The organism is Limnoraphis robusta BA-68 BA1, assembly GCF_034932365.1.
Classification (GTDB): Bacteria; Cyanobacteriota; Cyanobacteriia; order Cyanobacteriales; family Microcoleaceae; genus Capilliphycus; species Capilliphycus robustus.
The window spans coordinates 1-115,343 of sequence record NZ_JAYGHR010000007.1 but is presented as its reverse complement, the minus strand read 5'-3'; the positions used below and the strand labels follow the sequence as shown (position 1 = coordinate 115,343).

Below are 115,343 nucleotides of genomic sequence, written 5' to 3'. Positions count from 1 at the left end.
TCGACCGAGTTTTCGGGCTTTGTCTAGATGTTCTTCTGCTTTTTCTGGGTCAGTTTGAAGCCACATTTGGGCATTTTCGAGTTGAATACTTTGGGCGGTTAGGTTGTGTCCAACGGAGTCGTGAATTTCTCGTGCAATGCGGTTACGTTCTTGTAAAATAGCGCGATCTTCTGCTAAGATTGCGTATTCTCTTAAGCGTTGGTTGGCTTGAGCAAGTTCTTGACGACTTTGTTTTTCAGATAATAATGTTCCCACTAATAACACCACAAAAATTAATACAAATCCAAACAATAAAGCAGAATTTAATGTTAAACTAAAGACAACCCAGCGCCAAGATTCAGGAATGGGGTTTTCCGAAGCAGTCGATAGGCTGTTGTTAATGAGCGGAATTCCAACGGGACGAACTCGCAAAAACATTAACACCAGAAAAAACAGATACGCAAAAAAAGCAACAACAACTCGACCCCGCCAAGGAAACAAAACACAAGCCCGAATCACAACAACCAGCAATAATGCAGATAGAAAACTCGCACCCGGACTTCCACAGAATACCGCTAACCAACTGAGTCCAAACCCTAAAGCAGTATAGAGTCCTTTAATCGTTGATGAACGTTGATTTAAAGGTAATCTCAACCCAATTAATCCTAAAGCTGCAATACTCGCGAAAAAACCGAGGGGAAATAAGGGTTTTTTTCGGCGATTACGGCGAGGAAAATCACGTCTGGGGGGGCGATAATTGGGGTTAAAATTTCGATCTGGGTTAAATTGACGTTCAAGGGGCGGGCGATGTTCGTGAGGGTAGCGGGAGAATTTTGCGCTAGGAGGTGGCGGAAAGGGACTAAAGGCTGTCAGTACCGCAATGGCGAGTAAAATCCATTCCAGGTAAAGGAGTAAACGAAAGGGATGATTGTGTTTGCGAAACCATTGCATAGCTGCAATAATCTAAGGGTTACTCATTAGTATAGAGTGAGTTTTTTCGAGAGACATCGATCAAAATACTTCTATTATTGGGGTGGAGTAGTACCAAAGTCACAGCTCGGATAATACTTGAGACTCAGAAAGATTTAGTAACTTTGATCCAGGCGATCGCTGCGGGTTGAGTTATAGGATAAGAATATCACGAACCAAGCGTGAATTCACTACAATTTAGAGGTTGGTTTTATGAAGATTCGGAATTTGCTTTGTGCGACGACTGTAGCTTTATTTTTACCGTTTGCGGGGAATGCTTTGGCTGAACCGGGCGATCGCATGGGTCGGATGTTTGAACAGCTTAATCTTTCTGCGGAACAACAACAACAAATTGATAGTATTCAAGAACAGCGTAAAGCGTCTTCAGAAGGTTTGCGTCAACAAATGCAGGCGGCTATGGAACAAATGCGATCGCTTCAAGCTAGTAACGCCAGTGCGGAACAATTGCGTCAACAACACCAACAAATTCAACAGTTACATCAACAAATGGGAAATCAACGTTTTGAAGCGATGTTAGAAATTCGTGAGGTTTTAACGCCGGAACAACGAGCGAAATTAGCAGAATTGAAGCCGGAACGAAACTGGCAAGGTCGAGGAGGTCGGGGAGGACGTCAAGCACAACAATAGAAATACAATCCTATCACCATCCTCAATGATCCTCAACAATCCTTCGTAGTGTGTAAACTTTTCGACAGTTAGCCAATTTTTGGGTGCAAAAGTTTTGCGCCCTTATTGAATTAATTGAGAAATGAATTCAGAAATTTTTGGGATAAAATGAGAGTTTATTGAGGTATAATAGGATTGATGATATTTTATTTTATCTATAATTTCCCCTAAGTTGGCATTTCCTTTTCTGGCTCCCAAACCGTTAACCGCGCATTCGATTTGACGCACGCCTAAGTCTAGCCCCAGGAGAGAATTTTCTACGGCTTTTCCGAAGTCATCGTGACAGTGAACGGAAACCGTTACTTGTTGGAGTTGGGGGATATTTTGATACAAATTTTGAAGTAAGTGATAAAAATCTTCGGGTTCAGCCACACCTAAACTATCAGGAATGCTGATGATTTTAGCACCGCTTTCGATAGCCATTTGAACCGCTTCGCCCAAAAAATTAATCTCACTGCGCGTTGCATCAAACGCCGTCCATTGAACTTGAGAACAAGAGTTTTTTGCTTGTGAAATCTGTTGATGAATGGTTGATAAGACTGAGTTTTTATCAACGTTTTTTGAAGATGAATTGAGATTAACTAGGGTATAAATATTAATACAGCTTTTATCAGCTTTTTCTAAGGCTTTTGCGGCTTGCTGAATTTCGGCTTCTTGAGAACCTGCTAACGCACAAATTGTCGAGTTTTTAATAACCTGAGAAACCGCAATAATATCATCAATATCTTTTGGATATCGTCCCGGATATCCCACTTCTATTGTATCAACTCCCATTTCCTCAAGTTGTTGAGCGATTTTCACTTTATTCTCTCGAGTAAAGTGAACGCCTGGAGTTAGTTCTCCGTCTCGCAGGGTGGTATCAAAAATTAAAATCGAAGGATTATCAATCATTATTTTTGATTATTAATATTAATTAGCTTGACGTTTTTTAAGATTATTTTCAAGTTTATTTGTACTCAAAAATGGATGGTCTTTGGATGAAGTATTTGACTGGAAAACCCGATCAAATCGTTTGGTTTTTTCAGAATATTTCCAAGTGATGTGATCAGGATCTTTTTGACGAATCCAGTCTATAAACTGCGGTTTTGTTTTCCATTTACTCAAGGTACTGGGATGAACGTTTAACCGTTTGGCGAGTTCTAATTGATTCAGAGAGTTGGGAATTTCGAGGGGGAGTTTAGTTGAAGCAGGGGGAACCGGAAATAACGCCACTTCATTCTTTTTAGCCGATTCAGATTGAGGGGGTTCAGGCGGTTGAGAAGGGGGAAGGGTTGAGTTTTCCTCGTGTTTTTGTAAGCACTCTATTTGATCATCCTCTGAACTCAGGAGCCAAGATTTAGCGGTTGAGAAGTAATAGAGAATTCCGCCTTGTTCGGTGACTTCAAACTGAGCGGAAAATTCAGTGGCTCGTTTGTCTAAATATTCTCGTACATTCTCAGCCGGAAGTTTAGCATTCATCGCTAAATCGAGGGGAGTAATCCAACCGTCATTTTGCCGAATTAAGCGATAAAAAACCTGATCGAGATGCGTTAATTGCTCCTGCTGTTTTTTGTGATAACGTTTCCAGATTCGCCACGCAGCGATTCCACCAGCCAACAGCAACAAAAGCGGGATCGTATCTTTCATTACGAGGAATCCTAGCGCAATTGCAATCCCAAAGGCAACATATCCGCTATCGTCCTTTTTCGGTTCGGGTGTATTTTGAGACATGGTTTTCTTTTGGGTGATACTTGCTGAACTGCTCATAATTTGCCATACTTGCGATGCAGAACTCAAGCGGTAATTTGGGGGTTCTTAGCGATTAACTCTCTACTTTGGTTGTGTGAGGAGCTTCAATGGATTTTAATGTTAGACGAGTGGTGACGTTCTTGACAGTTGCTGTCGTGATCGTAGGTTGTGCGGGAAATCGCCAGGATCAATGTCGTAAGCTGATGGAGGTTGTAGACCAAGGAAACTTGGCGATCGCTGTTCCGAATAACCAAGATAACAGCGCAACAACCCTTAGATTAGCACAAGAACTGAATCTTGTTGCGGATCAGATGCAGAAACTTTATTTAACTAAAGGTAAACTGAAGAAAATTCGCTTAGGTTTTACAGAAGTCTTTCGTGAATTTGCGGTGGTTCTTAACGAAATGGGTCAAGCATTAGAAGCGGGAGAAAAAACACCGATTAACCTCGAAGGTCGTGCAGAATTAGCCAAAGCAATCGAGAAGGTCAATCAAATCAGTCAACGAACAAATCCGATTAGTCAAAAAGCCGATAAACTGATGGCGGAGATGACTAAATATTGTCCGCCTGAGTCTCTAAAACCCGAAGAACCCAACTCATCAAAGTAACAGTTAACCCGGTTTAGAATGCTGATATATTATAGGGGCAGGTTTAAACTGTAAACTGTAATGAACCCGCCCCTACAAAACTCTTGCCTCTTGCCTTTTTTAATGATGAATTTCTAGACTCAAAACATAACGACCGAGTTGTAATTTTTCTGACCAAAGTTCGTATTCTAGTCGCAGAGATTCGGGTAAGGGAGAACCAATTAATTCTAAGTTGCGAGTAAAATTACGCAGTCTAAATTGACTCGGAACGGTTTCCGAGTCCGTTTGTAAATAATAACGACTAATCCCATACATCCCTTTTTGCCACAAATGACGATAGCTATATTTGCTATTTCCCTGCATGGTCATAACGGCTCGATAGGGGGAAACTTCTAGCCACAACAACCGGGGTTTTTGGGGCGTTGTGGGCTTGGGTTCAGGGTTAATGGTATCAGGTTCCCAGTCAAAAATTTCGGGTTCATGTAACAGCAAATGAAATTGTTCGTGATCTCTTTGATAGAGGGTTGCTGCTGTTTCCACGAGCGATCGCACGGGTAAGTCCACTGAAACGACAGAAAGACTTACAGGTTTGCGAGAATGTGTTAGCATATGCTTTATGATTAACCGTAAATCCCCAGTCTTAGTTGTCATTTAGTACAAGGAAAGCGGTAGGATGACTAGGGAAATCCATCCTATTCTTATCCTATGCTAACTGGGATTATTGAAACCAAAACTTCAGAAAGTCAACAGACTCTCACAATTGAGCCGCCAACATCGGGTTTATCTTTACAGGGTTCTATCCGTATACCTGGAGATAAATCAATCTCCCATAGGGCGTTAATGTTGGGGGCTTTGGCGACAGGAACCACAACCATTGAAGGGTTGCTTTTAGGCGCTGATCCGCGTAGTACCGCGAGTTGTTTTTCTCTGTTGGGAGCGCAAGTTTCCGAGTTAAATGAACAACGGGTTGAAGTACAAGGAATTGGCTTAGGTCAACTCCATGAACCGACTGAGATTTTAGATGCCGGAAATTCGGGAACAACCTTGAGGTTAATGTTAGGAATTCTTGCCTCTCATCGGGATCGCTTTTTTACTGTTACCGGAGATCATTCTTTAGTCCGGCGTCCGATGGATCGAGTCGTTAAACCGTTACAACAAATGGGGGCGATGATTTGGGGGCGTCAGGGCGGTTCTTTTGCGCCTTTAGCCATTCAAGGTCAACGCCTGAACCCGATTCATTATAATTCGCCAATTGCCTCCGCACAAGTCAAATCCTGTATTTTGCTGGCGGGGTTGATGGCGGAAGGGGAAACAACGGTGACGGAACCTGCGTTATCTCGGGATCACAGTGAACGGATGTTACGGGCGTTTGGGGCGACGGTGAAAGTTGATCCCCAGACCCATAGCGTCACGGTAACAGGGCCAGCAACCTTACAGGGTCAACCCGTTGTGGTTCCGGGGGACATTAGTTCAGCCGCGTTTTGGCTGGTTGCTGGGGCGATTGTCCCCGGTTCGGAGTTGTTGGTGGAAAATGTGGGCGTGAACCCAACTCGTACCGGAATTTTAGACGCTTTGGCGATGATGGGGGCGGATATTCAACCGGAAAATCAACGGGAAGTCGCCGGAGAACCTGTGGCTGATTTACGAGTAAAATACAGCCCATTGAAAGCTTGTACTCTAGAAGGCTCGTTAATTCCTCGTTTAATTGATGAGATTCCAATTTTAGCAGTTGCGGCAACTTCTGCACAAGGAACAACCATTATTCGAGATGCGGAAGAATTGCGAGTCAAAGAAAGCGATCGCATTACTGTGATGGCTACCGAATTAAACCGCATGGGGGCGAAAATTACCGAGTTACCCGATGGGATGGAAATTGTCGGCGGAACGGCTTTAACCGGGGCGGAAGTTGATAGTTATACCGATCATCGGATTGCGATGAGTTTAGCGATCGCGGCGTTAAAAGCCAGTGGAAAAACCACCATTGGTCGAGCCGAAGCTGCTTCTATTTCCTATCCTAAGTTTACCACAACTTTACAACAAATTTGCGGTTAAATTCTTAAAAAATTGTGGGTTAAAGATTAGCCGAAAAACCACAAAGACACAGAGAACACTTTAGAGAAAATCTTTGTGTCTTTGTGTCTTTGTGTTGAGTCTCCTCTATTTAAAGATGTTAAACAAAATCTTGTTCACTGATCTGACTGGGATTAACTCCCAGTAACACCGCTAAAAATTCTCCTGTTGACTGAACTTGAATCACCGTTCCGGTTGAACTTGAGGTAATATTTAACTGTTGAAACGTTAAGGGACTAATCAACTCAATCACATCTTGAGTATCAGTAAAATCAACAATAACATCCGCCGTTTCAACTGTATTTCCACCCGTTCCGAACCCAATGACAAACGCATCATTTCCTAAGCCACCTGTTAGGGTATCAGCGCCTAAATCTCCCATTAAGCGATCATTTCCAAAGTCGCCAAACAGTTGATCATTTCCCTCTCCACCCCACAAGCGATCGCTACCTCTGTCTCCATAAATAATATCATTTCCGGCATCTCCTTGCATTTTATCATCGCCTTGTCCACCAAACAAAACATCATCTCCTACTTCTCCGCTTAACGCATCCGCACCACTTTGTCCATAAACTAAATCAAAACCCCCTTCTCCAGACAAGCGATCATTTCCTTGATTTCCAAATAAAATATCATCAAAATCAGAACCAACCCCTGTATCATCTAATTCACTTAAACTGATAACCACAGGTTCGGAAAAAGTCTGTTGTTGTCCGATATTATCATTGTCGCTGATATTGACTGAAAGTTGATCAATTCCTAAGTTATCATAGCGGGAATCCTCGCTATTTACGGTATGAGAAATGGTTCCAATGTGTGAACCTTCCACAAGGCTATCATCAACCGCAGTCACCGTTAGGGTTTGCGAAATATTCCAGTTAAACGGAGTAAAGGTGAGGGTTTGTTTGTCCGTTTGAAGTTGAGAATTATGGTTAATATTAATCTCAACATTGGCTGTGGGTTCACTATTGAGGACTATCTTATAAACATCATTTCCAAACCCTTCAATTACATCAGTTCGACGCACAGGTTGAATCAGTGAAATTCCTGGTTCTCCAGGGGGTAAGGGTTCGTCATTTTCGATAATATCAACAGTGAGATTTTCCTGTATTCTCCCATCAATTCTGATCGGAGTATTACGATTATAATTGGAGTCATTACTAGAAATCGCATGATTAATTGTACTGGTGTGAATATCAGCTTCGACATCATCATCATCAATCGCTGCGACGGTAACAGTTTGCGGTTCATTCCAATTTTGTGGCGTAAAAATTAGGTTTCTTTCAGTTTCCGCACCCCTTCCTAAATCAACTTGACTATCAGGAGTAATGGTAACAGTAACATCGGCTGTCGGTTGGCTGTTGAGAACCACTCGGTAGGTATCGGTTAAGCCATCTTCGCTGACTTCTGTGCGGTTTGAAGTTTGAGTAATTAAGACTTCCGCAACATCATTATCCGACAAATTTACATTAACATTAGCAACCTCTAAACCGTCAAAATTTCGATCTGAACTCCTAACTGTATGGCGAATGATTTCTGTCGTATCTCCCTGAACAATATTATCATCCGTCGTGACAACAGTAACAATTTGGGGAATATTCCAGTTGGTTTCATCAAATTCAATTGCGAGGATTGAATTCAGGCGATCGCTTGTGTTAAACTCTATCGTAACTGGAAGTACGGGAGGTGAACTCAAAACAATTTCATAACTCGCGGTTGCTTCTCCTTCGGTTAAAGTTAGATTACGAGTATTAATTACAAAAATCTCTGCATCGACATCATTATCGAGAACTTCTACATTAACGGTACGAACTTGTAAGTCTCTATAATTTTCATCTTCGCTGACAATTTCATGGGAAATCGCGATTGTTTCATCTCCTTCTGGGATTAAATCATCTATCGCTTCAACGGTTACAGTTTGGGGAATATTCCAGTTATTAGAATTAAAGGTAATGGGATTAATCGGATTAATTTGTTCATTGGTTTCAAACTGAATAGTTACAGGAAGTTCAGGTTGTCGCGTTAAAACCAGAGAGTAACTATCCGTCTCCCCCTCTTCAGAAACCGTTAAATTTGTGGGTGCGATAGAAACATCAACAATATCATTTTCTGCAATTTCAATATTGACATCATCCAGGATAAATCCGTTATAATTTTGATCCTCGCTAGTCACAACATGAGTAATTAAACTGTTATGGGTTCTCTCTTCGACTAAATTATCATCAATGGCTAGAATTTCTATCGTTTGAGGAATACTCCAGTTGGTTTCATCGAAGGTAATTGTTGTAATCGGTTCAATTTGGTTATCGGTTTGAAATCGAATGGTAACAGGTTCAGTGGGAATGGTTGTTAAAACCAAACTGTAGCTATCGGTAATTCCTGACTCTGTAACCGATAATTCGGTTTGAGAAATATCAATTCTCGCCACTTCATTATCAATAATTTCAACAGTAGCCGTATTTTGAGTTCCGATTTCAGTTCCCACACTGGGATTAACCAACTCAAGGAAAAAGGTTTCATCCTCTTCAACTAAATCATCATCAATAATCGGTATATCAACTGTAGCAGTTCTTTGATTTGCAGCAAATCGAACCGAAATCAAATTCTCATCAAAATATTCTCCGGTGGTTGCGGTTCCCTCCGTTAATTCAACGTCTACCGTTGAAACTTGAGAAATATCTCCGGTACGATTAATGGTAATTTCAGCACCAACAATCGTTCCATCTTCATTGATTTGATAATCCGTTTGCGAAAATTCTACAGTTGGGGGTATATCATTATCGATAATTGTAATATTAGCCGTTGCTGTACCTAATAGAATTCCCTCTGAAGGATTAGATAAGGTTAATGTCGCCGTTTCATTCCCTTCAAAGACAATATCATCTAAGACTTGAAACGTCACACTAGCATTATTATTTCCATCAGGAATCGTAAGCTGAAAATTAGATAAGGTGTAATCGTTAGAGGTAATTCCAATTCCCGAAACATCCAGATTAACCGTTTGTTCCCCGTCTACATTCGCTGAAGCGGTAACGGTAACAGTAATTGCAGTTGTATTTGCTTCTTCTCCTGTCGTTAAATCAACTGATAAATCAACAATGGGAAGATCATTATCCAGGTTAGTTACTGTGATATTTTCCGGGTTGCGGTTGTTATAATTGGGATCATTACTAATCGCAGATTCGGTGATAATTCGGTACTCAATATCCCCGTCAACGAGAGAATCATCAACACCTGTAACTGTGACAATTTGAGGGGTTAACCAATTGTCGGGAGTAAAGGTTAAACTCGGCGGAAAAACAACACCTTCTAGTGAGTTATCACTGATTAAGTTTAGGGTAACATTATCAATGGGTTGAGTATTCAGTACGACTTGAAAAGTTGCGGTTTCTCCTGCTTCACTTGTTACCAGTCCACTCGTCGGACTGATGCTAATTCCCGGCGTTTCATTATCCGTATTAACGACTGCAATATCTTCGGGATTGAAACCGTTATATTTCCCATCGGAACTAATCGCATTGGCTGTAATAATGCTATAATTAATGTCACCATCAGCGATCAAATCATCAACACCTGTAACCGTTACTCTTTGTGTAAGTTGCCAATTTTGCGGCGTAAAAGTTAACCTTTCTCTAGACAGAATTCCTTCTGCGGTGTTGCTACTGATGAGGTTGAGAATTACATTAGCGGTGGGTTCAGAGGTGAGAAAAACATCAAAAGTCGCGCTTCCTCCCGCTTCACTGGTGACCAGTCCACTCGTCGGAGTCACAACAATTTCTGCTGTATCATTATCAGTATTCGTAACACTAATATCTGCTGGGTTTAACCGGTTGTAGTTGGGGTCAGTTGTTGTGATATCCGGTGTGGTAATGATAGTGTAAAGAATATCATCATCATCAATATTATCATCAACACCCGTCACCATCACCATCTGCGGAATATTCCAGTTATCGGGTGTAAATGTTACCGCGTTTGTAGAAACAATTCCTTCTGTAATATCGCTACTACTAATTCTAATGGTGATATCATCAACGGGTTCAGTATTGAGAAAAATTTCAAAACTATCGCTTCCTCCTGCTTCTGTCGTCAGCAAACCATTCACGGGAGTAATGGTAATTCCGGGTGTTTCATTATCTGCGTTAACGAGGTTAACATCTTCGGGGTTAATGTTGTTATAATTGGGGTCATTACTAACAGCAGTATCCGTAATAATAGAATAAGATAAATCCCCATCGGCGATATCATCATCAACTCCGGTAACAATGACAATTTGGGAAATATTCCAATTTTCGGGAGTAAAGATTACCTCTGAAATGGAAAGACTTCCTTCGTTGGGGTTACTACTATTGAGGTTAAAACTAACTTCTGCTGTCGGTTGGGAAGTCAGAAAAATTTCAAAAGTTGCGATATCTCCTGCTTCCGTTGTTGTGAGTCCATTAATTGGGGTAACAACAATTCCGACTTGATCATTATCGAGGTTCGTGAGGTTGATATCGGGTAAATTAAAGTTGTTGTAAGTTAAATCATTACTACTAACTGTTGGGGTAATACTGTAGTTAATATTCCCGTCAACGATATCATCATCAACTCCGGTGACTGTAAAAATTTGGGAGTTATTCCAATTTTCGGGAGTAAAGATTAACGTTTCAGCAGAAAGACTTCCTTCGTCGGGGTTGGTATTTTCTAAGTTAATAATAACGTCTGCTGTCGGTTGAGAGTTGAGAATGAATTCATAGTTAACGCTATCTCCGTCTTCTGTAGTAATCGCTTCAACGGGAGGGATTAAAGTAATTCCAACAACATCATTATCAAGGTTGGTTAGGGTAATATCTGCTAACTGAAACCCATTATAATTACTATCCTGACTAATAACGTTTGAGGTAACAGTATATTCAAGATCTCCATCAACAATATTATCATCGACTCCTGTCACCGTAAAAGTTTGGGGAATATTCCAATTTTCGGGAGTAAAGGTTATCGTTTCTGGAGAAACAACTCCTTCGTTGGAATTACTACTATTAAGATTAACAAGAACATCTGCTATCGGTTGAGAAAACAGAACTAATTCAAAGTCAATACTATCTCCATTTTCTGTCGTGATCAGTTGAGGAGGGAATATTCTTTCAATTCCAATAACATCATTATCTTCGTTAGTTAGGGTAATATCTTCTAACTGAAAATTGTTGTAATTATCATCCTCACTATTAACTGTTGTAACAATATTATAGTCAATATCTCCATCAACAATATTATCATCAACTCCCGTAACCGTAACCGTTTGAGGAATGTTCCAATTTTCTGAAGTAAAGGTGATGGTTTCAGTAGAAAGACTTCCTTCGTCGGGGTTAGTATTTTCTAAGTTAATAATAACGTCTGCGATGGGTTGGGAAAAAAGAACGAATTGATAATTAATGCTATCTTCGTCTTCTGAGGTAATGGCTTCAACGGGAGGAGTTAAAGTTATTCCAACAACATCATTATCCCGGTTTGTTAGGGTAATATCTTCTAACTGAAAATTGTTGTAATTATCATCCAGACTGCTAACTGTTGGGGTAATAATATAGTTAACATCCCCATCCACAATATTATCATCAACTCCGTTAACCGTAACCGTTTGAGGAGTATTCCAATTTTCGGGAGTAAAGGTTATTGTCTCTGCTGAAAGGCTTCCTTCGCTGGGGTTAGTATTTTCTAAGTTAATAATAACGTCTGCGGTGGGTTGGGAAAAAAGAACGAATTGATAATTAATGCTATCTTCGTCTTCTGAGGTAATGGCTTCAAGGGGAGGGGTTAAACTAATTCCAACCCTATCATTATCCGTAATGCTTAAAACATCTGTATTGTTGTCGGTGAGGAGATAATTAGAACCTTCTACGAGATTAAGTTGAACCGTTTCTTCGGGGTCAAAAATATCATCATTAACCGTAACAACATTTAAGGTTGCGGTGGTGACTCCGGCTTCTATTGTAAAAGTATTCGGCGTGATACTTGTAATTCCCGTTCCCGCTTCTAAGATATAATCATCTATGTCTGTTGCAAGACTTCCATTGCGATCAAACTCAACAATTAAAGGCTGGTTAACGGGTTCATCAAGGGTAATAGCAAAGCTTCCGATTTCGCCTTCTGTTGGGGAAGTATTCGCTGCAATGCTAACTTGAACCGTTCCCACTAAACTAATGGTTGTTTCTGCAATATTACTGTTAGAAGTGCCATCATTAACGCTAATATTAATAATGCGATCGCTTAAATCAGGATTGAGTATGCTATTGTTATAAACAATCTGATAAATCGCGGTTTGATAGTCTACTAGAGATGCGGTTCCTAACAGTTGTAATTGTCCACTGACAGAATTATAAGCAGTCGCCCTAATTCCAGCAGGAAGTAGTTCTTCATTAACTGCTAAACTCTCTGCTTGTCCATTTAAAGGATTGGTTAAAATAACTGTTGCAGAGGCTAAATTTTCGCTATCTGCATCCTCAATTTCAACATCAGTATCCGCCACCGCGACAGGGTTTCGTCCTTCGGTAAAGCGGGTACTGTAGTTGTTTCCAGTCATTCCGCTACTATCGTCTTCATCTAAGTCTAAAATAGGGGCAGTATTAGCGGTGATCGGTGTTGAAAATTCTGAGGTATTATTATTAATATCGGTCGCAGTAGCAGTAATTGAACGTTGGTCTGCTAGAAGTTCAACATCGAAGCTAACGGTAAACGGAATATTGCTGGTTGCTTGAGTTTCTCCTAAAAAAGTTCGTCCTTGGCGATCGCTTGCTCCGAGTAATTCATTGGCAAAAAATTGTATCGTAAAGGTAGAACCGGGCGTACTGTCAAGAATTCCTTGTATTTGAATACTTTCTTCTTCTAAAGTCGCCGTTAATAGGTCAGGATAATTTTGTAGCGTATTCGCCCCAGTATCCGCATCTCCAAAATCATTAATACTGGTTCCGTCATTATTAAGGTCAATCCCAATATCCGCAATACTTAAGCCATTATCAAAGATAGAATTGCTGAGAATTGCATTTCCTTCTCCTGACTCAACGGTAACACCATCTGCGTTATTAAAAGCGATAATATTTCCCGCTTCTGCGACGCCTCCAATGGTATTATTCTTCGCATTGTTAAAGACAAGAATACCACTTTGACTATTTCCTAACGGTGTATTTCCATTAGAAGTAGTCCCTATCCAATTTCCTTGAATCAGATTATTAATTGCTGCAACACCATTGAGTTCAATTCCGTTGGTATCATTTCCTGAGATTAAATTACCCGCCCCAGAAACGGTTCCACCAACTTGATTATTCTCCTCTTGAAATATCCCAATTCCCGCCCCACTATTTCCTAAATCGGCGGTTCCTGAAATGTTGGTTCCGATGAAATTTCCTTGAATAATATTATCCCCAGAAGTATCCATTTGAACTCCATTTCGACCATTTCCCGATATCAAATTACGAGTTTGTGGTGTCGTTCCCCCAATCAAATTGCCGCTAGTTCCCCCACCCAAAAAAATTCCATCTACTGTATTTCCGAGATCAATATTTCCGGTAACATCAGTCCCAATATAGTTCCCTTGAATGGTATTATTTCCAGCAGTAATCAAACGAATTCCTTCAGCAAAACGATTAATTACAAATCCTTTAACTGTACTATTTCCGGCGGTAATCGTTAAACCACTGACTAAATCAGAAATATTACTTCCATCGATTTCAATTAACGGCGTATTTGTATATCCAGGCTGAGAAGTTGCATCTAAAATCGCCGCATCAGTAACACTTGGAAGAGGAGAAACAGGTCGAATGCTAAAAGTTCCAGTATTGGGATTAAAACCGGGGTCAGTTTGGGGAATATTAAAGGTAATAATATGAGTTCCCGCAACTTGATTAGCAGTGGTAATTACCTGTCGCAATGAACCGACCCCAGAATCATTGGTATTGGTGACAATTAACGAGCGATCGCCGATAATTAAACTAGCAGTATTTAAAGTCGTTAACGCATATCCATTTCCCGGTTGTAAACTGACTTCTATCCTTTCATCAGTTTCACTAATATTATCAAAAACGGGAATAACTTCTAAGGTTGCTGTTGTCGCCCCTGCTGCAATTGTCAAACTATTGGCTGTGAGATTCGTGATATTATTTCCCGCCGCAAAGCTATAATCAAGGTTATTTGTTGCATCTCCAGCAATATTAAAATTAATCGTTAATCCTTCAGGGGGAACAGGTTGATTGATACTGATTTCAAAAATACCATTCGTTTGTCCGTCTTCAATCGGATTGATTCCGGGTAAAATGGTAATCGCTGGATCAATTGTTGAGATAAAAACATCTGAAACGCCGTTCGTATCTCCTGGCACTAAATTATCCGCAAAGGATTCAAATACAACGAAATTTCCATCACCCGAAACCACCGCTTGAAACGAATTTGCATTTCCTTCGTTACCTGTATCACTAATAGAAACTCTGGTAATCAGACCATTGCCTTGATCAAAAATTCCATCCCCATCAGGATCACGATCATGAACAAAAATATCTTCAACGCCGTTATTATCACCGATAACAAAGTTAGAAGAACGAGAACTAAAACCAACAAATCGACCATCATCTGATAGACTCGGTTGAGAGGAAGCTTGATTTCCACCCATACCATTTGAGTCTTGAGAAACGCGAGTTGTTACTCCGGTTTGACGATCATAAACAAAGATATCTAAAGCGTTATTATTATCTCCTTCTACTAAATTGCTGGCTAAAGACTCAAAGGCAATAAAGCGATTATTACCCGAAAATATCGGCTCAAAAGAAGCATTATTCGCTTCAACTCCATTAATTCCTAATGAAATACGAGTGATAATACTATTACCTTGATCAAAAATCCCATTTCCATCAGGATCGCGATCATGAAGAAAAAGATCTCGAACCCCGTTTGTATCGCCTGCAACCAAGTTGTTGGCGTTGGACTCAAACACCATAAACCGCCCATCACTAGAAATAGAAGGGTCAAAGGAGTCATCATTTCCCTGTATACCAATCCCATTCACCGACATTCGGACGGTGCGACCATTTCCCTCGTCGAAAATTCCATTCCCATCGGGGTCGCGATCATGAACAAAAATATCCCATGCCCCTTGATTGTTGTCTCTGGCAACCAGGTTATCCGCCCGCGATTCAAAGGCTACAAACCGTCCATTGGGGGTGATAACGGGATTTCGCGAGGAACCGTTTCCACTGACTCCATTTGTATTAATAGAAACTCGGGTTGTCGTATCATTTTCTTCGTCAAAAATGCCGTTTCCATCGGCATCGCGATCGCGAACAAAAATATCCCATTCTTCAGCGTTATTATCTCCAAGCGCGAGATTATTGGCTTTAGATTCAAACGCTACAAACCTTCCATCTGGGGTGAGAGCGGGTAAAATCGCATCAGAAAATGCTCCCGATTTATCGTTTCCTTCTTGTCCAAAACTATTAACAGAAACGCGAGTGGTAATTCCTGTTTGGCGATCGCGAAGAAAGACATCTGAAACGCCGTTGTTATCATCAGAAACTAGATTATTTGCATTAGATTCAAAGGCAACAAATCGGCTATCTGGGGAAATTGTACCATCTTGAGAACCCGAATTCTGTGGATCGGGAGCAGCTTGTTCACCTTGCGAATTGACTGAAACTCGTTCAATTGTAAAAAGGCTTTGATAGTTTTTTTGAACGTCCTCAACAAAAGCAATATTTGAGATAATATTTCCGATTTTAATATCAAGTTCCCAGTTTCCGCCTTTATTTTTACAACCGACTGGGGTACTAGAAGCGGCAATATTTGCTCCCGTGAGTTGATGTAAATATTGGATAAAATCTGTACTTTTTTGAGCCAGATTACAACCATACAGCAGAATTTCTGAAACGTTCCACTGTTGGAGTAAAGCCCGATATTGATCTAGATTCTCTAAACTTAAATTAAGATTTCCAAAGTGTAAAATATTGGCTGAAGCGTGCGTAACCAGATGTAGGCTTTTAACCGGATCAATTGCGGTTTTAATAGCGCTTGTAATTTGTTCAATTGCATCTCGGTTCGGATGAAGTGTTAAAACTTTTGCACCCCGACGAACCCCTGAAATTAATCTAGCAATATCAAACAAATCGGCGGCGAATACGACTAACATTCCTTGAGATATCTGTTTGATACTCAATGAATCTTTCACTAACAATGTTTGACTAGAGATCACTTTCATTTTGACCTTTTTTGATAATTTATTGTATTGTTTATCGATGTCCCTGATAGAAATATGAAATACTTAAATATTTGCTACAGATGTTTCGAGGTTCTCCATCCTTCTTTGTCCCTTTTATTCCCCCTCCCGCCCCGATCAATCCCCCCTTGATCCCCCCTTAAAAAGGGTGGGGGGGAATATGAGGGAATATGAGGAGAATAATAAAGAAAGTCCCCTTTTCTAAGGGGGATTTAGGGGGATTAATGATCTGTAGCATTCTTTTTTCGATTTCATATAATTTTGTCAATTTCAACATGGGTGTAAAGTGAGTGAACTTGATTTCAAAAATACAGATTACCAAGGACTTCCAATTAAAGTAAAACCTGCCCAATAATAGGGATGAGTAAAAACAGTATTTCCTTGGCTTATAAGTTCAGTGGGAAGCTGAATTTCTCCGATGAATGTTGAACTTAATAAATAACCAGACTCAATCGTGATTTCACCTCTTAACATCGCAATTTGAGCATCACGAAAGGCTTGAGAAAGTATCGGTTTGTTTCGTAATTGATTGTAAAATTCAATCATTAATCCTAACGTTCCCTGATCGGAAACATACCATAAACTCGCTAACGCCGAAGGAACCCCAGCTTGTACAGCTAATCCGGCAAATCCTAATTCCGCACTCTCATCTCCTATAGCCGTTCTACAAGCACTTAAAACCAACAGTTCAGCCGGGGGATTATCCCACTTCCAACCCAATTGTTTTAAGTTATTTAAGGTGAGTTTTTGATCCCAAAATTGGATGTATGAATTTTTTGAATCACCCGGATTAAATTCGCTATGAGTTGCTAAGTGAATGATATTATAGGGGTGATTAATTCGTTGTGTTCTAAAGTTATTGATAGTAAAGTCTTCATTGATAAAGTATTCTCCTCCTAGCTCTTTAGTGATTGATCTGACTTCCAGTGGAACCGCAGGTAAAGGCGGTTGTTCCGTAAATTTAGAAGCTCCCATTGCTAAAACTCGCGGCTCATTGAGAGGATTATCGCGAATATCCATTAAACTGAAACTGGGAATCAGACTAAAGTTGTATTTTTCAATCAAAAACTGTTCCCCATCATGCAAAGCTGCTAAGGGTAAACTGCGTAATCCCCGATCCATAACAAACAACAAGGTATCAATCTTTTGAGAGTCTATAGCCTCTTCTAAAGGTGACACTAACCATTGATAAAGCTGTTGAGATAGAGGCTTATAGCTGCTAGTATACCGTTTTCGAGCATCGGTAATTTCCAGACGAAATTGATTGGAAACTTCTATTAATTCCTGACGATTAACATTTTCAATTTTTTTTTGGATTGCATCTCCTTTTGCTGAAATTGCCATCAGAATCAACTCATTTGACTGAGCCAAAACATAAATCATTGCTGCTTTTGTGCCATACTTTTTATCCATTTCACTGAGCTTGTCTTGAATCTCCCGAAGCGAAACTTGACCTTCAACATCCTCAATATTTTTACCCAAATAGTTGAGATACTCCCAGCTATAAACTTGATCGATTTGGGATACAGCTTGCTCAATATTATTGCTATCAAAACTCTCAGTTAACTCCGCACGAGCGAGTTGAATCGCCTCTTGAGGATTAAACTCAGAAGCCGTATTTGGATCGGTTATCACTGAGTTATATCGAAGTAACCCAATCGTACCATCTGCATTCTGTTGAACCGTTGTTGCACTGCTATTATCTTCTAGAAGACTGACATCTAACCCAGAATTCCTTAGAGAAATACTTCCATTTTGCAGTTCCTCTACTGGCGAACTAAAGCTGTTTTTCCGTTCAACTAATTCTGCTTCAATCACTGTCGTAACATTCTCCTGTTGTTCTGGAGTTAAAATCCTTGTTTCTGGAGTTGAAGGAACTTCCGGCGGTGGATTATTATTCGGTGGATTTACGACAGGAGGATTCCCCGGATTATTAGGAACTTCAGGAGTTTCATTCCCCGGATTATTAGGAACTTCAGGAGTTTCATTCCCCGGATTATTAGGAACTTCAGGAGTTTCATTTCCGGGATTATTAGGAACTTCAGGAGTTTCATTCCCGGGATTATTAGGAACTTCAGGAGTTTCATTCCCCGGATTATTAGGATTATTTGGATTTTCTTCTCTAGGAACATCAATTGGAGGATTATTACCGGGATTTGTCGGTAATGAAGGTTCCTCTGGAGGTTCAACGGGAGGCGGATTTTCAGTTATCGGTTCCTCTGGTTCAACGGGAGGCGGTTCAGTGGGTGGGGGTTCAGTAGGAGGTTCTTCTACAGGAAATGGAGTTGTACGAATTGTGATATTTCCTTGTCGAAAAATCCCGTCTGTTGTGCGAGGAACTTCAAACTGAGGTGTAATTTGTGCTGAACGACTCGTGATGCTTCTCGCAGTACCATTAGTTGTCGCATCTCCAATAATAAAAGGCGTTTCACCACCCCCATGTTCAATCGTAATTGAACCGTCTATTTGACCATTTGCAGAAGAAATACTCGGGGTATTATTATTCGGATCAATTAATGTACCCACGCGCAACAAATCATCGGTAATAATCTCAATATTTCCGCCAGATGAATTGATATTTCGAGCGATAATAATATTATCAATAGCTTGGAGATTAACTTCTCCCCCTTGGGTATTAATTTGATCGACAACAATTCGACCTGTAGAGTTTAGAATAACCGGCCCACCTGCGGTCGTTACATTACCCACAGTCAGATTATTATTTCCTGATGCGGGTCTTTGCAAGAAAAATGTGCCTTCAACGGAAGTATTCGAGTTTATATTGGCAGAATTCCCGAGATTTTGTACTCCTGAACGTAATATTAATGCTGGACTACTACTGAGAATATTCGCTTCCGGGTCAGCCGAATTCGCAAGGTTAATATCAGCCGTTGTAATATTAATATCACCCCCAATAATCGCTCCGGTTGCTTCTACTTTTAAAGAGGCGCCTTCGTAGCTACCAAAGACAACATCTCCATCAGAATAAATAATCGGGTCGTACAAGCTTATAAACGTTCCGCCTGTACCTATAGAATTGAGAATGTTAAAATTTCCGCCTGCGTTGAAGTGACTATCGCCTGAAATAATACCATCACTCACTAAAGTCAGATTTCCTGCCGCTTGAAAGGGTGCAGAACCTAAAATATTAATCGAATCGAGGGCGAGAATATCAATATTTTGCAAACCTATAACGGTTAGATTTCCACCTGCAATCGCCGAGAAAGGATGAGTCAAACTATCGCGAACTCGCACCGTATTTCCAGCCAGTAAATTTAAGTCACCTGTCGTTTGTAACGAACGTTCAGCAATGGTGAGAGTATTAGCTGCTTTTAGAGTAACAGTTTCACCTGTAACGGCTAAATTATTAGGATCTAAATTCTGTTGAGGCGTAACTGCAATATCCCCAGATTCAACAATTTGACCTGAAGTTAACACAATTTCACCATTAGAATTAACGATAATTTCGTTGGCGGTTGTTGCATCTCCACCTGTCAGAAGTTCAGGTAAAGACAGAGGAGTAATACTGGGTTGATTGCTAACAGAGTTAGCAGGAAGTGCTGCAACTTCAAGATTTAATAAATGTCCGGTTTGAACAATTCGCACCACATTTTCACCGGGAACCGTTTGCACTGAAACTGTTCCTTCTGGGGCGGCGAGAGTTCCTGTACTAATAATCGTTCCAGCAACAAGAGTTAACTGTTGTTCTGAAGAAACAGCGAGTTCACCGAGATTAATAATAGAACCGGGATTTTGAGTATCGAAGCGAAAACTGTTGGGAGTTCCGACTAAATTTGACCAATCCGAATTTGAGCTAACATCAAACCAAGTATTCGCACCAAATCCAATCCCGTTAGCCGTCGTTGCGGTAAAAGAAGCGGGAATATTTAAACTCGCATTTGCACCGAAAATAATACCCGCAGGATTCATCAAAAACAGGTTAGAATTGCCACCTGTAACTTCAATTAAGCCATTAATAAACGAAGCATCTCCCCCAACTACTCGTCCTAAGATGTTGCGAATATTAGGATTTGATAAAAAATTAGCAATTTGTCCTTCAGATAAATTAAACTGCTCGAAACTATGGAACAGATTTTGACCATCTCGACTCACAGAACCGCCATTAATATCAAAACGATTTCCCTGGCTGTTGATAACAGTTCCGGTTCCATCTGGGGCGGGCGTAATTGTACGGGTTTGGGCGTAGGCGGTAGAGAGGTTAACGCTCTGGAGACTCAAAGCTATCAACAGTAAACTCAAGCGATTTGAACTCGCTTTCATGGGGTACACCTCCTGGTTGATAGATGTTTCATTACCCTACACTCCCCTGACGAATCCTCATCCCTTCTCCATTCTATCTATCCCTTGTCAAGATAGCGGATTTTCACCTCTTAGGGAACAGGGAATAAGCAATCTTGCACTCATGCACTCATGCAAAAGGGAAAAAACGGATAACTGGTAGGGGTGGCTTGATGAATGACCCCTACTAAAAACTGGTTACTACTCTTTCATTTCTACCGCTTCTTCTGTTCCCAAAAGTGATTTAATTTTTGCCCACAGTTGTAAATCGTTAAAATCGTTAATAACCAGTGACGCACCAATGGCTTTAAGAACAGCAGGTTCGTGGGTTGACGCCACACCAATCGTATAAATTTCTGCCCCAACAGCCGAACGAATTCCTGAAGGAGAATCTTCAAATACAATGGCTTCTGAAGGTTGAATTTTACACTGTTCTAACGCATATTGATAGGGCGCGGGATCGGGTTTTCCAGCAATCATCTCTTCCCCTAAAACCACAAATTCAAATCGTTCGGTTAGCTGCAAAACTTCTAACATAAATCGAGCATTTTCACGGGGTGCATTCGTGACGACTGCTTTTCTTAAACCTTCTGTTTCAATCCAAGTCAGCATCTCCATTAAACCTGCTATCGGCTGTAATTCTAGGGCGATTTCCCGGAAACGAGCTTCTTTGTATTCCGCAAGTTCTGCCCCTTCACTGACTGAAAGTTGGGGAATCAAGTCTTGAATAATCTGAGGATTTTGACGGCCGCTAATATAGGTTTTATAAAAGGAATGGTCGATTTCTGTGTTATAAGTTTGTAAAATTTCTTGCCAAACTTTAAAGTGTAAAGGGTCTGTATTGACTAAGGTTCCATCTAAATCAAAGAGAATCGCTTTCAGCATGATTTCAGGGGTGATGTTAATTGATGATCGAATTTTAAACGTTTATTTTTGAACTGAACCATCCGGCATGATCGCTTCTTTAAAGCTTGCCCCATTAATATCTGCTCCTTCCAGTTGAGCCGCGTTTAAATCAGCCTGATTCAAATTAGCTTTGGTGAGTTTAGCATTGCTCAGTATTGCTCCTCTTAAAAAGGCTCCGGTGAGGTCAGATCCCGTTAAATTAGCATCGGTTAAATTCGCTTGGGTTAATGCAGTTGAACTCAAATTTGCTCCACTTAAATCCGCTTGACTTAAATTAACATTATCGAGAATTGCACCACTTAAATTAGCCCCTTTTAAGTTCACTCCACTGAGGTTAGAACCGTTTAGTTTTGCACCAGACAAGTCGGCACCTTCAAAGTTTTCTCCCGTTAAATCACAGTCAAAACATTCTTTGGTTTCGCTTAAGCGTTTGGCTGCATTTTCAGAAGTCGTTTTACATCCTGTTACGACAATCAGCAATAAAACCAATAAGAGTGGAAATTTTAACTTCATTTTTAGCATGGTATTCCATCAACAAGTTGATAGGCGTGAACAGATGAACTTACGATGACCAAGATCGACGCCAGTGAAAGAGATTTTCGATCCAATCTATTAATAGGGTATTGCACCGACGCTGATGTTGCAACCAAGCGATCGCCGTTTGTTGACTCATTTGGGAGAAAGTCGGCCAAATTTGGGGAAGTTGAGCGATCGCCTGAATTTTTAAGCCTTGACGGATGGCGAGGGCGATGAGACTAATCATCTCACTGGCTTGTGGCCCGACAATGGAAGCCCCTAAAATTTCACCATTTTGATGTCCGATCAACTTAAAAAAACCGACGGTTTCTTCTTCAATGATCGCTTTGGGTAAATGTTTAAAATAATCCCGATAAACGAGAATATCATCTCCGTAGCGACGTTTGGCTTGGGTTTCCGTTAACCCAACTCTCGCTAATTGAGGATCGGAGAAAACTGCCCAAGGTACACCTTGATAATTGACCTGAAAAATCGGCAAATATAAAGCATTTTTCAGGGCAATTGTTGCTTCATAGTTTGCCAGATGAGGGTAAGAATATCCCCCGGATAAATTACCACAGGCGTAAATCCGGGAATGGGTGGTTTGGAGTTTTTCATTCAGGCGTAAATATTCCCGGTTGAATGCAACTCCAAGAGCTTCTAAATTTAAACGGTTCAGTTGAGGCTGTTGTCCGGCAGCGACGATAATTTCATCAACTTCAATCGCTTTATTTCCCGCTTGAATCCATTTTTTATCCTGAATTTTTTGGGCTTGAATCACTTCTGTTTGAGTTAAAATTTTAATTCCGACCGCTTCTAATTTAGCTTGGATTAAGCCAGCCGCTTCAGGATCTTCTTTACCTAAAATATGATCATGTTTAATAATCATTGTCACATTTGAACCCAGCCGCGCAAAGGTTTGAGCGAGTTCAGTCCCGCTCGGATCACCGCCAATGATCGCCAAATGTTCAGGAATTCGAGTCAGTTTATTAATCGTTTCAGCCGTCAAAAATCCCGTTAAAAGTAGCCCTTCAATCTCGGGAATTTTCGGTTGGGAAGCAGTTGCCAATAAATAAGTTCGCGATCGCAAAGTTCGTTGATTGACAACAAAAGCCAGATGGGGTTGGCTAACAAACTCCCCTTGTCCAAAAATCACATCAACCCCCAAAGCGGCTAACATTGCGGGAGAATCTTGTTCTTCGAGGTTAGAGACAACAGCCTCCATCCACTGTTTAGTTTGCCGCCAGTTGAGAGAAAGGGTTTGATCGAGGTTGCAGTTGTCGCTTGTCGAGTCCCAACCCAATTGTTGCGATCGCTCAATCTGTCGAACCGTTTCTCCCACAGATCGCAAGGCGGCACTGTATCCCCAACGCCAACACTGACCCGCAAAAGTGGGTTTTTGAGGTTCGACTAGGGCAACACGGGCTTGCAGTTGGGTTGCCAAAGCCGCCGCATAGCGTCCAGTTGGACTGCCACCAATTATCACCACATCGTAGTCAATCATAGAACAACCCGTGAGAAGCTGAATTAGAGAGATGGCCAAAGGTCTGTTAAAGCCGTTAAGAGGCGTTGATTTTCCGCTTCTGTGCGGATAGCGACTCGAAAGTAATGTTGACCGAGTTCCCCAAAGCTGAGACAATCTCGAATTAAGATCCGATGACGTTGCAACAGCGTGATTTGTAATTCGGGGACGGGTTGGGGTGAATACACCAGCAGAAAATTAGCAGCACCCGCATAGGGGCGTAGTCCGGGTAATTGCCCTAAACCCGTCAGCAGTTGGGAACGAGCGGTTGTTAACCAGTCCCAAGTGTATTGTTGAAAAGCGTGATCTTGAACGACTGCCGTACCGACCGCCGCCGCTAAAACGTTAACCGGCCAGGGATCACGCCACTGTTGCCAACGACGAAGCCGCTCGGGGTGAGCGATCGCATAACCTAACCGCAATCCAGGGATGCTGTAAAATTTGGTCAGCGATCGCAAAATCACTAGATTTTTGTATTCTGGCACTTTTGCCACTAGACTTTGTTGCTGTTGAGGCGGGAGAAAGTCCATAAAAGCTTCATCAACAACCACCAGATCAAACTGTTCGAGGTAAGGTTCAAGGACTTCCTGAGAAAACAGCCGACCTGTGGGGTTGTGAGGATTATTCAGAAGTAGCCCCCCTCGCTTGTCCAGTCCCGGTGAAGCCAATGACCACTGTCCCTCATTTTCTGATAGGGGCCATTCAATCACATGAGCTTGAAAAGCACTCAGCGATCGCCGATAGTCTCCAAAGGCAGGCGTTAGCAGATAGGTAGTCTGCTGTTGAGCCAGTTCCCATCCTGCCCAAGTGAGTAACTCAGCCGCTCCATTCCCGGGTAATATCCAGTCTGCCTCTAGAGGGGAATGGATCTGACTCAGAGCTTTTCGCAATGTCCGATATTCGGGATCGGGATAGGCTCTGAGATCGCTCAGATGGGTTTGAATGGCTTCTAACGCCGACTGCGGCGGCCCCCAAGGATTGATACTAGCCGAAAAATCCAGAATATCTGAGGCAGAGCAGCCCGCAATTGAGGCTGCCCAAGTGAGATTTCCACCGTGTCCTGGTCTGGCAAGCGGTTGGGCTAACACGATTATTCCTCTTTGGGAGCTACCTTTTCCTTGAACAGTTTACCGGCTGAGAAGGCTGGAACCCGAGTGGCGGGAATTTCCATTTTTTCTCCAGTTTTCGGATTGCGTCCTTCACGCGCTTTGCGTTCACGGGATTCAAAGGAACCAAAACCCACTAGGGTTACTTTGTCGTTGCGCGATACCGCTTCCATAATGGTATCGAGGGCAGCCGTCAAAACCGCATCCGCTTGTTTTTTGGTTACGCTGGCCCGTTCAGCCACAGCATCCACTAATTCACCTTTATTCATAGAACCTCCTTGTCTGGAAACCCCGCATCACAAGGGATCGGGGTGGAAAACAGATGAAAAAACAACTGATCAATTCAAATGCAGGACAAAAGAAAAATTGCTTCTGTCCTACTGGACTCTTGACAAAGAGTGCCAATCTGCTATGAACTTGTCAAGTGATTGTGATCACGGATAGTCTTTGGATCGAAATTCAACGTGACTATCGCTGTAACCCTCACAGTATCTCACTTGCACTGACTTATTCTAATGTTTTTAAGTCGAATATGGATCAATTAAATCTTTAAATTTATATGGATTTGAGGCAATTTTCTAATTTTGATTCTGTTTTGGCCCAAAAAAACATCCCCTGTTTAGAGGATGGGAGTCAACAGTCACCAGCGCGTTCCTTGCGACGGGCGCGGTTTCCGGCGAGAGCGCGAACTCCGGTCTTGGTGGTTTCCATCAAGGAGCGCGAACTCCGGTCTTGGCGGTTTCCGTCGAGGAGGAAGTTCGCAAGAGAGGAAGTTCGCAATCTTAGCAAAGTTTGTAAGAGAGTCACCAGTGATGTAGGGGCGGGTTCCACATCGATGTATGTTTCTCACAGATCACTGGCATAAACCCGCCCAAGACAGTTATCAATGCTCATATCTACTGGTCGGTCAATGTCTACTGGTCACTGTCTAACGTCGTTGTTGTAGCATTTGTTGGGCATCAGGGCTAACGTTGTATTCATAGCCAAACGGTGCGCGATCGGATTCATCCATAATCATCGGAGTCACCAACACCACAACTTCGGCGCGTCCGGTTTCACGGGTTGAACTTCTAAATAATGCCCCAATAATCGGCAAATCCCCTAAGAATGGAATCTTACTCGCAGTCACCCGATCTTGTTCTTGAATAATTCCAGAAACAATTAATGTCTGGCCATCCCGCAAGCGAATTCGTCCCGAGTTAAAGCTCCGTTCTGCGGTTTCTGTGGCAAAACTACCGTCATCAGGACTAGCCAAGGGAAGGCGGTTTGTAATGGCTGTGACGACCGGGTTAACATTAATGGTCACAAATCCATTATCATCAATCCGCTCTACGTTAACGGAAACCTCCAGACCGACATCTTCAAAAGTCGGCTGTCTTTCAGTTCGTTGACCCCCATCGGTTTCAATGGTATCGGTATCAATTCGTTTAACGATGTTCTCAACCAGTCGCACCGTTGCAATTTCGCCTTCCTGAACCAACAAAGTCGGATCGGTGAGAATCTTGGCGTTGCGGTTTTGAATCTGAAATTGTAAGGTTTGTAGGAAACGACGGGGATATTGGAACAGAGGGAAGGTATCAAATTCAACTTCACCCGCATCAAAGGTACCATCTTGATTGCGCTCAAACGGATCAAAGTCAGAAATCCCGACGGCTTCAGAACGACTGGTAACAGGAGAAATCGGCCGCAATGTTACCCCACCTCGTCCGGGTGCAGTTAACGGAGTAGTTGTGGTTCCATCTCGGTCAAAAAAGGGTTCTTGGTTCCCAACGGGGTTATTGGGGATAATCGGTCGAGCGTTAATTCCAGAGGTAGAAGTTCCGCGAGAAGGGGGATTATAGGAACCGAAGTTCAGAGCCGCCGCACCCCCATCATTAACAAAGAAGGTTTGATCAACTCCGAAGGAGAAACTACTGCTGAAGGAATCCTCTCCATCGAGGGTAATATCAAGAACTTTGACATTGACAGCCACTTGACGTTTACGCAAATCAAGTTGAATAAGTTGGGCAGAGGCGAGTTCTACCAAGTTCGGCGGGCCGATTAATGTCAGACTATTGAGACGTTCATCAACAACGATTTGCATCCCTCGCAGAAGCGGAATAGAGTCTTGAGTTTGTACCCGCAGGGTTTCCACAACAGTTGTCACCTGAGTATCGGTGGTGGTCAAGGCTTGGGTACTTCCGGGGATATTCACGGAGTTGGCGCGAGTCACCTGTTGTTCTCGGGTAATGGAACGTTCAGCCCCCATACTGACGAGAAAACCTGCGGCTTCTCCGGCTGGAACTTGATTCAGTCGGAAGGAGCGAACCACGACATCGCGAGCAGTATTGGGCAATTTGCGACCCACAAAGATAGTATTTCCTTGGCGGTTGGCTTCCAGTCCACTCAGACGCAGAACGTAGTTAAAGACATCCTGAACGGACTCATTTTCGATATCAAGAGAAATCGTCACATTTGCTGAACCGCCTGGAGTCCCTCCGGTTTGTCCGGCTTCTCCTAAGTCGGGTGCAAAAGCAACATTCAGTCCGGCTGTGCGAGCCAATAGAGACAGAACATCTCGGACTAAAGCATCTCGTAACACTAAACGCGGAATGACTTCTGTCGTGTTCAAGTTAACGGCTTGAACGGCTGGATTAACGTTAGAAACGGCAATATCCCCAACGGGTGGAGCAACAGCCCGAGGTAAAAACGGAGGAGTTGGATCAACAGAGCGTCGCGCATCTGGAGTCAGTTGAGGATTGGTGCTTCTAATCGCGGGATCAGGGACAATCGGCTGTTGTTGAGACGGAGAGCCAGACGGGGGCGGAGTGGGTTGTTGTGCGAGGGAACCCCGGTCAATCTCGACTTCCGGGTTAGGCACTAATACATCCGGTGAGGGGGAGGACGTTGCAGGAGGCGGAGAATTGGCCGGGACGTTGGCAGTTGCTCCGCCTGATATCATACTGATGACAATGCCGCCAGCAGCCCCTTGAACCACTCGGGCATCGGGTGGACTGCTGGCTCCGGTGACAATCACTCGAACGCTGGTGGGATCAAGTTGAGTGACAACAATCGAGGCAATTCCAGGGGCAGGATTGTTTTGTTGGAACATCTCCTGACCCATATTAAGCTGTGTGTTGATCACATCAGCGACAAAATCATTGCCTCGTCTAACGACGAAAACCTCGGGACGCCCGCCGCCTTCGGTGACGAGAACAAGATTAGTCTCACCGTTGTTTTGAACAATTTGAACATCTCTAATAACGGTAAATGCAATTGCTGGCGCCTGTGCCATGAGAACTACAGCAGCTACCGCCAGTCCTGATCCGTATCCTATAACTTGTTTCACGTTCACTCCTCAACTGGACTGTGTTTATTGCTTAGGATTAAAGGTTCTTGTGTTAATCTCAAACTAAAATTTTGGCAAGACTTTCCCGAGTTTTTACTCAGTAGTCGGCTTTAAAATGGATTGTAGGCGATCGCGTTGCCAAAGTTACGAGGTTCAAGCTATTTTTTTTTAAATAAAGTCAAATGTTTTAGATCGACTAGCCAGACAGGTTAGAGCATTTGTCCCATCCTGTCAAGCTCTGGGCTAATTTGATTTCAAAAAATTAATAACCGCGCTCAGTCTGAACGCGGCTTAGGGGTGATCTGATTGTGACGATCGGATCAAGAATTACTGGGGAGGTTGAGCATCCGGTGGGGGGGCGGCAGAGGCAGCAGCAGCGTCTAACTGTTCCTGACTCAAGGGCATGAGCGCACTCAGGTTAAAAGAAGTTTTCAGGCGGCGTTGAGGTTGTTCACCGGAAGGGACAAATTTACCTTGCTTGTATTCTCCTGCAACAACAGGCGCTGCTTCGACCAACTGAGTTTTCAAGTCTTGAACGACTAACATCGGCTGCATTCGTTCCAAGATAATCAGAAACTGCCGCGTTTGAGCAAAACTACCCTCAAACTCAACTTCATATCCACGCCGTCTTACCTTTCCGTTAACGGCTGAACCGAAAGAGCCATCATTAACGACTTCTGTATCCGAGGTTGATTCTGGAGTTCCTTGGGTTTGAGCCGGTTGAAACTTTGTAATCCTGGCTTTTTCCTCATCCTCTGTAATATCAGTATTAAGGCGATTGAGTTGTTCTTCGATGTCAAAGACCAACGTTTCTAGAGTGGCTTCGTCGGCGAATAAAGCCGTGACTGCTGCTCGTCTTTGCTGGGCTTGGGCTAACTCTTGTTCAGCTTGTGCTTTTTTGCTGAGTTTTTCATCTTGCTGTTCGATTTCTTGTTGTTTAGCTAAGATTTGGGTGTTCAGGTCGTTTCCCTGAGCAATGGTCGGCATGACGAACTTAAAAATCCCAAATCCGGCCAGCAATACTCCGGCAACGGCTACTGCAATGCCAATATTTTTGGGAGTGAGCGGGACTCCCAAAACCACCTGGCCTGAAACCTCCTGTTCGTCTTCGGCTTCAATAAAGACGTTGTTTGCTGATGTCATGGTTGAATAACTCCTTTTTGCTGAAGGGTTTGAATACGGTTGACCAGCCCAACCGCACCTTTACTCTTTAACTGAGGAAGTAACTCTGAAGCCGTCGCCGCACTTAAATTCGTTTCGATTTTGTACTCGACGACGGGTTGCAACTGGGGCAGGCTATTGCTTCCGCCTTGAGATTCCGCTACGACGAGTTGAGTCGGATTGTCTTTCAAACTCGCCGAGATCAGTTTTGTTTTCTCTCCATCAAAGAAGGGAGATTGGTTCAGCAACAACACAAAATCACTCAGTTGGGTGAAAGAATTGGCAATTCCTGTAATTTCGAGTTTAGGGGTATCTTTAGCTGGAGTAGCAGCGGCATCGGCGGGTTGTCCTGCGGGGGGCGGCGGTGGTGCAGCGACGGCGGTTGCTGCGGGTTTAGTTTGTTCAATGCTGTTGATCTTCACCCCGGCAATTTGCATCAATTCGGCGAGTTCTTGAGTCAACGCTGACCAAGGCTTAATCTCATTGAAGACGGTGGCTAAGGCATTCGCTTCTTCGTTTGTGAGTTTGGCTTGAGCGTAAATTTTATCAAGTTCTGCGACCAGGTTGGTTTTTTCACCGAGTTGGGCTTCTAACTGGCTTAACTCGTTTTGTAACTGAGCATTCCGTTGATTGAACACTAACCAAACTCCCCCCACTAAAGCGTTCGCAGCTAGAGCAACTGCCGCGCCTATAATGATTGGGGTGCGATCAATGTTTGTCCCACCTCGACCTGGGGATGCCGATGCTTTTCGCTCGGCGGGCTTGTAGTCGGGACGGTCGTTAAGAAAATTAATATCAAGGCTGTACATTGCATCAAACCTCTCTGAGGATTTGTTTAGGGCTTGAGGGCATCATTATAAGTTTAAATTTTAGACGGGTGATCGAGGATTTCCTTCGCTTATCCTAGCAACAGAGGGAATGTTTGAGATTAAGCTTTTTAACATTAATTCACTCATTCCAGTTAGAATTTCCCGAAGTTGATCATTGATAACTATGTCGATGATAGCGAAATCCCCCATCGGCGCTCCCCAACCTGAAATTAGATCACCCGCATTCCCAAACCTAACGCCACTCCTAAGCTAGCACGTTGCTCGGGTGGAATCTCTTGATCGCTTTGCAATGACAGCATTTCAACCGGATCAACTTGAGTGGCTGGCATGGCTAAACGCTGCATGAAGAACTCGTCGAGTTGCCCAATGGAAGCCCCTGGGCCTGCGAGTAGAAGTTGGGCAATCTCTAAACCGTCGCTTTGATTAATATAAAAATCAATGGAACGGCGGAGTTCATCGGCGAGTTCTGAGAGAATTTTAATAATCGCGTTTGTGCCGGGATTAGGATCGCTTAATGCTCCCATTGTATCAGTTACAGGAAGGGTCATGGCTTGAAGTTCGCTCACATCTCTCGAAGGTGGCAAATTCATGGCATTATTCAATGCCGTTTGAACTTGAAATAATCCGATGGGAATGGTTCGATTAAATTGCGGGATTCCATTGACAACAATGGCGAGTTCTGTACTATCAAATTCGAGATCTGCAATAATCGCAGCTTCTGATGAGGAAAATTGTTCGAGTTGATTTTTGAGCGAGCGAATCAGCGCAAAACTACTAACTTCTATGACGTCTACTTTCAGTTCGGCTTGTTCAAAGGTTTCTAAGTAAGTATCTGTTACTTCTTTGCGCGTTGCCACTAACAAAACTTGCATTTTTTCGATGCCGTCTTCATCGACAAACATTCCCAATTTCTGATAGTCAACGTCGGCTTCTTCGCGAGAAAATGGCAAGTAAAGTCCGGCTTCTGCGTTCATATAATCTTTGAGTTCTTCTTCGTTGAGTTCGGCTGGAACCGAGATCAAACGAGTCACCGCTTCTCGCCCAGGAATGGCTGTAGCTACTCTTTTTGTCTTAATATTTTTATCGGCTAAAGTAGACTGAATTAACTCTGCCATTGTCGGTGTATCAATGATTTGCCCATCTTGAACGACATCTTCAGGCACCGGAGTTGTGGCAATATTAATTAATCTTAAATCATTTCCTTTTCTTCGCAGTTCTACAACATGAATGCGTTCGGAAGCTAATTCTATCCCAACTCCCGGTTTTTTGCCGGAAAAAAGACCTTTAAAAAAGCTGACCATAGTTGTTAATTGTGAACCGTATTTTTGATTTTAAATTTGAAAGAGTTCAGAAGTTAAGTAATTTTGTAGGGGCGGGTTCATTACAGTTATCAGTTATCAGTTATCAGTTACCAGTTTTTACAGTTATCAGTGACCAGCTTTTGCAGTTATCAGTTATACAGTTCTCAATATTATCTGTTCACTGTTCACTGTTCACTGGTCACTGTAAACTGTTTAAACCCGCCCAAAAACTGATTAATTTTGAGTTGTTAACTCGCTTTTTTCAGAATTAACTAAAAGATTGAACCACTCCTGAATGACCGGAAATTTCATTAATCGGTTCAAACCGACCCCCTAAATATTTGGCGAGAAATTCTTCAGCGATCGCATAGAAGTGTAAGCGATTTTCAGGACGAGCGAACCCATGTCCTTCGTCTGTATATAAAGCATACTCAATCGGTTTTCCGGCTTGTTTCATGGCTTCAACAATTTGTTCACTTTCAGCCTGTTTAACTCTCGGATCATTCGCCCCTTGTGCAATTAATAGCGGTTTTTGAATTCGATCGACAAAAAATAAAGGCGATCGGGACTTCAAAAATTCCTCCTCTGTTTCCAGATTACCCACTCGATGATAAAAATTAGCACGAATCGGTTCCCAGTAAGGCGGAATACTCTGCATGAGGGTGACTAAATTACTCGGGCCAACAATATCCACCCCACAAGCAAACACTTCCGGCGTAAATGTCAACCCGACTAATGTGGCATAACCGCCATAGGAACCACCCATAATGGCGATTTTATCGCGTTGGGCGATATTATTTTCAACGAGCCAATTCACGCCATCAATTAAGTCATCGTGCATTTTCCCCGCCCATTCGCGGTTAGCTGCATTGACAAAGGCTTTCCCGTATCCTGTCGAACCCCGGAAGTTTAGCTGTAAAACGGCATACCCTCGGTTGGCTAACCATTGGGCTTCGGAGTCATAGCCCCAAAAATCTCGCGCCCAGGGGCCACCATGTACCAGCATGACGGTGGGAACCGGAGTGGAAACGCCAACGGGTTTGGTGAGATAACCATGAATAGTTAAGCCATCTCTCGCCGTGAAAGACATCGGTTCCATTGGGGCGAGTTGTAACCCTTCGAGTTTGGGTTTGTTGGTAAAGAGAAAGGTGTTGGTTTTGGAGGCGCGATCATAAACGTAGTAGGAAACCGGGCCATCATCATCAACAAAACTGACTAACCATTTCTCATCGGTGAGGATGCGACGAATGCCAAATTCACCAGGACGAATAGCTTTAATGGCGTTTAAGTCGGCTTCTATTTCCGAGTCGAGGAAGATCCATTCTTCTTTATCTTTATAAAAGGAAACGGCTTCTATGTTGCGGGTGGTGGGATGGGCGAGAACTCCCCCGACGTCATACTGCGGATCTTCGGCGATCACGGTTTCGCTGCGGGTGGCCAGATCAAACGCAATTAAACGTGCGGCGTTAGCGTCGTGATTTCCCACAATATACAGGGTTTTGCCGTCGTTAGAGAAGAAAACTGCCCCGCCTTCTTCGTCTGGTCCCCAATGACGCAGGGTTTCCCAATCTTTTTCAGGGGTTTCTCGATACAACAAATCATAACCGCCATCGGGGGTTGTGGCGGAAGCGGCGCGAATTTGAAACTGACTGTCTGCTGTCCAACCGACGATGTTTCCGGGGTTTTCGGTATGAAATTCCACCGCCCCGGTTTTCAGGTTAACGTGATAAACGTCAAAGACTTGGGGGTTTTTTAGGTTCATCCCGACTAACAGTTCTTCGGGGAAGTTGTGATCGAGATCGACAACTTGCGCTCGCACCCCTTGAAAGGGGGTTAAGTCCCGGACAATATTAGATTGAATGTTCACCAGATATAAATGCCAGTTTTCGTCGCCGTCGGAGTCTTGGGCGTAGATCAGTTGATCGGGGCTGTACGTCCAGAAAAAGCCGCGAATTCCTCGTTTTTTGTCTGCGGTGAGTTGGCGATCATCTTCTTGTCCGACGGTTCGCAGCCACACCTGGAGAACGTTTTTGTCGTCTGGGGCGATATAGGCGAGGTATTTGCCATTGGGTGACAAAGACGGACTGGTTCGTTCCGGGTTGCCGAAGAGGATATCACGGGAAATTAAAGGCGGAAGTTGGGTTTCTGTCTGTTGTGCTGTTGCTGTGGTCATGGTTTTCTTGGCTTTGACTTTCTCTATTTTGACGTGAAATGTGGCTTCAAGGGGGAAATTCATGGCTTTCAGTTGATTTTGACCAGAGGCGACAGGGTTGATGTTCACCCGATCTGTTCATCCCTTCAGAGGAAGTTTGAATCGGACTGAAGACGAATAATATAAATAGACGGTTGTTATACCATTTGTTGATTTTTGAGATTTGGAGGTTGAAATGGTTATGGAAATGGTGTTTTTAAATCTGAAAAAAAACTTCCCGATTCTGATTTTAACGTTACGCAAACGCTTAGGGCTTTCCCAGGAAAAACTGGCGGCACAGTTGGGCGTTTCGTTTCAGACGGTTAATCGTTGGGAACGGGGACATACCAGACCGTCTCAGTTGGCTTTGTCTGTGATTAAACAAAAGTTGATTGAAATGGAACAGGACGGGTCGGATTTATTAATTCTATATTTTGGAGATGACCAAAGTCAAATGAATAACTAAAATTATAACACTTCTGTTCGGGTGGATTGAATTGTTAAATGGAAATAGAATGATCAATCCAATTCCCGCTCCCCGCCTGCACTGATCCGTTAACTATGAACTGAGATTTTCTGACACTACTCTCGAAAAAGGTTTGTCATAATTGAAGAGAACCGCTAAAACCCAGGAGCAAAAATGACCATGACTCAGGAAAATTCCTATATTCGTTGGTTTGAAAATATTCGGGTTGGTGATGTTCCCACTGTGGGCGGGAAAAATGCTTCTTTGGGAGAGATGGTACAATCTCTAAAATCTCAAGGAATTCGGGTTCCCGATGGCTTTGCAATTACGGCTCAAACTTACTGGGAATTTATCGAGGCTAACAATCTTCAAGCGAAAATTCTGTATCAAATTGAACAGTTTCAAGCCGGAGAAATTTCGTTAGAAAAAGCGGGAAAAACCATTCGTCGTTTATTGGTTCGTTCTCGGTTTCCTGATGAAATTGCCGAAGTCATTCGTGAAGGTTATCGTCAACTGTCTGATCGTTATAATTTAGAAGAAGTTGATGTGGCGGTTCGCAGTAGTGCTACGGCTGAAGATTTACCGGATGCTAGTTTTGCTGGACAACAAGAAACCTATCTCAATATTACTGGAACTGAGGAAGTTTTGGAGGCTTGCCGCAAATGTTATGCGTCTTTATTCACAGATCGGGCAATTAGTTATCGGGAAACAAAAGGGTATAATCATATGGATGTTGCCCTATCGATTGTCATTCAAAAAATGGTGCGATCGGATAAGGCTTGTTCGGGAGTGATGTTTTCAATTGATCCAGAAACTGGTTTTCCTAATGATATTTTGATTACCGCCGCTTGGGGTTTGGGAGAATTAGTGGTTCAAGGTTCAGTCACGCCTGATCAATATCGGGTTTTTAAACCGTTGTTAAAGCAGCCTGAATTAAAACCGATTATTGAGAAAAGTTTGGGGAATAAGCAGGAAAAAATGATCTATGCGTTGGGAACAACAAAAACAACGCGAACGGTACAAACGTCTCTCTATGAATTACAATCTTTTTCCTTAGAAGATGAGGAAGTTTTACAACTGGCAAAATGGGCGAAATTGATTGAAGACCATTATAAATGTCCGATGGATATTGAATGGGCAAAAGATGGCGATACGGGTGTATTATATGTGGTGCAAGCCCGTCCAGAAACGGTACAATCTCAAAAACAAGCAGGTGTTTTAAAGACTTATTCGCTGACACAACAAAGCGATCGTTTGTTAGTGGGGTTGAGTGTTGGGGATGCTATTGCCAGTGGAAAAGTCTGTTTGATTCGCAATGTTACGGATATTGAACAGTTTACAGAAGGAACGATTCTGGTAACAGAAATGACTGATCCAGATTGGGTTCCCATTATGAAAAAAGCGGCGGGAATTGTCACCGATCATGGCGGAAGAACCTGTCACGCTGCTATTATTAGTCGGGAGTTAGGAATTCCGGCAATTGTCGGAACGGGAAAGGCAACAGAATTGTTAGAAGCGGGACGAGAAGTAACGATTTCTTGTGCAGAAGGTGAGGAAGGATATGTTTATGAAGGCTTGTTAGATTTTGAGTCAGAAGCTGTCAGTTTGTTGGATATTCCAGCCACAAAAACGAAGATTATGATGAATATTGGCAGTCCGACGGCGGCGTTTCGTTGGTGGCAACTTCCCGCCGATGGTATTGGGTTAGCCCGGATGGAATTTTTGATTAATAATATCATTAAAGTTCACCCAATGGCGTTGGTTCATTTTGACAAAGTTACGAATTTTTCGATTCGTCATCAAATTTCTGAAATGACGCACGGATATGAGGATAAAACGGATTATTTTGTGGATTTGTTATCGCGGGGAATTGCAAAAATTGCCGCTTCTCAATATCCTAAACCTGTGATTGTGCGGATGAGTGATTTTAAAACAAATGAATATGCGGATTTAATTGGGGGTCAACAGTTTGAAAAAGTTGAAGCTAATCCCATGTTAGGGTTTCGCGGGGCTTCGCGGTATTATAGCGATCGCTATCGTGAAGGGTTTGCGTTAGAATGCAAGGCAATTAAATATGTGCGAGAAGTGATTGGGATGGATAATGTGATTATTATGATTCCCTTCTGTCGCACGTTAAAAGAGGCGGATCGGGTATTAGAAGTGTTAGAAAGTAATGCCTTAAAACGGGGTGAAAACGGTTTACAGGTTTATGTGATGTGTGAACTTCCTTCTAATGTGGAATTGGCAGATGAGTTTGCAAAACGCTTTGATGGGTTTTCCATTGGAAGTAATGATTTGACGCAGTTAGTGTTAGGGGTAGATCGAGATTCTGGAGAATTAGCTGAGTTATTTGATGAACGAGATTTGGCGGTTAAACGGATGATTCAACGATTAATTAAAACCGCCCATGAAGCCGGGCGAAAAGTCGGAATTTGTGGTCAAGCCCCCAGCGATCATCCTGATTTTGCTGAGTTTTTAGTGGAGGCGGGAATTGATTCGATTTCGTTAAATCCTGATAGTGTGGTTAAGGTAAAACGACGGGTGGCGGAAGTGGAAAGTCAACGCATTCAATAAATATTATCACCTCACAGTCGTTATTCGCCTCTACACATTTTAAACGTCGTAGGGGCGGGTTTAAACAGTGAACAGTGAATAGTTTTACAGTTATCAATCAACTCTCAAGAGTGAATACTGATAATTGGTCAGGTGTAAACTGTAAACTGTTTTTACTGGTCACTGTAAACTGTAAACTGTAAACTGTAAAAACCCGCCCCTACAGACAAAAACTGAATTATATCATGTCTGGATAATTAGTGATCAAAAACTTTCTCCTTCTCAGACTCTTTCTTCTTCTTTATTTCCTCCTGACTCCTGACTCGGTGACTCCTGACTCCTCTGTCGTTTATTTATAACTGTTCAACCGGACATGATATTACTTTTTTAAATCAGTTGTCTCAGAATAAATGGCGATCATTCTCCAACAAAGACTCAAAGAATGATCGCCGACAATATATTAATGATCTTTCGCTTTATTGCACCAAATTTTTGACGAATGAAACAGCCGTGAGTTCAACCCGTTAGCGTTTATTGATTATTTGATTGACAAATCGGTTTGACGGTGGAGAAGTCCAGATAGAAAGTCAGACATCAAAAGACTTAGATTTTTCCAAGCTGAATTTAAAGATACAATAATTAAACGGAGAGTCAGATGAACGACTGACTCTAGGATTCTCCAGGTTAACAGCGAAAGAAATACAATTAATCTACCTGTAAATGCTAACATGATAACTAACCTCAACTCATTTCAGAAAATAGTGCGTTTGTACTCGTCTTTCAATCAAAATTAGTAATTTCACCCTGGATGTAAGGTTTTGGCAACAACAAAGTTATTCACCAAAATACTTCTCTAATAAATCCGTTCCTTCCTCACCCATCTTTTCCAACTGTTGTCGGATCAGCATCTGAGCCATGCGAGTTGGCATGGTGCGGCCATTTTCCCAGTTGTTAACGGTTTGAAAGACAACCCCCAATTTTTCCCCAAATTGTTTTTGGGACAAACCTAAACGCCGTCTCAGGGTGCGGACTAAAATTGGAACCTGCGATGTGCTTACTGACATTGGAATATTCGATACTCTATATTCAAGATATACAATTTCCAGGGCAAAAGCCAACAGCGAAATTGCTGAACTTTTGAAATTTTGCTAGTGCTAAAATTTAAGCTTATCTCCGTAAATTTACGGAGTAATCAATTCGGTTAATATAATATTCCTTAAGACGTTGGCTGATTTTCTGATATTTCCCAACGAAATAGTCGAGGAAGTTGTGCTAAATCTAAAGCATAATTCCCAATCCAGAGGATGATTTGCAGAATTAATACGGTTCGTACCCAAAATAATTCAGGTTCAGCATTCAAGAGGGTTAAACCTTCGGATAATTGATAAATCCGATAAGGTAAATATAAATAAGGAACCATCACCCAGACTACAGAGGTAAATTTTCTTAAGGTCAAATATTCGGTGATAATTTGTAAACCCAGCATCAGGAAATAAGAGGCAAACACAGTCAATACAACTGAGTTTTTCTCCCATATTCCCCAAACCAGCAGAACCCCCAAAGGCGGTAATAATCCTAAAATCTGTACAGTCCCAAACCAAATTTTAAACCATCCCGGTAAAGGGCTAGGCAAGCTGTAGGGCAAGGCATTTCTCCATGCCAAACCCACAATTCCCAGAAAAGAGGTCGCCAGTACGAAGAAGATTAGATTCTCTAGTATAAGATGAAAATGAATATTAAAAGAATACATATTAGGTGCTAAAGTTTGACTGACTTTTATGACTGATCGTGAAATCGTTCAAACAGTTGTGAGTAATCTTGGGGTTGTGCCTGATAATTGAGCATATTTTCACTCAAAACTACCCATTTTTGAGCGCTTTGAGTCCATAAATTGCCCACAGGTTGAAGCCAACGAGTATCATCCAGTGTTCCGGGTTTGACATTAATAATTTTAGGGTTACGGGCTGGAGAATGAAATAATCTTGTACCGCACTCTCCACAAAATGAACAAGTGACTTGATGACCACTCTGAGAAACCCTCGACCATTCTTTGAGTTGTCCTTGGAGGATAACAACAGCTTCCCTCGGAACAGGCATAGACATACCAAAAGCACTGGAAGATTGCTTCTGACATTCTGTACAATGGCAAACATAGAGGGTTAGAGGTTTACTGCGGATTTCATATCGAACAAGTCCACATTGGCATCCTCCAGTGTAGAAAGCAGTCATATTTTTTGATCCGAGTGTTATTAACTTATAGGTTTATTCTCTGTGTTTATCCTATCTATCAAAGGGTAGAGTTTTTAATTGCATCCACTTCTTCTTCTATCCCATAGAAGAAATAAGGATTGTGAAACTGATCAATATCAAACCTCCAGGGAACTTGACGCACTAAGTCGGAGAAAACCTGCAAAACTTCAGCAGCATTTCCCTGACCCCCACAGGAAATAATTAACTTACCTTGTTTTTTAAAGCGCGATTAGCTCCCTGGAGAAAGGCTAAATGATCATTAACCCAATGCAGTGCAGCATTGGAGAAGACAACATCAAATTCGGCTTTAAACCGAAGCGATCGCCCATCTGTACAGGCGAAGGAAAGATTGGGATGCTGAGATCTTGGATAAGTTTTTGTCGCATAGGCGATCATTTCTGAAGAACTATCGACTCCAACCACTTGTCCTTGAGGTCAACCGTTCCCTAGCTTTTAAAGCCAGGGCTTGCGGTTGATTCGCGAACCGAGTAAAGAAACCGCAAAATCAGCAGTAATCTTTCCATCGCCACAACCGACATCGAGAACCGACTCGCTACCCTTGAAATCCAGATGCGAACGCAATTGTTCAGCCCACTGAAGTTGAGCATTGGAATTTTTCGCATATTCTTCTGGATTTCACATTGATGTCCAATTGCCCTCTTGAAAGTTTTAGCGAACTTGCTGCTCAAACCGTTTTCTAGAGTTCCGCATTCTGCGGCGTTCCTTGTGTCTGGCAATTTCTTTTCGCTTATGTTTTTGGGCGAGTGTTTCAAAGTAACGGTTCTTTTTCATGTCGGCAAAAATACCCGCCCTGGAGACTTTCTGCTTGAACCGACGCAGGGCTGACTCCAACTGCTCGCTTTCACCGACGACCACTTGAGCCATGCAATATCCTCCCTTATGAATTGCTTTTTCACTCAGTTAATAGAGCGTCGTTCAACTAACAACAATTAGACCGGAATAATATCCGTCTTCATCTGAGAATTGAATTGGAAAATAGAATGTGAATTTCGCCGCTTAATAGCAGCTCGAAAAGCGATCGCGTCGGTTTCCCCCATCCGAAGAATTTCTTCCTTCACAGGGTTTGGCTTGATTAATCTTGAGATCTCGTCCCCTCCATTGGGTACCATCGAGTTGTTTAATGGTACTTTCTGCTTCAGCAACGCTATCCATTTCTGCAAATCCCAAGCCCCCTGAGCGTCCGGTTTCGCGATCGCTAAGAATGTGAACTCGTTTGATGGAGTCCTATTAGCGCGAAAACAGACTTGAAATCATCCTCCGTAACCTCGTAGGAAAGATTACCGACATCAACAGACATTTAAGACCTCCTAGATCGGAATGCGTGTAAACAGAGACTTCGGAAGGCAAGCTATGCCTCGTTAAACAGAACTCGAGGGTTAGCGCTGAAAGCAAAACTGCTACCGAATACCTATTCTCGACTTGATTTTAACATGGCTTGCCAGGACGTGGAGCTTGCAAAGCAATTTGACACACTCCCACCAGTAAACCCTTCGGATTCTACTGGGGGATTCTAAATCTCACGACTTAGATTTACTGCTTCTACGGCACTTATCTAGGCTGCTTCCAACCCCCGACAGTACGCCTACACAGTCAATTTCTTGAACCACGATCTGCCCAACCGCAGTAATACCTCGATTACAAATCACTTGTGCTGCTGCAACATCACGATTACATTCGTAGTTGCATTCAGGGCATTTATGTGTGCGTTCGGACAGGTTTTTCTTTCCTGTATGCGCCCCACAATGAGGACAAATTTGACTCGTATATCTGTAGTCAACCTTGTCAAAATAAACCCCTCGTTTCCAGCAAACCCAAGCCAATATATTGAAGAACTGACCGAACCCTGCGTCTAAAGTATGTTTTCTTAGCATTCCTTTTGCCCAGGCTCTAAAATCTAGATCTTCAACAAATATCATTCCTGCTTTGTCGCACAAATGACGCAGCTCATTTAAAGTCAAAGTCTTTTCGAGTATCTGATCTCTTTTGATGAAGTCTTGCTATCTTTTGGTTGAGCTTCTGTCGATTAGTTGAACCCAATTTCTTGAATTTAAGTCTACGTTGCAGTAATTTCAACTTGCTATGTAGTTGGTTTAAAAATTTCGGTCGTTCAATTAACTCACCATCAGAGGTTGCCAAGAACTTCTCAAGTCCAATGTCAATTCCTAGTGGATGCCCAGAAGCCGGGGTGTCTGGAATGCTTACAGGACTTTGCAAAGATAACATTGCAAAATACCCGCTAGCTTTTCTTACAACCCTCACCTGCTTAAGTTTAAATCCTTCCGGGATTGGGCGAGACAACCTCATCTTCACCCATCCGATTTGAGGAAGTTTTATCCAATTATTTGAAACTGGATTGCTCTTAAACTGAGGGAATACAAAAGACCGCATTCGATATTTGTTCTTAAAGCGAGGAAAACCATAACCCTGCTCTTTCATGTTGTTAAATGATCTTTCTAACGTTTTGAGAACTTGTTGCAAAACTTGAGCATTGGTTTTCTTGAGTTCAAGGTTAGTTTTCTTCGCTTTTGTCAAGCTGGCGGCTTGTACGTTGTAATTCGGATACGGAGCATCCGATGGGATAATGTACTCTTGCTGCAATGAACAAAAGTTAACTGCACACTTCCTACTACTTATCCAGTCTTTCCGCTCCCTCAAGGCGTAATTCCACACCTTTCTACAGACCGCTAACATTTCTTCAATGATGGCAATCTGTTCTTGAGAGGGGATCAACTTAAATTCGTAGATTAGTGTTAGCATCCTAAAAATATAACACAATTCTATCTGACCACGCTATTCAGTTAGAACTGCGTACAGAGAAGGTTTCCTTCTTTGGTCGCAATTAATCTCGCCGTTAGAGTCGAAGACTTAACGGGAGTCCTCTTGCTCCATTTTAGATAGACTCTAAAACGACCTGGAAAATCACCATTCTAAGATTGTCTCATTCTAATTTAGATTGCTTAAATTTCTCAAAGGTGATCGAAAAGCCTTCTGCTTGAGGTCAGGCACACATTAACCTCGCTTGTACTGAAGTGGCGGTGGTCAGATAAGCCAAGCGTAGCATTGTACAGCGATCGCCACCTGCGTGAATATTCGATCTCGACGGCTTCTGCGTTTCGTTTTCACCGCAAAATCATCCACTCTGGGTTTTCACCTCAAGCAACAACTCTGAAGGAAAAAACAAGATCAACGCAAAGACACGAAGATTCGATTTCGCTGTTCTCTGTTTCTTTGTGCTAAGTTTAATGTTTTAATCGACTTTAGGTTAATATAAAGCTGGAATTCCGGCGACATCTAATATTTTCGGAATCAAGTCTTCTCGTTTAACGGCCATGATATGAACGCCTCGACAAAGTTGACGGGCAATTTTCACTTGTTCAGCCGCAATCATTACTCCTTCTTCTAGAGGTTTTGGGGCTTTTTCTAAGCGATCAATAATCGATTCAGGAATATTCACACCGGGAACATATTTATTAATAAATCGGGCATTTTTAGCCGATTTTAACAAAAAGATTCCGGCTAAAATCGGTTGTTCAACGCCTGCTGCAACTTCTGTCATAAACTTATCTAGGCGTTCAAAATCGGTAATTAATTGACTTTGAAAAAACTGCGCCCCGGCTTTTAATTTGCGTTCAAATCGACTTTTTAAGCCTGACCAACTGGGAGATTGGGGATCAACAGCCGCCCCTGCAAACAAATCTGTTGCCCCATCTGTTAAGGTTTTATCATTCCAGTCAGTACCGTTATTTAACTTTTGAATTGCCTTTAATAATCGCACGGATTCAAAGTCAAAAACAGACCTGGCATCGGGATGATCTCCGGCTTTGACTGGATCACCTGTGAGGGCTAAAATATTCCGAATTCCCAGGGCATCCGCCCCTAATAAATCGGCTTGTAAACCAATGCGATTGCGATCGCGACAAGCGACTTGACAAATGGGTTCAATCCCATGACCTTTTAATATTATAGCAGAAGCTAAGGAACTCATGCCCAAAACGGCTCGACTACCATCGGTAATATTAACCGCATGAACCCGACCTTTGAGGGTGTTTGCCATTTCAATCATGTGAGTCGGATTGGCACCTTTAGGCGGTGCTATTTCAGCCGTAACGATAAATTCTCCAGGGGTTAAACAGGCTGTACGAAAATAACTCATCTATCGATTTTTAAGGTTGATTGTATAGGGTTGATGGCGATGCTAAAATGCTAGGCATCGAATCAGAAATCAGCTAGATGCTCCCGTCCTATTAACTGTTTTTTATCATTAAAGCGGAGTGGAATAACCCAAGGCGGTTTTCACTCGTTTTAAAGTGGCATTCGCCACGGCTTCGGCTTTTTCTCGACCGTCTTTTAAGACCGATTCTAAATAAGCGCGATCGCTCATCACGGCTTTATACTTTTCTTGAATGGGTTTGAGTGCTTCAATGATTGCTTCAGTCAACAACGGTTTAAATTGACCCCAACCCATATCTTGACATTGGACTGTTACCTGATCTTTTGTTTGACCGGACAAAATGCCATAAAGCATTAAAAGATTATGGCACTCGGGTCGTTCAGAATTATCAAATTCTAAGCCGCGTACTGAGTCGGTTTTACAGCGTTTAATTTTTTTGGTAATTGTATCGGGTGAGTCGAGTAAATTAATTCGACTTAACTCTGAAGGATCAGATTTTGACATTTTGCGGGTGCCATCACTTAAACTCATCACCCGGGCGCCTTCTGTACGAATCAAAGGTTCAGGAATTTTGAGGATTTCTTCTTTTTCTTGACCAAACAAATGATTAAACCGCGCCGCAATATCGCGTGTTAATTCTAAATGTTGTTTTTGGTCTTCTCCCACAGGCACTTTATCCGCATCATAGAGTAAGATATCAGCCGCCATTAATACGGGATAATCCAACAAACCTGTACTGACATTTTCCCCTTGCTTAATGGCTTTTTCCTTAAACTGAATCATATCTTGTAGCCAGTTAATCGGCGTGATACAGTTGAGCAACCACGTTAACTCGCTATGGGCGGAAATGTGAGACTGAATAAAGATGGTAGAATATTCGAGATCAATGCCACAAGCCAAATACAAAGCCGCTATGGTGTAAGTATCCGTCGCTAAAGTGGCGGGATTGTGCGGGGCGGTGATGGCGTGTAAATCGACGACACAAAAGAAGTTATCATACTGGCTTTGACCTTCAACCCAGTTGCGAATTGCGCCTAAGTAGTTACCGAGGTGAAGGTTGCCTGTTGGTTGAACGCCGGAGAGAACTCGCTGTTTACCCATAAGGTCGATTTCGGACTGAACTTATACTATATTGGCACGTTCTGTTGCTGAAAACCGCAGAAAGAATAAAGAAGGTAAATTTTTCTGATTAGAAATCCCTAAAGCTGAAAGTTGCCTAATTTTCGGGTGAACTGGCAGGATGAGCAGAAGATTTCTACAATAAGGTTAGTAAAAACCAGGAGATATTCCCGTGTTCCGCTTAAATAGGTCACTACTCAAATCCAAAAAGTCTGTAGTGCTAAAATTGAAACTTCTTTATCGATATTCTGGACGTTGGCTGCGCCGTCTCTATCGGCGTGTTATGGCGATGCAGGGAACCCCCGAATATTTAGCCAGAGGGTTAAGCGTTGGTGTGTTTGCGGGATGCTTTCCCTTCTTTGGCTTCCAGATGTTAATCGGTGTCTCCTTTGCGGTGTTGTTTCGGGGTCACAAACTGTTAGCGGCGGCGGGAACTTGGGTGAGTAACCCTTTCACCTATATTCCCATTTATCTGTTTAATTATAAGCTGGGACGATGGTTGTTGGGTTCTGACGAACTCTTGCTTGAGGATTGGAACAGTTTGCTCTCGATAGATGATATTTTAGCTGTGGGGACTGAGTTTGCGCTAACTTTATTATTCGGGTGTTTGGTGGTGGGAATGATCAGTGCAGTTTTCACCTATTTTGCTAGCCTACGAATGATTAGACATTGGCGTCAACAACAAGTGAATAAAGTTTGGAATATTAATCATATTCCCCCCAAACACCGAAAGCCTGAAATGAGAGAAAGTTAGTTTAAACCGGGGTTTTTGTTGATTGTGCTTCGCTATCAGATCAAGGTTTAATTTCATCTAAAATCCCAATCACTTCTCGTTCAAAGACAACTTTAGCCCGATTTGTTTTTCCACCCAGGTACAAACGATTATCGGCTTCTAAAACCCAAATTTGCGAGTGTGAGGCATAACTCATTAAGACACTCACCATCAACAACCCAAACCCTAAATAAACCATCGGAATTCCGGGGTCTGCTTTAATTTGGAGTCCGGTACTTCCGACGACTTCATCGACAAATAAGGTCACACCATTAACTTGAGTAGACATTCCGGGTCGCAAGGTTGATACCAGTTGACCTTGGTTATCATATAATAGCAACGTTCCTTGTAAATCCCTTGCTAACAGGGAAACTCCTGCACTTAAATCGGGTTTTGTCGGAATCCAAGTTCCCCAAATTCGTCCTTTTCCTCCTGTGTCTAATTCAGCCATCGGCAGTTGTAAAACCGGGCTTTTATTAATCCGAACCCGAATTCCAGCGATTCCCCAATCGGCTTGATAAAACGTCACGCCTCTATATTTTAAAGGCTGATTAACGTGAATGGTTTGGCGGTCAACTTCTGAACCACTATTATCTAAAACGGATAAATCTGAATAAAATTGATCAATTGTTCCTTCTGGGGTATAATCAATCCAGAATCGATTGACTCGAACTGACCAATCTTTGGGGATTTGAGACTCAGCAAATGCCCCCGCATCAATAATTCGTTTAACTTGAAAGGTTTCTCCACTGGGAACGATTTCTTGGGCGATAAACCCGGTAAAAGACCCAATTAAAGAACCTATTAAAATCAAAATCATACTCGCATGAACGATAATCGGCCCGATTCGTCCAATTAACCCTTTACGGGCATAGAGTTTATGGTCTTCTTCAAAAATTCGATAGCGACGTTTTAGCAATAAACTTTTGATCGTTTCTAGAGAACCTGTTTCTATTTCTGCACTTAAAGCCAGGTTTTTAAACTGTTTAGGGCTTTGATAATAACTCCAGCGTTGGGCTGATTTTAAGTTAGGAAGTTGTCGGGTAAAGGTACAAGCAATTAAGCTACTCCCAAACAGTAACAAAATAGCGAGAAACCACCAAGTTCGATAAACATGATCTAAGCCTAATAGGGCGATTACTTTCCAGGTGAGAAACCCAAATAAAGCGGGATGTTCTGGATAGTTTTTTTGGTAAAACGCCAGAGATTCGCCCTGTTCTATCACTGTTCCTGATATACTAGAAACAGCAATAACTAATAATAAAACAATAGCTAATCTTAAGTTAGCAAGAACGGGTAAAATTTCCCGTCGCCAGACTTGTAGTGGCTTGTTTACCCAGTCGGAAAGTTTAGATAAAAAGACTTGTTGTGCTGTCATTGTTTAACGTTTATTTGTTGATTTAAAAGGAATTTAAACGATAGGAATCAATCTAGAAAAAAGTGAAAATACACCAAATCCGACTAATAACGCTCCACTAACTGGGGTAATCCAACCTGACCATTGTCGCAAAGAAAGCAGTTTTTTTAGACTAGCTGTAAACGTTCCTGCTAATACCAAAGGGGCAACATATCCCACAGCATAAGCCAGGAGTAAAACACCGCCTAAAACCCAATCTTTTGAGGTGGAAACCCAGGCTAATAAAGTGGCTAAAACAGGAGTGCTACAGGGAGAAGCCACTAAACCAAAAGTTACTCCTAAAAAATAGGAACGAACCCCATTCGGGATATTTTTAGGAATCCATCCCATTGTATCAAAAGCAGGGAGAGGAATCGGCAAGGCTTCCAACAAATTTAAACCCATTAAAATGGCAATAATACTCACAATAATAGGTAAACCGAAGCCAATTTGACCGTAAACTTGCCCGACTAATGTGGCTAGAATTCCTAAACCTGCTAACGTAGTGGCTAGCCCCAATGCAAACCAACTCGACTGGGCGAGGGCTTGGAGACGGTTTTGAGTTTCGTAGCCGCCAATATAGCCAATAGTAATCGGTAGCATAGACAGCATACAGGGTGTGAGGCTCGTCAGCAAGCCCGCCATTAGAATAATCCCCACACTCACCCAACTCAGTTGTATCAGTTGCGTTTTGACGAGGGTGTTGGCGTATTGGGCGATTTCATAGAGTTGTGTTTGGAGGGTGTCCAGCATGAGTTAGAATACAGTTCGCGCTTCATCAAAAATTGTAACGTTTTCTCAGCCTAAATATTGCTATAGCACTACGCACTATGGTTAGGACATTAGTAAAAGCTGAAAGCCTCTTTTCGTCTACTTCTGACTTCTGACTTCTGACTTCTGACTTGCGCGTAGCGCCATATGCGTCCCTATTCGTTAATATGACCATCCGGCATAATCGTACCTCGTAGCAAGACACCTTTCAAATTAGCGTTTTTTAAATTAGCGCCTTCTAAGTTGGCATTACTGAGATTTGTGACTGTTTTGTATTCTCGAAAAGCATAGCTATGTAAGTCAGCATTGCTGAGGTTACTATTAGCTAAGTTGGCATATTGGAGGTTGGTCCCGTGTAAACTGGCTTGGCTTAAATTAGCTTCTGTTAGGTTGGTTCCCCACAGTCTTGCTTCTAATAAATTGGTTTTTTCTAAGTTTACTTGGGTGAGATTTGCTAAGGTTAAATCGGCTTGCCATAATCCCGCTTCTCTTAAATCTGCGCCTTCTAAATTCGCTCGACTCAAATTGGCACCTAAGAGATTGGCTTTATTGAGTTTAGCACCTCTTAAATCGGCACCTGATAAATCGGCATATTTTAAAACGGCATTTTGTAAGTCTGCGCCTCTTAAATTCGCCCTAGAAAGTTTCACCTCGGGTAAGACAACTCCTCGTAAATCAGCTTGACTTAAATCACAGGTTTTCCAGAGAAAGGTCTGACAATATTTTTTCTTAAGCAGTTGATTAATATCTGAATAATTAGCAGCCTGAACGCTAGTTATTCCCCCTAAAATAAATCCAATGACTAAAAATAGGATTATTGCCAATCTCTTAAGATTCATAGCTTTTTTCAATCACTTCTCTGGACGACAACCTATTTCAATACCTGATTTTTTAACTCTCGAACTCTCGACTATAAACAATCTGACTCCAATCAACTTCTGTAGATTGAAGTCAAATCCCTACTAAGTTTACTCAATTTCTATCCAATTGTCAAACCCAAATCGTTGGGAGAAAGGACAATCACTGAATTTTGAACGGCATCTGGGAGAACATTCTGTACAATTCCCAAAAAGTCACCATTTCTGTTGAAAATATAGGTATCTTGTCGGACAATATTAAAGCTGAGTTGTGAGGTGCTAATATCTCCCACAATAGCAATGCGATCGCCTTCCCCTGCGTTAAAATCAGTAATCCGATCCACTGCGTTAAAATCTCGAACTCCTACGGATTCATCTAGTCTCAACATAAACGTATCAGCACCCGCTCCTCCCGTCATTGTATCTGATCCCAAATCCCCAATTAAATAATCATTTCCGGCATCCCCATTTAAAACATCATTGCCTTGTCCACCGCGAATAAAATCATCTCCATTCCCACCAGAAATTACATCTTCTCCGCGATTTCCATTCAGAATATCATTGCCATCACCGCCATTAATAAGGTCGTTGTCTTGACCCCCAAAAATATAGTCATTTCCGGCTTCTCCAGTAATGGTATCATTACCTTGATTGCCGTTAATTACATCATCAACTGGTGAACCTGTCGCCTGATCGTTCCCCCCTCCTAACAAGATGCCGGAGGTTGCTTGTTGTGCATTTTCTGGGGTGATTGTTACCTGATTATCAGCATCTAAATTCTGAGGAAACAAGAAAAACTCTAAAGGCAAATGGGTCAAGTTAATGCTATTAATAAAGTTGTTGAGTAGCAGTGGATCTGCTATCAGAGCAGATTCTCGACCCGGAATCACTCCAGCAACAACTTCTGCATCTTGAATGCGATCGCCTTGTTGAATTTGATCAACGACATCAAACCCTTGAATCACCTCACCAAAAACGGCATAATTCCCATCCAAAAAGTCAGAATCAGAGAGATTAATAAAGAATTGCGAGGAGGCAGAATCAGGGTCATTTGTACGAGCCATCGCGATGGTTCCCTGAGTGTTTTGTAGCAAAGGGGGAACTGTTATTCCGGCTTGTTCAAACGTTTGACTATAAATCGGTTCTGTGGCACCTTGCGGCTTAATTTCTAGGGGAATTGTTCGTTCTTGACCTGTAGCCGGATCAATAAAACCGCCACTTCCAAGCTGTCCGGGTGGGAAATTTGGATCTTTACTATTGGGATCTCCAGCTTGCACAACAAATGGGTCTGGTTGTCGGACTACGCGATGAAATGAAATCCCATCGTAAAAATCTCGCTCAACTAAATCAACAAAATTTCCCGCAGTCATCGGTGCATTATCACCATCAACTTGAATGACAATTGGCTGTCCATTAACAACCATAATTGCAACAGCAGAACCAGTTAATACAGGTAGATCTTCCATTTTTTAAGGTGAGTTATTCTGAGTTAGAGTAGCAAATTTGTTAAGCCTTTAGAAGTTGTAAAAATCTTCAACTCCCCAAGGTTAACGCCATCATCCTGACCGGAAATCAAGAAGTTAAGTTCCTCAAGAGTCTAGAACGAGATGATGCTCAATGGCAAACTGAGGATTGAGTCTGTTCTCCCCAATTGTGTAAACTTATGTAAAGTACCCTTCTTATTTTGAGTGATGATCTCTCGTCGAACCCTAGTCCGCTTACTGTTAGCGGCTTGTTTAGCTGTATTGAGTTTCAACGTCACTTCTCCGGCGTGGGCGATGGGGGGAACCCTTCCTCCATTAAACCAACCCGCTCCTGATTTTACCTTACCGACGAATACCGGAGATGGAGAAATTTCTCTTTCTGATTATCGAGGTCAGTGGGTCGTTGTCTATTTTTATCCTCAAGATTTTACCTCGGGATGTACAATAGAAGCGCGTCGCTTTCAACAAGATCTGCCTAAATATTTAGATCGAAATGTGCAAATTTTAGGAATAAGTGCCGATGATGTTGACTCCCATGCCGAATTTTGTGATGCGGAAGGGTTAAAATTTCCCTTACTCGCTGACACCGATGGGACTGTGAGTAAAGCCTATGGTTCTTGGATGAACTTTTTCTCGATGCGACATACTTTTATTATTGATCCAGAGGGTCAATTGCGAGAAATCTTTTTGAAAGTTAGTCCTGTCATTCATAGTGAAGAAGTGTTAGCACGTTTGAATGAATTGCAAGCTAATTCTTAATTGAGTTGCCTAAAATTCACCGGTTTTCAGTTAACAGTCTATCTTTCGAGGTAGGCTGTTTTGATTAGGGATTTTGCAAATACAAAGTGTAAAGAGGTAGAGACAGATAAACACTAAATCACTACCTCTTTTCAATTCCTGTTAGCTGGGTTCAGGAATGCTAATATCAATCGCCGTAATTTTAGTTTCTTTATCTAAACTGGCTAGAGGCGGCTGAATTTGCGCTTCATTTCCGACAACTAAAGTCACCATTTGATCCGGTTTGAGATATTTTTGGGCAACTCGTTGTACATCCTCAGCCGTTGTGGCTTCTACTTGACGCTGATACTCAAAGATGAAGTCTTGAGGATAGTCATAATATTCATAAATCATCAAGCGAGAAAGGGTTTGATCAGGAGATTCAAAATTGAAGATAAATGAGTTCAATGTTGAGTCTTTGGCATAGGATAATTCTTCAGGTTTAACAGGTTCAGTTCTGACTTTATCGAGTTCAACACGAACGGCTTTAAGAAAGTCAACAGTTGCATCCGAACGAGTTTGTCCACCTGCAATAAATACACCGGGATAATCATAATTAGCATTCCAAACCCCGTAAACTGTATAAGCTAATCCTTTGTCAGAACGAATTTGGTTAAATAACCGTCCACCAAAGCCATTTAACACCCCGTTTAACACTGTTAATTCGGGATAGTCAGGATTATTTCGTTCTCCTCCCATGTGACCCATTTCCACATAGCTTTGAGTCAGTTGGGGTTGATTGATGAAAAAGATACCGCTTTTGTAAGCTTGATCGGTATTTGGTTCAGGAGGGATTTGAACCGTTGTTGTGGGTTTCCAATTGCAGAATTTTTCAGCAACTAATGCTTTCATTTGATTCGTATCAAAATCACCCACAATCCCTAAAATCATGTTAGCGGGATGAAAATAGTTTTGATAAAATTCAACTAAATTTTCTCGTTGAATATTGTTGAGCGTTTCATATTCAACGGTGCGAGCATAGGGACTTTCTTGACCATAAATTAACTTCTGAAATTCTCGGCTGGCTATGCGTTCAGGGCTATCATTGCGACGAGCAATTCCGCCTTTTTGTTGAGTTTTTGCAATCGCTAATTTTTGAGGATCAAAAACTGGCTTCTGCACGACTTCTGCAAACAGTCCAAATACTGTTTCTAGATCTTCACTCAAGGCGCTAAAACTCGCCGAGCCGGCTGTGGTGCCAATTCCGGTTTCAACGGCGGCGGCAAGTTGTTCGAGGATTTGATTTAATTGATCCGCACTATGATCGCTTGTTCCTCCTGTTCGCATCACTTCTCCGGTTAAGCTGGCGAGTCCGATTTTATCGCCCGGTTCGTATCGACTTCCGGTTCTAAATAATGCGGTTCCTCCAATTAACGGAAGTTCGCGATCTTCCATTAAAAAAACCGTGATTCCATTCTCAAGTTGATAGCGGGTATATTCGGGTAAGGGCTGTTCGGGTAGAGGCGGAAACGTCAGTTCAGTATAATGTTTAGCGGTAGAGGCGACAGCCGGAGAACGCCAGGTAATCATTAAGAAGATGGTGACGAACAGCAGTCCGAAGAGAAACCGTTTTGATTTTCTCAGGTTTAATCTGACTTGGGCTTGCATAATTGATCAGTCGTGGTTGTACTTGATACTTTTTCTAGAGGAATGAAAAGCGAAATAGGGATGATTTTGTTGGGTTTGAGGTCTAAGAATCTTCGGGTAATAACCTGCCAATGGTGCGATTTTCTTGACGGAAAGTTTCTTGAGCAACCCGTTGAATATCAGCCGGAGTAATTTGAGAAATGGCATCTAATTGTTTAAACAAATTCATCCAGGTTTTGGTTTTTACTTCGTATTCGAGTAAGGCAAAAGCCATCCCCATATTAGAATCTAGCGATCGCAATAAACTCGCTCTTGCCTGAGTTTTCACCCGCTCTAATTCCTCTAGAGAAACGGGTTCAGTTTTCAAGCGTTCGATCTCTTTTCGCAAGGCTACCGCCGCTTCTTCAACGGAGTGACCGGGAGCAGTCAAAGCATAAAATAACATCAAATTGGGATATTTATCACCGGGATAACCACTAAACCCTTCAGCCGCTAAAGCGATTTGTTGTTGTTCGACTAAAGTTTGATAGAGGCGAGAAGTCCGACCATTACTGAGAATACTGGCGATCACTTCATAAATCACATGATCGGGGTGAGCGAGTGAAGGTCGATGATAACCCTCAAAATACCAGGGTTGAGACTTCAATTTCATCGTGATTTCTCGCGTTTGCTTTTGAGGCGGTTCTACCACTTGTAATTTGGGCGGTTCTGCACCTGCTTGATAACGTCCGAAGTAGGTTTGTGCAAGTTGTTTAACTTGAGCGGCGTTCACATCTCCAACAATCGCAACGGTGAGATTATTGGGAACGTAATAAGTCTTAAAAAACTGATCTACATTGTCTCGATTGAGATTTTCTATGTCTTCTAAATAACCAATCACCGGACGACGATAGGGATGAACTTGAAAGGCTGTAGCGGTAAATTGTTCAATCATCTGACCGACGGGGGAATTTTCGGTTCGCAGTCGTCTTTCTTCTAAAATGACCTGTTTTTCTTTAAAAAATTCTCGAAAAACGGGTTCTAAAAATCGTTCAGACTCCAGAGACATCCAGAGTTCGAGTTTATTGGCGGGTAAACTATAGAAATAAACCGTTGAATCTGTCGAAGTGGCTGCATTTAATCCTACTCCGCCCGCTCGTTCAACAATTTTAGAAAATTCATTTTGTTTGACAAACTTTGAAGCTTCCGCTTGTACGGTTTCAAATTCACTGACTAATTGAGCAACTTCTTCGGATTTGCCTTGTTTTTCGGCCGCTTGAATTTGCTCAAAGAGCTGATCCATCTGTTCTAGTAAGGGTTTTTCTTGGGGATAATTGGTCGTGCCGATGCGCTTTGTTCCTTTAAAGGCTAAATGTTCTAAATAGTGAGCCACGCCCGTTTGATTTTGAGGTTCGTTGACACCGCCAACATCCGCGTATATTAAGAAGGAAACAACGGGTGCTTTGTGGCGTTCTAGCACAATAAATTTCATGCCATTATCGAGGCGAAACTCACTGACTTGATCCATCACCCGATCTAGATAGGGTTGGATCGAAGTTTTGGGACGGGTGGGGGTTTCATCGGCGAGTAGAGGGTTTGCTGGAACTCCCCAAAACAAGCATATCAGTAGCGTTAGGATTAATCCCCGCCAAATTTTGGGGCTGAGAAGATTCTGGAGACGAGGGGAAACACGCCAACTCGGAAACATAGGCTTTAGTCTTGTGAGGAAATGCTATCAGACGGATTTTAACATTCAGAGCTTGACATCCTCCGACCGTTAAACGGGTTTGAGCGCTCTAACGAAGGATTCTTAGTGAGTTGAGCAACTTTTCAATCTTTATGATAACGGAAGTCTCCCATGAGGAAAACAGATGAAGAGTTTTGTCATTTGAGCAATTTGCCCGATCACAAATGATAGGCTAAGACAGCGAACTCAGAGATTGAGAACACAAAACCCATTGATGAACCGCAACGGTATCATTCGATCTAGACCTGCTCTGACTAACAAGGGTTCCCTGTTTCTGTTTGGACAATTTATTAAGATATTTAACGGTTAAGCGATGAAAATTTTAAATCACTCTCCTCAGTTAGAAAGCGAAACTTCTACTCGCATTTTAAAAGCTGCACAGCGATTATTTGCTCGTAAAGGTTATGATGGCACAACAACTCGGGATTTGGCACAGGCGGCGGGCGTTGCTGAAGGGACAATCTTTCGTCATTTTCCTAACAAAAAGGCGATTTTAATCGAAGTGGCGACGGAAGGATGGATTGAAATTCTGACTGACTTGTTGACAGAATTGAGTGAGATGGGTAGTTATAAAGCGGTGGCTCAAGTGATGCGCCGAAGAATGTTAAATTTACACGAAAATGCTGATTTGATGCGGGTTTGTTTTCTAGAGGCGCAATTTCACCCCGAATTACGCGATCGCATTCAATCTGAAGTGATTGCCAAAATGACGGATGTTGCTGAAGCTTTTTTTGAAACGGCGATGGAAAAAGGGGTTTATCGTCGGATGAATCCTCGCATTGTCGCTCAGGTTTTTTTAGGAATGTTTGCGGTTGCTGGATTTAGTTACACGACGTTAGTTGAACCGGGAGCGCGTCCAAAAGCGATGCAGGAACTTGCTGAAGGTTTAGCTGATATTTTTCTCAATGGGGTGTTAAATACAGAAGAATCTGCTTCTTAAGGTAATAGAGAATAGGCAATGAAAAAGGGTTTCAGTGCCTGTTGATCGTTTTTAACACAGAGCCGTTTATTGATGTCTAGGCAGTTCTAGAAATTGCTAACATAGCACTATAACAAGCAATGAGATCAATCCGCAACTTGAATTTTTGGGGATAAAATTAACATGATTGCTCAAACTGAGAAGAAAATCTACACGATTGAAGAATATCTAGAACTCGAACTTACATCAGAAACACGCAACGAATACCACAATGGAGAAATTATTCCGATGACGGGTGGAACACCAGAACATAACAGAATTAGCGGGAACCTCTATATTGCTTTGAGTCTCTCACTCAAACGTAAACCCTATGAGACGTTTCATGTTGATCAACGGCTTTGGATTCCCGCAGTTAGTCTTTATACTTACCCCGATGTTATGGTCGTTTCTAAGCCGTTAGAACTGCAAACTGGACGCAAAGATACCGTGATGAATCCCTGTTTTATTGCTGAAGTTTTATCGAAATCAACCCAAAATTATGACCGGAGTGAAAAGTTTGCGGCTTATCGTTCTATTCCCGGCTTTCAAGAATATCTGTTGATTGATCAATACCGAATTCATGTTGAATATTACGTTAAAATGGATGTTAATCAATGGCTATTTACCGAATATGATGATGCCAATATTACGTTATCTTTGAGTTCTTTTGAGTTTCAAATTCAGATTGCTGATCTTTACGACAATATTGATTTTGCCGAAGCCTAAATGGTGAGAATAGATTTTCTGGGTTCGCAATATATAGCAGGTCGCACTGGTGTATTGACAAATTGATGAAATTGAGAAACTCTCAAACCTTTACTGAGAGAGGTTTTAAACTTCCTCTTGCCTCTTGCCTTTTGCCTTTTGCCTGCGCGAAGCGCTATAACTTTGATTCTCTAAAATATCTTAATAAGCCCAAATACCAATTTCCTTATGGTTTCACCGTTTCGTCTTCCGCCCCAGTCTGAACCGCCTCTGTCTCCTCGGGAAACCTTGCCAACGATGTATGATTTACCCAGTGAGTATCCTGGAGATCCTGGCTTGCCTGATGAATTTCATCCTTTACAAGCGGAATTGTTACGAAAAACGTTTCAACCGCCTAATATTAGCCTTGATCGCATTTTTAGTGCGACCGATTTAAATCTGTATTATGATCTGACTCATCCTTTATGGTACAAGCGTCCTGACTGGTTTGGGGTGGTGGGGATATCGAGGTTGTATGATCAGCGAGATTTACGCTTAAGTTATGTCATTTGGCAAGAACAAATCAGTCCGTTAATTGTGGTAGAATTATTATCACCAGGAACGGAAGATGAAGATTTAGGTCAAACCCGAAGTGAACCGGGAAAACCCCCGACAAAATGGGTGGTTTATGAACAAATTTTGCGCGTGCCTTACTATGTGGTTTTTAGTCGCTATACGAATGAAATGCAGGCGTTTCATTTAGTGGGCGATCGCTATCACCGAACCGAATTAACAGATGGACGTTTACTGATTCCAACTCTTGAATTAAGTTTAGGAATTTGGGAAGGTTGTTATGAGACGCTAGAACGATCTTGGTTACGTTGGATGACGTTAGAAGGGGAGTTAATTCCGAATGCAGAAGAACAAGCTATTTTAGCCCAAGAACAAGCTATTTTAGCCCAAGAACAAGCTATTTTAGCCCAAGAACAAGCTATTTTAGCCCAAGAACAAGCTATTTTAGCCCAAGAACGTGCAGAAAAACTCGCTCAACGACTGCGAGAATTAGGGATTAATCCAGATGAAATTGTCTAGAGAAAACCTCGTTTGAGGATTGAATTCACGGGTATGATTTAGGGTTTCCCCTAGATGCACCCTGATTGATTTAGAGATTTTCCGGTTAAATTCTCTTACAATAGTTCTTGTAAGTTGGGATCTTCAGCTAACTTCTTTAACAGTTGCTTGATTTCTTGGGTTCGGCTTTTGTTCGCGATTAACGTAACCTTTCCTTCCCGCACGACTAACAAATCTTCAACCCCCAGAGTGACAATAATTTCTCCATCATCCTGACTAAAGAAAATCGAATCTTTGGTATCTAATCCCACATGATGGGCTAATTCAATGTTAGAATCTTTGCTTTCATGTAACCGTTCTAAAGCATTCCAATCGCCGAGATCATCCCAAGCAAATTCTACCGGAAATACACAAGTTTTTTGCGTTTTTTCCATCAACGCATAATCAATGCTAATTTTCGGTAATTCTGAATAAGCCTCTGCACCTTTTTCTTCTAATGCCTTCACCAAATCAGGAACATAAGTTCGTAATTCCCGCAACATGACTCCCGCCCGAAAGACAAAAATCCCGCCATTCCAGCTAAATTTACCTGTTGAAAGGAACTTTTCGGCGGTTTGCTGATCCGGTTTTTCTGTAAATCGTACAACTTGATAAGCCGGACAATCATCAAATACTCCTAACTTTTCACCCTGTTCAATATATCCATAACCCGTCGCCGGATAAGTCGGTTTTACACCCAAAGTTACAATGACATCTTGAGTTGCTGCTAACTGTTTTGCAGCTTTTAAAGTATTCTCAAAAATCTCGGGTTCACCAATCCAATGATCCGCCGGAAAAAATCCAATAACAGCATCTTCTCCATGACGACGGGCGATTTCGATGGTTGTCCAAGCGATCGCCGGGGCTGTATCTCGTCCTTCCGGTTCGGCTAAAATATTTTCTTGAGGTAATTGGGGAAGTTGTTTGTGGACGCCATCAGCCAACATTGTCGAAGTCACAACCCACAGTCCATCCCCATGATCAGTCAGAGAAAGTAATCGATTTGCAGTGGTTTGTAGTAAACTTTGACCACTACCATCTAAGCTTAAAAACTGTTTGGGTCGATGCTTGCGACTCAACGGCCAAAACCGTTCACCTTTACCACCAGCGAGAATAACAGGTATCATGCGTCTTGAGTGTTTAGACATCAATGATTCAATCTTAATTTGTATGTTGTCGGTTGTCAGTTATTTGGCAAGGATGTAGCGTAAACCCTTGTCTTTGCACCCAACACCCCGCCTGACTCTCAAGCTGCTAATGTTTTTTTCTGTTAACTTCGCTACATTTTGCCTCTGATCGTGGCAGAGTGTTAATAGAGCAGTAACTTAGTTGACAATTTATGGTACAACGAGGATTTGAATGTTTCTGGAATGTTAAAAAATCACAAGGCGCGCAGGTGCTATTGCTGATTCGGCTCTTTCTGAAATTCGTCGCCAAGTTGAGTATAAGTCTGAGTGGTACGGTTCAAGAGTAGTGTTTGCTGATAGATTCTATCCGTCAACTAAGACTTGTTCAAGTTGCGGTCATGTTCAAGAAATGCCACTGAAAGAACGAGTTTTTAACTGTAATAATTGCGGTGTAAGCATTGACCGCGATTTGAATGCCAGCCTAAATTTAGAAGGTTATGCCGAGGGCTTCTCGGTGAATTGCCTGTCTGACCGGGTGCTGCTGACAGTCCGGGGTGATGCAGGAAATAAACATTAACACGGTTTATACCGCGTTATATCAGTTTTATAAAGCAGGACTTGAAAAAATTCGTAAGCAGGAGATATTAACAATGAGTCTGCAAGAGCAAGCCCGAGAGTCTATGGCGAAAGAACGTCAACACGACGAACACCTCCATGAATCTATGCTAAATCGCGCCCACGATGAAGTTGATCAGCTTGTAGAAGGAGAAACTCACGAACAAGCACGAGAGTTAGCCGCCCAAGACCGTCTACATGAACAACATCTTCATCAGTCTATGTTAGATCGAGCGACTGAACAACTAGAGCATTCTTAAACTTGATTTTTGTCTCGAAAGTACAGAAGTTGAGAGCAGATAAGATAACCCTGTTTAATCTAGTCTATTAGACAGATTAGATGATATTGTATTGAAATAACACTCTAGTACCAAGTTTACCTATTTTGGTACTCTTTTTTATGTCCTTTTATTAAAACTAAACCCGTTTGCAAACCGAAAAATAGTTAGGGCTATTAAAAAAAAGGAATAGTTAAGCTAGTGTTTGGATTGATTGCTCATCAATGATAATCTAACCTCAATATGCCGATCTTGACATCTTTTTTAGAATTAGCAGTTTTTGGATGTTTTTCCTTATCAGAAGCTTCTATTTATTCTACCTTGTATGAATCAAAAAATCAACCATCAGTTACATCATTTTGTCGAATCTCTGCTTTTAGAGAAACGGACTTAAAACCCTCAAAATCTAAATTTGATCTTTGGGCGCAAAATTATCCTTCAGAACCGATGCAGCCTCAAGCTGAACCCTCACCCGAACCGGAAGCGATCAAGATTTTTGTGCGTCAAATCGAGGTAACAGGAAGTACAGTATTTGATGCAGAAGATTTTAATCCCCTGATAGAATCTTTTGAAGGTCGAGAATTAACCTTAGAAGAAATCAGAAAAGTTGCAGATGTCATTACACAGCTTTATATTAATCGAGGTTATATTACTTCCATCGCTAGACCTATTTCGCAAACAATTGAGAATGGGGTAGTTGAAATTCGGGTAACAGAAGGTCGTTTATCCAATATTGAAATCGAAGGGAATCAACGAGTTAATCAGGGTTATATTCGCAGTCGCATTGAATTAGGGGCTGATATTCCCTTAAATATACAGAAGTTAGAAGATCAATTACGACTTTTGAGAATTAATCCATTATTTAATAATGTCGAAGCCAGCTTACGTCCTGGTGGAGAAGTGGGTGAAAGTATTTTAATTGTAAGAGTTGAAGAATCTCGACCTTTTTATGGGAGTGTAAATATTGATAATTATTCGCCTCCGAGTGTTGGCGGTGAACGCACAGGGATTAATTTAGGGTTTAGAAATCTAACGGGAATTGGGGATGAAATCGCGGGGTCTTATTCTCGATCAACAACAGGAGGAACTGATGTTTATGACTTTGCCTATCGGGTTCCGATTAATGCGAAAGAGGGTACAATTTTATTAAGAGTTTCTCCGAACCGAAATCGAGTCACCCAGGAACCGTTTGATGAGTTGGATATTCGTGGAACTCAAGCGCGTTATGAGTTGGCTTATCGTCAACCAATTATTCGCAACCCTCGGGAAGAATTGGCGTTCACGCTGAGTTTCGCGATTCAAAATGGTCAAACTTTTGTGTTTGATGATGTGCCGCGAGCCTTTGTAGAAGGGCCAGATGAAGACGGAAATAGTCGGACTCGGGTGATTAAATTGAGTCAAGATTATCTCAAACGCGACTCAGAAGGATCATGGTCTTTGCGCTCGCAATTTAACTTTGGAATTGATGTTTTTGAGGCGACGGTTAATGAGTCTCCTATTCCAGATGGTCGATTTTTTAGTTGGTTAGGACAGGTACAACGAGTTCAGCTTGTTGATGAAAATAACTTGATTATTGTGCGAGGTGATCTTCAGCTTACAGCTAATAGTTTACTTCCGGCGGAACAGTTTGTGATTGGGGGTGCAAAATCGGTTCGAGGCTACCGACAAAATATGCGAACAGGTGATAGTGGATTTCGTTTTTCGATAGAAGATCGGATTACGTTGAAACGCAATTCTGCGGGTGATCCAATTCTTCAAATTTCACCTTTTTTTGAGATGGGTTCAGTTTGGAATCAAATTGATAACCCGAATAAATTACCTCGTCAGACCTTTTTAGTCAGTACAGGTTTCGGGTTTATCTGGGAGGCATTTTTAGGGGTAAATGGTCTGAGTTTAAGGCTGGATTATGGTTTTCCCTTAGTTGACTTCCGAGATCGAGGAGATAATATTCAAGATGACGGAATTTATTTTAATCTCGATTATCGATTTTAAATTTTAGATAAAATGATCAAAAAAAAAGGCGTTAAAACGCCCTATAGCGGTGTGCGCTCCTATGAGGTACAAACCAGAAACCCGGTTTCTACTAGAAACCGGGTTTCTACCCAATCTATCACAGAACTGAAAACTGCTATATTAGCAGACAAAAATTAGCTGAAATTTGGTATAATTTTCTTACAAACAAGTTCTACTTTTCTGTTTCTGACTCTGCGGTTAACTGAACTCGTGTGATTGAACCCTCGACATATATAGAATCCTGCAAATTAGCTAGGCTTGTTGGATCACTACAGTGTACAATCAATTTCCACGCATAACTTTGATCAACTTCTAATTCTGTAGAGGGTTGAGGTAAACTGATCTGTACTTCTGGAGAGAATTCACGAACATTAAGCTGAGTTTCATACATGATTTTCGCCTCAGCATTCTCTTCCATCAAGACAAATTCAATCGAGTGAAAGCTTTGTGGGTCAAAGGGAACCTGAAACTGAAAAGTCGGATAGGCTTCTACTGTTTCCAGGGGAACATAGGCGAGTAACTCGTTTGCATCAATCCCCGAAGTACAACTTCCTCTGCTGGCTTGTCCGGTTTGAACTTGGGGTTGACCTCGGTTTGTATAACTGGTTTTGGAGTTGTTTGCTTGAGTCATTGCTTTATTCTCCTGGCGGGGAGAAGGTTCTGCTAACATTGAACTCGTAGAACTAAGCAACATCCCAACGCAGAGAAAGGCAGATATTAGATGTCGATGCTGGAAATTGAGATCATTCATGGTTTGACTCCAGATCAAAGTCTCCTGGTCTAATTACGAAAGGTTGATTGAGTTCTGACAGTTTTCTATGGTCTTTGATAATTTTTCTAGGAAAATATACTCGATCAGGATTAACGAAACAGAACGTAATAAACAGTTGCGGTTGTCTGAACCTATAAACATAATTTAAAGATTCACTGAACTCGCTTTATACTCCTGATATTTAATAGGTTTGGGTTCTTGAACTTATGCAGTTTGTTTGAAAAACCTAAAGTTCAATCATTACAGGAGTAGGTGCGTCAAACGGGTTAATCTGATTAAACAGAGGAAAGATGTTGACGATTTGACACACCCTACCTATTTGCTAGCTGAATTCTCACTGGAGAAAGACTGCAATGATTAGAAAATTTGATGAGTCAAATTATTGCAGTTCCTCCGCATTTGGTGTAGAATTATCCTAAGATGGTAATGCTGGTATTTTCAGGAACAAAATCAGCACCAGTTAAGTTAGTAACGCCTTGGATCACTCCTAAATAAGCATCATCTGCGCCTTGAATTGCTGTCGCCATGACAGAGGCACCACCATTAACTTGTAACTCAACTTGAGTGAGCGTTAATTGAGCAAAAGTTGTTCCCCCTGTGAGCATGATTTTATCAACACCTGTGACAAAATCTGTGACTAAATCAGCTTCATCAAGGTTATTAGCTGCGGCGTTACCCCCGGTTAAAACAAAGGTATCTTCACCATTTCCACCTGTAAGAATATCCTGATCGCGATCGCCGATCAAGAAATCATCACCATCGCCCCCTAATAATACATCACTTCCGCGACCACCTCGAACAATATCATCACCTGCACCGCCATTAATCGTATCATTATCTTGGTTTCCATTCAGGAGATCATTGCCATTTTCACCATTAATTAAATCAGAACCTTGACCCCCTCGCAAAGTATCATTTCCCCCTCCACCATTTAGGGTATCGGCGCCTCTATTTCCATTCACATCTTCTGCACTCGCAGTCCCAGAAATATTATCATTTCCCGACAAGGCGACAATTTGACGATCGACTTGATCCGAGGGAATTGTTATTGTATCAGGTTCGTTAGAAAGGGTGTAGAGTTTAACCTCATCAGAAACATCAATCTCGCTAAATTCATCAATAGAAACCGGATTTCCGGGAACGGTATTGTTAGCAGTTGGACTGTTAATTGAAACCCTAACAACCTGTCCAATTCCACTGCTGAGAACGGTATTTCCGGGTAAACCACTCAGGTTTTCAATAAATCCTGTTCCGGCAGTATTTGAAGTTTCATCTGCAAAAAAGTTATTGATTGTTAAATCATTTGCGGGGTCAGCCAGACCATCTCGACTGATATCAACGATCAAATTTTTGCCATTCCGAGCGAGTCCTATTTGAGTCTGACTAGGAGGTGCTGCAACCGGAGAAAGTGGTAGATCAATATTTAAACTATCTGCATTTCCGCCTGCATCTTCGATTTGAGATCCTCCTGCAAAAGCCACACTATTTATCGTGTAAGTATCGTTTCCTTCACCGCCTTGGAGAACATCTTTTCCGCCTCCACCGGTGAGTTGATCATTTCCTGCTTTTCCTTCTAAAGTATCAGCACCTTCACCGCCATTCAGGTTATCATCAAGATTTCCCCCAATTAAAACATTATCCTCACTATCACCAAATAAACTATTGGTACTGTTAGTTGATCCGATGACTCCTTCTATATTTTGGAAAACATCAGCCCGTCCGGTTGCAAACCCTGTATTTGAGGTGAGGTCAACAAAAACATTAACTTCATTTGCATAGGAAACATAGTCAAAATCATCTTCACCATCAATGAAATTGTTTCCTAAACCGCTATCTAGCGTATCACTTCCAGTTCCGCCAAAGAGATTATCATCACCATCGAGGGCGTTAATTAAATCATCCCCTTCACCTCCTCCGAGAAGATCATTTCCCAGTTGACCGAATATTTGATCATTGCCAATAAAAACATTACCGGGAATTGGAACACCTGCGGGGAAAATATTATCACCTGAAACGATATTTGTTGTAATTTGATCGGGTGCAATAACGTCATTAACATTGGTTCCATTAAAGATTGCCATGATTGATTTCCTCGAGTTTTTGTTTTAAATGTTTGATGGTTTATGGTTTAAGCTGTTTAAATTTTTCTCAGATAAATCTAACTTCAAGCTTTAACCTTCTCTATTAACTGATTAGGATAGAGGTTTGGAGTTTATGCAGGAATAAACTGTATTTTTCTTGAGCGTATTATTTTCAAGGCTTGTAGCGAAGCCTGTAATTGCTCACAACATCTTTAGAGGTTTTTAAAGTTTTTTAGGGGATGCAAAAGCGGATTGATCTTAACAAAATTTTGATTGAATCTGTAGTCCTGTTTTTGAGTGAAACAGTTTTGCTGTAACTCGATTGAGTGAGCAGAAGTCAGGAGTCAGGAGTCACCGAGTCAGGAGTCACCGAGTCAGGAGTCACCGAGACAGAATTGAAACCTTTATCATAAAAGGATTTGACAGAAAAACACTGTCCTAATCAAAGGCTTCGACTGCTATACAAACCAGAAACCCGGTTTCTAGCAGAAACCGGGTTTCTACAAGTTGTTTGTGTTCTTTGTATCTTGGTGGTTAAATGAGGCTTACTGCTTGTCAAGATACCCGCACTCACTCGTGAAGCTTACCCGCTCAAGGTGTGTAGGTGATACTAAAATAGAACCCATCATCCTGGATATTATTACCGCGATCTTGCAACTCAACTAAAGGCACTCCATAATCTAAACGTAAATTCAAGCCCGATAGAGGTTCCCACAACAAGCCCATTCCGACTCCGACTAAAAACGTTCTTCCAAATAAGCGGTTTGGGTTTTCGTCATGATTCCAAACGGTACCGACATCGAGAAACGGCGCCAGTTGCAGTTTAGGCTGTTCCGACTCATCCCGTAACAAGGTGAACCGATCTTCGACTGAAACCCGAAAACCATTATCACCTGATCGGACATTTTGACGATAGCCCCGCACCGATAAACCGCCTCCAATAACAAACTGTTGGGAGGGAAATAAAGCATCCGCCGAAAGTTGTACATCTCCCTGAAGAATTAACAAATGATCCTCGCCAACCCGTTGTACTCGTTGCACCTGACCTAACCAACTGAGAAAATTAGAATTGGGTAAACTGGCAGTATTTGTCGCTCCTAATAACCCCGTGCCAATGCTAAACTGCGATCGCAATGCCCAAGCCCCAAAGCGATCGCGGCGAATGTAGTCTTGTCCGAATTTAAACACACTGGTTCGAGTGACGCCATCTTCTTCTGGCCCTAGTCCAAAAGCAATTCCTTCGCCATCTTGAAAGGTTTGGCTGCGTTGATAAGCGTAACCAATAGACAGGGCTAATTCTTCAACGGGAGTACGAATTAACGGTTGACGATAGCTAATTTCGTAGCGTTGAGATTTTCCATCAATATTCAACTCATCAAAGGGTTCTTGAATGATCGTATTCCAATAGGGGGGAATTCTCAATTGAATCGTCCCGTTCATCGCATTCACAGGAAGGCTGTAGAGAACATCCAAAATATCAGATTCTCCCTCGGTGATCAGGCGAGTGGTATTGTAGGAAACAAATATCAAATCTCCCCGTCCGGTGAGGTTGAGATGGCGTAAATTGAGGCCTAAACGTTCGGAACCAATACTGGGGGGAGAATAGTTATCGGCGCTGATCCCGGCTTGAAAGGGAGGGGCTTCAGTCACACGAACAATTAAAATACTTTGGCCTTCTTGGGTTCCGGCGCGTAAACTGGCTTCAACGGTTTCAAATAGAGGATTTGTCCGCAGCAAACGCAGTTGATCTTCTAAACGGGCGGTGCTGAGAGGTTGTCCGGCGCCGAGTTGGACGCGATCGCGAATATAATCGGGATCGAGGCGTTGAGTTCCTTCGATGTCGATGCGTTCGAGGATGCCTTCAATCACTTGAATTCGCACAACGCCCTGACTAATGGTTTGTTCAGGAACAATGGCTCTAGAGGTAATATAACCGCGTTCCAGGTAGATTTCTGTAATTTGATCGGCGGCTTCTTGGAGTTGAGCGAGGGTTACGGAACGTCCTTCTAAGGGGGCAACAATCGCCTCAATTTCTGAGGGCTTTAAAATCGTGCTTCCGGTGACTTCAATGGTTGTGACGGGAATGGGGGGCGTTTCGGGAGAGGGTTGACTGTCAGTTGGGGGTTCGGGTTGAATATCGGGTTGAGAGGGTTGAGGCGGTTGAGGGGGTTCGGGAGAAGGCTGTAAGAAGCGATCGCGATTGGGGTCAGGGCGGGGATTGAGGGGGCCAGAAGGTAGATTTTCTGGGGAGGAGTCTGGGGTAGCGGTTTGTGAAATCAGGGAACAGGATGTTAAAGTGCAAGGTTTAGAAGGAAAAGTCCAAGTCTGTGCAGGAAATTTTGATTTTTTTTGATAAATGGTTTCACTTTCGGGGGGGCTACTGAGGGCAACAGGAGCGAGCAAAAGCGCCAAGAGGGTTGTATTCGTTAAGATCACTCTACACCACGACAATTCAATCCATACACACCAAGCCATCAAGAAGCCTCCGACTGGATACTCCTGTTTATTTGACATCCTCCACCTCCAAATCAAAAGATTATGGAGGTGGATTCCCATCATCACTGACGGGGTTTCCTGGCTCTACGAGCAACCTTACTTTTTGGGATTTCTCCCTCCAAGCAGTGGATCATCTCATCCCCAGGCGTTACTTTCCGAGTGCCCCTCGGTAGTTGTGCTAACCCTTGCAATGCTTTCATCAAAATATTAATGGCGGCGTTCGTATCCCGGTCATCTAAATAACCGCAATGTGGGCATTTATGTGTGCGCGTGGACAAGGATTTCTTAACTTCGGAACCACAGTTAGAGCAATTTTGAGATGTGTAATGAGGTGCAACAGCAATCACTGGCACGTTAAACACTTTCCCGAAATATTCCAACCACTGCCTAAACAACGTCCAACTAGCATCAGATATTGATTTAGCTAGATGATGGTTCTTAACCATATTCCGCACTTTTAGGTCTTCAATGGCTACCAAATCTGCCGACAGGATAAGCGCCCAAGCAGTCTTTACTGCAAAGTCTTTACGCCGCCTTGATACCAAGAGATGCGTTCTACCCAACTTTTTAATGGCTTTGAGGCGATTTTTTGACCCTTTGGTTCTACGAGAAACACGTTTTTGTGCGCGTTTTAAAGCCTTCTCTGCCTTCCTTAAGAACCGAGGGTTTTCTACTTTGTTGCCATCAGAGTCGGTGTAGAAATGGTTTAGACCAACATCTATGCCTAGCATCCGATTTGTGGGCTTATGTTGTTCATTTCGCTCTTGATCGATGGAAAACTGAACATAATATCCATCGGCTCGACGCACAACACTCACTCGCTTAATCTGCTTTTTTTGATAAAAATGCAAATCGCGAGTTCCCCACATTCTAAAAGTTCCAGCTTTGAAACCATCCCTGAACGTAATGGTTAATCGGTCATCCGATAACACCCATCCATCAACCTTGTACTCGACTGAGCCGTGTGTTCGATGTTTTTTAAACTTGGGGAAACCTTTCTTACCCGGAACTTTTTTCTTGCAATTATCAAAGAACCTAGCAATAGCACTCCATGTCCTTTCAGCACTAGCTTGACAGGCTTGCGCTGAAAGTTTTTTGCACCATTCAAATTGTTCTCTGAGTATTTTGCAATACTTGTTCAAATCATACCTGTTGACCCTTTTGTTATCCATCCAGTATCTCAGGCAACTATTACGCACGAAACGGGCAGTACGAATCATCTCATCTAAGATGGCGTACTGCTCGTCTGTCCCTCGTAATTTAGCCTCGAATACTAACACATGGTGGTTTTAATTCTATGTCATTAAGTTTAACAATTGATACGGAGATTGTAAAAAGCGGACAGGTCGAATGCCTCGCTTTTTACCTGGGGTGTCCATGTACCTACCCCCAAATCAAAGATTATGGGGGTAGTGCTATAGCCCCCCAGCCCCCCCGTTAAGATAGCAGTTCCTACAACAGCAGTCAGGAGTTCCGAACTCAACAATGATAAGGTACTCATGCAATCATGCACTCATGCAAAAACTTTTTCTCTCTCCTGACTGTTCACTGTAAACTGTCACCTAACTCACTCTTAACCAGAGGTTGAGGAGCAATATTACCCAAACCGACGGAGTTGAGGAGTTCTGACCAGCGCTGCAAAATGATTGTATCTTCAGGATTAGATAGGCGCAACTGAGCTAAAGTTCTGACGGTTTCATACCACAGGGCTTCTTCGGCGTAGAGGTTGAGGCGTTCACGGGGTTCTGTTTGCTCAAACTGTTTAAGCTGACTTGGACTGAGAGCGACTCGATTAATCCATCCATTGATAACGATATCACCGGAAGGGTCTAGGGTGTCGGGTTCACATCGAATTGTCAGATACCAATGATAGTTTGTATTGACTTCTAAAGAAGGTGCATCTTTGAGTTCAGACAGATCTAAACCAATCACTCCAGCTTTGGTCTGTTTCATCTGGAAGTTGGTTTCGTAGAGGGGTTTATTTTCTTCGTCCAACAGTTCAAACTTCACCCAAACTGCTTCTAAGGATGTGGGAATATAGTAATAAATTGTCGGTTTTTCTGATGCGGTACGACCTAAAGTTGAGGTAGGAATCAGAGCGGTAACGCCTCCAGGGCATCTTCCGCGTGTTCCGGCGCCTTCTCGTCTTCCGGGAGTTCCCCGACTCGGTGGTGTAAAATTATTCCACTCGGTTTGAGAAAGCGGGGTGTTTGGGGCTTTGGTTTCATCAGTTTGGACAATTTCCACCGCGAATCGCGAATCAGACGATTGTATCCTAGAAGCATGATCTGAGGGAACAAGATGAATGGAACGGGCCTGTGCTGCTAGCATTAAGCTAGGGGTAACGATTTCCAAGAATAAAGCTAGGGAAAACGTTGTAATGATGTGTCGAGGAGAGGCTGTCCAAACCATGATGAGCTTGCTTGCAGGTAAACCTAGCCAAGATGAATAACAGTTCTATTCTATCCAATGTTTCTGGGAAGCATAGGAAAATCTGCTGTTAATTTTCAAGTCGTGAGTGAGAATTCCCAAGCCTTTTAAGAAATTGGGATGAAAACGAATCCCAATACTCTCTAACTCTACAATGATCAATACTCTCTTCGTGAGACCATTCATTTAATCTTCATTTCAGCTTATGACAGTTAGCCCTAATCTTGATAAAAACTCTCGTTTGATCGCCCGAACAATCCGACCCATCGGAGTTTCAGCGCTACACGGGATAGCGTTTTTAGGAGAGACTCTGTTTGCAATTGATCGCTTACGGGGGTTTTTGCTTAAAGTTGATCCGAAAACGGATAATACAACGATTGTTAATCCTTATCTGGTTTCCGAGTTTACAGATGTTACGGGTTTAGCCATTTGGGAAAATACGCTGTGGTATACTCGCGATGAACGAGTTTATTTTTGTGAAAATGCTCTACAAGAAGATCGGGTTGTTAATTTAGCACCTGAACTTTTTGCGACTCTTCCTTATGAGGCGGAGGGCATCGCAGTTTGGCAATCAACGGTTTATGTAAGCTGTGCTAAATTGGGATATATTTTTGTGTTTAATCGGGAAACAGGTCGAGAAATTACTCGGTTTTATGCTCCCGGTATCGGTCGAGAAAATTTGACGGTTTACGATGAAGAACTTTGGGTTTGTGATCAAATAGAACAAACGGTTTATTGCTTGGAACGGGGAACGGGAAAGACTAAATTTAGTGTATTAACTCCCTTTGAATTTCCCTGTGGATTAGGTTTTTATCGGGATGAAAATACCGGAGAAAAGGTGCTTTATGTCGCCTACTCAGGTGATGAGTTATATATTCGCGATGATCCCAATTCGGAGGAGCAATATCAACTCGCCCGACGCGATCGCACGTTTATTCATCCCTTGTATTATCACTATAACCAACAGGAACGTTATGCAACTTCTAATGGTTATTTGATTGAGATGTCTTATATCGAAGAACTCGAACCGCTCGATGAGGTAATTCTTGAAGATGTAGAATGGCGGATTGCTTTACCCTCGGAAACAAACCGACAAAAAATTCGAGAAATTACGCCGATTGGAGTGCCTTTTACGGAAGAAATTCAAGATGGAGAACGGGTTGCTGTCTTCAAGTTTAAGCCTTTTAATTCTAAAGAACGGCGGATTTTTGGCTGGAAAGCGTTGTTAGAAGTACGGGCAATTAAATATCAGCTAAACCCTTGGGATGTGGAGGATATTCAACCCCTAACGCCGGATTTTAGAGCGAAGTATTTAGTTGATGATGATAACTTGGCGATGGAGTCGGCGACGGTTCTAAATGCAGCACATGAGGCTGTTCGTAATGAGACGAATATTCTGCGAAAATTATTGAGTATTCGCAATTATGTTTATGATCAACTTTCCTACAGTCTGACTTCAAAAATCGAAACTCCTGATGTTGTTTTAAAACGGGGAATTGGTTCTTGTGGAGAATATGTTGGGGCTTTACTGGCTTTAGGGCGGTTGAATGGAATTGCTTGTCGTACTGTTGGGCGTTATAAATGTCCGCCTTTTCCTCAACAGAAAAATATTCCTCTACAAGCCGAGTATAATCATGTTTGGTTGGAGTTTTATATTCCGGGCTTTGGTTGGGTTCCGATGGAGTCTAATCCTGATGATATTCAAGATAATGGCCCCTATCCCTTACGGTTTTTTATGGGATTGGCTTGGTATCATGTTGAAATTGGAAAAGGGATTAGGTTTCAACAACTGAGAAACCAAGGTTTACCTGTTAATAAGGAGGAGGCTTCTGTCGGAAATTTAGCCATTAATCATGTCCGGTTTATGATTCTCGAAGAATTACCCGCAGATTAGAATTAAACTGAGGAGCAGTTTGGGTACATTGTCCTAAAAAGGAGGAAATTATGGAATTTTCTGTGATTAATATTTTGGCATTAACGGCTTCAGTTCTGATGATCATTGTCACGGGAGGAATTATTTATCTCACGGCGATGGAATGGCGCGATCGCCGACGACAAGAGCGAGAAAAACGACAATAGGGTTAATTGACTTGTCTTCAAAATAGGGGGCTTTTTAAAGCAATTTCTGGGTTTGTCCTAACGCAATGGTTGCTGAACCGACAACCACTAAAAAGGCGCCCAGAATTGCCACAGGGGTATGGTATTCGGGTGTAACGAATGCCGGAAAAATGGAGGAAAAAACCTCAACACACACCAGGGTTACAATCGGTGTAATGGCTAAAACAGCACTGACTCGTGAGGCTTCCCAGTGTTCTAATGCTTCAGCAAAAGCCCCGTAAGCGAGTAAAGTATTTAAGCCACAAAATAGTAAAATGGCGAATTCTAAAAGATTGAGATTGAGAAGGGTTTGAGGGCTAGAAATTGGGGCGAATAATAGGGTTGAACCTCCATAGATTCCCAGCATAATATTAGAGGAGGGAAGTTGCAATAAAAGTTGCTTTTGGGTTAACGCATAAATTGCCCAACAAATAGCGGCAAAGAAGATTAAAAAACTCCCCAATAAATATTGAGTTGGGGAAACAATCAGAACTTGGAGTTTTTCATTAAAAAACAGAATAAAACCCAGTGTAAGTATTCCTAAACCACACCACTGAAGACGGCTATAACGTTCTTTAAAAATGATGATTGCACCTAAACCCATGAATACCGGGGCAATTTGAATTAAAACTTCTGCTGTTGTAGCTGAAGTCTTGGCTAAACCGGAAACAAATAATAGATAATTTCCAGCTAAGAATAAAGTGGCAATTCCCCACAATTTCCAAGACACTTGTTGTAATTTTTTCCAGGAGGGAAGTTGGCGTTTCCAAGCTAGATAAATTCCTAGTGTTAGAAAGGCGGCTAGAAAACGAAATCCGGTTATTGTATAGACATCAAGAACGTTTAAAGTGACGCTTAAAGCTAGAGGAAGAATACCCCAGAGAAAGCAGGTTGTCAGCGTTAGGGCTAACCCTACACGCCATTTTCCAGAACTTGAATGTAGTTGCATTTTGAAGAAAGTTCGAGTATGATTAACTAAAAATTAGTTGTGGTCATTTCTGATATATTATAACAATATATAGCAATCAGAAATTATTTGTGAATGATCACGACAGAGGAACAGTAGGGGCAATTCATAAACTGCCCTTACCCGCTCGATATGGATCGACCGCTTCAAGTTCATAACTCATTTAATATTGCTATATATTAACTTTTTTTGTTTCAACTTATCTTTGTATTATTGGCTTCTATTTTACTCAAGGTTAGAGTAAAATAATAAAATGAACCGTCATTAACTTCAAATCAAAAAACCATGCGAATTCTAATTTCACTCGCGGGATTAGCCTTAGTTCTTCTCGGGGTTTATTTTCTCGGTCAAAATATTGTCTTTACCTCTAGTATTTTACGATATTGGTGGCAAGATATGTCGGCGGCAAGTTCAGTGATTTTACTGATTTTCGGCATTGTTTCCTTAGTCTTCTTTCCTCGGGAAACGGGAAACTTAGGTTGGGTCTTTGTGGTAGCGGGAGTGGCTTTAGTTTTTATCAACAGTCGTGTTTTACTCAGACCCACCAGTTTATGGTCATTTTTCGTCGCTTTTTTATCCATGATAGCAGGATTTAAACTGATTCGTACAGGTCGAATTGACTTTTAAGTTCAAGATTTTCAATGGAGTGGTAAACGATGTTAATCTTAATGCAAAATCAACCAATCTCAACTCTATTCAAATTACTGTTAGTTGGGGGATTATTACTCAGTCCATCTTTAAAGGTTTCTGCTTTACCGGAAGATATTCGAGAAGAAACCTGTCTACAATTTGAATCTCAACAAGGGGGTATTGCAGATTGTGAAAATGGATTTAATGCGGGTTATGAAGTTGGAGTAACCGCAGGTCAAAATTCCCGCCAAAATAATTCTCAACCCTCTGAACCGGATGTTGAAAAAGAGTTTGGAGATCGTGTAACAACTAGCTACAAAGAAGGATATCTTTCCGGTTATCGAGTGGGTTTTCAAGGGGGTTATCAAAATTAGGGTTGACACTGTTTAGACGTCGTTGGTAAACGTTTAACTCCTGTATTTTTGGGGTCATAACCGACGAGAATCACATCACCATTTTGAGTTCTGATCCATCCTCTAGCGGGAATAATATTAAGACTAGAAACAGGTTGATTCTGTTTGTTTGAAGACCGTCTAACGGTTGGGTTATTTTGGGTTGAAGTGACTGAAGGATTAACCAAATCAACCTCTACTCTATTGCCGTTTAACGGGTCGCTTGGAGTGTTTGGAATCCCCCCCCGTCCGGTGATAATAAACTGGCTTTCTCGAGCTTTTAGACAGGGATATTGAGCAATTAAAGCGGCTGGATCAACCAAGGTTTGGGGAAATTCCACTAACCCTTGACTGGGATCAATTTCACTGTTGAGTTCAACAGTACCGCTAAATTGGGCGCCTAATTCAGACGTGGCGGTGATATAGCGCTACTTGAATCGGGAACAGGGAACAGGCAACAGGCAACAGCAGACTATGAAAGGATTCTAGGATGTAGAAATGTCCTAACCGAATTTTGTACTGCTATATCGCTGGCTGAGGTTTGAACAGTGCGAAATTGCGTCCCAAAAACAGCATTAGCATTAATAATAACTCGTCCGCCAAAAGCTTGTTGAGCATTAGCAGAAATATCACTATTTTCTAACGAAATTAACAGGTTTGTATTGATTTCTATATTACCTCCTGTTGCTTCTCCAGTCGCATTCGTAGTAATTTGGCTATTGCCACGCGATCGCAAGTCTTGAGTATTAATAATAATATTACCATTTCTTGCAACAGTTTCAGCTTGTAAATTGCTTTGATTTAATTCAACAGAATTGGCATTTATTGTTAAGTTTCCCGCCGAACCTTCGCCTTGACTGCTAACCGTTATTTGAGAGTTATTAAAAAGTAGCAAGGATTGAGTTTCGATCTTAATATTACCGACAATTAAAGGAAGCGTTATTGCGTAAAGCGATGAAGGAACATTAGGCTTAATGATTGAATTTTATTCTCATTTGAGGGACGTTAATATTAAAGCAGAGGCGTTGCGACAAGGACAATTAGCCATGATTCATGGTCAAGTTACAATTAAAGATGGACAGTTAAAAGCTTCAAGTCGTTCGCCTGAAAATATCACCCTTCCCGCAGAACTCGCCACAGCTTACAGCGAAGCCATCTCATATTATGTCCGGTTGATTAATTCTGTTATGGGGTGGGGCGGGTTTATCTCAATCTCTCAGTAGTGCTAAAGATATTGACTGAACCCGCCCCTACAGAATCATTATTGATTAGTCGGACATGATATCACCCTTATTACTGGTCGGGGTTTACAATGATTGGCAGTCCTTGGTAAATACAAATCTAGGAAAAAAACAACGCGAGATGATCTAGATCTCCCGCGTTTGTTTTAGATTAAAAGATAGCAACGTTGGTGTTTTAGACAGCCGCCGCCACTTTTTCTCCACTTCCAACCAAGCGTTCATAGGTGGCTCGCATTTTTAAGCCCACCAACACTTGGAACAATCCGCTACCATCATTAGAGCCAGGATACTCTCGATGTTCACGCATCATGTGAGTCAGTTCGCCATAATACTTAGTTGAGATATTGCTCAGGTGTCCCTCAACGTAAATCATCTCATCTAAGTTATCAAACTTACCATCAACTTCTAGAACTGAGACTTCGTTACCGTAGTAAGCATCAGGCCCGTAGTACATCTTGATACCGGGATAGGAACAGGTTAGCTTACGTCCGCAAGGAGTCCAGTAAATGGTTGATCCTTCATCAAATAGATAAGCGGGTTCAAAACCTTCAATTCCTTCTCGTTGAATCAAGCGAATTCGCAAGACTTTATGCTCTTTATGATCGGGAATTAATTGAGTCGGTAAAATCTGAATAACAACGTTGGCGTATTGTTTTTGAGGATCGATGTAGGCTTCAAAATCAGGACGACGGGCATTAATTGAGGCTAAAACATCTTCATAACGATGACCCCGTTCTGCCATGTCGCGCTGAATCTTCCAAGCAATTTTGACCTCATCACTGATGTCAAGATAGACGCTAAAATCGAGAAGTTCGCGCACCCGTTCATCATATAAGGGATGTAACCCTTCAACCACAACAATATGATTGGGATCAATCCGCTCAGGCGGATCAATCATCCCCGTTTCGTGGTTATAAATTGGCTTCATAATTGACTGACCGTTTTTCAGCGCCTTGATCTGTTCAGCCATCAGATCAAAGTTGTTGGCTCTCGGATCAAGAGCTGTAATTCCAGTTTCTTTACGCTGTTTGCGATCTAAACTGTGATAATCATCCAAACAAATAACGGTAACAAAATCTTCCCCAAAAATGTCTGTTATACGACGTAAAAATGTAGATTTTCCACATCCAGAATCTCCAGCAACGCCAATAAGTACGACACGATCCGGCTTACTCACCATAGGTTCCCTCTAACCATCAAAAACTGTTTACAAGCTCAATAGCTTTATTTTGAGCATATGAAATCAGACCAACATCAGGACAGTTTATTGACAGCCATGCCCGAAAGTGGAGCAATAAGCAACACAAGGCTGTTGGCTGACTCCTGACTGACAGATGGCCTCAAGAAGTAGCAAGCTAGGTATTTTATACTAACTTTTGCTTTAGATTTTACCAGAAGGGGATCATCCCTACAAGACTTATTCTTGCCAAGTTTCACGGAAAAAGACGAAAAACTGATGGGTGTACTCCGGCAGCGATGCTTCTGGATCGAACTACACATCTGTTTCTCGGTAGTTTAACATTCTAGCACTAATACAACACCCCCCTCAAGATAGAACGCCTAATTCACGGCTTGCTGATCTGAGGGGGGTGCTTAGTACAGGAGAATTAACAGGCTTCATTCCATACTTTGCTGACTATTCGTGAGTGGGCTTGTCTTGACAGAGGTAGTTGGAGAAGGGGAACTTTTGGCAATATATTCTCCATAATACAGGCTAAACTGCCAAAATCTTCTCAAAAATCCCCTGACATCATCATAGATTTTGAGCGATTGATTGCTAAAACGAGAATTTAAAGGGAACTCTGTTTTATGCTTAGAATTGAATTGAGAGGTGATCCTAATCATCCGTAAAACTCCAACTTAATTAACTTTAAAATAGAAGATATAGAACCGGCGTAAGGGCAATTTATCAATAGCCCCTACTTTTCTGAGGCTGTGAGTATTCACCAATGATTTATGATTGCTATACGGGAAAATTACCGATTGTATCGTTGCTCTAACCAAAGTCGCAGTTCCGTTTCAGAAGCCCGTGAGAGAAAGCGATCATAAATCGGATCGTAAGCATTCCAGTAAGTATTACCCAAGCGATCTGAACAAGTCCAAACTTGAATGTCATCTGCGGCGCTTAGACCTGTGATCAGCCAATAAAAAGCTTTGCGAATAAGTTCTCTAAGCTGTGCAGAAATCCGAAAGTCTTTTTGTTGTTGATACCACAACCTTTCTAGGCGATCTCGGTCGGAAACATTGGTAAAATTTGCCATGATTAACATCCCCTCAAATTGGCTTTTTAGTTTATCCCTTGACTGATAAATTTACTGTAACTTTTGACTGGATCTATAATCAACGGATTCTATCTATGACATTTATCGATAAAATCGATAGATAGCCATCAATTTTTCTAACATCGGGAGCAGACGCTATGAATTCTCAACGGTTAAAACTCTCCCAACTGCGGGCTTTAGTCGCGATCGCTGACAGTGGAAACTTTAGTGAAGCGGCACTTCAGCTTAATCTCTCTCAATCTACCATCAGCCATGCGATCGCCACCTTAGAAGAAGAGTTAGGGGTGATTCTTCTGCAACGAGGACGATATGGGGCGTCTTTGACTCCAGTTGGTGAACGAATTGTCACCCAAGCCCGTCAAATTCAGTATTTGTTGCAAAATATTGAGACAGAAGCCAATCGCGAAAAAGGATTACAAAGTGGCAAAGTTCGTATTGTTTGCTTTCGCAGTATCGCCACTCATATTTTACCTACAGTTATTGCTCGTTTTTCGGCTCATTTTCCCCAAGTAACCGTTACGTTAACAGAAATGGATGATACTGTCGATATGGAACAAGCCCTGCGAGAAGGACGGGCGGATATTGGCTTTACCTATCTTCCGGCGAGTCATGAGTTTGAAACCTGGGAAATTTTACGCGATGATTATATTGTTTTATTACCTCCTAATTATACCATAAAAAGCAGAAAATTGAGTTGGGAACAGTTAGCCTCTTATCCGTTAATAATGACCGGGGTTCATTGTTGCGCTCAGTTAATTTCGGTTTATCTGAAAACATCCAACTATCCGATGAATATTGCTTACCAAGTTCGGGAAGACTCCACCATTGTCGGTATGGTTATGCAAGGATTAGGGGTGGCAATTTTGCCTCGTCTGGCGGCTGAACCTCTACCTCCTCTGATTCGAGTGTGTGATTTACCCTCTCATTTAGAACGAGTCATTGGGGTAGCCGTTTTGAAAAATGCCCTGCATTCTCCGGCTATTTATGCTTTTTTAGATGCACTCAGAAGTCAAGGTCAATTCATCGAAAAAACAGTCGTTTAACGTTGACATTTACAAGGTTGACTGGAGACGAGATTCACCGTAAACGGAGGTTGGCAAACGGAGTTAAAACAGGATGCAGGTTCAATACAAATTTTGGGAAATTTCACCGAAAATTGAGTGAAACCTGCATAACTTTCCAGTTCTATCGAAGCGTCTAACAGTTCGACCAATTTCTGCACTAAAGTTAATCCTAATCCCGTTCCGCCATATTGCCAAGGATCATGATGTGGAATGCGGTAAAATTGATCAAAAACTCGCTGTTGTTCATCAAGAGGAATTTCAATTCCTGTATTCATAACGCTCAACACGATCATCTGATCACTCGCCCGAACAGAAACCGTAATTTGTTCTCCAAAGGGTGTATACTTACAAGCATTATCCAACAACTCTCTGACAATCCGATCTAGTATAGAAATATCTGATTTGAGTAAGGGAAGCTGCGGGGAAATATCGAGATTTAACTGTTGTTTTTGGCTGTGAATTCGTTCGAGAAACGGCTGGATAATTTCAGGAAGCCAAGTTTCTAAATCGACCCATTCAAAGACGAGCGTTTCTGCTTTCGCTTCGAGATAACACAAACTAATCAAATCATCAACGAGTTGATTTTGTCGTTGACAAGCTTGACGAAAAATGTCTAAAACTTTACTAAAGGTAGAAGATTTTTGTACCACTGATTCGTCTACGAGAAACTTCTCAAGAGTTTGAGTTGCGAGTTTAATCCGACTCATCGGGGTTCGCAGTTCGTGAGAAATGGTTTTGAGAAATTCATCCTTAATTCGGTTGAGTTTTTCTAACTCTTGAACTTGCTTTTGGGCTGCTTGATACAACCGAGCTTGACGAATGGTAATCGCGCATTGAGTCGCTACTTGTTGAACCAGACGAACTTCCAAATCTTCAAATACTTCGTGACAAGGTTTCAGTAAGCGTAAGTTCCCAATAGTCCCCACAACTTCCTGATTTTCAAAAATCGGACAAGCTAAACAAGTTTGGGGGTTTTTTTGAGAACTCGATAGCGGTATTTCTTCTGTATATTGAAACGGAATATTTTGCAGCAATTGTTGATAGAGTTCGGGGAAATCTTGAAGCTGTCGCGTCATTCCCTGACATTTGGGTAGGATGCTGCTGTATTCATAGGCGATTATCGCTTGGGTTTGAGTCGGGTTGTACAGTTCAATTTGACAGCAATTAATCCCCAGTACCTTCGCTAATTCTTCGGTAGCCGTTTGCAGAATTTGTTCTTCATCTAAGCTATCCCGAATCTTTTCGGTAATCTCTCCAACTACAGCTTGAAAGTTGAGCGCTTGTTCTAACTGAAATGTCCGCTCCTGAAGTTGATGTTCAATGTGAAGACGAGATTTAATTTCTCGTTGCAGGGTGCGGTTTTGGATGGCGAGATGCTGCTGCATTTGCTGAAGCGTTAGATGCGTGCGAACACGGGCTAACAGTTCGTTTTCATCAATGGGTTTGCTGAGGTAATCAACTCCGCCCACTTCAAAACCTGTGACTTTATTGATTGTCTCAGAAAGATCCGTCAAAAAAATGACTGGAATTTCTCGGAGCGCGGGTTTAGCTTTCAAATGACGACAGGTTTCAAACCCATTTATACCTGGCATTATCACATCGAGTAAGATCAGATGGGGACGGATAGATTCTGCAATCTGGATTGCTTTTTCTCCATTTTGAGCGACAAAGACCCGGAAACCGACCTTTTCTAAGATAGTATATAAAGTCTCTAGGTTGCTTGGCTTGTCATCTACAACTAAAATCACATCAGACTCAAGAGGTTCACGGTACATTTTCCGGATTTGACTGTTCTGACAACAATTCTTCTAATTCTAACGTTCGCGATCGCGCTTTTTCCGGGTTCTTGATGGTGTTTTAAGCTTTCAATCGTTAAGACATTCTTTATTTTTTTATCGAAAAGTAATTTTATATTTTTTTCAAGTCAATGATATCTTTTTAAAGAAAAATTAAAGATTGTCTGAAGCACATTTTTCCTAACAATATTTTTAATTGTATTGAAAAAACCTAAAATTCAAGCCCTAATAAATACCGGAGTAATTTTGTTTGGATTTAATAGTGATATGAAATTCAAAAAATAATGCTATAAAAAGGAACCGGATACAGGGGACAGTAAAAAAACTGATAACTGGTAAGGGTAATTCATGAATTACCCCTACAAAACTTGATTAAACAGCTTCAGGGTTGACGAATGACAATTTCCCAGTCAAACGAATCAAAACATTAACCGATCGCATCTTTAATGGCATTTTGAGTCATCGCTGCGATCGCCTGTTCAGTCGCTTTGGGTAAATGATAATATTTCCCGCCTGCGGTTTTCGCTAACTCCTTTGCAAACCCCGTTGAAACAAATTTATTCTCAGTATCCACCACTAACAATTGCATCCCCAACGCCCGAATTTTAGCGGCAATTTCTAACAATTCCTGCTTAATATCCGGCTTTTCTCCGTCTAATATCGGTTCACCGAGCGATCGCGCTAAAGATACATTTCCTCGTCCATCGGTAATGGCAACAATCACCACCTGACCAATATCCCCCGACTGTTTGGCGTTCATCCCCACTCGTACCGCTTGGGTTAACCCATGCGCCAACGGTGAACCGCCCCCACAGGGTAAACGTTCCAACCGTCGTCGTGCCGCAGAAATCGATCGCGTGGGCGGTAACAACACCTCAGCCTGTTCACCGCGAAATGGAATGAGAGCCACCTGATCACGACTTTGGTAGGCTTCGTTCAGCAGTTCCAGGACGGCACCTTTAGCAGACTGCATCCGGTTGAGTGCCATCGAACCCGAAGCATCCACCAAAAACACAACTAACGCCCCAGACTTCCTGGCTAACAGTTTGGCGCGAATATCCCCGGACTCCACAATCACCTTGCGATCCGGTTGACGCAGACGCCGAGCTTTTTGGTAGGGAGCAGCAGCTCTGAGAGTGGCATCTACAGCAATTCGCTGAACTTTTCCTCTGGGTAAAATCGGTTTAATGTAGCGACCGCGATCATCAGAAAAAATTAAACTGCGACTGCCCGATTTACCCTGACGGTTTGCCTTATTTGCAAAGGATAACACAGTTGGATCGAGAATAATACCCTCCGGATCGAAAATAAATTCTTCGGGAATACTCATCTGTTCTTCTTCGGGGGGTTCCGGGTTTTCTTGATCTTCGTCGTCGTCAACGTCATCGTCTTGTTCAGACTGTTCGGGGGGCGGTGGGGGTGGCGGTTGCTGAGGTTGTTCTTCCGGTGGCGTTTGGATAACGGTTGCACGGGGAACGATAACTAATTCTACTGCGCGTCGCAGATCATCGGCGAGAACTTCGGTTTGACCTTCAAAGGCGGCTGAAGCTTGGGCGACTCGCACGGCAAAGAGTTCGGCTCGATGTCCTTGGACTCCGCCTCGTAGCGCTTCTTCAACCAGATAGTGTATTTGTTCGGGTTTGATGCTAACGTCTTTTAACCATTCTCGGGCTAAGAGAATTTGAGTTTTTAAGTTATCAATATCTTCGCTATATTGAGTTAAAAAGGCTTCGGGAGAACTCGCATAACTGGTGACTCTATCAACCGCAGCCACTCGTTGATCTAAACTTAAGGCGCCATCGGCTGAAAGAGAAATGGCTATTCTATCTAATAAATGTTCTCGAAGCGGCCCTTCTTCGGGGTTATAAGTTGCAATAAATAACGGTTTACAGGGATGTTCAAAACTCATCCCTTCTCGTTCAATTCGGTTACAGCCTTCGGTGAGAACAGTTAATAATAAGTTACTAATATTATCATCGAGTAAATTAATCTCATCGATGTACAAAATCCCTCGATGAGCCGCCGCTAAGAGTCCCGGTTGAAAGACGGTTTCCCCTTGTCTAACGGATTTTTCCACATCCACTGAACCGAGTAAACGATCTTCGGTTACGCCGAGGGGAACTTGAATAAAAGGTGCGGGGATAACTTGTGTTTCTTGGTTGGGGTTGTCGGGATCGGGTTCGAGGTTGGCGATTTCCCCTTTGACGACTTCGATGGGGGGTAATAGGGCATGAAGGGCGCGGGCCATCACTGACTTGGCGGTTCCTCGACGTCCAGCGATCGCCACGCCTCCGAGTCCTGGATCAACGGCTGCCATTAAAAGGGCGAGTTTGATCGCCTCTTGTGCAACGACGGCACTCAACGGGAAGCTGATCGGTGTGGGAGCGGTTGCCGCAGGCATGACTTTAGGAGTTTTTTAGGTACAGCCTTTCATCTTAGCAATTGATGGGTGTTTTTACTAGCGCTTGACGGACAGCTTGATCATTGCTTCTCAAATTTTAGTAATTTGTGATACAAATTTCCAGTAAAAAAGGTGACAATACCTCATCCGAGAATTTTCGGGAGGATCTCGGACAACAATTAAAAGACTACTCGATCAATCCGTTTCCCTGACTGAGATCACAAAGGAAATCTTATCGGATTCTCTCTGTCAAAAAAATTTAAAAACTTGTTGACAATTGAAAAATTATAAAGATAAAATGAGCATAGAAAAATAAAACAAACAGTCAGCCTAATCCGGCAGATAAAAGCCCTTGTTGAGATCACTAATTTTTTTAGTGAAATACAAGTGTTGCTGGAACGGAGGAACCAAATTTTGGGGCTAATCTCGCAAAGGTAGTCTTTGGAAACAGAGTGACCAAGACATGAGAAGGGCATCTCTCAGCCCTCGCCCGTCAGCTAACTTCGTAGGCATTGAGAGGAGTCTGAAGCGCCAACTTTCTAATCACAATTAGATAGATTGTCAATTCAGTTTCCTTGGTTGGTATAGGTCTGATTTGTAGTACCCACCCTAAGAACCTGAACGGTTTACCATGACACCCCGAATTTCATTATCTTTGATCGCGCTTTCTGATGCGTTGGTTCCTTTCCTGTGGCTAAAAACGAGCGATATTATTCTCATATCTGTTTTGGGAAGTATAGGAATAGTTTTAATGTGGTCAATTATTCATTCTTTTATTGTGACCACCATGCCAACACCCACATTACCGATGTTGGTTAACTCAAGTTTAACATTAGGCAAATTGTTTAAAAACTATTTGGAGGTGATCGTTTTAATTGGCAAATCCCTAAATGTTGCAGTTGGCTAATATAGCGGTGTGCGCTCGTATGAGGTACGAACCAGAAACCCGGTTTCTAGCAGAAACCGGGTTTCTACCCAATCGGTGTTGTACCTCACAGAACTGAAAACAGCTATAGATTGAAAAACGCTAGAATAAAGATTCATATTCCTTGAGTAAAAAATGCTCTTTCAACGACTTGATCCTTTGTCCGCAAACTCGTTAGTATCAAACTAAAAGCCCTTAATGACCGTGAGAATATGTGTTTAGCGGAGCAAGTTTGATGTCCAATACATCTGATCAAGAAGAAAACTTTTATATTGTCGCAATAGGCGCCTCGGCGGGGGGAGTGCAAGCCCTACAAACCTTTTTTGCCAATCTATCCAATAGTCCCAACGCCGCTTTTGTTGTCATCCTCCACCACCCCCCCGATAGCGGACATCAGCTATCCGAAATTCTACAACGCCAAACCTCGCTACCCGTCAATGTGATCGAGAATGAAAGCACCATCGACAAAAATAACGTCTATGTCCAACCCCCGCACACCTATCTCAATATCCGGGATCATCGCCTGTATTTAAGTGATTTTCCGACAGAAGGCCTCCCCCTTCCCATTACTCACTTTTTTCAATCCCTCGCCCTAGAATATAACGAACGAGCCATCGGAATTTTGCTGTCGGGTTCGGGAAGTGACGGGGCGGAAGGCTTAAAAAACATCAGTCGGGCTGGTGGGATTGCCCTCGTTCAATGTCCTGAGAGCGCTCAATTTCAAGGAATGCCCAACAGTGCGATTACCTCCGGTTTAGTCGATGAAATCCTCTCGCCTGTGGAATTGGCTGAGGTTGTCTATGATATTACCCACTTGGGAGGACATGAACGGATTTCTCCTCAAGCCCCAAATCTTATTACGACAGAGCAGTTGGGGCAGATTTTAAACATTCTCGCCACAAAACAACAAACGGATTTTTCTCAATACAAAACCACAACCCTCCACCGTCGCATTGGGCATCGCTTCGCCCTGTCTCGCCTGGGAAGTATAGATAGTTATATTCGATTTTTGGCTAAAAACAACGAAGAACAGCAAAAACTCTGTCAGGATATTTTAATCGGGGCGACTCGCTTTTTTAGAGATCCGTCGGCGTGGAAAATTATTAGTGAAGACGTTTTACCGAAACTGATTAATGAACTCACCGCCGAAGATCAACTGAGAATTTGGGTTTCCGCTTGTGCGACGGGTGAAGAAGCCTACACAATGGCTATTTTAGTCAATGAAGCGATCCGCAACAGTGAAAAAGCGATTAACTATAAAATTTTTGCCACCGATCTCGATACTCAAGCCTTAGAAGTTGCCTCGAGGGGCATCTACCCCGAAGCGATTGCCAATGATATTTCGGCTGAACGTTTGGAACGATATTTTACTTATGATAATAGCTGTTTTCGGGTGAAGCGATCGCTGCGGGAAATGCTAATTTTTTCGCCCCATGATTTAACGACGAATCCTGGCTTTTCTCAGATGAGTTTGATTAGTTGTCGCAATGTTTTGATTTATATGCAGCCGCAGTTACAACAGCGAGTGTTGCAATTGCTGCATTTTTCATTGAAGCCCCAAGGGGTTTTGTTTTTGGGCGATACTGAATCTTTAGGGGAGTTGGATCAGGAGTTTATGCTGATCAATACCCAGTGGAAAATCTACAGCAAACGCCGAGATGTTAAGCTGTCGCTCACCCAATTGGTCACTCGCCAGCCTGCGATTGTCAGGACTTCGATGAATTCAATTTTACCGAACAAGTCCAATACACCCCGGTTTGAGCAATTACTTGAAGAAATTTTTAAACAGAGTTTTGAGTCTCGGCTGATTACTTGTGTATTAGTGAATCGAGAAAATCGATTAATCCATGTTTTTTATAATACTGCTGATCTTTTAGAAATTAGCTTGGGTGAGGCGGATTTAGAGATCAGTAAAATTATCCATCCCGATTTAAAATTACCCTTAGCAACGTCTCTACACCGAGCCAAACGAAATCAAGAACCCGTTTTGTATAACGGCATCAAAATCAATCGAAATGATCAGTCTGAAATGGTGAGACTGAAGATCGGTCATAATCCTAATTTGGAGAGCTTGGAAGATTGTTTTATTGTCTTCTTAGAAATAGAAAATCCCACAATTCAATCTCAGCAACTCCCAGAAATCCGCTATGAAATCGAATCCGAAGCGGCTCAACGAATTGTCGAGTTGGAACATGAACTCCAACAAACCCGAGAAAATTTGCAAGCCGTTGTCGAAGAACTAGAAACGTTTAACGAAGAACAGCAAGCAATGAATGAAGAATTGCTCGCCTCAAATGAAGAACTGCAAAGTACCAATGAAGAATTGCAGTCTGCGAATGAAGAACTCTACACGGTTAACTCAGAATATCAGTCAAAAATTGAACAGCTTACTCGCCTCACAGATGATGTTGATAACTTGCTGAGAAGTACCGATATCGGGGTATTATTTCTGGATTTAAACCTGAAGATTTGCCGACTTACTCCAGCAGCGACCCAAGCGATCAATATTAGACCCACTGATATTAATCGTTCGATCTTTGATTTTACAAATAATCTCGACTGTCCTAATTTGATGGAACTGTTACAGCAGGTAATCGAAACTCAGCAACCCCTAGAACGAGAAGTGACTTTATTAACAACAGGCGAACATTTATTGATGCGAATTCATTGCTATCTGCGAGAGGATAACAGTTGTGATGGTGTTGTGTTGACGTTTGTGAATATTAACGATATTAAAATAATTCAGCAACGACTAGAACACACGAATAACCGACTGGAAAATCTCTATGAGAGTAGTCCGGTCGGTTTATTTCTCATCGATGATCAATTCCGATTTCTGCGGGTGAATTCGGTGCTGGCTGAGATGAATAATTGCTCGGTTGAAGAACATCTAGGGAAAACGGTTTCAGAAGTTACTCCTCAGTTTTCCGAGCAGTTTCTACCGTTTTTTCGTCAAGTGATTGAAACAGGAAAACCTGTAAAAAATGTAGAAATTGAAGGAACAAAACCCAGCGAACCGGATACAAAAGGCTATTACTTAGCCACTTATTATCCCTTACAGATGAATGATGGAGAACAAGCAATTGGCGGGATTATTGTTGATATATCTGCCGAGAAAAAAGCCCAGAAAGAATTAGAAGAAAGCCGCAATTTAATCGAGCAAATCACCGAATCGAGTCCGGGAATTATCTATATTTTTGATCTGGCAGAGCAAACGATTTCTTATATTAATCGTGGCGTTAGCGAAAATCTGGGTTATCATCCCGATGACATCAAACAAAAGGGGATTGACTTCTTCTCTGAGATTGTTCATCCCGATGATCTTGATCAAGTTAAACAGCATTATAAACAGTTTGAAAATAGGGCTAATCAGCAGCCTATCGAACTTGAATATCGGATGCGACATAAAGATGGAAGCTGGCATTGGTTCATGTCTCGAGAAGTGGTTTTTCGACGCACTGAAACGGGAGAACCGAAAGATATGCTGGGAATTAACACCGATATTAATGATCGTAAAAAAGCCGAGTTAGAACTCGCACAGCTTAATCAAACTTTAGAGCAAAGAGTTAAGGATCGCACCTGTGAACTCGAAGAAGCCAAACAAAAAGCCGAAGAAGCCAACACCTCCAAAAGCCAGTTTCTCAGTTGGGTGACTCACGAACTGCGAACCCCGCTTAATATTATTATGGGTTTTGCTCAACTGTTAGGACGATGTGAAAATTTAAACAGTAAGCAACAGCAACACGTTGACCTGATTTATAATAACGGTCAACAACTGGTAAAACTGATTAACGAATTGCTAGATCTAGGGAAAATCGAAGCAAACCGCATGGAGTTGGAGTTAGAATGGTTCGATCTTTATCCCTTGATGAATGAGGTTGAGGAAATGTTTCAACTCGAGATTGAACGCAAAGGTTTAGAGTTGTCGGTTGAGATCGACTCGGGAGTTCCCCCATATATTCAAACCGATGAACAAAAACTGCGTCAGGTTTTAGTGAATTTGATTACTAATGCGATTAAATTTACCAATGCGGGTGGGGTTAGCGTCCGGGTAAATATGGAGTCAACTTCATCGAGCGATACCGAACAAACTATGAGTTTGAGGTTTGAAGTCGAAGATACGGGTCGAGGAATTCCTCCCGAAGAATTAGAACATCTTTTTGAGGCGTTTGTCCAGGGAGAAGCCGGACGCACTTCCCGTCTGGGGACGGGTTTGGGTTTGGCGATTTGTCGGCAATTTATCGAAATGATGGGCGGTGAAATTCGGGTTAATAGTACAGTGGGTGAGGGAACAACGTTTGATTTCTCAATCCCGATTAATTCTCCCGTTGAAATTGTTTCTAGTCCTCAACAGCGTCAAGAGATTATTGGTTTAGCTGCCGATCAGCCTCAATATAAAATTCTGGTTGTTGATGATCAAGCTGATTGTCGTCAACTGTTGATGTTGATGTTGGGATCGTTGGGTTTTGAGATGTTAGAAGCGGCGAATGGTTTAGAGGCTATTAGTCAGTTTGAACAACATCAACCTCAACTGATTTTAATGGATATTAAAATGCCTGTGATGAATGGCTTAGAAGCGATACAACGCATTAAAACGACTCCTGAAGGTGAGGCGACGGTGATGATTGCGGTATTGGCTTCGGCTTTGAATGATAGTCAAGAGGAAATGCTGAATAATTGCTGTGATGATATGATATTTAAACCGATCAGAGAAGAGGTTTTACTGAATAAAATTGCTGAATGTTTGGGTGTGCGGTATGTTTATGCTTCTGAGGCTACGGAGTCTCCGGCGGATAATAATAAACAGCAGGAGTTGAGATTAGCGATAGAAAAATTAAATCAGATGTCAAATGAATGGCGATCGCAAGTTTCTAATGCGGCAATTGCTTGTGATTTACAAAAGGTTTTACAGCTTCTTGAGGAGATTCCCGAAGCCCAATTGTCGCTGAAAGAATTGTTAAATCGATTGGCTGATGAGTATCAGTTTGATGCGATCGCTCAATTATTTAATCCTGAAAATCCTCCGATTTGAATTTAATCAGTTTGAGCATTAAAAACACAAATCCGATCACGTCCTTGGCTTTTGGCTTCATAGAGTGCATGATCAGCCGTTTGAATGAGAAGTGTAAAATCCTCAGAAGTGGGAATTTGAGTGCTAATTCCGATACTGAGAGTAATATATGAACTGATCAGAGATTGATTATGAGGAAGTTTGAGATCGTGAATGGCTTTTTGGATGATATTAGCGACGGTTTCCGCCCCTTCTCGTTGAGTATTCGGCAAAATCACAGCAAATTCTTCACCGCCATAACGAGCCACAAAATCAGAGGGACGCTTAACGGCTTGGCGAATAGTTTGAGCGACACTATGTAAACAGCGATCGCCTGCGTCATGTCCATAGCGATCATTATACAGCTTAAAATAGTCAATATCAATCATCATTAAAGATAGGGGAAGTTTTTCTCGTTTGGAGCGTTTCCATTCTTGGTGAAGATAGATATCAAACGCTCGTCGATTGGAAATTTTTGTCAAATCATCGGTGACGCTTTGCTGATATAAAACATTATTGGTTCGATGGAGAATGAGTTCACATTCTTTGCGATCGCTGATATCCCGAACCACGATTAATATTCCTTGATCATAGGGAATGGCTTGGACTGAATACCAAGCTTTTATTTGTTTATTTTCATAGTATAAGTCTCGTTCAAAAGAGTGTCCAGTTTCTACAACTTCCATAAATTGATGAAATAAACCCGGCTCATAAATATCTAGTGAACTGTCTAATATTTTGCGATTGATCAAATATTCTATATTCATATCAAGCAAGTTCGCCATCACCGGATTAACAAAAGTGCAGTAAAAATAGGCGGGTTTTTTGGGGTGAGAAGGGATGAATTTTAAGACCGCAATACCATCAGGACAACTCTCCAGAATATGAGCCATAACTTGATGGGATTCTAGAAGCTGTTTTTCTATTTCTCGGCGGTGTTTTAGTTCTTGTTTTAGTTGTGCTTTTTGCCACTTTAAAATCAGTTGCTTTTCGACTCTAGCAATAAGTTCTTCAATGAAAAATGGCTTGGTGATATAATCTTCACCGCCCACTTCAAAGGCTTTGACTTTATCAATAGCATCCTGAAACGAACTGATAAAGATCACCGGAATCTCTTGGGTTTTCGGATCGGCTTTCAGCCGTTTACAAACAGTGTATCCATCAATATCCGGCATTTTAATATCGAGTAAGATGAGATCAGGGAACATCTGTTCTACCGCTTTTAGTGCGATTTCTCCATTATTAGCTTGTCTAATCTGATAACCTACATCCTCCAAAACTATTGTCAAAAAAGTTAGATTATCTAGGCAATCATCAACGATTAATATAGTAGCTTTTCGTTGGTTATTTAAAGGGTTCATAGTTTGGCTTTACTGAGGGTTTATTAAAAGAATAAGACTCTATTTAATCTGATTTTTCTGAGATGATATAAACAGGATAAAGATCTTGTCTGCCATCAAAATTAACGTTTTCTCGTCGAGAAAGCTTGAACTAGAAAATTTGATGAATCAAAACTAATTTTCTCAAAAATGATCATAGTGCTTTTGCTAAAACAACTTCTATCTACTTTTATTCAAATTATAACGGATCGAGAAATGTCTGATAGATAGATATCTCCAGGAGACTGCCCTATCTATAGTAAACAAGCTAACAGTGCGATCACAACAGGTAGAGCAACAAAATAAATTGAGGAGATGGGGAGCAAATTTGAGCTTGATTACGTCATCGTCTCCAGTCGGAATTTCGAGCTGATCGACAAAAACTAGAACCCTCGGCAATTTTTCATCGAAAATTCAAATCCTATTCAAAATTAGTATGATTAGGGTTAAACCCTAAACTGGGTTGCTAAATTCACGGATGCGTCAGTCTTATCTGATAATAGGAATCGTTGTGATTTCCCTAAAAAATTCAACAGGATAACTCAAATGAAATCAGTTCACATTTTGATTGGTTTACTGGTATTGACAGGATTAACGCTTCCTGCGAGTGCTGAATTGCAAGCGGACATGAGACGACTACTCGACACCAAACGCTGTCAGCAGTGCGATCTCAGTGAAGCCGATCTCAGTGAAGCCGAATTAAATGGAGCGGATCTTTTAGGCGCCAACTTGCAAAAAACTATTCTCAGAGGTGCTAAATTGAGAGGCGCCGATCTCAGTTCAGCAAATTTAATTGAAGCCGATCTTTCGGGGGCTGATTTACGAGATGCGAAATTACACAGTACAACTTTGAGGAAAGCGAATTTAAGTGAAGCTAATCTAACTTGGGCGGATTTATATCGAGCGTTTTTGGAAGAGGCAAAATTTAATAATGCAAATCTGGAAAATGCTAATCTTAATGATACCAAGTTAACAGGAACAAACTTCTGTGGTGCAACCATGCCGGATGGCACAAAAGGCCCTTGTTAGTGGATCATCGAAAGTTCATCAACTATTTTGATCCGACCTCGACAGACCGCTCGTAATAGTCTATCTACACAGCGTCTTTCTTCTTCGCTGAGTGATTCATCCAAGATTGCAGCCATTAAGCCGTAGCGGTCTGCTAGAGTGAGGCAACCTGTAGCATTAGCTTCTGCAAACAGATCGCCTAATGCAGATTGAAGGAGTTGAACCGGAGGTTGCATGGTATTCAAAGCCTACTCTCTATGTATGTATTATCAAATGTTTCTTCAGTATAACTCGTGATGATACAGGGTTTATTTTCGTGATTTTCTTGGCTAAAATCAGTGATTTCAAGCAGAAGTAACCCGTGATCTCAAACAAGGGTAATCTGTTAGATGGGTCACACCCAACAGGGATTAAAAGAATCGAGAAATTTTCAGATGCTTTATGTTCCGATATAACGTTTAAAATCTAATCCAGCCGATGACTCATCCTCTAATTTCCCACTTTCAGATGATCGCTCAGTACAACGTCCTCGCTAACCGGAAATTGTACGAAGTTTGCGCTGTATTGAGTGATGATGAACGTCAGCAGATCAGACCTGCTTTTTTTAAAAGTATTCACGGTACTCTTAATCATATTTTAATTGGCGATCGCATTTGGATGACCCGTTTTCAAGGTCTAGAAATTCCCTCAACCGGATTGAATGCGATTCTTTATGAGGACTTCTTAGAATTGCGTCAAGTGCGAGAAGCCGAAGATCAGAAAATTCTGGCTTTTTTTGCAGATTTAGATGAGAATTTTCTCACACAAAATATTCAATATCGCAATAATGCGGGTAATATTCACGTTGATCCAGTCGAACTTTTAATCACTCACTTTTTCAATCATCAAACTCATCACCGAGGACAAATTCATGATCTGCTGACTCAAACCTCGGTTAAACCTCCCAGTCTGGATATGCACCGCATTTTACGACCTGATCCGGTTGAAAAACCCCGTTAATACCAATAGAAAAACCCGGTTTATTCAAGAAACCAGGTTTTGAGTAGTATCAGTCTAACAAACTTTTATTTAACCGAAATATTGCGGTTCTGAACCCGGATGCCATTTAATATTACATCCTACACTGGGTACTTGATCCATGCTAACGGTTTGATTGTCTAAAACAGCATCCAGCGCCGCCCGTAAATCTTGACCCGTCACAGGTTTACCATTACTCGGACGACTCTCATCCAATTGACCTCGATAAACCAATTGGCGATCGCTATCAAATACAAAAAAATCCGGTGTACAAGCGGCTGTATATTTCTTTGCAACCTCTTGAGTTTCATCGTAGCAATAGGGAAAATTAAAGCCTAATTCTTGCGCCATTTCCTTTAACTGTTCCGGTGCATCACCGGGATGAGTTTGTACAGAATTAGCACTAATTGCGACAATACCCAGCCCTTTGGAAACATAATCTTTGCCAATCTTTGCCAGTTCATTTTGAACGTGTTTGACAAAGGGACAATGACGACAGATAAACATCACCAACAAGGCTTTTTTGTCGGCAAAAGTCTCTAAAGAGATCATTTCGCCTGTGGTCACATCCGGCAGTTGAAAGTCCGGTGCAGGGGTTGACAGTGCTAACATGGTAGAAGTGGTTAAAGCCATCGTTAAACTTTCCTTAATTACAATCACCAACAAACTAACTTGTTGTTATTATCAGATATTAGGGGGAGATTAATCAAATCTATAAAATCTCAATCAGGTTGGAGGGCTTGCCAAACGGACTGCTAGACTAGAATTTGCCTTTCTTTAGTTGATATTAACATTCATGCACAGGCTGTTCACGGGTTCACTTCGGGTTGAACATTTGACTTTGGGAATTGCTAATCTTCCCGCTTCATTAGATGGAATTCGACTCGCTCAGTTAAGTGATTTGCATTATGATGGGTTTAAACTATCGGATGAATTGTTGGCGGAGGCGATCGCAGAAACAAACAAAGCTGAACCTGATTTAATTCTGCTAACGGGAGATTATGTTACCAATGATCCTCAACCCATTCATCGCTTAGTTTTGCACCTCAAACAGTTACGCAGTCAAGCCGGAATTTATGCCGTCTTGGGAAACCATGATTATTATTATCGTTACTCGCAAAGGGTGATCACAGAAGCGTTAACAAAAATTGGTATTCAAGTCTTATCCAATCAAGTTGTTTATCCGTTAGGAGATCGGTTAGCATTAATAGGATTACCTGATATTTATTCCGGTCAGTTTAACCCCGCTTCGGTGATGGATACTGTTGATCCAATGACTCCCAGAATTGTGTTATCTCATAGTCCTGATACTGCGGAATTGCTGCAAAAATGGCGTGTTGATTTACAATTATCGGGTCATACTCATGGCGGTCAAGTTGTGCTTCCGGGCCTCGGGGCGTTACCGGGTTTGATGCGAGACGTTCAATGTCAACTTCCAGAACCTTTAAGGTTTTTAATCCCCTTAAAAACAAATTGTAAGAGGATGTTTAAACATTGGGAATGGGCATCAGGATTGCATCAAGTGGGGTCAAATTGTTTGTATGTAAATCGAGGTTTAGGAACTTATCCACCGGGACGATTGAATTGTCCGCCCGAAGTTACCGTTTTTACTTTAAAAAGCTCTTAGTTGTTGGGCTACTCTACGAGAAGGCGAAGCGCCTACAGCCCTGATCTCCTGCGCGTGCATCGCAACTACGAACTATCAGTTTTACTCTTAAAAAGACTACAGTACCACTCGAAAAATTAACCCAATGGAAGAACTACTTACCCTCAAAGAACTGCTACACCAAGGCAATATAACAGAAGCTCTGTTAATTGTAGAAGAATTAGAAGAAATGAGCAAATCAGATAAACTGAATAAAATATTTAGCTATGGCATGATTTTGCTTTTGCACCTAATTAAGCAATCTGCTGAAAACCGCACAACTAGGTCTTGGAATCTTTCTATTCGCAATTGTGTCAAGCAAATTCAACGCACTAATTCTCGCCAGAAAGCCAAAGGAACCTATATGAGTGAAGAAGAATTAGCAGCAACCCTAGAAGATGCTTATGATTTAGCATTGGAAAAAGCGGCGATAGAAGCTTTTGAAGGGAAATATGAAGCTGAAGAATTAAGCCAATTAGTCCAACGAGAGGAGATGATCAAAAAGGCAATGAATTTAATCCTGGAACGAGAAATATAGGACTGACGCAACTGACTGCGAATCTTTATTCCTTGCAATCTGGTAATATTAGAATGGGGATTTGTAATCAGTAAGATATCTCTATGGAATGTTTGCCATAGCAAGTTGTTCTGGTTCCTCAATAACCCCTAGTTAAATTAGGTCAATTACAACCATGACAAGAACAGATGAAGTTTGGAAAACCGCCCAACTCGCCCAAACGTTTTTAGAAGGGGTTCGGGGTGCAATTCCCCTCGCCAATCAACAATTAGAGATGATATTGCGAATTATTCAAATGGCTCAGTCTGAAGTTAACACTGTGTTAGATTTAGGCTGTGGTGATGGGATATTAGGACGGACAATATTAACTCAGTATCCTGATGCAAAAGTTGTATTTTTGGACTTCTCAGAAGCGATGATTTCGGCTGTTCAAGATAAACTTGCAAATCATCAAAATCAGGTTGAGTTTATCTTAGGAGATTTTGGTCAATCGAGTTGGGTGAATTTAGTTCAAGATGTGGGTGAATTTGATGTAATTGTTTCAGGTTTTGCCATTCATCATCAACCGGATTCTCGTAAACAAGAAATCTATCAAGAGATTTACAACTTATTGACTCCGGTCGGGGTTTTTCTGAATTTAGAACATATTCAATCTGCTTCTAATTTCGGTGAATCGGTCTTTAATGAGATGTTTATTGATTCACTTTTGGATTATCATCATCAACGCGGAAATCATCAATCTAGAGAAGAAATAGCCCAACACTATTATAACAGACCTGACAAAGACGCCAATATTTTAGCCCCGGTTGAACTGCAATGTCAGTGGTTAAGAGAGATGGGTTTTCTTCATGTTGATTGTTTTATGAAAGTATTAGAATTAGCGTTATTTGGGGGAATTAAGCCCTAAATAAATGTTTCTATTCTCCAAAACGATAGCCTTTGCCATAAACAGTATGAATCAGTTGTCTCTCATTAGAACGTTCAATTTTTCGGCGTAACAGTCGAATTTGAGCCGCCAAAACGTTACTATTGGGTTGATCAGAATCAGCCCATAAATATTGATAAATTTGTTGATGAGTGAGTAACAAGCCCGCATGACGCATAAAATATTCAAGAAGTTGACTTTCTTTTTCTGACAATTCAATAATTCGTCCATCCCGATAAGCGAGTTGATTTTCGATATCTAATTCTAGATCACAAACTTGTAGTCGAGAAGTCGCAGCCGCCGATTCTAAAGTCGGAGGACGTCGCAATAAGGCTCGGACTCGCGCTAATAATTCTCGCAGTTCAAACGGTTTAACTAAATAATCATCAGCCCCGGCATCGAGTCCTTCTACACGATCATTTAAAGTATCTTTTGCCGTTAGAAATAAAATCGGAATTTGGTTATTTTGCGATCGCAATTGTTGACAGATCTCAATACCAGACTGATGCGGTAACATCCAATCCAAAATCAACAAGTCATAGTGATTTTGAGTCGCTAAATCATAGCCAGCCGTGCCATCATGTACAACATCTACAGTATACCCTTCTCGGGTTAATGCCCGACTCAAAGGAAAGGTGAGTTCAACTTCATCATCAACAAGAAGAATTCGCATCGTTTGTGATTGGAAATTCATCGAATTTAAGCCGGAGTCCAACTAAAAATTAAGTCTATTATTGAGGCAGTCGATACAAATGTTCGGACTCTAAAGCCGCAGCTTCTACCCATTCGTGAATATTCGGTAAAGCCCAAATGGCATCAGCATAAGCTTGTTCAATTTCCCCCAACTTTACGTCATAGGTAACGAACCGGGAAACAACCGGAGCAAACATCGCATCAGCAATGCTAAACTGCCCAAAAAGTAGATCACCATTTTGACCATATTTTTGACGACATTCTCGCCAAATTGTACAGACGCGATCAATATCTGCTTGGACTTCTGGCTTCATTCCCTCGCCGGGGTAGCGACTACGACAGTCCATCGGCATTTGATAGCGTAAATTGAGAAAATTAGCGTGCATTTCATGGCTAACTGAACGAGCAACCGCCCTTGCTTTTCTATCTTTTGGCCAAAGATCGGGCGCGAAATTTTCAGCAATATATTCACAAATTGCCAGAGATTCCCAAATGGTTAAATCATCATCGATTAAAACCGGAACTCGCCCTGATGGAGAATATTGGCGAATATCTTTGTGAGAGGTTGTTTTATCCAGGGGAATGCGAATTTCAAAAAATTCTAGTCCCGCTTGTTTCAGGGTTAGCCAAACCCGCAATGACCAAGAAGAATAATTTTTGTTTCCGATAACCAGAGTAAGTTTGCTCATAATCTGGTAAATATTATGTAGATGGTTGTGAGTTGTTGTTCGTCATTTTTGATCGAACCCAAATTGTTGACAACAATACAAATAGACATCCATTGATCACCGCTCAATTACACCCAAATCCATATGATTACCGTAGCACTTCCCAAAGGCGCATTATTAGAAGATAGCATTCGACTGTTACAAGAAGTCGGATTAGATTTTAGCGCATTTCTCGATTCTAGTAACCGACAATTGCAAATTGATGACCCGACTCATACTGCTAAAGCTTTGCTGGTTAGGGCGCAAGATGTTCCGGTTTATGTTGAATATGGTCAAGCTCAGTTGGGAATTGTCGGCTATGATGTTTTGCGAGAGAAAAAATCTCAAGTGGCTTGTTTAGTTGACCTGAAATTTGGTAAATGTCGGATGTCGGTTGCTGTTAAAGAATCGAGTCCTTTTCGCAGTCCGGTTGAGTTACCGCTTCATAGTCGAGTTGCTTCTAAGTTTGTTCATTGTGCGAGTGAATATTTCGAGAGTTTAGATCTTCCTGTGGAGATTATACCGCTTTATGGTTCAGTTGAACTCGGGCCGATTACCGGAATGTCGGAAGCCATTGTTGATTTAGTCTCTACAGGTCGCACGTTAAAACAAAATGGTTTAATTGAAATAGAGGTTTTGTTTGAAAGTACCGCTCAGTTAATTGTTCATCCCTTGAGTTATCGGGTGAATACAGGCGGATTAAAAACGTTAGTTGAAAAAGTCCGATCGCAAATCTTAGCCCCTGTGTAAAATGAACCGATTATTTTTCTAAAAACAACCGTTAAAGACGACCGTTTACACTGAAATATTCAAGATCTGACGGTCGTCCCATTCAAATATTATTGCTCGGCTTCTCCCAAGATTAGGCTGACTGGGTTAAAAAGTTTTAACGGAAGTTTACCTACAAAATTTATTCAAAATATCTATCTATTAGCGCTTGCAAAAATTACCCTTATTCTATCATCCTGTGCTACTTAAAATCAAGATTAAATTAAGATTAATTCCTGAAAACGGAAATTTTTAGCTAAAAATGCTACATTAAGAAGACTTCACCGATTCAATGAACACTCAATATCAGACTTTTTTGAATGACTACCCTATTTAAAGCAAACAAAACCCGCCCAAATCAACCTGAACAGGACACAGACTGGAAACTCCTATTACGCTTGAGTGAATACGCCAAACGCAGCAAGGGAACACTCGCTGTCTCTATGATTTTATTAGTTCCCCTCTCTATCTCTACCGCTATTCAACCCATCCTCATCGGACAAACAATTTCACTCATTCGGGGTGAACCGACTTACGAATTTCTCGATGCAATGTCGCAGTCTGAGGGATTAAATTTTCTCGCTTTGTTATTGTTGATCACTATCCTAATACGCTTCCTTTTACAAGCGGTACAAGGTTACTTAGTACAGAAAGTTGGACAAAAAATCACAGCCGATATTCGGAATGATTTATTTCATCATGTTACCTCATTAGCTGTCCGTTTTTTTGACCGTACACCTGTCGGCAAATTAATTACTCGTCTCACCAGTGATGTTGATGCTTTAGGGGATGTTTTCTCAACCGGAGCCATTGGTATTATTAGTGATGTTTTCTCCATAGGCGTGATTGCTATCACTATGTTTACCCTACAATGGAAACTCGCATTAATGCTAGTTTTGTCGATTTTTCCCGTAACAGCAGTCATTATTTACTTTCAACAACAATATCGCATCGCTAACTATAAAACCCGAGAAGAACTCTCTAATCTTAACTCAAAATTGCAAGAAAATTTAACCGGAATCAACGTTGTTCAAATCTTTCGACGGGAACAATTTAATGCAGATCTGTTTCGTTCAAACAACAATCGTTATATCAAAGCTGTTGATAAAACAATCTTCTATGACTCAGCCGTATCCGCGACATTAGAATGGATTTCCCTGGTTGCGATTGGTGCAGTTTTGTGGTTAGGTGGACAACAACTTATCGGAGGAAGTCTAACTTTTGGTGTGCTTTCTTCCTTCATTCTCTTTGCTCAACGTTTATTCGATCCCTTGCGACAATTTGCCGAAAAATTTACGGCAATTCAAGCCGGATTTACAGCCATTGAACGGATTAATAATCTCCTGAGTGAATCCGTCGAAATTCTCGATCCCTCAGCCGAAAATATTCAATCTTTTACATCAAGTTCAAGAAAATTGACGGGTCAAATTAAATTTGAAAAGGTTTATTTTGCCTACAAAGACGATGATTATGTTTTAAAAAATATTGACTTTACCATTAATCCCGGTGAAAAAGTCGCCTTAGTCGGGCCAACAGGCGCCGGAAAAAGTTCAATGATTCGTTTACTTTGTCGCTTGTATGAACCCAAGCAAGGACGAATTTTAGTTGATGGAATAGACATTAAAAATTTACGTCAAGCTGAACTTCGTCGTCATATTGGGGTGATTTTGCAAGATGGTTTTATCTTCGCAGGAGATGTCAAAAGTAACATTTCTTTGGGTGAAACCTATTCAATGGATGAAATTAGAACCGCAGCCGAAAAAACCAATATCGCCTCCTTTATTGAAAAATTACCCCAAGGTTATGATACCGAACTTCGAGAACGAGGAACTAACCTTTCAAGTGGTCAAAAACAGTTACTCGCTTTTGCCAGAGTCGCCATTCGCAACCCGAAAATATTAGTTCTCGATGAAGCCACAGCCAACTTAGATGTGATGACAGAAGCGTTAATTCAAGAAGCCTTAGAAAGATTGCTCGAAAACCGCACCGCTATCATTATCGCTCACCGTCTTTCCACGATTAAAAATGTAGACAAAATTTTGGTGATGAAAAAAGGTAAATTAGTCGAATTTGGCAGTCACGAAGAATTAATTGAACAAAATGGCGTATACGCTCGTTTGTACAAGTTACAAATGTTAGGAAGTTAGGATAACATTTGCTATTTTTTCCCTAAACTGTCATAATAATACTGTTGAGATAAAAACACCCCATGAGAGGACTTTGGCTGGAAAACAAACAACTGCAATTTCGCGATAATATTCCCGTGCCTCAACTGCCAAAAGATGAGGTGAGAGTGCGGGTTTTAAAAGCGGGAATTTGCAATACAGATTTAGAATTAATTCGCGGTTACTACCCTTACACGGGCATTTTAGGTCACGAATTTGTAGGAATTATTGAACAAGGGCCAGAAGAATTCATCAATCAACGAGTCGTCGGCGAAATTAACGCCAGTTGTGGAGAATGTTGGTTTTGTAAAACAGGACAACCCACGCACTGTGAAAATCGCACGGTTTTAGGCATTGTGAACCGTAATGGTGCCTTTGCTGATTATCTCACCTTACCCTTAAAAAACCTGCATTTAGTCCCCGAAAATGTTCCCACAGATGCGGCGACATTTACCGAACCCGTAGCGGCTGCGTTGGAAATTCAGCAACAAATATCTATCCAACCCACTGACAGAGTTTTAGTCGTCGGAGATGGAAAATTAGGACAATTAATTGCTCAAACTTTAGCCTTAACAGGTTGTGATTTATTAGCCGTTGGTCGTCATCGGGAGAAGTTAGAAAACTTAGAAAAACGAGGAATAAAAACCGGGTTTTCTGATGTAGTCAAGCCCAAATCTTTTGATATTGCAGTTGAATGTACGGGAAACCCAAGCGGCTTTGAACTCGCCCATCAAGCCTTACGTCCTCGGGGAATTTTAGTCTTAAAAAGTACCTATGCTGGAAAGTTAACCTTTGATGCGTCGGCGTTAGTTGTCGATGAAATTACTTTGATAGGTTCCCGTTGTGGCCCCTTTGCGCCTGCGTTAGAATTACTAGCTGAAAATAAAATTGATGTAGAGTCACTCATTCAAGCCCGTTATCCCCTTAGTGAAGGCTTGGAAGCGTTCAACCATGCTCAACAAAAAGGCGTAATGAAGGTATTATTAGAGATGAGTTAACCCTGTATTTCGCTGTCAATAGAACTTTGAATGGGTAGAGTAATGATAAATTCGGTTCCCTCTCCGCCTGAAGAATGAACCTGAATTTTTCCTTGATGTTTTTCAATAATTTTATAAGAAATAGCCAAACCTAAACCTGTTCCTTTTCCGACGGGTTTAGTGGTAAAAAACGGATCAAATAGTTTTCCTAAAATCTCCGGTGGAATTCCGCCGCCATTATCAGAAATTCTAATCAACACTTGCTCATATTGGCTTTCTGTGACAATCAAAATTTTTTTATGAACTTGATCTTCTCGCTCCAATAACGCATCAATTGCATTACTGAGAATATTCATAAATACTTGATTGATTTGAGCTGGATGACAAGCAACATCAGGAATATTACCATACTTTCTAACGACTTCAACTTGAGAAGTTAAACGATGATTTAAAAGTAACAATGTACTCTCTAATCCTTCATGCAAATCACAAGCTTTAACCTGAGCTTCATCTAAGCGAGAAAAATTGCGTAAAGACAGAACAATTTCACAAATTCTATCGGTTCCTATTCGCATCGATTGTAATAACTTCGGGAAATCTTTGCTAATAAAATCGATATCACTTTCTTCAATATAACTAATGAGTTCTGGGGGAAGATAAGAACAATGTTGTCGAAAAATATCGATGATTGTTAATAATTCCTCCACGTAGGATTCAATCGGACTCAAATTCCCCTGAATAAAACCAATTGGATTGTTGATTTCATGGGCAATTCCCGCTACCATTTGACCCAAACTCGACATTTTTTCAGTTTGAATCAAGTGAGTTTGAGCTTCCTTTAATTCACGAGTATACTGTTCAACCCATTCAATTAATTGATTGATAGAAACCGCCAATAAACTCACCTCATCGCTACTGTTAATCGGCACTCGTAAATCAAAGTCTTCTGTCTTTGTTACCCTTTGTGCAACTTCAGTCACTTTTTGAATAGGACGAGCAATCGTTCGAGCGGTATAATAGGCTAAAATTGTCGCAATTACAACTGAAAGTAATAAACTGCCTAATATGACTAAAGTTCTAAATCGATCTGCTTTTACTAATGCTTGTTCGGCTTGTTCGATTTGTTTTTCTGAGGCTTCGATGAGGATTTTGAGTTCATTAGAATAGCGACTAAACTTAACAGCAGGCGGACTATTCAAAAAGCGATTAATTTGTCGTTCAGTGCGGGAAAGATCAGCTTGTTCCCATTTGTCGGGAGCCAGTAAACTTAGAATCATTCGCTGACGTTGAGCGTAGTCATCTACTACCTGTTCATAGACTTGTAGAAAAGGCTGCATTGACGTCATCGTATCCGATGGGGTTGTCTCTTTAAGTTTATAAAGTAGGGTTTGAACTTGCTTGATTCGAGCCTCAAAATCCGCTTCCGCCTTGCGAAATTGACGCTCATCCTGTAAAATAGGAAGAAATTCTTTTTCCGGTCTAAACTCAATCGCTATGAGTTGCAATTTGGCTAACAATGAACCTTGAATCCGAGCCGTTCTCAGTTGTTCTTTTGCCGTTTGATGGTAGTGATTCCCCAATCCTAAACCGACTAATACTCCTAGCACGGCAATTCCCAGAGAAATCCCATAGCCCCCGTAAATTTTGTTAACAATGCTCGTTTGTTTTAATCGATTCCAAAACGGTTTACTCTGACGGGTTTTAGATGCTGTGATATTATCCATAAAGTGAGTGCGGATTTTTGCAGAGCCAACAACACAGACGTCAAAAAAAATCGGGAAAACTCAGACGGTGAGAACATCCGACTTCCCCAAGAACTAAGAGACTGAGTAACATCCAACGGCTGTTTAAATTTTAATTGTAGAAGTTAACCCTGGAAAATCCAAATCAGAGGGTTTCTAAACGGTGAGTTTAAGAAAAAAGGTGAGGAGCTTGTTCTAACTAGAGATAAACTCTCTAAAATTACATTCGACCAATCAGATAAAAGTCAGCAATTTAGTTCAAAAATACCGAACCAGTCCCCGTAATATTCAGGGATTTAGTATCCAGAAAGAAACTTCCTGTCGGTTCAAAGCGAACTTCAAGTACACCCGGTTCCACAGCCTTGGGAACAACCAACAACAGTCCACCATCCTGACGACGGTAAGTTAGATTAAGCGGAATGGGTAATCCTTGAAGTTCGACCTGGGATCTTTGGCCCAAAGTTCGTTCTCCAGTTCCCTCGATCACTTGATAGGTTACAATCGCATCCGAGACGTTAATCAGTCTCATCGTTACAGACTGACGACCATTCAACGAAAGAATCGCACTGGGTTCAGGAAATCGAGGCGGCGGTTCAGAAGTTCGAGGTTGCTCTCCTTGGGGTTCATCTTGTAGCCGTTGGGTTGGAGTCGCCGCAGGTGCCGCAGGTGTGGCTTGTGCTTCTTCTTCCTCTTCCTCAGACACGGCAGGTTTACCCGCAGGTTCAACAACCGCAGGTTTTCCTTGTCGTACAGGTGGCCCACCCGCTTGAGCGATCGCGCTAAACCCGATTAACAGACTGCCACACAACAGACCCCAAAATTGGGCGGAACTTTGAGAAGACCGATTGAATCGAATCATTTAGATATGCTCCCCTTGTAATCTGAATCAACAAAAATCAGATGAGATGTTATCCAGTTTAAAGATATCAGCTTACTCGCTTGGATGCTGCTTGAGTAGAGATATCAAAAATTCAGCTTTTGGGTTGTTTCTACTGAGCCTCTTGAGAAGCTATCCTGGGAAAAGAAAACGATCAACAGACCCGTTGCAATTGTTATCTCCATTATGAAACTTCTAAAACTCCCCCGTATTCTGACTTTAACATTCTCCATTTTGCTGGCTTCTGTGGTAGCGATCGCACAGGCGTTGCTGGGTTCTCAACAGTCCCCTCGCTTGATCGCTCAATTCATCCCCAGCCCCAACTCCACATCGGTTGAACCTCAGAAGTTATTAACTCCCTCTGTCAGTCTGAACCAGATGTCCGGTGAGTTGAGTCAATATTGGATGAATTCGACAAATTCCAACCTCAACCCCTTGATCACTCAAACCGACTCTCACACAGACAACAACACCTTCTCCGGTTGTAGCTGTCCTCAGTGTCAGGGAGTTAGCGTGTAGTTTTTACCGTTACCCGCGTTGTAGGGGTAATTCATGAATTACCCTTACCCGTTATCAATATTCACTGATAACTGGTCACTGATAACTGTAAACTGATAACTGGTCACTGATAACTGTAAACTGTCATTCCCCCCGATGAACAGGTAAAATAACAGTAACGGTCGTTCCCTGGTTAACTTCACTATCAATCCGAATTTGACCCTGATGATTTTGAACAATCGCTTGAGCGATCGCCAGTCCCAGTCCCGATCCTTGATTGCGGCGATGACTGCGAGACGGATCAACCCGATAAAAGCGATCAAAAATCTGAGGTAAAGCTTCAGGGGGAATTCCCATTCCGGTATCGCTGACCAGAACTTGAAGTCGCTCAAATTGAGAACTCGGTTTTTCTCCAGATTCGGTTCCTTTACTCAGGGACAGACGCTTTCCTTTGGGAGTCCATTGCAGTTGAACCCTGACTTCACCCCCTTCTGGGGTATGTTGTATGGCATTATCCACTAAATTGGTAAACAAACGCACCAGTTGATCCCAATCCCCCGTCAAGGTAAAATAATCTTCTAAACTAGCAGAACGGTTAGAGCTGTCCGGATCAGACGTTTCAACTTCAGGCAGTGGCGGATCGACTAAATCCAGCTTCAGGCGAATTTTTTTAGCCAAAGCGATCGCATTTTGTTCTTCGACCACTTCCATCAACACCGCATCGAGGGGAACCGCAACAAACTGAGATTGCACAATTCCGCTATCACTACGGGCGAGAAACAGCAAATCATCCACCAAACGCCCTAAACGACGGGTTAAACGTTCGATCACTTGCAGTTGTTGACGTTCATTCGGGTTGAGATCCGGTTCGGCTAAACTCACCTGAACGTTGGTTTGAATAGTGGCGATCGGACTACGCAGTTCGTGAGACGCATCTGCGGTAAACTGTTTTAAGCGTTGATAGGATTCTCTCACCGGAGCGATCGCCAAACCCGACAAAAACCAACCCATCCCCCCTGCTGAGATAATCGCCGCGATCGCACCCAGCGTCAAATCAATCATTAACTGATGAGTCGGTTTTGTCACTTCAAACCAAGGATGACTAATTCGCAGATATCCCAACACCTGACGACCAATTTCAATGCGATCGGTGACTTGTCGGAGTAAAATAGTCTCAGCTTGAGTCGGCTTAGGGATATGAACTGTTTCCCCACTACGATTGAAATGAAGGGGAAGATTTAACGGTTCTGACAGGGTAGACCATAATAACTCCCCGGTTGGGCTAAACCATTCAATATCGATCCGATCATCATCTGTGGCGTGAGCATTGTTGCGGAAACTGGCTTCAATATTGACCTGAAACTCACCGTAAGTTGACATTTCCCTTTCCGTTGGGAAAACCGATTCAATCACCAGCGATCGCTCAATCACTTCCACCACATGATTCAGCGTATCATCAATACGTTCAATCAAAGTATTGCGAAAATACAAAAAGAAGCCACAGACAAATAATAATAACAAAACGGCGGTAACACTGGTATACCAAATTGCCAAACGACGACGAGTTGCTTGAAACATTGATCTTGCACTCTTTCTAAAATCCTTGACAATCAAACGAAACTGAGTTGAGGTTTAAGCCCGAGGCGGAATTAATATTTCCGGATTTGGAAGAAAAAGCCTCGATCAGACATAATATGAGTGCTAACACAACAATCTTATCCTAAAACTCTCACGTCCAATGACTCTTAACCCTGGCGATCTAGCTCCTGAGTTTACATTACCGGATGCCCAAGGAAATGCGGTGAGTTTAAGTGATTTTCGCGGACAACCTCTAGTGTTGTATTTCTATCCCCGTGATCATACTCCCGGATGTACCAAAGAAGCTTGTGGTTTTCGCGATCTGTATGCTGAATACCGCTCTCAAAATATTGGGGTATTGGGTGTGAGTACAGATGATGCTAAATCTCATACAAAATTTACCACAAAACATCAGCTTCCCTTTCCCTTATTGTCTGACGAAGGGGGAAAAGTTGCTAGCCTTTATGGGAGTTATGGGTTAAAAAAGTTTATGGGTCGAGAGTTTATGGGTGTCTATCGTCATACATTTGTCATTGATGCAGACGGTAAGATTATGACGATTTATCGTAAAGTCAAGCCAGCCGATCATCCGGCGGAAGTTCTCAAACTGTTTACCCCAGATTAGAGGTTATAGGCATTGGTAGAATCTGTCAAACGGTTATGGCAGTTCGGACAAACCGTATTAGGGATTATCTTTCGTCATCCAGTCACAGGCGTGAGTATTGTCCCTATTTTGCCGAATGGCCAAATTATTCTGGTTCGACGTCGTGATAACGGCAAATGGGCTTTACCGGGAGGCATGGTAGACTGGGGCGAAGACATTCCCACCGCCATGAGACGGGAACTCGCCGAGGAAACTGGACTAGAATTAGTGAAAATCGGTCGCTTGGTTGGGGTTTATTCTGCACCTGATCGCGATTCGAGACTACATTCAATCTGTATTTTAGTTGAAGCTGAAGTTCAAGGTACAATTCAAATTTTAGATCAACTAGAAATTAGTGAAGTCAAAGCCTTTAGTCGTGAGTCAATACCCAAAGATAACCTTAGCCATGACTATGATCGCCAAATACAAGATTACTTGGAAGGTCGCACCACATTAGCGTAACCTGATCAGATGATCTCTTTTTGAATCCTACTCAGTTTATCCTAATTTACATCGATTTGAAAGTTTGCTAAAAATGAACAAAACTTAGCAACCCGACTAGAGGAGAGAAAGAGTTAGAGGAGAAAAGACAACCCGATTAATTCTAGGGATGCTTTATTCCTCTAGCTTCTCATAATTTTTTCGGTTATAAACACCAACAGACGGATTGAAATTTCCTGTTCATTAAACTGATTAAATGAAATTGTAGCGATGTTTGAACAGATTCATCATTCTCGTGTCAAATTGTCTCAGGGTCAAATGTTCTGGCGTGAAATGGGTCAATCAGGTCTTAACCTTGTATTCTTACATGGAGCGTGGCATGATGGCAGTCAATGGTTGCCTGTCTTTGAGTATTTGTGTGGCGAATATCGTTGTTTTGCACCAGATTTATTCGGCTGCGGGGAATCAGATTCTCCCAATATTCATTACTCTATTGATTTAATTGTAGACAGTTTAGCTGAATATCTAAACATCCTGAAGTTAGACGATGTTTGTTTAGTGGGTCACTCTTTGGGGGGGTGGATAGCGGCTAGTTTTGCCCTGAAATATCCCGAACGAGTCAGGCGTTTAGTGCTGATTTCTCCTGAAGGTGTAAAGGCGAGTTATCAAGAAGGACGTTGGCGTTGGCGGCGCTGGTTAGCTCATCGGCCGGCTCCATTATACTTGCTTTTAAAACTGATTTATCCGTTTGCCAAATTGGTAGGACAGGGGAAAAAAGTCAAACAAACTCTACAACATCGACAACAAATGCTGAATTTTGTGGGTGCTTCTCGACTTCTATTTAAGCGACGTTGGGCGGAGTATCGCTCAGAATTGCTCGATGAACGTTTATCTGTATTGAGAGCGCCTGCCCTAATTTTACAAGGAACTCACGACCAACCCATTTCATTATCGATGAGTGAATCTTATTCTGTTCTCGCACCAATGGCAAATTTACAGGTTGTCAAACCGGGCGGTGAGAATTTACCCCAAGAACTTCCCGATGTGGTGGCACAATATATTCGAGAATTTATTGCAGGTTATCTCAATTTAGTTTAGCTCGAATAGGCAACAGTGAACAGTCTAGGGGCGGGTTTCAGCAAGGTTTATATCTTCCCACAAACAACATTAATCAACCCGCTCTAACAGGGAACAGAAAGGGGTTTGAGCGCCTGTTAATCGTTCTTAACACAGAGCTGTTTATTTAATTGATCTCTAGGTACTTAAAAATTGAGTTACACCCTGATCCATTCTCACGCTAAGTTGAGCAACTCCTGACCTTTAAGTTTGTATCGAGTGGTCGAGTTGATCAACAAAATAGGGGATCAGTAACTTAGTTGACAATTTATGGTACAACACGGTACTATCTGTAAGATAACAGAATACATCTATGCAACGAGCCTTCAAGACCCAACTCAAACTTAATAACCGTCAAAAAACCTTAATGGCTAAACACGCGGGATATTCTAGATGGGTCTGGAATTGGGCATTAGCGATGTGGAATGAAGCTTACAAACAGGGTTTAAAACCTTCTGCGAATAAGCTAAAAAAGTTCTACACCAATCACATTAAGCCAAACTATCCCTGGCAGTCAACGCTAAGTTCTAGAGTTTATCAATTTGCTTTCATGCACTTAGGGGAAGCTTTCAGTCGCTTTTTTCAAGGCATTGCCAAACATCCTAAGTTCAAGAAAAAAGGCAGAAATGATAGCTTTACGATTGATAATTGTGGCCAAGTAATGAGGTTTTCAGGGAGGAGATTGAAGCTTCCTTTTATTGGATGGGTTAACACTTACGAACCCCTTCCCGAAATTCAGACTAAACGAGTTACAATTAGTCGAGTCGCCGATTCTTGGTATATCTCTGTAGCCTACGAATTTGAGCCAGAACCGACTGTAAAATCAAGAGTTTATCTGGGTGTTGATGTTGGAGTTAAGGCATTGGCGACCTGTTCAGATGGTACTGTTTTTGTTAACCCAGCAGCCCACAAAAAAGCTCAAAAAAATCTGGCAAAACTTCAGCGCGAACTCTCTAGAAAACAGAAGGGTTCAAATAACAGGAATAAAGCTAGACTGAAACTCGCAAAAGCATATCAAAGAGTGGCTAACATCCGAAAAGATACAATTCATAAATTGACCTCATGGCTATGCAAAAACCACGCAGTCATCGGGTTAGAAGACTTGAATGTTTCTGGGATGATGAAAAATCATAAATTAGCGGGTGCTATTGCCGATTCTGCTCTTTATGAAATTCGCCGCCAAGTCGAGTATAAGTCCGAGTGGTACGGCTCAGTAGTAGTTTTTGCTGACAGATTTTATCCGTCAACTAAAACCTGTTCAAGTTGCGGTCACATTCAAGAAATGCCACTCAAAGAACGGGTTTTCAATTGTCAGGTTTGCAGTGTAAGTATTGACCGTGATTTGAATGCGAGTCTGAATTTATTACATTATGCCGAGGGCTTCTCGGTAAAAAGCCTGTCTGACCGGGTACTGCCGACAGTCCGGGGTGATGCAGGAAGTAAACGTTAACACGGTTTGTACCGCGTTATATCAGTTTTATAAAGCAGATAGCTGAGGTTGATTGTTGGGCAAGGCAAGTAGGGAAAGGTTAGAGTGAAGGGGGGTAGATTTAATCTGATGTTCTCTGGATGTATCCTCTACTATTCTCTAGTGCCAAAGATTTTTGATGCTTTGGACGCGCATCTAACATTGATTATTTGTTGCAAAACTACTACTGGAAACTTCTCGCTATGACCTCAACTGCATCTAAGATTCCGGTTTCGGTTCTCATTCCTGCCAAAAACGAAGAGGAAAACCTGCCTGCTTGTTTGGCGAGTGTTGCTAGAGCTGATGAAATCTTTGTGGTAGACTCTCAAAGTGAAGATCGCACTGTTGAAATTTCCGAAAGTCACGGTGCAAAAGTCATACAATTTTATTTTAACGGAAATTGGCCGAAAAAGAAAAATTGGTCCTTAGAAAATCTTCCCTTTCGTCATGAATGGGTGTTAATTGTAGACTGTGACGAACGAATTCCTTCTGAACTTTGGGATGAAATCGCGATGGTGATTCAAAATCCCGAATATTGCGGTTATTATCTGAATCGGCGGGTTTTCTTTTTAGGCGCTTGGATTCGTCACGGGGGCAAATATCCCGACTGGAACCTGCGTTTATTTAAGTACAAACAGGGTCGCTATGAAAACCTCAAAACCGAAGGGGTTCGCAATACCGGAGATAACGAAGTTCACGAACACGTTGTAATGTCTGGTTCCCAGAAAGTTGGCTATCTAAAAAATGATATGCTCCATGAAGACTTTCGTGATATGTTCCACTGGATTGCTCGACACAACCGTTATTCTAACTGGGAAGCTCGCGTCTATTATAACATTTTAACCGGACAAGATGAAAGCGATACGATTGGTGCGAATTTGTTTGGAGATGCGGTTCAACGCAAGCGATTCTTGAAAAAAGTTTGGGTGAGACTTCCGTTTAAACCCTTTCTTAGATTTGTCTTATTTTATATCCTGAGACTGGGTTTTTTAGATGGTCGAGCTGGTTATATTTATGGTCGTTTACTCAGTCAATATGAATATCAAATCGGCGTAAAATTGTATGAATTGCGGACATTTGGGGGTCATTTAAACGTCAGTAAACCATCTGCTGAACAATCAAATTCTGTTCCCTCGGTTCCGCAAGCTGTACAGAAATAGTTACCTGTAGAGGCGTTCCCAACAACGTCTCTGCACTGAATAATTGATTTATGAGAGACACTCAACAAACAAAATCCTGGGTTGATTTACGTCAATATGACCAATCAGATTTTGACAGAGGAAGACCCGGTTGGTTTATCTTATTTTGGTGGTTTGTTCAAGCGGTTACTTTTCCCCTAACCTTGCATTCTTTGAGTGGAATTCGCTGTTGGATATTAAGACAATTTGGTGCTAAAATAGGGAAAGGGGTTCTGATCCGTCCGACCGCTCGTATTACCTATCCCTGGAAAGTAACAATAGGCAATTATAGCTGGATTGGGGATGATGTTGTACTTTATAGTTTAGATGAGATTAATATTGGTCAACACTGCGTAATTTCCCAAAAAAGTTATCTTTGTACCGGAAGTCACGAGATTACAGACCCCACGTTTGGGCTGAAAACCGCTCCCATTACCGTAGAAGATGGGGCTTGGGTGGCAGCAGACTGTTTTGTTGGCCCCAGCGTCGTGATTGGTTCAAACGCTGTTATAGCCGCTCGTAGTAGTGTTTTTAGCGATATGCCCCCTGGTCAAGTCTGTATGGGAACCCCTTGTCGTCCTCGTTATGCCCGTCAAGTTGAGGTCAAAAGGGATTGGGAAGCCCAGAAAGAACCCTAAGTTAAAGTTTTTAAAGTTGATCAAAAATAAGAAGTGATCATTTTCTGAACAAAATTAGATTTCAATGAAATTTCTCATAGTCTATCAAAAGATATACACAATGGGAAATATTTTTGTCTATTTAGATAGATGTAAATCAAGTTTTCCTCCAATACATTAGTAGTAACAACTGCTAAAAAGGCGTTGAAATAAATTACTAAAATTCCCATGAGGGAGGAAAGCAAGCAAATGGCTTTAAGACCAAGAAATAAAAGAGCAGTCGGTATTTTTCCGGGTCGCCGAGAAACAGAAAGCGCCCTGACCGAATTAAGAGAAAATAACTTTCCAATGAATCAAGTCTCCGTAATTGCGCGAGACTCCGATAGACCCGACAAAATTGGAGAAACAGAAGTTCGTGATCATGTTGGCAACAAAGCCGACGACGGCGCGACAACCGGGGCGCTAACCGGCGGGGCGTTAGGCGGTCTAACCGGTTTATTAGTCGGTCTAGGGGCATTAGCCATCCCAGGAATCGGGCCAATTATGCTAGCGGGTGAAATTGCCACCGCCATTGCAACAACCCTCGCCGGAACAGCCATCGGAGCGGCTACAGGCGGATTAATTGGCGCACTGATTGGTTTAGGAGTCCCCGAAGAAGAAGCCAAAACCTATAACGAACGAGTCTCTCTGGGAAATTACCTCGTGATCATTGACGGGACTGAGGATGAAATTCATCGCGCCGAAACCTTGTTACACCGTCGCGGGATTGAAAATTGGGGTGTGTTTGACATTCCTGCCTCTGAAACTCGTCCGAGAACCGATGATAATCTGTATTATCAGCGTGCAATTGGTGTGTTTCCCCATCGGCGTGATGCAGAGACAGCCCTCGATGAACTGATCAAGATGGGTTTTCCCCCCAACCAAGTCTATGTAGTCGCGCGGGACTACGACCATCACCCCAACCGTCATAATTTTACCGTTCATAATCGCTTTGATAACGGATTTTTTGGATTTCTGGGCGATCGCAACCGTTTCTTCCAAGATCGCTTTGAGCGAGGCGAACATCTGGTAATCGTTGAAGGAACTCCCGAAGAACTCCACAGTGCAGAAACCTTACTAAACCGTCGAGGAATTCAAGAATGGGTGATGTTTAAACGCGCAGAAGGCGAGCAGAAATACATTCCTGTTGCTCCGACAGTCAACCGAAACGATTTAGTATTCGCCCATCACAAGCATGGAATTGGTCACTTTTCCAACCGTCGCGAGGTTGAATACGCCTTAACCGAACTCAAAAATGCAGATTTCCCGATGAATCAGGTTTCCGTCGTTGCTCACGACTCCAGCCCGATGGAGCGGCTTCCGGGAGTTAACCGCATGGAGCGGGTGGATAATTATGCCAGTTTAGGGGTTTTTGAGGATCGAGCCAAGCGTTATCATGATCACGTTAGCCAAGGTCACTATTTAGTGATTGTCAACGGTACTGAGAATGACATTCGTCGAGTTCAACCGATTCTCCAGACTCAAGGAATTCAACAGTTTGAAATCTATGATTCGACAGCCGTGAATCGACCCTTAAAAAATATTGAGCCTGAACGGGCTGAGGTTATTAATCGCGATCCCAAAGTCAAGATTGTTGACAATCGCGATCGCAAATTTTAGACAATAACAGGGAGCAATGATCGTTCGGAAAACCGTAAATACAAGGCAAGATTGCTGCTTAGAACTCCCTGATGTGTTTTCGGTTTTTTGACCTTTATTTCTCATATAAATTTAAAAAAGACCATGAAAAAATTAACTTCTTTTTTGTTAGGTAGTGTTCTGCTCTTAGGTGCGGTTGGTTGTGGTGATAATGCGAAAACCAGTGCAGATGCACCGAATACCGTTGAACAGCCTCCCGAAGTTCCCACCGCAGAACAGGTACAAGACGCTCAAGAAGACGCTCAAAGTGAAGTTCGTAGAGAACAGCTCAATTCTGATATTCGAGCCAGAGAAGAGCGTAATAATGCCTTTAATGACGGGGCTGCTGAAAACCGAGATAGTGATGATATTGCTAGCGAAGTTCGCAGTAAATTAGAAGCCAATTTACCGGCGAGTCAGTTAGTCGTTGAAGCCGAAAATGCAACCATTAAAGTATCAGGAACCGTTCCCACTCAAGAACAACTTGATCGAGTTGAACCTTTAGCATTAGAAATTAAAGGGGTTGAGTCTGTTGATAATCAGGCGGTTGTTGCTCCGGCTCAACCCGAGGAAGATAACGACAACACGCAGAACTAAGGCTGATTCTATAACAAAGAAAAACCACGCTAGACACCGAGACACAAAGAGGAACAAACTTCTGTTTCCCACAATCTTTGTGTCTTTGTGTCTTCGTGGTATTAATTATATTAATACCGTTAGCGATAACCCGAAAAAAGTTATAGCGCTACGCGCAGCTCATGTGGCAAAAGGCAAAAGGCAAAAGTCAGACTAGAAAAGATTTTCAGCTTCTTAAAAAGTTTGGCGGGACGGAAACCGACACCGCCAACTTTTCGCTTTTACTAATGTCCTAACCGTGTCGGCGTAGTGCTATACTATTCATTCATTGTTTTGTACGTTGAAACGGCTGAAGGTGAACTGCGGTTTAGATAACGGAAAATCCAATATTTAAAAACGGCATCAAGAATCACAGGAAAGGTTGCAATAAACAGAAAGTTAAAATCTCGATTTTCCGGGAGTCCAAAATGTCGAGAGATGCTTTCGAGAATGACTTCCCATCCATGAGGAGAGTGAAATCCAACGAACATATCAGTTAACAAGATAATAATAAAAGCTTTCGCACTATCACTTAAACCATAGATGAGATCGCCTAAAAATGATTTGAGAATTTCTACATCTCTTTTGTTGGTATAAATAATAATTCCAAAGGTTATAATCGATAATAAATCTGCGAATACATTTTTAATCGCGCCTGTTCCGAGGGAGCGATACTCCTCAGCAATTTCTAGGGCTTTTTCTTGAACCTTTTCTTCGATTTGTTCAGGTTCTAGCAGGGGCGTTAAACCAATCAGATGATCAAATTCTAGTCGTTCTTTATAACGATGTAACTCCATAAAAGCTTCTTCTTCAAAATCCATATTCAAAAAAATTTGTGTATTTTCTTCGGGAGTAATAAGAGCATCTACAATCGGCCCAACTACAAAATTCTTCGCCAGTTGTTGAGTCAAAAGGGGAACTAAAATGAGCAGTAAAATAAATCTAACTGAAATAATGGTTTTAACTTTAGATTTGCGATAATTTTTAATAACTTCTTCTTCAGATTCTGGATTTAACTCGCGCTGAATTCGGCCAATCGTTCGCAGGAGAGAGCGAGGTAAAAAACTCATTTCTGAACCTGTTTTGAGTTCTTCAGGTAAAGACTTTTTCTCAGAATTGTAGGAATTTGAAAAGTTCCTTGAATCGGAATCCCGATTGAGAATAGGAGCATTTTCTTCATCTGAAGGAACGGTAGATTCAGACTTAGAGTTGTTTTTAACAGCAACTAAAGAAATCGATTCAACAGGTTGATTGAAAGGTTGACTTTTCGGCTTCTGGGGAAAATACCGACTCATAACCGTATCAATACAATCTAATTTTTGACAAACCTGAGAAACATAACTCATTTGAGTCAAATCATCATCAGCCGAAAAATGCCTGGAGGTTGATCCATTCAGATTCCGAAACGCTAAAGATTCAGACAGATCGATAACCGAACGACTGGTATTAAACTCAGCCAAACGAGTTTGAATAATGGTTAAACATCTTTTTAGCTCAGAATTAAAATAAGACCAGACGCGATCGCTATATTCCGCCGAATCTTTCGTAATTTTTCCACCCTGAAAATGCTCATTTTCAATCGCCTTGATCCTTAAAGCGGCATCATAGGCTTGTTCTAAAGCCCGGTCTGGTGTATTTTTAAACCAGCGATTGGCACCACGCAATGCTTGTCTAATTTGAGTCCAAGTCGAGGTCTTCATCATAAATGTAGGGAATGTTGAGTCGAGGGAGAACGTGCTAATGTGTTGGGTATCTTAACAAATTTATTCGTAGAATTGTGGCTGCTTTGTCTGTGTGGATAACAGGAGGAACTCGCAGTGGGAAAACCACCCGCTTGATTGAGCAGTTTTATGATTGGAGTATCAACCACCCGAACCGTGATCCCATCAAATCATCTTTACCCCTCAATTCATTTCCCAGGTCGCCGCAACGAACACAACCTCAGAGAGCGACCACATTAATATTAGCCGCCAACAGCGATAACCGACTAGATCTCGTGGATCGCATCTGGAAAACCCGCCCCGGACAATATGCGTTTCACTCAACAACACCGTTGGGTTTATTTGAGGATGAAGTCACCTTATTCTGGCCGTTACTGGTGCAGTCGTTAAACCTCAAAGCCCAATTTCCGGTTAGACTACGCCCCGAAACCGAACAGGAACTTGCAACCTCTCTTTGGAGTCAAGAACTCGAAGCAGGCCTACTCGCCCGAGCAGGAATCAGCCGCGATCGGATCGTGCGTCAAACCCTCGATCTGATGCAACTGGCGGCGATGAGCGGTCAATCTGTCGAAGAAATTCCTCGAATTTTAGCACAGGGATTTGATTCGTCAGAGGAATCCGATTCGCTGTATTCCTGTATGGGTCAGTTGCTGGTGCGTTGGCGAAATTGGTGTCTGGATCGGGGATTTCTCACCTACAGCATTGTTACAGAACTCTACTGGAATTTGTTGAGTCATCCCACCTATCAACAACACCTGATTCGTCGCTATCAGATGGTTTTTGCTGATGATCTCGATGAATATCCCGCCATCATGCGCCATCTGTTTGAGTTTCTCTTAGAAAGCGGAAAAATGGGAGCATTTACCTTTAACCCCACCGGATCAATTCGCTTAGGTTTGGGTGCCGATCCGAACGATTTGGCTAAGTTACAACATCGTTGTCGCATCGAAGCCTTAGACTTGCCATCAGGTCTAGCCCCCCAGCTTATAGAACCGATGATCAACGGCGTGATCGACAGTAGTATCGGACTGGCTGAACTCTCAATCGCTTTATCGGATGTTTGTTCCATTAAAACCCAGTCTCGGGCTGATTTACTCCGACGCACCGCCGAAGTGATCATTGATGTCGTCAAAACCCAACAGGTTCAACCCCAAGAGATCGCCGTTATCGGGCCAGGTTTAGATGCGATCGCTCGGTATACCCTACGAGAAATTTTGAGCCATGAGGGAATCGCTGTTGAGTCGCTACAAGAACAACGTCCCCTGTTGAGTTCTCCTTTGGTGCGATCGCTACTCACCCTGATCGCCCTGATTTATCCCGGTAATGGCCGTTTGGTAGAACGAGAAGCGATCGCCGAAATGTTAGTGGTTTTGAGCCGTGTAGAGACGCGCACAGGTGGCTCTAATGAGACGGAAGAGTTGACACCCCAAAGCTTATTTACCATTGACCCTGTAAGAGCGGGTTTACTGGCTGATTACTGTTTCCGTCCTCATCCCCAAGATCCAACGTTGCTAGAAGTGACAGCCTTTCCCCGTTGGGATCGATTGGGATATCAAGCCACTCAAACCTACAATCAGATTTTGCAGTGGATCGAGCAACAACGTCAACAATACCAACAACGCCTCATTCTAAACCCCGTTTCGCTAATTGATCGCGCTATTCAACGATTTTTTCTCTCTACCCAGTCCCTACCTTCGGATCAATTAGCGGTTTTGCGAGAGTTGATGGAAACGGCGATGCACTACTGGGAAGTAGACAGACGACTCCATCAAAGCCTTACATCAGAGGCGAATAGCGAAGCAGTGGGTTCGTTTATTCAACTGTTGCGACGGGGGGTTGTCAGTGCGAACCCCTACCCGGTGAAGTCGGTGATTTCTAAGCGGGCTGTTACTCTGGCGACGATTTTCCAATATCGCGCCAACCGTCAGTCCCATCGTTGTCATTTTTGGCTGGATGTGGCGTCGCCGTTGTGGCTAAGTGGGGGAGCGAGTAGCCTGTGGGGTTCCCCTTTATTTTTGCGAGAATGGCTTGGAAACCCTTGGACAGCCGAAGATCAGATGAAAGCAGATGATCTTCGATTGCGTCGGATTCTGCTAGATTTATTGAGTCGAGTTAGCGATCGCTTGTACTTGTGTCATAGTGAACTTGCCGTTAATGGTCAAGAACAACTCGGCCCCCTTTTACCTCTGATTCATGCTTGTGTAACATCAATCTAGTTGATGCTTTCATAGACTGAATGGGGAATACTGGAGACCATGTAAGAATTGAGGATTGTCGGTCAGCTTCTCCCGTTAAATCGAAGATTATAACGGGAGCTTGCGGAGAAACACTGGACTCCAAGCAGTGAGCAAGCTGAATAGCCCACTGAGTTCTTTGACGTTACACACTTCCTTGTGCCACACCAGCAAGGATTCCCTGTTTGACCCAACCAGTTGTTGGGAATCGCGGCAAAGAATGGGCGAGGTGTAGTTGGGAATCCAACAAGTACAGTTAACTGGATTATCTCCAATGTTTAACAAGCGTCTACCCGTTCTCAATCCCGATGGCTCACCAGCGATGCCTACCAAAGCATCTAGGGCAAGGCGTTGGGTTAGAGATGGC

At 42.0% G+C, this 115,343-nt stretch carries 96 protein-coding genes, 1 pseudogene and 1 riboswitch (1 of these 98 running past the window's edge); of the genes and pseudogenes, 39 read left to right on the top strand and 58 right to left on the bottom strand.

Annotated elements, in window-relative coordinates:
* Positions 1–930, bottom strand: partial view of a sensor histidine kinase gene (locus VB836_RS05580; protein ID WP_323218394.1) — the 5' portion only. It extends 471 nt beyond the left edge of the window; only the first 930 of its 1,401 coding nucleotides appear in the window; the start codon lies at positions 928–930; its stop codon lies off the left edge, out of view.
* Positions 931–1,161: 231 nt separating this feature from the next.
* Between VB836_RS05580 and VB836_RS05575 the strand changes: the two genes are divergently transcribed.
* Positions 1,162–1,596, top strand: coding sequence for a Spy/CpxP family protein refolding chaperone (locus VB836_RS05575; protein WP_323218393.1), 435 nt, complete (start codon positions 1,162–1,164; stop codon positions 1,594–1,596).
* Positions 1,597–1,698: 102 nt separating this feature from the next.
* Here the strand turns inward: VB836_RS05575 and VB836_RS05570 are convergent, their stop codons facing one another.
* Together VB836_RS05570 and VB836_RS05565 are read right to left on the bottom strand one after the other, a co-directional pair.
* On the bottom strand, positions 1,699–2,526 hold the full coding sequence (locus tag VB836_RS05570; RefSeq protein WP_323218392.1) for a beta/alpha barrel domain-containing protein: 828 nt from the start codon (positions 2,524–2,526) through the stop codon (positions 1,699–1,701).
* A gap of 18 nt (positions 2,527–2,544) precedes the next feature.
* The gene (locus VB836_RS05565) at positions 2,545–3,381 is read right to left on the bottom strand and encodes a hypothetical protein (RefSeq protein WP_323218391.1); all 837 of its coding nucleotides are present in this window, start codon (positions 3,379–3,381) and stop codon (positions 2,545–2,547) included.
* An 89-nt stretch (positions 3,382–3,470) separates the two neighbouring features.
* Here VB836_RS05565 and VB836_RS05560 point away from each other — a divergent pair, with 89 nt between their 5' ends.
* Entirely contained in the window at positions 3,471–3,971 is a 501-nt protein-coding gene (locus VB836_RS05560) for a hypothetical protein (protein ID WP_323218390.1), read from the top strand.
* 99 nt (positions 3,972–4,070) lie between these two features.
* On the opposite strand, the gene VB836_RS05555 is transcribed toward VB836_RS05560, so the two are convergent.
* Complete coding sequence (locus VB836_RS05555; RefSeq protein ID WP_323218389.1) at positions 4,071–4,559, bottom strand: hypothetical protein; 489 nt, start codon at positions 4,557–4,559, stop codon at positions 4,071–4,073.
* Positions 4,560–4,655: 96 nt separating this feature from the next.
* Between VB836_RS05555 and aroA the strand changes: the two genes are divergently transcribed.
* Positions 4,656–6,002, top strand: a complete 1,347-nt coding sequence (gene aroA, locus VB836_RS05550; RefSeq protein WP_323218388.1) for a 3-phosphoshikimate 1-carboxyvinyltransferase — start codon at positions 4,656–4,658, stop codon at positions 6,000–6,002.
* A 118-nt stretch (positions 6,003–6,120) separates the two neighbouring features.
* Here the strand turns inward: aroA and VB836_RS05545 are convergent, their stop codons facing one another.
* The 12 genes from VB836_RS05545 to VB836_RS05490 all read right to left on the bottom strand — a co-directional run bounded on the left by VB836_RS05545 (position 6,121) and on the right by VB836_RS05490 (position 33,501).
* Positions 6,121–16,233: a DUF4347 domain-containing protein gene (locus tag VB836_RS05545; RefSeq protein ID WP_323218387.1), complete on the bottom strand. Its 10,113-nt coding sequence runs from the start codon at positions 16,231–16,233 to the stop codon at positions 6,121–6,123.
* A 333-nt stretch (positions 16,234–16,566) separates the two neighbouring features.
* Positions 16,567–20,532 (bottom strand): CHAT domain-containing protein, encoded by a 3,966-nt coding sequence (locus VB836_RS05540; protein WP_323218385.1) that lies wholly within the window; start codon positions 20,530–20,532, stop codon positions 16,567–16,569.
* 219 nt (positions 20,533–20,751) lie between these two features.
* Positions 20,752–21,435, bottom strand: a complete 684-nt coding sequence (locus VB836_RS05535) for an HAD family hydrolase (RefSeq protein ID WP_323218384.1) — start codon at positions 21,433–21,435, stop codon at positions 20,752–20,754.
* Between the two features lie 42 nt (positions 21,436–21,477).
* Entirely contained in the window at positions 21,478–21,978 is a 501-nt protein-coding gene (locus VB836_RS05530) for a pentapeptide repeat-containing protein (protein WP_046278623.1), read from the bottom strand.
* 40 nt (positions 21,979–22,018) lie between these two features.
* Positions 22,019–23,476, bottom strand: coding sequence for a dihydrolipoyl dehydrogenase family protein (locus VB836_RS05525; RefSeq protein WP_323218383.1), 1,458 nt, complete (start codon positions 23,474–23,476; stop codon positions 22,019–22,021).
* 23 nt (positions 23,477–23,499) lie between these two features.
* Positions 23,500–24,585 carry a threonine-phosphate decarboxylase CobD gene (gene cobD, locus VB836_RS05520; RefSeq protein WP_323218418.1) on the bottom strand — a complete coding sequence of 362 codons (1,086 nt, stop codon included), beginning with the start codon at positions 24,583–24,585 and terminating at the stop codon, positions 23,500–23,502.
* Entirely contained in the window at positions 24,585–24,869 is a 285-nt protein-coding gene (locus tag VB836_RS05515) for an HU family DNA-binding protein (protein WP_046278626.1), read from the bottom strand. Before VB836_RS05515 ends, cobD begins: the two co-directional genes overlap by 1 nt.
* A gap of 659 nt (positions 24,870–25,528) precedes the next feature.
* Positions 25,529–27,928 carry an AMIN domain-containing protein gene (locus VB836_RS05510; protein ID WP_323218382.1) on the bottom strand — a complete coding sequence of 800 codons (2,400 nt, stop codon included), beginning with the start codon at positions 27,926–27,928 and terminating at the stop codon, positions 25,529–25,531.
* A gap of 327 nt (positions 27,929–28,255) precedes the next feature.
* Entirely contained in the window at positions 28,256–29,071 is an 816-nt protein-coding gene (locus VB836_RS05505; RefSeq protein WP_323218381.1) for a pilus assembly protein PilO, read from the bottom strand.
* Positions 29,068–29,898, bottom strand: coding sequence for a PilN domain-containing protein (locus VB836_RS05500; protein ID WP_323218380.1), 831 nt, complete (start codon positions 29,896–29,898; stop codon positions 29,068–29,070). The genes VB836_RS05505 and VB836_RS05500 overlap by 4 nt, the downstream gene beginning before the upstream one ends.
* Positions 29,899–30,128: 230 nt before the next feature.
* Positions 30,129–31,220 (bottom strand): type IV pilus biogenesis protein PilM, encoded by a 1,092-nt coding sequence (pilM, locus tag VB836_RS05495; RefSeq protein WP_046280561.1) that lies wholly within the window; start codon positions 31,218–31,220, stop codon positions 30,129–30,131.
* Positions 31,221–31,488: 268 nt separating this feature from the next.
* Positions 31,489–33,501: a S9 family peptidase gene (locus tag VB836_RS05490; RefSeq protein WP_323218379.1), complete on the bottom strand. Its 2,013-nt coding sequence runs from the start codon at positions 33,499–33,501 to the stop codon at positions 31,489–31,491.
* A 106-nt stretch (positions 33,502–33,607) separates the two neighbouring features.
* Here VB836_RS05490 and VB836_RS05485 point away from each other — a divergent pair, with 106 nt between their 5' ends.
* Complete coding sequence (locus VB836_RS05485; protein ID WP_323218378.1) at positions 33,608–33,877, top strand: helix-turn-helix domain-containing protein; 270 nt, start codon at positions 33,608–33,610, stop codon at positions 33,875–33,877.
* 174 nt (positions 33,878–34,051) lie between these two features.
* Complete coding sequence (gene ppsA, locus VB836_RS05480; protein WP_407659571.1) at positions 34,052–36,451, top strand: phosphoenolpyruvate synthase; 2,400 nt, start codon at positions 34,052–34,054, stop codon at positions 36,449–36,451.
* Positions 36,452–36,968: 517 nt separating this feature from the next.
* On the opposite strand, the gene VB836_RS05475 is transcribed toward ppsA, so the two are convergent.
* The 12 genes from VB836_RS05475 to trpS form a co-directional block, all read right to left on the bottom strand.
* Positions 36,969–37,160: a hypothetical protein gene (locus VB836_RS05475; RefSeq protein WP_152964722.1), complete on the bottom strand. Its 192-nt coding sequence runs from the start codon at positions 37,158–37,160 to the stop codon at positions 36,969–36,971.
* Positions 37,161–37,263: 103 nt separating this feature from the next.
* A complete protein-coding gene (locus tag VB836_RS05470) occupies positions 37,264–37,494 on the bottom strand; it encodes a helix-turn-helix domain-containing protein (protein WP_323218377.1) in 231 nt (76 codons plus the stop codon).
* Positions 37,495–37,646: 152 nt separating this feature from the next.
* The gene (locus tag VB836_RS05465) at positions 37,647–38,180 is read right to left on the bottom strand and encodes a hypothetical protein (RefSeq protein ID WP_323218376.1); all 534 of its coding nucleotides are present in this window, start codon (positions 38,178–38,180) and stop codon (positions 37,647–37,649) included.
* 26 nt (positions 38,181–38,206) lie between these two features.
* Positions 38,207–38,659 carry a GFA family protein gene (locus VB836_RS05460; protein WP_323218375.1) on the bottom strand — a complete coding sequence of 151 codons (453 nt, stop codon included), beginning with the start codon at positions 38,657–38,659 and terminating at the stop codon, positions 38,207–38,209.
* Positions 38,660–38,881: 222 nt separating this feature from the next.
* The gene (locus VB836_RS05455) at positions 38,882–39,103 is read right to left on the bottom strand and encodes a class I SAM-dependent methyltransferase (RefSeq protein ID WP_323218373.1); all 222 of its coding nucleotides are present in this window, start codon (positions 39,101–39,103) and stop codon (positions 38,882–38,884) included.
* 30 nt (positions 39,104–39,133) lie between these two features.
* Positions 39,134–39,262 carry a hypothetical protein gene (locus VB836_RS05450; RefSeq protein WP_323218372.1) on the bottom strand — a complete coding sequence of 43 codons (129 nt, stop codon included), beginning with the start codon at positions 39,260–39,262 and terminating at the stop codon, positions 39,134–39,136.
* Positions 39,263–39,349: 87 nt separating this feature from the next.
* Complete coding sequence (rpsU, locus tag VB836_RS05445) at positions 39,350–39,565, bottom strand: 30S ribosomal protein S21 (RefSeq protein WP_046280556.1); 216 nt, start codon at positions 39,563–39,565, stop codon at positions 39,350–39,352.
* Positions 39,566–39,697: 132 nt separating this feature from the next.
* Positions 39,698–39,868 carry a hypothetical protein gene (locus VB836_RS05440; protein ID WP_323218371.1) on the bottom strand — a complete coding sequence of 57 codons (171 nt, stop codon included), beginning with the start codon at positions 39,866–39,868 and terminating at the stop codon, positions 39,698–39,700.
* Positions 39,869–40,218: 350 nt separating this feature from the next.
* Positions 40,219–40,572: an RNA-guided endonuclease InsQ/TnpB family protein gene (locus VB836_RS05435; protein WP_323218370.1), complete on the bottom strand. Its 354-nt coding sequence runs from the start codon at positions 40,570–40,572 to the stop codon at positions 40,219–40,221.
* A gap of 73 nt (positions 40,573–40,645) precedes the next feature.
* Entirely contained in the window at positions 40,646–41,476 is an 831-nt protein-coding gene (locus VB836_RS05430; protein WP_323218369.1) for an RNA-guided endonuclease InsQ/TnpB family protein, read from the bottom strand.
* A 487-nt stretch (positions 41,477–41,963) separates the two neighbouring features.
* Positions 41,964–42,854, bottom strand: a complete 891-nt coding sequence (locus VB836_RS05425) for a methylenetetrahydrofolate reductase (protein WP_323218368.1) — start codon at positions 42,852–42,854, stop codon at positions 41,964–41,966.
* A 108-nt stretch (positions 42,855–42,962) separates the two neighbouring features.
* Positions 42,963–43,973 carry a tryptophan--tRNA ligase gene (trpS, locus tag VB836_RS05420; protein ID WP_323218367.1) on the bottom strand — a complete coding sequence of 337 codons (1,011 nt, stop codon included), beginning with the start codon at positions 43,971–43,973 and terminating at the stop codon, positions 42,963–42,965.
* 235 nt (positions 43,974–44,208) lie between these two features.
* Between trpS and VB836_RS05415 the strand changes: the two genes are divergently transcribed.
* A complete protein-coding gene (locus tag VB836_RS05415; protein ID WP_323218366.1) occupies positions 44,209–44,745 on the top strand; it encodes a DUF2062 domain-containing protein in 537 nt (178 codons plus the stop codon).
* A 40-nt stretch (positions 44,746–44,785) separates the two neighbouring features.
* Here VB836_RS05415 and VB836_RS05410 read toward each other — a convergent pair whose 3' ends face one another.
* The 4 genes from VB836_RS05410 to VB836_RS05395 all read right to left on the bottom strand — a co-directional run bounded on the left by VB836_RS05410 (position 44,786) and on the right by VB836_RS05395 (position 49,253).
* The gene (locus VB836_RS05410) at positions 44,786–46,141 is read right to left on the bottom strand and encodes a cytochrome c biogenesis protein (RefSeq protein ID WP_323218365.1); all 1,356 of its coding nucleotides are present in this window, start codon (positions 46,139–46,141) and stop codon (positions 44,786–44,788) included.
* Between the two features lie 33 nt (positions 46,142–46,174).
* On the bottom strand, positions 46,175–46,912 hold the full coding sequence (locus VB836_RS05405) for a cytochrome c biogenesis protein CcdA (RefSeq protein ID WP_323218364.1): 738 nt from the start codon (positions 46,910–46,912) through the stop codon (positions 46,175–46,177).
* A gap of 173 nt (positions 46,913–47,085) precedes the next feature.
* Entirely contained in the window at positions 47,086–47,769 is a 684-nt protein-coding gene (locus VB836_RS05400; protein ID WP_046280549.1) for a pentapeptide repeat-containing protein, read from the bottom strand.
* A gap of 140 nt (positions 47,770–47,909) precedes the next feature.
* Positions 47,910–49,253, bottom strand: a complete 1,344-nt coding sequence (locus tag VB836_RS05395) for a peptidylprolyl isomerase (RefSeq protein ID WP_323218361.1) — start codon at positions 49,251–49,253, stop codon at positions 47,910–47,912.
* Between the two features lie 225 nt (positions 49,254–49,478).
* Here VB836_RS05395 and VB836_RS05390 point away from each other — a divergent pair, with 225 nt between their 5' ends.
* Positions 49,479–50,030, top strand: a complete 552-nt coding sequence (locus VB836_RS05390) for a peroxiredoxin (RefSeq protein ID WP_323218360.1) — start codon at positions 49,479–49,481, stop codon at positions 50,028–50,030.
* A 141-nt stretch (positions 50,031–50,171) separates the two neighbouring features.
* On the opposite strand, the gene VB836_RS05385 is transcribed toward VB836_RS05390, so the two are convergent.
* On the bottom strand, positions 50,172–51,656 hold the full coding sequence (locus tag VB836_RS05385; protein ID WP_323218359.1) for a M16 family metallopeptidase: 1,485 nt from the start codon (positions 51,654–51,656) through the stop codon (positions 50,172–50,174).
* A gap of 82 nt (positions 51,657–51,738) precedes the next feature.
* Positions 51,739–53,322, bottom strand: a complete 1,584-nt coding sequence (locus VB836_RS05380; RefSeq protein WP_323218358.1) for a M16 family metallopeptidase — start codon at positions 53,320–53,322, stop codon at positions 51,739–51,741.
* A 352-nt stretch (positions 53,323–53,674) separates the two neighbouring features.
* On the opposite strand from VB836_RS05380, the gene VB836_RS05375 reads away from it, so the two are divergent.
* The 3 genes from VB836_RS05375 (at position 53,675) to VB836_RS05365 (ending at position 56,095) form a co-directional block, all read left to right on the top strand.
* Positions 53,675–54,301 carry a TetR/AcrR family transcriptional regulator gene (locus tag VB836_RS05375; protein WP_046278616.1) on the top strand — a complete coding sequence of 209 codons (627 nt, stop codon included), beginning with the start codon at positions 53,675–53,677 and terminating at the stop codon, positions 54,299–54,301.
* A 162-nt stretch (positions 54,302–54,463) separates the two neighbouring features.
* Positions 54,464–55,045 carry a Uma2 family endonuclease gene (locus tag VB836_RS05370; protein ID WP_046278615.1) on the top strand — a complete coding sequence of 194 codons (582 nt, stop codon included), beginning with the start codon at positions 54,464–54,466 and terminating at the stop codon, positions 55,043–55,045.
* Between the two features lie 207 nt (positions 55,046–55,252).
* The gene (locus VB836_RS05365) at positions 55,253–56,095 is read left to right on the top strand and encodes a Uma2 family endonuclease (RefSeq protein ID WP_323218357.1); all 843 of its coding nucleotides are present in this window, start codon (positions 55,253–55,255) and stop codon (positions 56,093–56,095) included.
* A 95-nt stretch (positions 56,096–56,190) separates the two neighbouring features.
* Here VB836_RS05365 and VB836_RS05360 read toward each other — a convergent pair whose 3' ends face one another.
* On the bottom strand, positions 56,191–57,240 hold the full coding sequence (locus VB836_RS05360) for a mannose-1-phosphate guanylyltransferase (RefSeq protein WP_046278613.1): 1,050 nt from the start codon (positions 57,238–57,240) through the stop codon (positions 56,191–56,193).
* A 222-nt stretch (positions 57,241–57,462) separates the two neighbouring features.
* On the opposite strand from VB836_RS05360, the pseudogene VB836_RS05355 reads away from it, so the two are divergent.
* From VB836_RS05355 to VB836_RS05345, 3 genes and pseudogenes are all read left to right on the top strand, one after another.
* Positions 57,463–57,817: pseudogene (locus VB836_RS05355) on the top strand (RNA-guided endonuclease InsQ/TnpB family protein); the annotation flags it as partial.
* Between the two features lie 73 nt (positions 57,818–57,890).
* Positions 57,891–58,115, top strand: coding sequence for a hypothetical protein (locus VB836_RS05350; RefSeq protein ID WP_046278620.1), 225 nt, complete (start codon positions 57,891–57,893; stop codon positions 58,113–58,115).
* A gap of 270 nt (positions 58,116–58,385) precedes the next feature.
* On the top strand, positions 58,386–60,125 hold the full coding sequence (locus tag VB836_RS05345) for a ShlB/FhaC/HecB family hemolysin secretion/activation protein (protein WP_323218356.1): 1,740 nt from the start codon (positions 58,386–58,388) through the stop codon (positions 60,123–60,125).
* 193 nt (positions 60,126–60,318) lie between these two features.
* On the opposite strand, the gene VB836_RS05340 is transcribed toward VB836_RS05345, so the two are convergent.
* From VB836_RS05340 to VB836_RS05315, 6 genes are all read right to left on the bottom strand, one after another.
* Positions 60,319–60,777: a DUF928 domain-containing protein gene (locus tag VB836_RS05340; protein ID WP_323218355.1), complete on the bottom strand. Its 459-nt coding sequence runs from the start codon at positions 60,775–60,777 to the stop codon at positions 60,319–60,321.
* A gap of 551 nt (positions 60,778–61,328) precedes the next feature.
* Entirely contained in the window at positions 61,329–62,999 is a 1,671-nt protein-coding gene (locus VB836_RS05335) for a calcium-binding protein (RefSeq protein ID WP_323218354.1), read from the bottom strand.
* A gap of 591 nt (positions 63,000–63,590) precedes the next feature.
* Positions 63,591–65,513, bottom strand: coding sequence for a ShlB/FhaC/HecB family hemolysin secretion/activation protein (locus tag VB836_RS05330; RefSeq protein WP_323218353.1), 1,923 nt, complete (start codon positions 65,511–65,513; stop codon positions 63,591–63,593).
* A 44-nt stretch (positions 65,514–65,557) separates the two neighbouring features.
* Positions 65,558–66,775 carry an RNA-guided endonuclease InsQ/TnpB family protein gene (locus tag VB836_RS05325; protein WP_323218352.1) on the bottom strand — a complete coding sequence of 406 codons (1,218 nt, stop codon included), beginning with the start codon at positions 66,773–66,775 and terminating at the stop codon, positions 65,558–65,560.
* 265 nt (positions 66,776–67,040) lie between these two features.
* Entirely contained in the window at positions 67,041–67,907 is an 867-nt protein-coding gene (locus VB836_RS05320; RefSeq protein WP_046280060.1) for a DUF928 domain-containing protein, read from the bottom strand.
* Between the two features lie 45 nt (positions 67,908–67,952).
* Positions 67,953–68,111, bottom strand: coding sequence for a hypothetical protein (locus VB836_RS05315; protein ID WP_160315450.1), 159 nt, complete (start codon positions 68,109–68,111; stop codon positions 67,953–67,955).
* A gap of 19 nt (positions 68,112–68,130) precedes the next feature.
* Here VB836_RS05315 and VB836_RS05310 point away from each other — a divergent pair, with 19 nt between their 5' ends.
* Together VB836_RS05310 and VB836_RS05305 are read left to right on the top strand one after the other, a co-directional pair.
* Positions 68,131–69,819 (top strand): transglutaminase family protein, encoded by a 1,689-nt coding sequence (locus VB836_RS05310; RefSeq protein WP_323218351.1) that lies wholly within the window; start codon positions 68,131–68,133, stop codon positions 69,817–69,819.
* 50 nt (positions 69,820–69,869) lie between these two features.
* Positions 69,870–70,004 (top strand): hypothetical protein, encoded by a 135-nt coding sequence (locus VB836_RS05305; protein WP_323218350.1) that lies wholly within the window; start codon positions 69,870–69,872, stop codon positions 70,002–70,004.
* Positions 70,005–70,038: 34 nt separating this feature from the next.
* Here VB836_RS05305 and VB836_RS05300 read toward each other — a convergent pair whose 3' ends face one another.
* Entirely contained in the window at positions 70,039–70,971 is a 933-nt protein-coding gene (locus VB836_RS05300; RefSeq protein ID WP_323218349.1) for a DMT family transporter, read from the bottom strand.
* A 303-nt stretch (positions 70,972–71,274) separates the two neighbouring features.
* Here VB836_RS05300 and VB836_RS05295 point away from each other — a divergent pair, with 303 nt between their 5' ends.
* On the top strand, positions 71,275–71,616 hold the full coding sequence (locus VB836_RS05295) for a LiaF transmembrane domain-containing protein (RefSeq protein ID WP_323218347.1): 342 nt from the start codon (positions 71,275–71,277) through the stop codon (positions 71,614–71,616).
* A 29-nt stretch (positions 71,617–71,645) separates the two neighbouring features.
* Positions 71,646–71,993 (top strand): hypothetical protein, encoded by a 348-nt coding sequence (locus tag VB836_RS05290; protein WP_323218346.1) that lies wholly within the window; start codon positions 71,646–71,648, stop codon positions 71,991–71,993.
* On the opposite strand, the gene VB836_RS05285 is transcribed toward VB836_RS05290, so the two are convergent.
* Together VB836_RS05285 and VB836_RS05280 are read right to left on the bottom strand one after the other, a co-directional pair.
* A complete protein-coding gene (locus VB836_RS05285; RefSeq protein ID WP_323218344.1) occupies positions 71,990–72,352 on the bottom strand; it encodes a hypothetical protein in 363 nt (120 codons plus the stop codon). The two genes, VB836_RS05290 and VB836_RS05285, sit on opposite strands and share 4 nt — an antisense overlap.
* A 131-nt stretch (positions 72,353–72,483) precedes the next feature.
* The gene (locus tag VB836_RS05280; protein ID WP_323218343.1) at positions 72,484–72,906 is read right to left on the bottom strand and encodes a hypothetical protein; all 423 of its coding nucleotides are present in this window, start codon (positions 72,904–72,906) and stop codon (positions 72,484–72,486) included.
* A gap of 79 nt (positions 72,907–72,985) precedes the next feature.
* On the opposite strand from VB836_RS05280, the gene VB836_RS05275 reads away from it, so the two are divergent.
* Positions 72,986–73,234, top strand: a complete 249-nt coding sequence (locus tag VB836_RS05275) for a hypothetical protein (protein WP_407659568.1) — start codon at positions 72,986–72,988, stop codon at positions 73,232–73,234.
* Between the two features lie 193 nt (positions 73,235–73,427).
* Here the strand turns inward: VB836_RS05275 and VB836_RS05270 are convergent, their stop codons facing one another.
* Together VB836_RS05270 and VB836_RS05265 are read right to left on the bottom strand one after the other, a co-directional pair.
* A complete protein-coding gene (locus VB836_RS05270) occupies positions 73,428–74,432 on the bottom strand; it encodes a phosphoribulokinase (protein WP_046279611.1) in 1,005 nt (334 codons plus the stop codon).
* Between the two features lie 796 nt (positions 74,433–75,228).
* Positions 75,229–75,513, bottom strand: coding sequence for a hypothetical protein (locus VB836_RS05265; RefSeq protein ID WP_323218342.1), 285 nt, complete (start codon positions 75,511–75,513; stop codon positions 75,229–75,231).
* Positions 75,514–75,671: 158 nt separating this feature from the next.
* Between VB836_RS05265 and VB836_RS05260 the strand changes: the two genes are divergently transcribed.
* On the top strand, positions 75,672–76,577 hold the full coding sequence (locus VB836_RS05260; protein ID WP_323218341.1) for a LysR family transcriptional regulator: 906 nt from the start codon (positions 75,672–75,674) through the stop codon (positions 76,575–76,577).
* Here VB836_RS05260 and VB836_RS05255 read toward each other — a convergent pair.
* A complete protein-coding gene (locus VB836_RS05255) occupies positions 76,574–78,373 on the bottom strand; it encodes a hybrid sensor histidine kinase/response regulator (protein WP_323218340.1) in 1,800 nt (599 codons plus the stop codon). The genes VB836_RS05260 and VB836_RS05255 overlap by 4 nt on opposite strands.
* A gap of 448 nt (positions 78,374–78,821) precedes the next feature.
* Positions 78,822–80,795: a magnesium chelatase ATPase subunit D gene (bchD, locus tag VB836_RS05250; protein ID WP_323218339.1), complete on the bottom strand. Its 1,974-nt coding sequence runs from the start codon at positions 80,793–80,795 to the stop codon at positions 78,822–78,824.
* A 381-nt stretch (positions 80,796–81,176) separates the two neighbouring features.
* A riboswitch (cyclic di-AMP (ydaO/yuaA leader) is annotated at positions 81,177–81,322 on the top strand.
* A 104-nt stretch (positions 81,323–81,426) separates the two neighbouring features.
* On the opposite strand from bchD, the gene VB836_RS05245 reads away from it, so the two are divergent.
* Positions 81,427–81,702, top strand: coding sequence for a hypothetical protein (locus VB836_RS05245; RefSeq protein WP_046279151.1), 276 nt, complete (start codon positions 81,427–81,429; stop codon positions 81,700–81,702).
* A 253-nt stretch (positions 81,703–81,955) separates the two neighbouring features.
* Positions 81,956–86,752: a CheR family methyltransferase gene (locus VB836_RS05240; protein WP_323218338.1), complete on the top strand. Its 4,797-nt coding sequence runs from the start codon at positions 81,956–81,958 to the stop codon at positions 86,750–86,752.
* Positions 86,753–86,754: 2 nt separating this feature from the next.
* On the opposite strand, the gene VB836_RS05235 is transcribed toward VB836_RS05240, so the two are convergent.
* Positions 86,755–88,131: a diguanylate cyclase domain-containing protein gene (locus VB836_RS05235; RefSeq protein ID WP_323218336.1), complete on the bottom strand. Its 1,377-nt coding sequence runs from the start codon at positions 88,129–88,131 to the stop codon at positions 86,755–86,757.
* Between the two features lie 564 nt (positions 88,132–88,695).
* Between VB836_RS05235 and VB836_RS05230 the strand changes: the two genes are divergently transcribed.
* Positions 88,696–89,178 (top strand): pentapeptide repeat-containing protein, encoded by a 483-nt coding sequence (locus VB836_RS05230; RefSeq protein WP_323218334.1) that lies wholly within the window; start codon positions 88,696–88,698, stop codon positions 89,176–89,178.
* On the opposite strand, the gene VB836_RS05225 is transcribed toward VB836_RS05230, so the two are convergent.
* The gene (locus tag VB836_RS05225) at positions 89,175–89,393 is read right to left on the bottom strand and encodes a hypothetical protein (RefSeq protein ID WP_046281639.1); all 219 of its coding nucleotides are present in this window, start codon (positions 89,391–89,393) and stop codon (positions 89,175–89,177) included. The genes VB836_RS05230 and VB836_RS05225 overlap by 4 nt on opposite strands.
* Before the next feature lie 241 nt (positions 89,394–89,634).
* Between VB836_RS05225 and VB836_RS05220 the strand changes: the two genes are divergently transcribed.
* The gene (locus tag VB836_RS05220; RefSeq protein ID WP_323218333.1) at positions 89,635–90,156 is read left to right on the top strand and encodes a DinB family protein; all 522 of its coding nucleotides are present in this window, start codon (positions 89,635–89,637) and stop codon (positions 90,154–90,156) included.
* A 69-nt stretch (positions 90,157–90,225) separates the two neighbouring features.
* Here VB836_RS05220 and VB836_RS05215 read toward each other — a convergent pair whose 3' ends face one another.
* Positions 90,226–90,807, bottom strand: coding sequence for a thioredoxin family protein (locus VB836_RS05215; protein ID WP_323218332.1), 582 nt, complete (start codon positions 90,805–90,807; stop codon positions 90,226–90,228).
* 163 nt (positions 90,808–90,970) lie between these two features.
* Here VB836_RS05215 and VB836_RS05210 point away from each other — a divergent pair, with 163 nt between their 5' ends.
* From VB836_RS05210 to VB836_RS05200, 3 genes are all read left to right on the top strand, one after another.
* On the top strand, positions 90,971–91,801 hold the full coding sequence (locus VB836_RS05210) for a metallophosphoesterase (RefSeq protein ID WP_323218331.1): 831 nt from the start codon (positions 90,971–90,973) through the stop codon (positions 91,799–91,801).
* Positions 91,802–91,925: 124 nt separating this feature from the next.
* A complete protein-coding gene (locus tag VB836_RS05205; protein ID WP_323218330.1) occupies positions 91,926–92,357 on the top strand; it encodes a DUF29 family protein in 432 nt (143 codons plus the stop codon).
* Between the two features lie 154 nt (positions 92,358–92,511).
* The gene (locus tag VB836_RS05200; RefSeq protein WP_323218329.1) at positions 92,512–93,243 is read left to right on the top strand and encodes a class I SAM-dependent methyltransferase; all 732 of its coding nucleotides are present in this window, start codon (positions 92,512–92,514) and stop codon (positions 93,241–93,243) included.
* A 10-nt stretch (positions 93,244–93,253) separates the two neighbouring features.
* Here the strand turns inward: VB836_RS05200 and rppA are convergent, their stop codons facing one another.
* Positions 93,254–93,934, bottom strand: coding sequence for a two-component system response regulator RppA (gene rppA / locus VB836_RS05195; RefSeq protein ID WP_323218328.1), 681 nt, complete (start codon positions 93,932–93,934; stop codon positions 93,254–93,256).
* Positions 93,935–93,992: 58 nt separating this feature from the next.
* A complete protein-coding gene (locus VB836_RS05190; protein ID WP_323218327.1) occupies positions 93,993–94,643 on the bottom strand; it encodes a glutathione S-transferase family protein in 651 nt (216 codons plus the stop codon).
* A 123-nt stretch (positions 94,644–94,766) separates the two neighbouring features.
* On the opposite strand from VB836_RS05190, the gene hisG reads away from it, so the two are divergent.
* The 3 genes from hisG (at position 94,767) to VB836_RS05175 (ending at position 98,592) form a co-directional block, all read left to right on the top strand.
* The gene (hisG, locus tag VB836_RS05185) at positions 94,767–95,411 is read left to right on the top strand and encodes an ATP phosphoribosyltransferase (protein WP_046277990.1); all 645 of its coding nucleotides are present in this window, start codon (positions 94,767–94,769) and stop codon (positions 95,409–95,411) included.
* A gap of 338 nt (positions 95,412–95,749) precedes the next feature.
* Complete coding sequence (locus VB836_RS05180) at positions 95,750–97,576, top strand: ABC transporter ATP-binding protein (RefSeq protein WP_323218325.1); 1,827 nt, start codon at positions 95,750–95,752, stop codon at positions 97,574–97,576.
* Positions 97,577–97,638: 62 nt separating this feature from the next.
* Positions 97,639–98,592, top strand: coding sequence for an MDR/zinc-dependent alcohol dehydrogenase-like family protein (locus VB836_RS05175; RefSeq protein ID WP_323218324.1), 954 nt, complete (start codon positions 97,639–97,641; stop codon positions 98,590–98,592).
* Here VB836_RS05175 and VB836_RS05170 read toward each other — a convergent pair.
* Together VB836_RS05170 and VB836_RS05165 are read right to left on the bottom strand one after the other, a co-directional pair.
* Positions 98,589–100,295 (bottom strand): sensor histidine kinase, encoded by a 1,707-nt coding sequence (locus VB836_RS05170; RefSeq protein ID WP_323218322.1) that lies wholly within the window; start codon positions 100,293–100,295, stop codon positions 98,589–98,591. The two genes, VB836_RS05175 and VB836_RS05170, sit on opposite strands and share 4 nt — an antisense overlap.
* Before the next feature lie 271 nt (positions 100,296–100,566).
* Positions 100,567–101,172, bottom strand: coding sequence for a hypothetical protein (locus VB836_RS05165; protein ID WP_323218321.1), 606 nt, complete (start codon positions 101,170–101,172; stop codon positions 100,567–100,569).
* Between the two features lie 204 nt (positions 101,173–101,376).
* Between VB836_RS05165 and VB836_RS05160 the strand changes: the two genes are divergently transcribed.
* Positions 101,377–101,709, top strand: a complete 333-nt coding sequence (locus VB836_RS05160; protein ID WP_323218320.1) for a hypothetical protein — start codon at positions 101,377–101,379, stop codon at positions 101,707–101,709.
* 123 nt (positions 101,710–101,832) lie between these two features.
* Here VB836_RS05160 and VB836_RS05155 read toward each other — a convergent pair whose 3' ends face one another.
* Positions 101,833–103,266 carry a sensor histidine kinase gene (locus tag VB836_RS05155; protein ID WP_323218319.1) on the bottom strand — a complete coding sequence of 478 codons (1,434 nt, stop codon included), beginning with the start codon at positions 103,264–103,266 and terminating at the stop codon, positions 101,833–101,835.
* 160 nt (positions 103,267–103,426) lie between these two features.
* Between VB836_RS05155 and bcp the strand changes: the two genes are divergently transcribed.
* From bcp to VB836_RS05115, 8 genes are all read left to right on the top strand, one after another.
* Positions 103,427–103,891: a thioredoxin-dependent thiol peroxidase gene (gene bcp / locus VB836_RS05150; RefSeq protein ID WP_323218318.1), complete on the top strand. Its 465-nt coding sequence runs from the start codon at positions 103,427–103,429 to the stop codon at positions 103,889–103,891.
* 12 nt (positions 103,892–103,903) lie between these two features.
* Entirely contained in the window at positions 103,904–104,371 is a 468-nt protein-coding gene (locus VB836_RS05145; RefSeq protein ID WP_046277266.1) for an NUDIX hydrolase, read from the top strand.
* A 249-nt stretch (positions 104,372–104,620) separates the two neighbouring features.
* Positions 104,621–105,448 (top strand): alpha/beta hydrolase, encoded by an 828-nt coding sequence (locus VB836_RS05140; protein ID WP_323218317.1) that lies wholly within the window; start codon positions 104,621–104,623, stop codon positions 105,446–105,448.
* Positions 105,449–105,779: 331 nt separating this feature from the next.
* Positions 105,780–106,916 carry an RNA-guided endonuclease InsQ/TnpB family protein gene (locus VB836_RS05135; RefSeq protein ID WP_323218316.1) on the top strand — a complete coding sequence of 379 codons (1,137 nt, stop codon included), beginning with the start codon at positions 105,780–105,782 and terminating at the stop codon, positions 106,914–106,916.
* 221 nt (positions 106,917–107,137) lie between these two features.
* Positions 107,138–108,094 (top strand): glycosyltransferase family 2 protein, encoded by a 957-nt coding sequence (locus tag VB836_RS05130; RefSeq protein WP_046280756.1) that lies wholly within the window; start codon positions 107,138–107,140, stop codon positions 108,092–108,094.
* Positions 108,095–108,144: 50 nt separating this feature from the next.
* Positions 108,145–108,750: a hormogonium polysaccharide biosynthesis acetyltransferase HpsU gene (gene hpsU / locus VB836_RS05125; RefSeq protein ID WP_323218315.1), complete on the top strand. Its 606-nt coding sequence runs from the start codon at positions 108,145–108,147 to the stop codon at positions 108,748–108,750.
* A 228-nt stretch (positions 108,751–108,978) separates the two neighbouring features.
* On the top strand, positions 108,979–110,388 hold the full coding sequence (locus tag VB836_RS05120; RefSeq protein WP_323218314.1) for a hypothetical protein: 1,410 nt from the start codon (positions 108,979–108,981) through the stop codon (positions 110,386–110,388).
* A gap of 123 nt (positions 110,389–110,511) precedes the next feature.
* A complete protein-coding gene (locus VB836_RS05115; RefSeq protein ID WP_323218313.1) occupies positions 110,512–111,003 on the top strand; it encodes a BON domain-containing protein in 492 nt (163 codons plus the stop codon).
* Positions 111,004–111,299: 296 nt separating this feature from the next.
* On the opposite strand, the gene VB836_RS05110 is transcribed toward VB836_RS05115, so the two are convergent.
* Complete coding sequence (locus VB836_RS05110) at positions 111,300–112,721, bottom strand: proton extrusion protein PcxA (RefSeq protein WP_323218416.1); 1,422 nt, start codon at positions 112,719–112,721, stop codon at positions 111,300–111,302.
* Positions 112,722–112,798: 77 nt separating this feature from the next.
* Here VB836_RS05110 and VB836_RS05105 point away from each other — a divergent pair, with 77 nt between their 5' ends.
* Complete coding sequence (locus VB836_RS05105; RefSeq protein ID WP_323218312.1) at positions 112,799–114,958, top strand: recombinase family protein; 2,160 nt, start codon at positions 112,799–112,801, stop codon at positions 114,956–114,958.
* A gap of 87 nt (positions 114,959–115,045) precedes the next feature.
* Here VB836_RS05105 and VB836_RS05100 read toward each other — a convergent pair.
* The coding region (locus VB836_RS05100; RefSeq protein WP_323218311.1) for a hypothetical protein at positions 115,046–115,343 on the bottom strand (298 nt) is incomplete at its 5' end.

Coding starts and splice junctions, on each gene's coding strand:
- VB836_RS05160 (WP_323218320.1), top strand. CDS start 101,377: ATGAAACTTCTAAAACTCCCCCGTATTCTGACTTTAACATTCTCCATT.
- VB836_RS05305 (WP_323218350.1), top strand. CDS start 69,870: ATGGAATTTTCTGTGATTAATATTTTGGCATTAACGGCTTCAGTTCTG.
- VB836_RS05350 (WP_046278620.1), top strand. CDS start 57,891: ATGAGTCTGCAAGAGCAAGCCCGAGAGTCTATGGCGAAAGAACGTCAA.
- VB836_RS05255 (WP_323218340.1), bottom strand. CDS start 78,373: ATGTACCGTGAACCTCTTGAGTCTGATGTGATTTTAGTTGTAGATGAC.
- VB836_RS05465 (WP_323218376.1), bottom strand. CDS start 38,180: ATGTATTCTTTTAATATTCATTTTCATCTTATACTAGAGAATCTAATC.
- VB836_RS05135 (WP_323218316.1), top strand. CDS start 105,780: ATGCAACGAGCCTTCAAGACCCAACTCAAACTTAATAACCGTCAAAAA.
- VB836_RS05515 (WP_046278626.1), bottom strand. CDS start 24,869: ATGAATAAAGGTGAATTAGTGGATGCTGTGGCTGAACGGGCCAGCGTA.
- VB836_RS05575 (WP_323218393.1), top strand. CDS start 1,162: ATGAAGATTCGGAATTTGCTTTGTGCGACGACTGTAGCTTTATTTTTA.
- VB836_RS05500 (WP_323218380.1), bottom strand. CDS start 29,898: ATGTACAGCCTTGATATTAATTTTCTTAACGACCGTCCCGACTACAAG.
- VB836_RS05110 (WP_323218416.1), bottom strand. CDS start 112,721: ATGAAGACCTCGACTTGGACTCAAATTAGACAAGCATTGCGTGGTGCC.
- VB836_RS05435 (WP_323218370.1), bottom strand. CDS start 40,572: ATGCTAAGAAAACATACTTTAGACGCAGGGTTCGGTCAGTTCTTCAAT.
- VB836_RS05290 (WP_323218346.1), top strand. CDS start 71,646: ATGTTAATCTTAATGCAAAATCAACCAATCTCAACTCTATTCAAATTA.
- VB836_RS05395 (WP_323218361.1), bottom strand. CDS start 49,253: ATGGAAGATCTACCTGTATTAACTGGTTCTGCTGTTGCAATTATGGTT.
- VB836_RS05565 (WP_323218391.1), bottom strand. CDS start 3,381: ATGAGCAGTTCAGCAAGTATCACCCAAAAGAAAACCATGTCTCAAAAT.
- bcp (WP_323218318.1), top strand. CDS start 103,427: ATGACTCTTAACCCTGGCGATCTAGCTCCTGAGTTTACATTACCGGAT.
- VB836_RS05375 (WP_046278616.1), top strand. CDS start 53,675: ATGAAAATTTTAAATCACTCTCCTCAGTTAGAAAGCGAAACTTCTACT.
- VB836_RS05205 (WP_323218330.1), top strand. CDS start 91,926: ATGGAAGAACTACTTACCCTCAAAGAACTGCTACACCAAGGCAATATA.
- VB836_RS05270 (WP_046279611.1), bottom strand. CDS start 74,432: ATGGTGAGTAAGCCGGATCGTGTCGTACTTATTGGCGTTGCTGGAGAT.
- VB836_RS05175 (WP_323218324.1), top strand. CDS start 97,639: ATGAGAGGACTTTGGCTGGAAAACAAACAACTGCAATTTCGCGATAAT.
- VB836_RS05235 (WP_323218336.1), bottom strand. CDS start 88,131: ATGAACCCTTTAAATAACCAACGAAAAGCTACTATATTAATCGTTGAT.
- VB836_RS05230 (WP_323218334.1), top strand. CDS start 88,696: ATGAAATCAGTTCACATTTTGATTGGTTTACTGGTATTGACAGGATTA.
- VB836_RS05530 (WP_046278623.1), bottom strand. CDS start 21,978: ATGCTAAAAATGAAGTTAAAATTTCCACTCTTATTGGTTTTATTGCTG.
- VB836_RS05365 (WP_323218357.1), top strand. CDS start 55,253: ATGGTTTCACCGTTTCGTCTTCCGCCCCAGTCTGAACCGCCTCTGTCT.
- VB836_RS05405 (WP_323218364.1), bottom strand. CDS start 46,912: ATGCTGGACACCCTCCAAACACAACTCTATGAAATCGCCCAATACGCC.
- VB836_RS05275 (WP_407659568.1), top strand. CDS start 72,986: ATGATTGAATTTTATTCTCATTTGAGGGACGTTAATATTAAAGCAGAG.
- VB836_RS05360 (WP_046278613.1), bottom strand. CDS start 57,240: ATGATACCTGTTATTCTCGCTGGTGGTAAAGGTGAACGGTTTTGGCCG.
- VB836_RS05340 (WP_323218355.1), bottom strand. CDS start 60,777: ATGACTCAAGCAAACAACTCCAAAACCAGTTATACAAACCGAGGTCAA.
- VB836_RS05560 (WP_323218390.1), top strand. CDS start 3,471: ATGGATTTTAATGTTAGACGAGTGGTGACGTTCTTGACAGTTGCTGTC.
- VB836_RS05475 (WP_152964722.1), bottom strand. CDS start 37,160: ATGTTAGCATTTACAGGTAGATTAATTGTATTTCTTTCGCTGTTAACC.
- VB836_RS05525 (WP_323218383.1), bottom strand. CDS start 23,476: ATGATTGACTACGATGTGGTGATAATTGGTGGCAGTCCAACTGGACGC.
- VB836_RS05505 (WP_323218381.1), bottom strand. CDS start 29,071: ATGACATCAGCAAACAACGTCTTTATTGAAGCCGAAGACGAACAGGAG.
- VB836_RS05470 (WP_323218377.1), bottom strand. CDS start 37,494: ATGTCAGTAAGCACATCGCAGGTTCCAATTTTAGTCCGCACCCTGAGA.
- VB836_RS05310 (WP_323218351.1), top strand. CDS start 68,131: ATGACAGTTAGCCCTAATCTTGATAAAAACTCTCGTTTGATCGCCCGA.
- VB836_RS05265 (WP_323218342.1), bottom strand. CDS start 75,513: ATGGCAAATTTTACCAATGTTTCCGACCGAGATCGCCTAGAAAGGTTG.
- VB836_RS05460 (WP_323218375.1), bottom strand. CDS start 38,659: ATGACTGCTTTCTACACTGGAGGATGCCAATGTGGACTTGTTCGATAT.
- VB836_RS05555 (WP_323218389.1), bottom strand. CDS start 4,559: ATGCTAACACATTCTCGCAAACCTGTAAGTCTTTCTGTCGTTTCAGTG.
- VB836_RS05225 (WP_046281639.1), bottom strand. CDS start 89,393: ATGCAACCTCCGGTTCAACTCCTTCAATCTGCATTAGGCGATCTGTTT.
- pilM (WP_046280561.1), bottom strand. CDS start 31,220: ATGGTCAGCTTTTTTAAAGGTCTTTTTTCCGGCAAAAAACCGGGAGTT.
- VB836_RS05370 (WP_046278615.1), top strand. CDS start 54,464: ATGATTGCTCAAACTGAGAAGAAAATCTACACGATTGAAGAATATCTA.
- VB836_RS05240 (WP_323218338.1), top strand. CDS start 81,956: ATGTCCAATACATCTGATCAAGAAGAAAACTTTTATATTGTCGCAATA.
- VB836_RS05180 (WP_323218325.1), top strand. CDS start 95,750: ATGACTACCCTATTTAAAGCAAACAAAACCCGCCCAAATCAACCTGAA.
- VB836_RS05115 (WP_323218313.1), top strand. CDS start 110,512: ATGAAAAAATTAACTTCTTTTTTGTTAGGTAGTGTTCTGCTCTTAGGT.
- VB836_RS05335 (WP_323218354.1), bottom strand. CDS start 62,999: ATGGCAATCTTTAATGGAACCAATGTTAATGACGTTATTGCACCCGAT.
- VB836_RS05295 (WP_323218347.1), top strand. CDS start 71,275: ATGCGAATTCTAATTTCACTCGCGGGATTAGCCTTAGTTCTTCTCGGG.
- VB836_RS05385 (WP_323218359.1), bottom strand. CDS start 51,656: ATGCAAGCCCAAGTCAGATTAAACCTGAGAAAATCAAAACGGTTTCTC.
- VB836_RS05315 (WP_160315450.1), bottom strand. CDS start 68,111: ATGAATGGTCTCACGAAGAGAGTATTGATCATTGTAGAGTTAGAGAGT.
- VB836_RS05165 (WP_323218321.1), bottom strand. CDS start 101,172: ATGATTCGATTCAATCGGTCTTCTCAAAGTTCCGCCCAATTTTGGGGT.
- VB836_RS05390 (WP_323218360.1), top strand. CDS start 49,479: ATGATCTCTCGTCGAACCCTAGTCCGCTTACTGTTAGCGGCTTGTTTA.
- VB836_RS05260 (WP_323218341.1), top strand. CDS start 75,672: ATGAATTCTCAACGGTTAAAACTCTCCCAACTGCGGGCTTTAGTCGCG.
- VB836_RS05215 (WP_323218332.1), bottom strand. CDS start 90,807: ATGGCTTTAACCACTTCTACCATGTTAGCACTGTCAACCCCTGCACCG.
- VB836_RS05170 (WP_323218322.1), bottom strand. CDS start 100,295: ATGGATAATATCACAGCATCTAAAACCCGTCAGAGTAAACCGTTTTGG.
- VB836_RS05380 (WP_323218358.1), bottom strand. CDS start 53,322: ATGTTTCCGAGTTGGCGTGTTTCCCCTCGTCTCCAGAATCTTCTCAGC.
- VB836_RS05210 (WP_323218331.1), top strand. CDS start 90,971: ATGCACAGGCTGTTCACGGGTTCACTTCGGGTTGAACATTTGACTTTG.
- VB836_RS05140 (WP_323218317.1), top strand. CDS start 104,621: ATGTTTGAACAGATTCATCATTCTCGTGTCAAATTGTCTCAGGGTCAA.
- VB836_RS05425 (WP_323218368.1), bottom strand. CDS start 42,854: ATGAGTTATTTTCGTACAGCCTGTTTAACCCCTGGAGAATTTATCGTT.
- rppA (WP_323218328.1), bottom strand. CDS start 93,934: ATGCGAATTCTTCTTGTTGATGATGAAGTTGAACTCACCTTTCCTTTG.
- bchD (WP_323218339.1), bottom strand. CDS start 80,795: ATGCCTGCGGCAACCGCTCCCACACCGATCAGCTTCCCGTTGAGTGCC.
- VB836_RS05120 (WP_323218314.1), top strand. CDS start 108,979: ATGGCTTTAAGACCAAGAAATAAAAGAGCAGTCGGTATTTTTCCGGGT.
- rpsU (WP_046280556.1), bottom strand. CDS start 39,565: ATGGCTCAAGTGGTCGTCGGTGAAAGCGAGCAGTTGGAGTCAGCCCTG.
- VB836_RS05485 (WP_323218378.1), top strand. CDS start 33,608: ATGGTTATGGAAATGGTGTTTTTAAATCTGAAAAAAAACTTCCCGATT.
- VB836_RS05245 (WP_046279151.1), top strand. CDS start 81,427: ATGACACCCCGAATTTCATTATCTTTGATCGCGCTTTCTGATGCGTTG.
- VB836_RS05300 (WP_323218349.1), bottom strand. CDS start 70,971: ATGCAACTACATTCAAGTTCTGGAAAATGGCGTGTAGGGTTAGCCCTA.
- VB836_RS05320 (WP_046280060.1), bottom strand. CDS start 67,907: ATGGTTTGGACAGCCTCTCCTCGACACATCATTACAACGTTTTCCCTA.
- VB836_RS05130 (WP_046280756.1), top strand. CDS start 107,138: ATGACCTCAACTGCATCTAAGATTCCGGTTTCGGTTCTCATTCCTGCC.
- ppsA (WP_407659571.1), top strand. CDS start 34,052: ATGACCATGACTCAGGAAAATTCCTATATTCGTTGGTTTGAAAATATT.
- VB836_RS05190 (WP_323218327.1), bottom strand. CDS start 94,643: ATGAGCAAACTTACTCTGGTTATCGGAAACAAAAATTATTCTTCTTGG.
- VB836_RS05545 (WP_323218387.1), bottom strand. CDS start 16,233: ATGAAAGTGATCTCTAGTCAAACATTGTTAGTGAAAGATTCATTGAGT.
- hpsU (WP_323218315.1), top strand. CDS start 108,145: ATGAGAGACACTCAACAAACAAAATCCTGGGTTGATTTACGTCAATAT.
- VB836_RS05410 (WP_323218365.1), bottom strand. CDS start 46,141: ATGACAGCACAACAAGTCTTTTTATCTAAACTTTCCGACTGGGTAAAC.
- trpS (WP_323218367.1), bottom strand. CDS start 43,973: ATGGGTAAACAGCGAGTTCTCTCCGGCGTTCAACCAACAGGCAACCTT.
- hisG (WP_046277990.1), top strand. CDS start 94,767: ATGATTACCGTAGCACTTCCCAAAGGCGCATTATTAGAAGATAGCATT.
- VB836_RS05570 (WP_323218392.1), bottom strand. CDS start 2,526: ATGATTGATAATCCTTCGATTTTAATTTTTGATACCACCCTGCGAGAC.
- VB836_RS05540 (WP_323218385.1), bottom strand. CDS start 20,532: ATGAAAGCGAGTTCAAATCGCTTGAGTTTACTGTTGATAGCTTTGAGT.
- aroA (WP_323218388.1), top strand. CDS start 4,656: ATGCTAACTGGGATTATTGAAACCAAAACTTCAGAAAGTCAACAGACT.
- VB836_RS05220 (WP_323218333.1), top strand. CDS start 89,635: ATGACTCATCCTCTAATTTCCCACTTTCAGATGATCGCTCAGTACAAC.
- VB836_RS05155 (WP_323218319.1), bottom strand. CDS start 103,266: ATGTTTCAAGCAACTCGTCGTCGTTTGGCAATTTGGTATACCAGTGTT.
- VB836_RS05200 (WP_323218329.1), top strand. CDS start 92,512: ATGACAAGAACAGATGAAGTTTGGAAAACCGCCCAACTCGCCCAAACG.
- VB836_RS05400 (WP_046280549.1), bottom strand. CDS start 47,769: ATGAATCTTAAGAGATTGGCAATAATCCTATTTTTAGTCATTGGATTT.
- VB836_RS05535 (WP_323218384.1), bottom strand. CDS start 21,435: ATGCTGAAAGCGATTCTCTTTGATTTAGATGGAACCTTAGTCAATACA.
- VB836_RS05330 (WP_323218353.1), bottom strand. CDS start 65,513: ATGTCAAATAAACAGGAGTATCCAGTCGGAGGCTTCTTGATGGCTTGG.